The sequence below is a fragment of the Halovulum sp. GXIMD14794 genome (assembly GCF_054457455.1).
Genome location: NZ_JBTLNF010000002.1, coordinates 108,378 through 214,659, shown reverse-complemented (window position 1 = coordinate 214,659; position 106,282 = coordinate 108,378). Strand labels below are relative to the sequence as shown.

At 66.7% G+C, this 106,282-nt stretch carries 127 protein-coding genes (1 of these 127 running past the window's edge); 68 read left to right on the top strand and 59 right to left on the bottom strand.

What is annotated here, in order from left to right; genetic code table 11:
* Positions 1 to 100 precede the first annotated feature (100 nt).
* Positions 101 to 1,276, bottom strand: coding sequence for a MalY/PatB family protein (locus tag ACW9UR_RS01745; protein ID WP_458915174.1), 1,176 nt, complete (start codon positions 1,274 to 1,276; stop codon positions 101 to 103).
* A 116-nt stretch (positions 1,277 to 1,392) separates the two neighbouring features.
* Between ACW9UR_RS01745 and def (ACW9UR_RS01740) the strand changes: the two genes are divergently transcribed.
* The 5 genes from def (ACW9UR_RS01740) (at position 1,393) to ACW9UR_RS01720 (ending at position 4,287) form a co-directional block, all read left to right on the top strand.
* Positions 1,393 to 1,911, top strand: coding sequence for a peptide deformylase (gene def, locus ACW9UR_RS01740; protein WP_458915173.1), 519 nt, complete (start codon positions 1,393 to 1,395; stop codon positions 1,909 to 1,911).
* A 19-nt stretch (positions 1,912 to 1,930) separates the two neighbouring features.
* On the top strand, positions 1,931 to 2,578 hold the full coding sequence (locus ACW9UR_RS01735; RefSeq protein WP_458915172.1) for an HNH endonuclease: 648 nt from the start codon (positions 1,931 to 1,933) through the stop codon (positions 2,576 to 2,578).
* Positions 2,575 to 3,087 carry a peptide deformylase gene (gene def / locus ACW9UR_RS01730; RefSeq protein WP_458915171.1) on the top strand — a complete coding sequence of 171 codons (513 nt, stop codon included), beginning with the start codon at positions 2,575 to 2,577 and terminating at the stop codon, positions 3,085 to 3,087. The genes ACW9UR_RS01735 and def (ACW9UR_RS01730) overlap by 4 nt, the downstream gene beginning before the upstream one ends.
* Entirely contained in the window at positions 3,087 to 3,989 is a 903-nt protein-coding gene (gene fmt / locus ACW9UR_RS01725) for a methionyl-tRNA formyltransferase (RefSeq protein ID WP_458915170.1), read from the top strand. The genes def (ACW9UR_RS01730) and fmt overlap by 1 nt, the downstream gene beginning before the upstream one ends.
* Before the next feature lie 61 nt (positions 3,990 to 4,050).
* Positions 4,051 to 4,287, top strand: coding sequence for a GlsB/YeaQ/YmgE family stress response membrane protein (locus tag ACW9UR_RS01720; RefSeq protein WP_458915169.1), 237 nt, complete (start codon positions 4,051 to 4,053; stop codon positions 4,285 to 4,287).
* Between the two features lie 82 nt (positions 4,288 to 4,369).
* Here ACW9UR_RS01720 and rnhA read toward each other — a convergent pair whose 3' ends face one another.
* The 7 genes from rnhA to ACW9UR_RS01685 form a co-directional block, all read right to left on the bottom strand.
* Positions 4,370 to 4,828, bottom strand: a complete 459-nt coding sequence (gene rnhA / locus ACW9UR_RS01715) for a ribonuclease HI (protein WP_458915168.1) — start codon at positions 4,826 to 4,828, stop codon at positions 4,370 to 4,372.
* Complete coding sequence (locus ACW9UR_RS01710) at positions 4,821 to 5,420, bottom strand: class I SAM-dependent methyltransferase (RefSeq protein ID WP_458915167.1); 600 nt, start codon at positions 5,418 to 5,420, stop codon at positions 4,821 to 4,823. The genes rnhA and ACW9UR_RS01710 overlap by 8 nt, the downstream gene beginning before the upstream one ends.
* Positions 5,417 to 5,848, bottom strand: coding sequence for a DUF3429 domain-containing protein (locus ACW9UR_RS01705; RefSeq protein WP_458915166.1), 432 nt, complete (start codon positions 5,846 to 5,848; stop codon positions 5,417 to 5,419). Before ACW9UR_RS01705 ends, ACW9UR_RS01710 begins: the two co-directional genes overlap by 4 nt.
* The gene (gene ispH / locus ACW9UR_RS01700) at positions 5,848 to 6,807 is read right to left on the bottom strand and encodes a 4-hydroxy-3-methylbut-2-enyl diphosphate reductase (RefSeq protein WP_458915165.1); all 960 of its coding nucleotides are present in this window, start codon (positions 6,805 to 6,807) and stop codon (positions 5,848 to 5,850) included. The genes ACW9UR_RS01705 and ispH overlap by 1 nt, the downstream gene beginning before the upstream one ends.
* A 69-nt stretch (positions 6,808 to 6,876) precedes the next feature.
* Positions 6,877 to 7,311 carry a YqaA family protein gene (locus ACW9UR_RS01695; RefSeq protein WP_458915164.1) on the bottom strand — a complete coding sequence of 145 codons (435 nt, stop codon included), beginning with the start codon at positions 7,309 to 7,311 and terminating at the stop codon, positions 6,877 to 6,879.
* Positions 7,312 to 7,317: 6 nt separating this feature from the next.
* Positions 7,318 to 7,902 (bottom strand): uracil-DNA glycosylase, encoded by a 585-nt coding sequence (locus tag ACW9UR_RS01690; protein WP_458915163.1) that lies wholly within the window; start codon positions 7,900 to 7,902, stop codon positions 7,318 to 7,320.
* 41 nt (positions 7,903 to 7,943) lie between these two features.
* Positions 7,944 to 8,513: a LabA-like NYN domain-containing protein gene (locus ACW9UR_RS01685; RefSeq protein WP_458915162.1), complete on the bottom strand. Its 570-nt coding sequence runs from the start codon at positions 8,511 to 8,513 to the stop codon at positions 7,944 to 7,946.
* A 282-nt stretch (positions 8,514 to 8,795) separates the two neighbouring features.
* Here ACW9UR_RS01685 and rpoZ point away from each other — a divergent pair, with 282 nt between their 5' ends.
* The 11 genes from rpoZ (at position 8,796) to ACW9UR_RS01630 (ending at position 19,320) form a co-directional block, all read left to right on the top strand.
* Entirely contained in the window at positions 8,796 to 9,149 is a 354-nt protein-coding gene (rpoZ, locus tag ACW9UR_RS01680) for a DNA-directed RNA polymerase subunit omega (protein WP_458915161.1), read from the top strand.
* Positions 9,150 to 9,165: 16 nt separating this feature from the next.
* Entirely contained in the window at positions 9,166 to 11,316 is a 2,151-nt protein-coding gene (locus ACW9UR_RS01675; protein ID WP_458915293.1) for a RelA/SpoT family protein, read from the top strand.
* Between the two features lie 57 nt (positions 11,317 to 11,373).
* Positions 11,374 to 12,036, top strand: a complete 663-nt coding sequence (locus ACW9UR_RS01670) for a DUF2062 domain-containing protein (RefSeq protein ID WP_458915160.1) — start codon at positions 11,374 to 11,376, stop codon at positions 12,034 to 12,036.
* A complete protein-coding gene (locus tag ACW9UR_RS01665; RefSeq protein ID WP_458915159.1) occupies positions 12,033 to 12,818 on the top strand; it encodes a pyridoxine 5'-phosphate synthase in 786 nt (261 codons plus the stop codon). Before ACW9UR_RS01670 ends, ACW9UR_RS01665 begins: the two co-directional genes overlap by 4 nt.
* Positions 12,819 to 12,930: 112 nt before the next feature.
* Positions 12,931 to 13,692 (top strand): hypothetical protein, encoded by a 762-nt coding sequence (locus ACW9UR_RS01660; RefSeq protein WP_458915158.1) that lies wholly within the window; start codon positions 12,931 to 12,933, stop codon positions 13,690 to 13,692.
* A 72-nt stretch (positions 13,693 to 13,764) separates the two neighbouring features.
* Positions 13,765 to 14,178, top strand: a complete 414-nt coding sequence (acpS, locus tag ACW9UR_RS01655) for a holo-ACP synthase (protein WP_458915157.1) — start codon at positions 13,765 to 13,767, stop codon at positions 14,176 to 14,178.
* 63 nt (positions 14,179 to 14,241) lie between these two features.
* Positions 14,242 to 15,057, top strand: a complete 816-nt coding sequence (lepB, locus tag ACW9UR_RS01650) for a signal peptidase I (RefSeq protein ID WP_458915156.1) — start codon at positions 14,242 to 14,244, stop codon at positions 15,055 to 15,057.
* Positions 15,054 to 15,743: a ribonuclease III gene (gene rnc / locus ACW9UR_RS01645; protein ID WP_458915155.1), complete on the top strand. Its 690-nt coding sequence runs from the start codon at positions 15,054 to 15,056 to the stop codon at positions 15,741 to 15,743. Before lepB ends, rnc begins: the two co-directional genes overlap by 4 nt.
* Entirely contained in the window at positions 15,736 to 16,647 is a 912-nt protein-coding gene (gene era, locus ACW9UR_RS01640; protein ID WP_458915154.1) for a GTPase Era, read from the top strand. Before rnc ends, era begins: the two co-directional genes overlap by 8 nt.
* 96 nt (positions 16,648 to 16,743) lie before the next feature.
* The gene (locus tag ACW9UR_RS01635) at positions 16,744 to 18,927 is read left to right on the top strand and encodes a hypothetical protein (protein ID WP_458915153.1); all 2,184 of its coding nucleotides are present in this window, start codon (positions 16,744 to 16,746) and stop codon (positions 18,925 to 18,927) included.
* A 63-nt stretch (positions 18,928 to 18,990) separates the two neighbouring features.
* The gene (locus ACW9UR_RS01630) at positions 18,991 to 19,320 is read left to right on the top strand and encodes a DUF1491 family protein (protein WP_458915292.1); all 330 of its coding nucleotides are present in this window, start codon (positions 18,991 to 18,993) and stop codon (positions 19,318 to 19,320) included.
* A 106-nt stretch (positions 19,321 to 19,426) separates the two neighbouring features.
* Here the strand turns inward: ACW9UR_RS01630 and ACW9UR_RS01625 are convergent, their stop codons facing one another.
* From ACW9UR_RS01625 to argH, 7 genes are all read right to left on the bottom strand, one after another.
* Entirely contained in the window at positions 19,427 to 22,054 is a 2,628-nt protein-coding gene (locus tag ACW9UR_RS01625; protein WP_458915152.1) for a TIGR02302 family protein, read from the bottom strand.
* A 42-nt stretch (positions 22,055 to 22,096) separates the two neighbouring features.
* Entirely contained in the window at positions 22,097 to 23,365 is a 1,269-nt protein-coding gene (lysA, locus tag ACW9UR_RS01620) for a diaminopimelate decarboxylase (RefSeq protein ID WP_458915151.1), read from the bottom strand.
* Between the two features lie 4 nt (positions 23,366 to 23,369).
* The gene (locus tag ACW9UR_RS01615; RefSeq protein ID WP_458915150.1) at positions 23,370 to 23,687 is read right to left on the bottom strand and encodes a DUF2834 domain-containing protein; all 318 of its coding nucleotides are present in this window, start codon (positions 23,685 to 23,687) and stop codon (positions 23,370 to 23,372) included.
* 76 nt (positions 23,688 to 23,763) lie between these two features.
* Positions 23,764 to 24,075: a hypothetical protein gene (locus ACW9UR_RS01610; RefSeq protein ID WP_458915149.1), complete on the bottom strand. Its 312-nt coding sequence runs from the start codon at positions 24,073 to 24,075 to the stop codon at positions 23,764 to 23,766.
* Between the two features lie 116 nt (positions 24,076 to 24,191).
* Positions 24,192 to 24,602 carry a VOC family protein gene (locus tag ACW9UR_RS01605; RefSeq protein WP_458915148.1) on the bottom strand — a complete coding sequence of 137 codons (411 nt, stop codon included), beginning with the start codon at positions 24,600 to 24,602 and terminating at the stop codon, positions 24,192 to 24,194.
* A 20-nt stretch (positions 24,603 to 24,622) separates the two neighbouring features.
* Entirely contained in the window at positions 24,623 to 24,793 is a 171-nt protein-coding gene (locus ACW9UR_RS01600) for a hypothetical protein (RefSeq protein ID WP_458915147.1), read from the bottom strand.
* Positions 24,790 to 26,181 (bottom strand): argininosuccinate lyase, encoded by a 1,392-nt coding sequence (gene argH / locus ACW9UR_RS01595; protein ID WP_458915146.1) that lies wholly within the window; start codon positions 26,179 to 26,181, stop codon positions 24,790 to 24,792. Before argH ends, ACW9UR_RS01600 begins: the two co-directional genes overlap by 4 nt.
* A 37-nt stretch (positions 26,182 to 26,218) precedes the next feature.
* Here argH and ACW9UR_RS01590 point away from each other — a divergent pair, with 37 nt between their 5' ends.
* On the top strand, positions 26,219 to 26,833 hold the full coding sequence (locus ACW9UR_RS01590; RefSeq protein WP_458915145.1) for a TlpA family protein disulfide reductase: 615 nt from the start codon (positions 26,219 to 26,221) through the stop codon (positions 26,831 to 26,833).
* Positions 26,834 to 26,843: 10 nt separating this feature from the next.
* Here ACW9UR_RS01590 and ACW9UR_RS01585 read toward each other — a convergent pair whose 3' ends face one another.
* Positions 26,844 to 27,413, bottom strand: a complete 570-nt coding sequence (locus ACW9UR_RS01585) for a DNA-3-methyladenine glycosylase I (RefSeq protein ID WP_458915144.1) — start codon at positions 27,411 to 27,413, stop codon at positions 26,844 to 26,846.
* 124 nt (positions 27,414 to 27,537) lie between these two features.
* On the opposite strand from ACW9UR_RS01585, the gene ACW9UR_RS01580 reads away from it, so the two are divergent.
* Positions 27,538 to 28,362, top strand: a complete 825-nt coding sequence (locus ACW9UR_RS01580; RefSeq protein ID WP_458915143.1) for an EAL domain-containing protein — start codon at positions 27,538 to 27,540, stop codon at positions 28,360 to 28,362.
* A 7-nt stretch (positions 28,363 to 28,369) separates the two neighbouring features.
* Here the strand turns inward: ACW9UR_RS01580 and phaR are convergent, their stop codons facing one another.
* On the bottom strand, positions 28,370 to 28,972 hold the full coding sequence (gene phaR / locus ACW9UR_RS01575; RefSeq protein ID WP_458915142.1) for a polyhydroxyalkanoate synthesis repressor PhaR: 603 nt from the start codon (positions 28,970 to 28,972) through the stop codon (positions 28,370 to 28,372).
* A gap of 103 nt (positions 28,973 to 29,075) precedes the next feature.
* On the opposite strand from phaR, the gene ACW9UR_RS01570 reads away from it, so the two are divergent.
* From ACW9UR_RS01570 to ACW9UR_RS01535, 8 genes are all read left to right on the top strand, one after another.
* Positions 29,076 to 29,243 carry a hypothetical protein gene (locus tag ACW9UR_RS01570; protein ID WP_458915141.1) on the top strand — a complete coding sequence of 56 codons (168 nt, stop codon included), beginning with the start codon at positions 29,076 to 29,078 and terminating at the stop codon, positions 29,241 to 29,243.
* Entirely contained in the window at positions 29,240 to 30,445 is a 1,206-nt protein-coding gene (locus ACW9UR_RS01565; protein WP_458915140.1) for an alpha/beta fold hydrolase, read from the top strand. Before ACW9UR_RS01570 ends, ACW9UR_RS01565 begins: the two co-directional genes overlap by 4 nt.
* A 120-nt stretch (positions 30,446 to 30,565) precedes the next feature.
* Entirely contained in the window at positions 30,566 to 31,741 is a 1,176-nt protein-coding gene (locus tag ACW9UR_RS01560) for an acetyl-CoA C-acetyltransferase (protein WP_458915139.1), read from the top strand.
* Between the two features lie 26 nt (positions 31,742 to 31,767).
* Entirely contained in the window at positions 31,768 to 32,148 is a 381-nt protein-coding gene (locus ACW9UR_RS01555; RefSeq protein ID WP_458915138.1) for a hypothetical protein, read from the top strand.
* Between the two features lie 23 nt (positions 32,149 to 32,171).
* Complete coding sequence (locus tag ACW9UR_RS01550; protein ID WP_458915137.1) at positions 32,172 to 32,456, top strand: hypothetical protein; 285 nt, start codon at positions 32,172 to 32,174, stop codon at positions 32,454 to 32,456.
* 117 nt (positions 32,457 to 32,573) lie between these two features.
* Positions 32,574 to 32,987: a hypothetical protein gene (locus ACW9UR_RS01545; protein ID WP_458915136.1), complete on the top strand. Its 414-nt coding sequence runs from the start codon at positions 32,574 to 32,576 to the stop codon at positions 32,985 to 32,987.
* 53 nt (positions 32,988 to 33,040) lie between these two features.
* Positions 33,041 to 33,766, top strand: coding sequence for an acetoacetyl-CoA reductase (gene phbB / locus ACW9UR_RS01540; protein ID WP_458915135.1), 726 nt, complete (start codon positions 33,041 to 33,043; stop codon positions 33,764 to 33,766).
* A gap of 135 nt (positions 33,767 to 33,901) precedes the next feature.
* Entirely contained in the window at positions 33,902 to 34,648 is a 747-nt protein-coding gene (locus ACW9UR_RS01535) for a type 1 glutamine amidotransferase (RefSeq protein ID WP_458915134.1), read from the top strand.
* 38 nt (positions 34,649 to 34,686) lie between these two features.
* Here ACW9UR_RS01535 and ACW9UR_RS01530 read toward each other — a convergent pair whose 3' ends face one another.
* From ACW9UR_RS01530 to ACW9UR_RS01520, 3 genes are all read right to left on the bottom strand, one after another.
* Positions 34,687 to 34,857, bottom strand: coding sequence for a YdcH family protein (locus tag ACW9UR_RS01530; protein ID WP_458915133.1), 171 nt, complete (start codon positions 34,855 to 34,857; stop codon positions 34,687 to 34,689).
* Between the two features lie 111 nt (positions 34,858 to 34,968).
* Positions 34,969 to 35,760: a tRNA1(Val) (adenine(37)-N6)-methyltransferase gene (locus ACW9UR_RS01525; RefSeq protein WP_458915132.1), complete on the bottom strand. Its 792-nt coding sequence runs from the start codon at positions 35,758 to 35,760 to the stop codon at positions 34,969 to 34,971.
* A complete protein-coding gene (locus ACW9UR_RS01520; RefSeq protein WP_458915131.1) occupies positions 35,732 to 35,953 on the bottom strand; it encodes a putative signal transducing protein in 222 nt (73 codons plus the stop codon). Before ACW9UR_RS01520 ends, ACW9UR_RS01525 begins: the two co-directional genes overlap by 29 nt.
* Before the next feature lie 114 nt (positions 35,954 to 36,067).
* Here ACW9UR_RS01520 and ACW9UR_RS01515 point away from each other — a divergent pair, with 114 nt between their 5' ends.
* Positions 36,068 to 37,006, top strand: coding sequence for a polyprenyl synthetase family protein (locus tag ACW9UR_RS01515; protein WP_458915291.1), 939 nt, complete (start codon positions 36,068 to 36,070; stop codon positions 37,004 to 37,006).
* A 280-nt stretch (positions 37,007 to 37,286) separates the two neighbouring features.
* Here ACW9UR_RS01515 and ACW9UR_RS01510 read toward each other — a convergent pair whose 3' ends face one another.
* From ACW9UR_RS01510 to ACW9UR_RS01500, 3 genes are all read right to left on the bottom strand, one after another.
* A complete protein-coding gene (locus tag ACW9UR_RS01510) occupies positions 37,287 to 38,135 on the bottom strand; it encodes a 4-(cytidine 5'-diphospho)-2-C-methyl-D-erythritol kinase (protein ID WP_458915130.1) in 849 nt (282 codons plus the stop codon).
* Positions 38,136 to 38,148: 13 nt separating this feature from the next.
* Positions 38,149 to 39,873, bottom strand: a complete 1,725-nt coding sequence (locus tag ACW9UR_RS01505; RefSeq protein ID WP_458915129.1) for a tetratricopeptide repeat protein — start codon at positions 39,871 to 39,873, stop codon at positions 38,149 to 38,151.
* Positions 39,874 to 39,982: 109 nt separating this feature from the next.
* A complete protein-coding gene (locus tag ACW9UR_RS01500; RefSeq protein ID WP_458915128.1) occupies positions 39,983 to 41,632 on the bottom strand; it encodes an electron transfer flavoprotein-ubiquinone oxidoreductase in 1,650 nt (549 codons plus the stop codon).
* 260 nt (positions 41,633 to 41,892) lie between these two features.
* On the opposite strand from ACW9UR_RS01500, the gene greA reads away from it, so the two are divergent.
* The gene (gene greA / locus ACW9UR_RS01495; protein WP_458915127.1) at positions 41,893 to 42,363 is read left to right on the top strand and encodes a transcription elongation factor GreA; all 471 of its coding nucleotides are present in this window, start codon (positions 41,893 to 41,895) and stop codon (positions 42,361 to 42,363) included.
* Between the two features lie 19 nt (positions 42,364 to 42,382).
* On the top strand, positions 42,383 to 43,402 hold the full coding sequence (locus ACW9UR_RS01490) for a hypothetical protein (protein WP_458915126.1): 1,020 nt from the start codon (positions 42,383 to 42,385) through the stop codon (positions 43,400 to 43,402).
* Here ACW9UR_RS01490 and ACW9UR_RS01485 read toward each other — a convergent pair.
* The 5 genes from ACW9UR_RS01485 to ACW9UR_RS01465 are packed head-to-tail and all read right to left on the bottom strand — an operon-like array spanning position 43,399 to position 47,824.
* Entirely contained in the window at positions 43,399 to 44,595 is a 1,197-nt protein-coding gene (locus tag ACW9UR_RS01485; RefSeq protein ID WP_458915125.1) for an MFS transporter, read from the bottom strand. The two genes, ACW9UR_RS01490 and ACW9UR_RS01485, sit on opposite strands and share 4 nt — an antisense overlap.
* On the bottom strand, positions 44,592 to 45,854 hold the full coding sequence (locus tag ACW9UR_RS01480; protein ID WP_458915124.1) for a molybdopterin-binding protein: 1,263 nt from the start codon (positions 45,852 to 45,854) through the stop codon (positions 44,592 to 44,594). The genes ACW9UR_RS01485 and ACW9UR_RS01480 overlap by 4 nt, the downstream gene beginning before the upstream one ends.
* Positions 45,851 to 46,339: a molybdopterin-guanine dinucleotide biosynthesis protein B gene (mobB, locus tag ACW9UR_RS01475; protein ID WP_458915123.1), complete on the bottom strand. Its 489-nt coding sequence runs from the start codon at positions 46,337 to 46,339 to the stop codon at positions 45,851 to 45,853. The genes ACW9UR_RS01480 and mobB overlap by 4 nt, the downstream gene beginning before the upstream one ends.
* A complete protein-coding gene (gene mobA / locus ACW9UR_RS01470; protein ID WP_458915122.1) occupies positions 46,336 to 46,962 on the bottom strand; it encodes a molybdenum cofactor guanylyltransferase MobA in 627 nt (208 codons plus the stop codon). The genes mobB and mobA overlap by 4 nt, the downstream gene beginning before the upstream one ends.
* Positions 46,955 to 47,824 carry a formate dehydrogenase accessory sulfurtransferase FdhD gene (locus tag ACW9UR_RS01465; RefSeq protein ID WP_458915121.1) on the bottom strand — a complete coding sequence of 290 codons (870 nt, stop codon included), beginning with the start codon at positions 47,822 to 47,824 and terminating at the stop codon, positions 46,955 to 46,957. Before ACW9UR_RS01465 ends, mobA begins: the two co-directional genes overlap by 8 nt.
* 100 nt (positions 47,825 to 47,924) lie before the next feature.
* On the opposite strand from ACW9UR_RS01465, the gene ACW9UR_RS01460 reads away from it, so the two are divergent.
* On the top strand, positions 47,925 to 48,644 hold the full coding sequence (locus ACW9UR_RS01460; protein ID WP_458915120.1) for an AzlC family ABC transporter permease: 720 nt from the start codon (positions 47,925 to 47,927) through the stop codon (positions 48,642 to 48,644).
* Complete coding sequence (locus ACW9UR_RS01455) at positions 48,641 to 48,970, top strand: AzlD domain-containing protein (protein ID WP_458915119.1); 330 nt, start codon at positions 48,641 to 48,643, stop codon at positions 48,968 to 48,970. Before ACW9UR_RS01460 ends, ACW9UR_RS01455 begins: the two co-directional genes overlap by 4 nt.
* On the opposite strand, the gene mscL is transcribed toward ACW9UR_RS01455, so the two are convergent.
* The 4 genes from mscL to pheT form a co-directional block, all read right to left on the bottom strand.
* Positions 48,967 to 49,398 carry a large conductance mechanosensitive channel protein MscL gene (gene mscL / locus ACW9UR_RS01450; protein WP_458915118.1) on the bottom strand — a complete coding sequence of 144 codons (432 nt, stop codon included), beginning with the start codon at positions 49,396 to 49,398 and terminating at the stop codon, positions 48,967 to 48,969. The genes ACW9UR_RS01455 and mscL overlap by 4 nt on opposite strands.
* Before the next feature lie 211 nt (positions 49,399 to 49,609).
* Complete coding sequence (locus tag ACW9UR_RS01445; RefSeq protein WP_458915117.1) at positions 49,610 to 49,882, bottom strand: usg protein; 273 nt, start codon at positions 49,880 to 49,882, stop codon at positions 49,610 to 49,612.
* 129 nt (positions 49,883 to 50,011) lie between these two features.
* Entirely contained in the window at positions 50,012 to 50,470 is a 459-nt protein-coding gene (locus tag ACW9UR_RS01440) for a YtoQ family protein (RefSeq protein WP_458915116.1), read from the bottom strand.
* A 50-nt stretch (positions 50,471 to 50,520) separates the two neighbouring features.
* The gene (gene pheT, locus ACW9UR_RS01435; RefSeq protein WP_458915115.1) at positions 50,521 to 52,929 is read right to left on the bottom strand and encodes a phenylalanine--tRNA ligase subunit beta; all 2,409 of its coding nucleotides are present in this window, start codon (positions 52,927 to 52,929) and stop codon (positions 50,521 to 50,523) included.
* Positions 52,930 to 53,159: 230 nt separating this feature from the next.
* Between pheT and ACW9UR_RS01430 the strand changes: the two genes are divergently transcribed.
* Entirely contained in the window at positions 53,160 to 53,342 is a 183-nt protein-coding gene (locus ACW9UR_RS01430) for a Flp family type IVb pilin (protein ID WP_458915114.1), read from the top strand.
* Positions 53,343 to 53,486: 144 nt separating this feature from the next.
* On the opposite strand, the gene pheS is transcribed toward ACW9UR_RS01430, so the two are convergent.
* Complete coding sequence (gene pheS / locus ACW9UR_RS01425; protein ID WP_458915290.1) at positions 53,487 to 54,545, bottom strand: phenylalanine--tRNA ligase subunit alpha; 1,059 nt, start codon at positions 54,543 to 54,545, stop codon at positions 53,487 to 53,489.
* Between the two features lie 154 nt (positions 54,546 to 54,699).
* Between pheS and ACW9UR_RS01420 the strand changes: the two genes are divergently transcribed.
* On the top strand, positions 54,700 to 55,377 hold the full coding sequence (locus ACW9UR_RS01420; RefSeq protein ID WP_458915113.1) for a hypothetical protein: 678 nt from the start codon (positions 54,700 to 54,702) through the stop codon (positions 55,375 to 55,377).
* A gap of 24 nt (positions 55,378 to 55,401) precedes the next feature.
* Here ACW9UR_RS01420 and ACW9UR_RS01415 read toward each other — a convergent pair whose 3' ends face one another.
* A complete protein-coding gene (locus ACW9UR_RS01415; RefSeq protein WP_458915112.1) occupies positions 55,402 to 55,698 on the bottom strand; it encodes a DUF1244 domain-containing protein in 297 nt (98 codons plus the stop codon).
* 48 nt (positions 55,699 to 55,746) lie between these two features.
* Positions 55,747 to 56,511, bottom strand: coding sequence for an N-formylglutamate amidohydrolase (locus ACW9UR_RS01410; protein WP_458915111.1), 765 nt, complete (start codon positions 56,509 to 56,511; stop codon positions 55,747 to 55,749).
* 162 nt (positions 56,512 to 56,673) lie between these two features.
* Between ACW9UR_RS01410 and pyk the strand changes: the two genes are divergently transcribed.
* Positions 56,674 to 58,122, top strand: coding sequence for a pyruvate kinase (gene pyk / locus ACW9UR_RS01405; protein ID WP_458915110.1), 1,449 nt, complete (start codon positions 56,674 to 56,676; stop codon positions 58,120 to 58,122).
* 72 nt (positions 58,123 to 58,194) lie between these two features.
* Here pyk and ACW9UR_RS01400 read toward each other — a convergent pair whose 3' ends face one another.
* A complete protein-coding gene (locus ACW9UR_RS01400; RefSeq protein ID WP_458915109.1) occupies positions 58,195 to 59,634 on the bottom strand; it encodes an FAD-binding oxidoreductase in 1,440 nt (479 codons plus the stop codon).
* A 216-nt stretch (positions 59,635 to 59,850) separates the two neighbouring features.
* On the opposite strand from ACW9UR_RS01400, the gene ACW9UR_RS01395 reads away from it, so the two are divergent.
* The 4 genes from ACW9UR_RS01395 to ACW9UR_RS01380 all read left to right on the top strand — a co-directional run bounded on the left by ACW9UR_RS01395 (position 59,851) and on the right by ACW9UR_RS01380 (position 61,997).
* Entirely contained in the window at positions 59,851 to 60,543 is a 693-nt protein-coding gene (locus ACW9UR_RS01395) for a winged helix-turn-helix transcriptional regulator (protein WP_458915108.1), read from the top strand.
* Between the two features lie 116 nt (positions 60,544 to 60,659).
* A complete protein-coding gene (rpmI, locus tag ACW9UR_RS01390; RefSeq protein WP_458915107.1) occupies positions 60,660 to 60,860 on the top strand; it encodes a 50S ribosomal protein L35 in 201 nt (66 codons plus the stop codon).
* Between the two features lie 15 nt (positions 60,861 to 60,875).
* The gene (gene rplT, locus ACW9UR_RS01385) at positions 60,876 to 61,235 is read left to right on the top strand and encodes a 50S ribosomal protein L20 (RefSeq protein WP_458915106.1); all 360 of its coding nucleotides are present in this window, start codon (positions 60,876 to 60,878) and stop codon (positions 61,233 to 61,235) included.
* Positions 61,236 to 61,385: 150 nt separating this feature from the next.
* On the top strand, positions 61,386 to 61,997 hold the full coding sequence (locus ACW9UR_RS01380; RefSeq protein ID WP_458915105.1) for a glutathione S-transferase family protein: 612 nt from the start codon (positions 61,386 to 61,388) through the stop codon (positions 61,995 to 61,997).
* Here ACW9UR_RS01380 and ACW9UR_RS01375 read toward each other — a convergent pair.
* The 4 genes from ACW9UR_RS01375 to ACW9UR_RS01360 form a co-directional block, all read right to left on the bottom strand.
* Entirely contained in the window at positions 61,994 to 62,848 is an 855-nt protein-coding gene (locus tag ACW9UR_RS01375) for a D-amino-acid transaminase (RefSeq protein WP_458915104.1), read from the bottom strand. The genes ACW9UR_RS01380 and ACW9UR_RS01375 overlap by 4 nt on opposite strands.
* Before the next feature lie 28 nt (positions 62,849 to 62,876).
* Positions 62,877 to 63,845, bottom strand: a complete 969-nt coding sequence (gene dgcA, locus ACW9UR_RS01370) for an N-acetyl-D-Glu racemase DgcA (protein ID WP_458915103.1) — start codon at positions 63,843 to 63,845, stop codon at positions 62,877 to 62,879.
* Positions 63,842 to 64,837, bottom strand: coding sequence for an N-acetyltransferase DgcN (dgcN, locus tag ACW9UR_RS01365; protein ID WP_458915102.1), 996 nt, complete (start codon positions 64,835 to 64,837; stop codon positions 63,842 to 63,844). Before dgcN ends, dgcA begins: the two co-directional genes overlap by 4 nt.
* Before the next feature lie 99 nt (positions 64,838 to 64,936).
* On the bottom strand, positions 64,937 to 65,287 hold the full coding sequence (locus tag ACW9UR_RS01360) for a hypothetical protein (protein ID WP_458915101.1): 351 nt from the start codon (positions 65,285 to 65,287) through the stop codon (positions 64,937 to 64,939).
* 204 nt (positions 65,288 to 65,491) lie between these two features.
* Here ACW9UR_RS01360 and ACW9UR_RS01355 point away from each other — a divergent pair, with 204 nt between their 5' ends.
* Positions 65,492 to 66,481 carry a glutathione S-transferase family protein gene (locus tag ACW9UR_RS01355; RefSeq protein WP_458915100.1) on the top strand — a complete coding sequence of 330 codons (990 nt, stop codon included), beginning with the start codon at positions 65,492 to 65,494 and terminating at the stop codon, positions 66,479 to 66,481.
* Between the two features lie 3 nt (positions 66,482 to 66,484).
* Here ACW9UR_RS01355 and ACW9UR_RS01350 read toward each other — a convergent pair whose 3' ends face one another.
* Entirely contained in the window at positions 66,485 to 66,895 is a 411-nt protein-coding gene (locus tag ACW9UR_RS01350; protein ID WP_458915099.1) for a response regulator, read from the bottom strand.
* 190 nt (positions 66,896 to 67,085) lie between these two features.
* On the opposite strand from ACW9UR_RS01350, the gene ACW9UR_RS01345 reads away from it, so the two are divergent.
* Together ACW9UR_RS01345 and ACW9UR_RS01340 are read left to right on the top strand one after the other, a co-directional pair.
* Positions 67,086 to 68,096, top strand: coding sequence for a GGDEF domain-containing protein (locus tag ACW9UR_RS01345; protein ID WP_458915098.1), 1,011 nt, complete (start codon positions 67,086 to 67,088; stop codon positions 68,094 to 68,096).
* 124 nt (positions 68,097 to 68,220) lie between these two features.
* Positions 68,221 to 69,402: an acetyl-CoA C-acyltransferase family protein gene (locus ACW9UR_RS01340; protein ID WP_458915097.1), complete on the top strand. Its 1,182-nt coding sequence runs from the start codon at positions 68,221 to 68,223 to the stop codon at positions 69,400 to 69,402.
* A gap of 18 nt (positions 69,403 to 69,420) precedes the next feature.
* Here ACW9UR_RS01340 and ACW9UR_RS01335 read toward each other — a convergent pair whose 3' ends face one another.
* Positions 69,421 to 70,191 carry an alpha/beta fold hydrolase gene (locus ACW9UR_RS01335; protein WP_458915096.1) on the bottom strand — a complete coding sequence of 257 codons (771 nt, stop codon included), beginning with the start codon at positions 70,189 to 70,191 and terminating at the stop codon, positions 69,421 to 69,423.
* A 176-nt stretch (positions 70,192 to 70,367) separates the two neighbouring features.
* Between ACW9UR_RS01335 and ACW9UR_RS01330 the strand changes: the two genes are divergently transcribed.
* Both ACW9UR_RS01330 and ACW9UR_RS01325 read left to right on the top strand, forming a co-directional pair.
* A complete protein-coding gene (locus ACW9UR_RS01330; protein ID WP_458915095.1) occupies positions 70,368 to 70,595 on the top strand; it encodes a hypothetical protein in 228 nt (75 codons plus the stop codon).
* A 311-nt stretch (positions 70,596 to 70,906) separates the two neighbouring features.
* Positions 70,907 to 71,731: a sulfotransferase gene (locus tag ACW9UR_RS01325; RefSeq protein ID WP_458915094.1), complete on the top strand. Its 825-nt coding sequence runs from the start codon at positions 70,907 to 70,909 to the stop codon at positions 71,729 to 71,731.
* A gap of 3 nt (positions 71,732 to 71,734) precedes the next feature.
* Here ACW9UR_RS01325 and ACW9UR_RS01320 read toward each other — a convergent pair whose 3' ends face one another.
* Complete coding sequence (locus ACW9UR_RS01320; protein WP_458915093.1) at positions 71,735 to 72,331, bottom strand: LysE family translocator; 597 nt, start codon at positions 72,329 to 72,331, stop codon at positions 71,735 to 71,737.
* A 74-nt stretch (positions 72,332 to 72,405) separates the two neighbouring features.
* Between ACW9UR_RS01320 and ACW9UR_RS01315 the strand changes: the two genes are divergently transcribed.
* From ACW9UR_RS01315 to ACW9UR_RS01305, 3 genes are all read left to right on the top strand, one after another.
* Entirely contained in the window at positions 72,406 to 72,858 is a 453-nt protein-coding gene (locus ACW9UR_RS01315) for an Lrp/AsnC family transcriptional regulator (protein WP_458915092.1), read from the top strand.
* Between the two features lie 83 nt (positions 72,859 to 72,941).
* Entirely contained in the window at positions 72,942 to 74,171 is a 1,230-nt protein-coding gene (locus ACW9UR_RS01310) for an argininosuccinate synthase (RefSeq protein ID WP_458915091.1), read from the top strand.
* A gap of 126 nt (positions 74,172 to 74,297) precedes the next feature.
* Complete coding sequence (locus tag ACW9UR_RS01305) at positions 74,298 to 75,086, top strand: GNAT family N-acetyltransferase (protein ID WP_458915090.1); 789 nt, start codon at positions 74,298 to 74,300, stop codon at positions 75,084 to 75,086.
* Positions 75,087 to 75,165: 79 nt separating this feature from the next.
* Here the strand turns inward: ACW9UR_RS01305 and ACW9UR_RS01300 are convergent, their stop codons facing one another.
* Positions 75,166 to 75,639, bottom strand: coding sequence for a DUF302 domain-containing protein (locus ACW9UR_RS01300; RefSeq protein ID WP_458915089.1), 474 nt, complete (start codon positions 75,637 to 75,639; stop codon positions 75,166 to 75,168).
* Positions 75,640 to 75,811: 172 nt separating this feature from the next.
* Between ACW9UR_RS01300 and msrA the strand changes: the two genes are divergently transcribed.
* Positions 75,812 to 76,408 (top strand): peptide-methionine (S)-S-oxide reductase MsrA, encoded by a 597-nt coding sequence (gene msrA / locus ACW9UR_RS01295; protein WP_458915088.1) that lies wholly within the window; start codon positions 75,812 to 75,814, stop codon positions 76,406 to 76,408.
* Positions 76,409 to 76,412: 4 nt separating this feature from the next.
* On the opposite strand, the gene chrA is transcribed toward msrA, so the two are convergent.
* The 3 genes from chrA to ACW9UR_RS01280 form a co-directional block, all read right to left on the bottom strand.
* Positions 76,413 to 77,651, bottom strand: a complete 1,239-nt coding sequence (gene chrA, locus ACW9UR_RS01290) for a chromate efflux transporter (RefSeq protein ID WP_458915087.1) — start codon at positions 77,649 to 77,651, stop codon at positions 76,413 to 76,415.
* Positions 77,648 to 78,043: a rhodanese-like domain-containing protein gene (locus ACW9UR_RS01285; RefSeq protein WP_458915086.1), complete on the bottom strand. Its 396-nt coding sequence runs from the start codon at positions 78,041 to 78,043 to the stop codon at positions 77,648 to 77,650. Before ACW9UR_RS01285 ends, chrA begins: the two co-directional genes overlap by 4 nt.
* A 122-nt stretch (positions 78,044 to 78,165) precedes the next feature.
* Positions 78,166 to 78,444, bottom strand: coding sequence for a YggT family protein (locus tag ACW9UR_RS01280; protein WP_458915085.1), 279 nt, complete (start codon positions 78,442 to 78,444; stop codon positions 78,166 to 78,168).
* Between the two features lie 98 nt (positions 78,445 to 78,542).
* On the opposite strand from ACW9UR_RS01280, the gene ACW9UR_RS01275 reads away from it, so the two are divergent.
* The 6 genes from ACW9UR_RS01275 (at position 78,543) to ACW9UR_RS01250 (ending at position 83,861) form a co-directional block, all read left to right on the top strand.
* The gene (locus ACW9UR_RS01275; RefSeq protein WP_458915084.1) at positions 78,543 to 79,148 is read left to right on the top strand and encodes an acyl-CoA thioesterase; all 606 of its coding nucleotides are present in this window, start codon (positions 78,543 to 78,545) and stop codon (positions 79,146 to 79,148) included.
* 135 nt (positions 79,149 to 79,283) lie between these two features.
* Positions 79,284 to 79,718 carry an RcnB family protein gene (locus ACW9UR_RS01270; RefSeq protein ID WP_458915083.1) on the top strand — a complete coding sequence of 145 codons (435 nt, stop codon included), beginning with the start codon at positions 79,284 to 79,286 and terminating at the stop codon, positions 79,716 to 79,718.
* A gap of 76 nt (positions 79,719 to 79,794) precedes the next feature.
* A complete protein-coding gene (locus tag ACW9UR_RS01265) occupies positions 79,795 to 80,730 on the top strand; it encodes a DMT family transporter (protein ID WP_458915082.1) in 936 nt (311 codons plus the stop codon).
* 7 nt (positions 80,731 to 80,737) lie between these two features.
* A complete protein-coding gene (locus tag ACW9UR_RS01260; RefSeq protein ID WP_458915081.1) occupies positions 80,738 to 82,060 on the top strand; it encodes an MFS transporter in 1,323 nt (440 codons plus the stop codon).
* The gene (gene mepA / locus ACW9UR_RS01255) at positions 82,057 to 82,908 is read left to right on the top strand and encodes a penicillin-insensitive murein endopeptidase (RefSeq protein WP_458915080.1); all 852 of its coding nucleotides are present in this window, start codon (positions 82,057 to 82,059) and stop codon (positions 82,906 to 82,908) included. The genes ACW9UR_RS01260 and mepA overlap by 4 nt, the downstream gene beginning before the upstream one ends.
* Positions 82,887 to 83,861, top strand: coding sequence for an esterase-like activity of phytase family protein (locus ACW9UR_RS01250; protein ID WP_458915079.1), 975 nt, complete (start codon positions 82,887 to 82,889; stop codon positions 83,859 to 83,861). Before mepA ends, ACW9UR_RS01250 begins: the two co-directional genes overlap by 22 nt.
* Positions 83,862 to 83,888: 27 nt before the next feature.
* On the opposite strand, the gene ACW9UR_RS01245 is transcribed toward ACW9UR_RS01250, so the two are convergent.
* The gene (locus tag ACW9UR_RS01245) at positions 83,889 to 84,704 is read right to left on the bottom strand and encodes an LOG family protein (RefSeq protein ID WP_458915078.1); all 816 of its coding nucleotides are present in this window, start codon (positions 84,702 to 84,704) and stop codon (positions 83,889 to 83,891) included.
* Positions 84,705 to 84,793: 89 nt separating this feature from the next.
* Between ACW9UR_RS01245 and dapD the strand changes: the two genes are divergently transcribed.
* From dapD to ACW9UR_RS01230, 3 genes are all read left to right on the top strand, one after another.
* Positions 84,794 to 85,621, top strand: coding sequence for a 2,3,4,5-tetrahydropyridine-2,6-dicarboxylate N-succinyltransferase (dapD, locus tag ACW9UR_RS01240; protein ID WP_458915077.1), 828 nt, complete (start codon positions 84,794 to 84,796; stop codon positions 85,619 to 85,621).
* A gap of 102 nt (positions 85,622 to 85,723) precedes the next feature.
* Positions 85,724 to 85,975, top strand: coding sequence for a GlsB/YeaQ/YmgE family stress response membrane protein (locus ACW9UR_RS01235; protein ID WP_458915076.1), 252 nt, complete (start codon positions 85,724 to 85,726; stop codon positions 85,973 to 85,975).
* 56 nt (positions 85,976 to 86,031) lie between these two features.
* On the top strand, positions 86,032 to 86,400 hold the full coding sequence (locus ACW9UR_RS01230) for a hypothetical protein (RefSeq protein WP_458915075.1): 369 nt from the start codon (positions 86,032 to 86,034) through the stop codon (positions 86,398 to 86,400).
* Here the strand turns inward: ACW9UR_RS01230 and ACW9UR_RS01225 are convergent.
* A complete protein-coding gene (locus ACW9UR_RS01225) occupies positions 86,397 to 87,572 on the bottom strand; it encodes a BaiN/RdsA family NAD(P)/FAD-dependent oxidoreductase (protein ID WP_458915074.1) in 1,176 nt (391 codons plus the stop codon). The two genes, ACW9UR_RS01230 and ACW9UR_RS01225, sit on opposite strands and share 4 nt — an antisense overlap.
* Before the next feature lie 190 nt (positions 87,573 to 87,762).
* Between ACW9UR_RS01225 and pncA the strand changes: the two genes are divergently transcribed.
* The 9 genes from pncA to ACW9UR_RS01180 all read left to right on the top strand — a co-directional run bounded on the left by pncA (position 87,763) and on the right by ACW9UR_RS01180 (position 96,090).
* Positions 87,763 to 88,356: a bifunctional nicotinamidase/pyrazinamidase gene (gene pncA / locus ACW9UR_RS01220; protein ID WP_458915073.1), complete on the top strand. Its 594-nt coding sequence runs from the start codon at positions 87,763 to 87,765 to the stop codon at positions 88,354 to 88,356.
* Positions 88,353 to 89,645, top strand: a complete 1,293-nt coding sequence (pncB, locus tag ACW9UR_RS01215; RefSeq protein ID WP_458915072.1) for a nicotinate phosphoribosyltransferase — start codon at positions 88,353 to 88,355, stop codon at positions 89,643 to 89,645. Before pncA ends, pncB begins: the two co-directional genes overlap by 4 nt.
* 144 nt (positions 89,646 to 89,789) lie before the next feature.
* Positions 89,790 to 90,314 (top strand): cupin domain-containing protein, encoded by a 525-nt coding sequence (locus ACW9UR_RS01210; protein WP_458915071.1) that lies wholly within the window; start codon positions 89,790 to 89,792, stop codon positions 90,312 to 90,314.
* Positions 90,315 to 90,699: 385 nt separating this feature from the next.
* On the top strand, positions 90,700 to 91,356 hold the full coding sequence (locus tag ACW9UR_RS01205) for an HAD hydrolase-like protein (RefSeq protein ID WP_458915070.1): 657 nt from the start codon (positions 90,700 to 90,702) through the stop codon (positions 91,354 to 91,356).
* A gap of 8 nt (positions 91,357 to 91,364) precedes the next feature.
* Positions 91,365 to 92,366: a TIGR00341 family protein gene (locus ACW9UR_RS01200; RefSeq protein ID WP_458915069.1), complete on the top strand. Its 1,002-nt coding sequence runs from the start codon at positions 91,365 to 91,367 to the stop codon at positions 92,364 to 92,366.
* A gap of 42 nt (positions 92,367 to 92,408) precedes the next feature.
* Positions 92,409 to 93,551, top strand: a complete 1,143-nt coding sequence (dapE, locus tag ACW9UR_RS01195) for a succinyl-diaminopimelate desuccinylase (protein ID WP_458915068.1) — start codon at positions 92,409 to 92,411, stop codon at positions 93,549 to 93,551.
* Positions 93,544 to 94,485, top strand: coding sequence for a DMT family transporter (locus ACW9UR_RS01190; protein WP_458915067.1), 942 nt, complete (start codon positions 93,544 to 93,546; stop codon positions 94,483 to 94,485). Before dapE ends, ACW9UR_RS01190 begins: the two co-directional genes overlap by 8 nt.
* A gap of 128 nt (positions 94,486 to 94,613) precedes the next feature.
* Positions 94,614 to 95,450 (top strand): bifunctional hydroxymethylpyrimidine kinase/phosphomethylpyrimidine kinase, encoded by an 837-nt coding sequence (thiD, locus tag ACW9UR_RS01185; protein ID WP_458915066.1) that lies wholly within the window; start codon positions 94,614 to 94,616, stop codon positions 95,448 to 95,450.
* A 31-nt stretch (positions 95,451 to 95,481) separates the two neighbouring features.
* Positions 95,482 to 96,090, top strand: a complete 609-nt coding sequence (locus tag ACW9UR_RS01180) for a TIGR04282 family arsenosugar biosynthesis glycosyltransferase (protein ID WP_458915065.1) — start codon at positions 95,482 to 95,484, stop codon at positions 96,088 to 96,090.
* A 130-nt stretch (positions 96,091 to 96,220) separates the two neighbouring features.
* On the opposite strand, the gene ACW9UR_RS01175 is transcribed toward ACW9UR_RS01180, so the two are convergent.
* The 3 genes from ACW9UR_RS01175 to ACW9UR_RS01165 form a co-directional block, all read right to left on the bottom strand.
* On the bottom strand, positions 96,221 to 97,006 hold the full coding sequence (locus ACW9UR_RS01175) for an FAD binding domain-containing protein (RefSeq protein ID WP_458915064.1): 786 nt from the start codon (positions 97,004 to 97,006) through the stop codon (positions 96,221 to 96,223).
* Positions 97,007 to 97,036: 30 nt separating this feature from the next.
* On the bottom strand, positions 97,037 to 99,406 hold the full coding sequence (locus ACW9UR_RS01170; RefSeq protein WP_458915063.1) for a xanthine dehydrogenase family protein molybdopterin-binding subunit: 2,370 nt from the start codon (positions 99,404 to 99,406) through the stop codon (positions 97,037 to 97,039).
* 100 nt (positions 99,407 to 99,506) lie between these two features.
* Positions 99,507 to 99,989 carry a (2Fe-2S)-binding protein gene (locus ACW9UR_RS01165; protein ID WP_458915062.1) on the bottom strand — a complete coding sequence of 161 codons (483 nt, stop codon included), beginning with the start codon at positions 99,987 to 99,989 and terminating at the stop codon, positions 99,507 to 99,509.
* A 175-nt stretch (positions 99,990 to 100,164) separates the two neighbouring features.
* Here ACW9UR_RS01165 and mce point away from each other — a divergent pair, with 175 nt between their 5' ends.
* From mce to ACW9UR_RS01150, 3 genes are all read left to right on the top strand, one after another.
* Positions 100,165 to 100,569, top strand: coding sequence for a methylmalonyl-CoA epimerase (mce, locus tag ACW9UR_RS01160; RefSeq protein WP_458915061.1), 405 nt, complete (start codon positions 100,165 to 100,167; stop codon positions 100,567 to 100,569).
* Entirely contained in the window at positions 100,566 to 100,850 is a 285-nt protein-coding gene (locus ACW9UR_RS01155; protein ID WP_458915060.1) for a DUF1467 family protein, read from the top strand. The genes mce and ACW9UR_RS01155 overlap by 4 nt, the downstream gene beginning before the upstream one ends.
* Before the next feature lie 105 nt (positions 100,851 to 100,955).
* A complete protein-coding gene (locus ACW9UR_RS01150; protein WP_458915059.1) occupies positions 100,956 to 101,147 on the top strand; it encodes a hypothetical protein in 192 nt (63 codons plus the stop codon).
* A 229-nt stretch (positions 101,148 to 101,376) separates the two neighbouring features.
* On the opposite strand, the gene ACW9UR_RS01145 is transcribed toward ACW9UR_RS01150, so the two are convergent.
* The 7 genes from ACW9UR_RS01145 to ACW9UR_RS01115 all read right to left on the bottom strand — a co-directional run.
* Entirely contained in the window at positions 101,377 to 101,784 is a 408-nt protein-coding gene (locus ACW9UR_RS01145) for a GFA family protein (protein WP_458915058.1), read from the bottom strand.
* A gap of 97 nt (positions 101,785 to 101,881) precedes the next feature.
* Positions 101,882 to 102,583 carry an SDR family oxidoreductase gene (locus ACW9UR_RS01140; protein WP_458915057.1) on the bottom strand — a complete coding sequence of 234 codons (702 nt, stop codon included), beginning with the start codon at positions 102,581 to 102,583 and terminating at the stop codon, positions 101,882 to 101,884.
* A gap of 1 nt (position 102,584) precedes the next feature.
* Positions 102,585 to 103,277, bottom strand: coding sequence for an EI24 domain-containing protein (locus ACW9UR_RS01135; RefSeq protein WP_458915056.1), 693 nt, complete (start codon positions 103,275 to 103,277; stop codon positions 102,585 to 102,587).
* An 8-nt stretch (positions 103,278 to 103,285) separates the two neighbouring features.
* The gene (locus ACW9UR_RS01130) at positions 103,286 to 103,861 is read right to left on the bottom strand and encodes a nitroreductase family protein (protein ID WP_458915055.1); all 576 of its coding nucleotides are present in this window, start codon (positions 103,859 to 103,861) and stop codon (positions 103,286 to 103,288) included.
* Between the two features lie 87 nt (positions 103,862 to 103,948).
* Positions 103,949 to 104,512 carry an FMN-dependent NADH-azoreductase gene (locus tag ACW9UR_RS01125; protein WP_458915054.1) on the bottom strand — a complete coding sequence of 188 codons (564 nt, stop codon included), beginning with the start codon at positions 104,510 to 104,512 and terminating at the stop codon, positions 103,949 to 103,951.
* Between the two features lie 133 nt (positions 104,513 to 104,645).
* A complete protein-coding gene (locus tag ACW9UR_RS01120) occupies positions 104,646 to 105,326 on the bottom strand; it encodes a GNAT family N-acetyltransferase (RefSeq protein WP_458915053.1) in 681 nt (226 codons plus the stop codon).
* Positions 105,327 to 105,356: 30 nt separating this feature from the next.
* Positions 105,357 to 106,282, bottom strand: the 3' portion of a protein-coding gene (locus ACW9UR_RS01115; protein WP_458915052.1) for a DUF1501 domain-containing protein. 265 nt of this gene lie beyond the right edge of the window; 926 of the gene's 1,191 nt are visible here — the last part of the coding sequence; its start codon lies off the right edge, out of view; the stop codon is at positions 105,357 to 105,359.

Here is a 106,282-nt window from a genome sequence, read left to right as displayed (position 1 = left end):
TTCCGCGTACGGCGGCACAAAATACAACCACCCGGTGAATCGGGCGTTCTTCACGCTGCCCTGAGGGCGCCGGGCATGCAAGCCCGGCGGTCACATTTGCCTACTGAAGATCGGCGAACGCATGTTCCAGCCGCTCCAACGCGTCGGCTACCAACGCTCGGCGAGTGGCGAGGTTGAACCGCAACCATGTCTCGCCCCCTGCGCCGAAGCTCGGGCCTTCGTTGACAGCAATCCGGGCATCCTCCTTCACCCGGCGAGTGAATTCCTCGCGGTCCATCCCGGTGCCCGAGAAGTCCACCCAGGCGAGGAAGGTCGAATCGAGCGGCATGCAGCGCACCCCTGGCAGCGCATTCACCCGCTCCTCGAACATACGCCGGTTTTCGTCGAGATAGGCGACCAGCGCGTCGGCCCATTCGGCGCCGTGGGCGAAGGCGGCGGTGGTCATCATCGCAGCGTTCCGGTTCAACCCAAGCCCGGCAGCAGAGAGCGCATGCGCAACCTTGCGGCGCAGCGTCTCGTTCTCGATCACCAGCTCGCCGATCAGCGCGCCGTTGATCCCGAAGACCTTGCCCGGCCCATAGAGGGTGATCAGCCGGTCCTCTATCCCCGGTACAGCAAGCGCCGTCATCCGATGCCGGTTGCCCGGGTAAACCAGATCCATGTGTACTTCGTCCGAGATCAGCAGCAGGTCATGCAGCGCGCAGAAATCGCCCAGCTCGCGCAGCTCTTCCTCGGACCAGACGCGGCCGCCCGGATTGTGCGGCGAGCAGAGGATGACCATCTTCTCGGATCCGTCGAGCTGCCCCGCCAGCGCCTCGAGATCCATGACGTAGCGGCCGTCCCGCTCGACCAACGGGCTTTCGACGACACGCCGATCGTTGGCTTTGATGATCCGGTGGAAGGCATGGTAGACGGGCGTGAACAGTACGACACCGTCGCCCTTCTCGGTCAGCGCCTGCAGGCACATCGCCACCGCCGAAACCAGCCCCGGCGCCGAGAGGATCCACTCGGGCTTCACCTGCCAGCCGTGCCGGGCCGCCAGCCATCCCTGGATCGCCGCCTTGTAGGCGCGGTCATCGCCGAAATAGCCATGCACCCCGTGATCCGCCAACGCGCGCAGTGTCGCGTTGACCGCCGCGGGGGCCTGGAAGTCCATGTCCGCGACCCACATCGCCAGCCCGTCATCGGGCGAAACGCCGGTCGCATCCAGCATATTGTCCCATTTCGAGCAGTTGGTCTGACGCCGGTCCACCGGCTTGTCGAAGTCGAATGTCATAGGTGGAAAGTCCGCTTGATGTTCGCTTTCAACCTAGCGTCTGCAGCGTCCCCCGCAACCCCGGCCGGCGAGCCAGGCGCTTGCAGCGGCGCGCGGGATCGCCTAAGTGCCTGCGCATGACGCTGAGGCCCATCCTGATCCATCCCGACCCGCGCCTGCGCAAGGTCGTCCCGCCCGTCGAGACGGTGGACGACGACGTGCGCAAGCTGGCCGAGGACATGCTAGAGACGATGTACGACGCGCCCGGCATCGGTCTGGCCGCGCCGCAGATCGGCGTGCTGCGCCGGATCTTCACCATGGATTGCGAGCGGGAAGAACCCGGCACCGCCCCCACGGTCTGCATCAACCCCGAGATCACCTGGGCCTCGGATGAGATCGTCACCTCGGAAGAGGGCTGCCTGTCGATCCCCGACTACTACGCCGACGTCGACCGGCACGAAAAGATCCGCCTGAGGTACCTGGACGAGAACGGCGCCCTGCAGGAGCGCGAGTTCGACGGCACCTGGGCGATCTGCGCGCAGCACGAGCTGGACCACCTCGATGGCAAGCTCTTCATCGACTACCTGAGCCCGGTGCGCCGGACGATGGTGACCCAGAAGATGAAGAAGCTGAAAAAGGAGCGCGCCCGCGGCTGAGCCGCGGCCGGGAGGAAAGATGGCCGAGCCTGATTACACCAGACTTCCGCCGCGAACATGCCTTCTGGAGCCGATCCCGGAAATTTTCGTCGCACAGGACTTCCTGATAGAAGCGGGCAGGCAACATGTCAGCGGCGACCTTGCAGCAGCCCAAGACGCGCTTCGGATGGCTGATATCCCGATAATCGCCGAGTGGACTGAGGCACTTTGGGGCAAGACATCTGCCAGTATCCACCGCTACAGGAAGATCGAGGACGTTTCGCCTATCCTGGCCAAAGAACAACGCGTCGAAACCAGGATGCCTAGCGTAGCGATCAAGCGCGCTTTGATCGAGCGGGACGGACATCATTGCCGCTTTTGCGGAATCCCGGTGATCCGTTCGGAAGTACGCACGCTACTTCGCAAGGCCTACCCTGACGCCCTGCGTTGGGGCAGCACCAATTCCTCGCAGCATACCGCTTTCCAGGCAATGTGGCTTCAGTATGACCACCTGGTCTCTCACAGCCGCGGCGGGGACAATGGGATGGACAACATGGCAATCACTTGCGCGCCGTGCAACTTTGGAAGGAATGACTTCCTTCTCGAGGAAGTCGCATTGTTGAACCCGCTTTACCGAGAGCCGGTGAAGAATGATTGGGATGGGTTGGAGCACGTGCTTCGCTCATGAGCCCCCGCCCCTACGTCATGTACCCCGACAAGCGCCTCGCCCAGGTCGCCTCGCCCGTTCTGGCCGTGGATGACGCGGCCCACGCGCTTTGGGACGAGATGCTGGAGGCGATGTATGCCATGCCTGGCGTGGGCCTAGCGGCGCCTCAGCTGGGCGTTTCGCTGCGGCTGGCCGTGGTCGACGCCGGGACTGACCGCCAGCCGCTGCGCATGGCGAACCCGAAGATCCTGGAATGGTCGCTGGAGACCGAGGCGGGACAGGAGGGCAGCCCGAACCTGCCCGGCCTCTGGGCTGACGTGGCACGCCCACGCGAAGTCACCGTTGAGTGGCTGGACGAGACCGGCGCGCGCCGCGAGCAGCATCTGAAGGGTCTCTGGGCGCGCTCCGTGCAGCACCAGGTCGACCACCTCGAGGGGCGGCTTTTCATCGACCGGCTGGGCCCGGTCAAGCGGCGGATGCTGCTGCATAAGCACGCCAAGCGGCAACGCACGGCGAAAAGGAGCAGCTGATGCGCCTGGTCTACATGGGAACCCCGGATTTCGCTGTGCCGGCGCTGGAGGCGCTGCACGCGGCCGGGCACGAAATCGTCTGTGTCTACACCCAACCGCCGCGCCCGGCAGGCCGGGGCAAGAAGCCGCGCCCCTCGCCAGTCCAGGCCCGGGCCGAGGTGCTTGGGCTGCCGGTGCTGCACCCGGCGAGCCTGAAAGGGCCCGAAGAACAGGCAGAGTTCGCGGCGCTGGACGCCGATCTGGCCGTTGTCGCCGCCTACGGGCTGATCCTGCCGCAGGCGATCCTCGATGCGCCGAAACAGGGGTGCCTGAACATCCACGCGTCGCTGCTGCCGCGCTGGCGCGGCGCCGCGCCGATCCACCGGGCCATCATAGCCGGGGATGCCGAGACCGGCGTCTGCATCATGCGGATGGAGGCGGGGCTCGACACCGGCCCCGTCCTCAGCCGTGCCGCCACGCCGATCGGTCCGGAAGAGACCACGGGCGACCTGCACGATCGCCTCGCGCAGATCGGCGCCGACCTGGTCACGGACACCCTCGCCCGCCTGCCGCTGCCCGAGGAACCCCAGCCCGAGGACGGGGTCACCTATGCCGCGAAGATCGACAAGGCCGAGGCGCGCGTCGACTGGAGCAAACCGGCAGACGAGATCGCACGGCAGGTCCGCGGCCTCGCCCCCTTCCCCGGTGCCTGGACGGAAGCCGACGGCGAGCGGATCAAGCTGCTCGGCGCGCGCCCGGTTGCCAGATCCGGCACCCCCGGAACGGTTCTGGACGGCTTTACCGTCGCCTGCGGCACGGGCGCGGTCGAGATCACCCGCGCCCAGCGCGCGGGCCGCGCGGTTCAGGACGCGGACAGCTTCCTGCGCGGCATGCCCCTGCTCCAAGGCACCCAGCTCGGCTGAGCGGTTCCCGATGCGGCCGACCCGCGCTAGACTGTGCCCGGCAACGAAAGGGACGCGCGCCATGGAATTCCTGCTTCTGATCTTTCTCGGTGCGCTGGTCGGCCTTCTCGGCGACCGGGCAATGGAGCTGCGGCTTGGCGCCCCAACCTCGATCGCTCTAGGAGCCGGCGGCGCGGTTGTCGGCTATGTGCTGCTCTGGCTCGGCCTCTGGCTGCTCGGCGCCTTCGTTGGCCTGCTGGGCGGCATCCTCGGCGCCCTCGCCGCGCTCTGGCTCTGGACGAGCCTGCGGAACGGCTGACGGCGCGCCCCGTCTTCCACTTTCCTCAAATATCCCCGCCGGAGGCATCGGGCGACGGCCCAACGGACCGCCGCCAGATCATTCACCCCGCGCGCTTGAACGGTTCCATGCCGCCGCGCGCCAATTCGTCAGCACGTTCATTCTCCGGGTGGCCGGCGTGGCCCTTGATCCAGTCCCAGGTGACGTCATGAGCCTGCGCCGCCTCGTCGAGCGCGCGCCAGAGCTCCTCGTTCTTCACCGGCTTCTTCGCCGCCGTCTTCCAGCCGTTGCGCTTCCAGCCGTGGACCCACTTGGTGATGCCGTCGCGGACATAGGTGCTGTCGGTCACGATCCGAACCGCCGTTGGGCGGCCGAGCGCGCGCAGGGCCTCGATGGCTGCGGTCAATTCCATCCGGTTGTTGGTGGTCTGCGCCTCGCCGCCCGACAGTTCGCGCTCCTTGATCACGCGTTCGCCGTCGCGCGCCTGCATGACCACGCCCCAACCGCCCGGTCCGGGATTGCCCGAACAAGCGCCGTCAGTATAGGCCACGATCTCAGCCATTCGCGCGTGCCCGCACGTAGAGCATCAACACCGGCTTGCCGTCAAACAGCCGTCCGGTGCCGTGGTCGTAGTCTGGCGTATCGAAGCCGCCGCTGGTCAGAAGGTCCGTCATCTCGTCCTCGCGGAAGGGGGAATACAGGCAGCCGCGCTCGTCGCGCCAGTCCACCGGGCCCTTGAGCACCGACAGGAACAGCGGCGCGCCCGGGCGCAGCGCGGTGCCCATGCGTTCGAAGATCGCCGCGCGGTCGGCCCGCTCGGCATGGTGCAGCGCATTCCAGCACCAGATCCCGTCATAGCGCTGCCGGACCGAGAGCGTGCGAAACACCGCCTTGCGCGGGGTAAGTCCGTGACGCCGCTGCGCCTCGGCTATCATCGCGTCGCTGGCGTCGGTGGCGTCCGCCCGGAAACCCTTCTCGATCAGCGCGGCCGAGGCCCAGCCGGTGCCGCAGCCATAGTCCAGCACGCGCCCGCCCTCGGACAGCTCCTTAGCAAAGGCGTCCAATCGCGCATGGTCCGCATGCGCCTCGGCGTGGTCGCCAAAGGTCTGAGCGTTCTCGTCGAAGAAAGCCAGCGTCGCGGGGTCGGCGCTCACGCGGCCATCCCCGTAGCAAGACAGATCAGCACGCCCGCGCTCACCGGCAGCCGCAGGCGCAGCCACCAGTCCGGGCCGAGCTCGCGCCCCACGATCACCAGGTCGAGCAGCAATAGCACGACAAAGCCCGCGAACAGCGCGCCCACCGCATCGACGGCGAAATTCGCCGCAAAGGCCCAGAGGGCCGGAATGACCGCAAGGCTCAACTCGAGCCAGCCTGCCCTGCCCGCCTGCGCGGCAAAGCCCCACAGGCAGCCCCCCATGAACGCCAGGATCGCGGCGCCGTAGGTTTGTAGGATTAGGAGCCCGGTAAACGGGTTCGAGATGCCGGGCATCAGCCCATGCGCCGCCAGCGCCCCGGCGGCGAAGGGCAGCAGCCCCGCCGCGCCCAGCACGGCAGCCGGAAGGGGGACACGAGCGCGGGCCATCAGGCGCGCACCGTCTCGGGACCCTGCCGCAGCACGCGAGGCACCTTGAATTCGACGTTCTCGACCGCGGTCGTGACCTCCTGCATGGTCACGTCATAGCGGGCGCGGAACGCGTCGATGACCTCTTCGACCAGTTCCTCGGGGGCCGAGGCGCCGGCGGTGATGCCCACCGCACCTGCGCCTTCGAGCGCGCGCCAGTCGATGTCCCCTGCCCGCTGCACCAGTTGCGCATAGCGGCAGCCGGCGCGCTTGCCGACCTCGACCAGACGGCGGGAGTTCGACGAGTTGGGCGCGCCGATCACCAGCAGCGCCTCGATCTTCGGAGCCATCGCCTTCACCGCATCCTGCCGGTTGGTGGTGGCGTAGCAGATGTCTTCCTTGTGCGGGCCGACGATCGCCGGGAATCGCGCTTTCAGCGCAGCGACGATCCCGGCGGTATCGTCCACCGACAGGGTCGTCTGTGTGATGAACGCCAGCCGCTCGGGATCTCGGGGGGTCAATGTCGCGACATCAGCCTCGGTCTCGACCAGAAGGACCTCGCCCTCAGGCAACTGCCCCATCGTGCCGACCGTCTCGGGGTGACCGGCGTGGCCGATCATGACCATCTGCAGCCCGTTGGCGTAGTGGCGGTCGGCCTCGATATGCACTTTCGAGACCAGCGGGCAAGTCGCGTCGACATAGACCATCTCGCGGCGCTCGGCCTCGGCCGGGACGGCCTTTGGCACGCCATGGGCCGAGAAGATCACCGGCCGGTCAGGCGGGCATTCGTCCAGTTCCTCGACGAAGACTGCGCCTTTCTCGCGCAGGCCGTCGACGACGTACTTGTTATGCACGATCTCGTGCCGGACATAGACCGGCGCGCCCCATTTCTCGATCGCCATTTCGACGATCTTGATGGCGCGATCGACGCCGGCGCAAAAGCCCCGCGGCGCGGCCAGGTACAGCGTCAGCGGTGTCATGCGGACCTCCGATATTCGGGTTCGGGCGGACTATATGGATTGGCGGCCCGGGATGCCAGAGCGGGCCGGTCAGAGAAACCCTACGCCCCACAGCAGAAGTACATAGCGCACCGTCTTTACCGCGCCCACGATGGCGACGAAGACCAGCAGCGGGCAGCGCATGATGCCGGCGACCACCGTGACCGCGTCGCCCAGCGGTGCCCAGCTGACCAGCAGCGACCAGAGCCCCCAGCGGGCGTACCAGTCCTGCGCCTTTTCTAGCTGCGCGTCTGTGACGGGGAACCAACGGCGGCCCCGAAAGTGCTCGATCCAGCGTCCGATGCCCCAGTTCAGTACCGATCCCAGCGTGTTGCCGACGCTTGCCACGGCGACAAGCAGCCAGGGCGCGGTCTCGCCGCGCAACTGCAGGCCGACGAAGACGATCTCGGACTGGAAGGGCAGCAGCGTTGCCGCGCCGAAAGCAGCCACGAACAGGCCGACGAGCGACACAAGGGATTCGGACATCGCGCCTCAGGCAAGCTCGGCGGCGACCTCCCGGACGACCGCGTGGAACATCTGCGGCGTCAGCCGCCCCGTGTTCAAGTTGTAGCGCGAGCAGTGGTAGCTGTCGAACACGGCCAGGTTCTCGATGTCGTGGCGTGCGCCGTGCGCGAAGGGATGATCCGCCAGCCGCCTGCCAAGCGCGCGCAGCAGCGCTTCGTGCGCGACGCGGCCAAGGCAGAGCACGGCGCGCAGGTTCGGCAGCGCCGAGATCCGGGCCGAGAGATAGGGGCGGCAGGCGGCCAGCTCGGCCCCGGTGGGCCGGTTCTCGGGCGGGACGCAGCGCACGGCGTTGGAGATCATGCAATCGACCAGTTCAAGCCCGTCGTCAGGCCGGTTGTCGAAGCTGCCACGGGTGAAGCCATTGGCCGTCAGGGCCTCGAACAAGGGCCAACCGGAGGCGTCGCCGGTGAAGGCGCGCCCGGTCCGATGCGCCCCCATCCGTCCCGGAGCGAGGCCCAGCACCAGCAAGCGCGCGCTGTCAGGTCCGAAGGACGGGACCGCCCCGCCCCACCAGTCCGGGTGCTCGGCAGCCAGCGCCCGGCGATAGCTCACCAGGCGCTGGCAACGCGTGCATTTCCGGGGTGGTTCAGGTCTCAGTTGTCGTCGCTGTCGCGCTGAGCACGGGGGCTGTCCTCGCGCGGGGGACGGCCGATGACTTCGCGCAGGTCTTCCAACTCGATGAAGTTGTCGGCTTGCCGGCGCAGTTCGTCCGCGATCATCGGCGGCTGCGAGCGGATCGTCGAAACAACCGAGACGCGCACGCCAGAGCGTTGAAGGCTCTCGACGAGCGGGCGGAAGTCACCGTCGCCCGAGAACAGGACGATGTGGTCGACATGCGGCGCCAGTTCCATCGCATCCACGGCCAGCTCGATGTCCATGTTGCCTTTCACCTTCCGGCGCCCGGCCGAGTCGGTGAACTCCTTCGCCGGCTTGGTAACCATGCTGAAGCCATTGTAGTTCAGCCAATCCACCAGCGGACGGATCGGGGAATACTCCTCGGTCTCGAGCAGGGCGGTATAGTAGAAGGCCCGAAGCAGTTTACCGCGACGCATGAACTCTGCGCGCAACAACTTGTAGTCGATATCGAAGCCGAGAGCTTTCGCTGCGGCGTAAAGGTTCGACCCATCAATGAACAGCGCCAGGCGCTCGTCCCGGTAGAACATGGTTCCGGCTCCTAAATCCAGAGGCCAGCGCGACGGAAAATCGAAAGGCCTGGAAAATTTGACAACGGTTGCAAAACTAGACTGTCGCGGGCGCATAGAAAAGCCCGGTTATCCGCAATCTCTATTTTATATCCATTCGGATAGGTTTCCAGCGGCGTCAACTAATGCCGCAGAACAAGGGGCTAGCAAGATGCGGCGCACCCCGGATCGCTCTTGCATTTCCCGCGGCGGATGCGTATCTGAGTGCTTTCCGCAGCCTGACACTGACCGGAGGTGGCTTTCATGGCCCGCGTAACCGTTGAAGATTGCGTCGACAAGGTCCCGAACCGTTTCGAACTGGTGATGCTTGCCGCGCACCGCGCCCGCGAGTTGTCGTCGGGCGCCAACCTGACGATCGACCGCGACAACGACAAGAACCCGGTCGTCGCCCTGCGCGAGATCGCTGACGAGACGCTGACCGCCGAGACGCTGCGCGAGAGCGCGATCGAGAGCCATCAGCGCCAGATCGAGGTCGACGAGCCCGAAGAGGACTCGATGGCCCTGCTGATGTCGAACGACCAGCCGGCCCCGGCCGAGGACGACATGTCCGAGGAGAAACTGCTCCGCGCGCTGATGGAGGCGCAGGGCGAGGGGTGATCCCGTCTTGACCGAGATGCTGAGCGACGATGATCTTGTCGACCTCATCAAGGTCTACAATCCCCGATCCGATGAAAATCTGATCCGCGCGGCCTATGCCTATGGCAAGGCCGCGCACGAAGGCCAGGTCCGATCCTCGGGCGAGCCCTATTTCACGCATCCGGTCGAAGTCGCCGCCCTGCTGACCGAGCAGCGGCTCGACGATGCGACCATCGCGACCGCGTTGCTCCACGACACGATCGAGGACACCGGGTCAACTTACCGCGCCATCGAGGATACCTTCGGACCAGACGTGGCCAAGCTGGTCGACGGCGTCACCAAGCTGACGAACCTCGAGCTGTCTTCGGTCGAGACCGAGCAAGCCGAAAACTTCCGCAAGCTGCTGATTGCCATGTCCAAGGATCTGCGCGTGATCCTGGTCAAGCTGGCCGACCGTCTGCACAACATGCGGACGATCAAGTTCCTCAAGCCCGAGAAACAGGTCCGCAAGGCGCGCGAAACCATGGACATCTATGCTCCGCTGGCCGGGCGCATGGGTATGCAGTGGATGCGTGAGGAACTCGAGGACATTTCGTTCCGGGTGCTGAACCCTGACGCGCGCCAGTCGATCATGCGCCGCTTCATCACCCTGAAGAAAGACACCGGCGACCTGATCCCGCAGATCACGAACGACATCCGCAAGCTGCTGGATGACTGCGGGGTCGAAGCTCAGGTGATGGGGCGCGAGAAGAAGCCCTACTCGATCTGGCGCAAGATGCAGGAGAAGGGCGAGGTCTTTGGCCGCCTATCCGACATCTACGGGTTCCGGATCATCACCAACAATGTCGAGGACTGCTATGTCGCCCTTGGCGCGGTGCATCGCCGCTGGGCCTCGGTCCCGGGGCGCTTCAAGGACTATATCAGCCAGCCCAAGTCGCACGGCTACCGCTCGATCCACACCACCGTGTCAGGGCGCTCGGCAAAACGCGTCGAGATCCAGATCCGCACGCGCCAGATGCACGAGGTCGCCGAGACCGGCGTGGCCGCGCATTGGTCCTATCGCGAGGGCGAGCGGTTCGAGAACCCGTTTGCGGTCGATCCCGTCCGCTGGCTCGCTCAGCTGACCGAGCGGTTCGAGGCGTCTGACAATCCGAACGACTTTCTCGAACATGTGAAGCTTGAGATGTTCACCGACCAGGTGTTCTGCTTCACCCCGAAGGGCGAGGTCATCAAGCTGCCGCGCGGCGCCACGCCGATCGACTTCGCCTATGCGATCCATACCCGAATTGGCGACAGCTGTGTCGGGGCAAAGGTCGACGGCCAGCGCGTGCCGCTGTGGACCCGGCTGCGCAACGGCCAGTCGGTGTTTATCATCCGTGCCGAGGGCCAGCGCCCACAGCCCTCGTGGGAAGAGATGGTCGTGACTGGCCGCGCCAAGGCCGCAATTCGCCGGTCGCTTCGCGAGGAACACCGCGCCGGACACATCAACCTCGGCCGCGAGATTGCTCGCGTCGCGTTGGAGCGGATCGGCAAGAAGGCGACCGACAAGGCCCTGAAGACCGCCGCGAACCAGATGGGCCTGCCGGACGCGGACGAGTTGCTCGCACGGCTCGGCGCGGCCGAACTGACCGGGCGCGACCTAGTCGGCACGCTCTATCCGGAACTGGTGGACCAGCAGGACCCGAACCATCACGACGCCAGTGAGATCGAGGAACGGCCGATCGTAGGTCTCGGCGACGGCCAGCGCGCGCAACCCGCGCCCTGCTGCCAGCCGATCCCGGGCGAGCGTATCGTCGGCATCGCCGTGCGCGGTCAGGGCGTGCAGGTCCACGCCATCGACTGCCCTACACTTGCCGCGCTCGAGGATGACGCCGACAACTGGATCGACCTTGCCTGGACGCCGTCGGCCTCACGCGTGCCCCATTTGGCGAGCATAGAAGCCACAGTGGCGAACGACGCGGGTGTCCTGGGACGGATTTGCACATTGATCGGCGAGCAACACGCGAATATCAGCGACATAGTTTTCAATGATCGCAAACCGGACTTTTACCGGATGGTGATCGACCTCGAAGTGCGGGACATGAAGCACCTGCACAATGTTCAGACCGCGCTTGAGGCCGACTCGGACGTCAGCCAGGTGCGCAGGTTGCGCGGCGCCTCGGCCGAACCGGTGCGCCACGGGGTATAGGGTGGACGCGCCGCAAGGCGTGATCGGATCGGAGCGCGAAAGGGGGCTTTCCGAACCATGGTGTTCAAGCGGCGCAAACCGCTGTCGACGGCCCGGCAGGTGCGAGAGTTCGTCTACCCGTCGTCGGGCTGGCGGCGGGCGATCGAGTATTTCGGCCATCGGCTGAAGCGCCTCCCGGATTCGCCGCACAAGATCGCCCTGGGGTTCTCCTGCGGGGTCTTCGTATCGTTCAGCCCCCTATTCGGCCTGCATTTCGTCTATGCCGGGATCTGCGCCCTTCTGGTGCGCGGCAATGTCCTCGCGGCGTTTCTGGGCACGCTTTTCGGCAATCCGATCACCTTTCCGTTCATTGCCACGACCGCGCTCGGCATGGGCCGGCAGATCATGGGCGGCGGACGGCATGGCGAACACTTCGGCACGCTGAAGGACGCGTTCAGCGGCGCTTTTTCGGGGCTATGGCAGTCGATCAAGGCGATGTTCGGCTATGGCGAGCCCGCCTGGGACCGCCTTGGCACCTTCTTCTGGGAAGTGTTCGTGCCCTATTACGTCGGCGGCATCATCCCCGGGCTGATCACGGCGACCGCGATGTATTTCCTGACCCGCCCGCTGGTCGCCGCCTACCAGGCGCGCCGCCGCAAACGGCTGTTCGAGCGCGCGCAGCAGCGCATCGCCACGGCCGCCCCCGCCCGCAAACGCCTGCTTGAGGAAGGCACCAGATGACCGAAGAAGCCAAACCAGCGGGCCACCTGCGCCTCGGCGTGAACATCGACCACGTCGCAACCGTCCGGAACGCCCGTGGCGGAGATACCCCCGACCCGGTCCGCGCCGCCAAGCTGGCCGAGTCCGCTGGCGCCGACGGTATCACCGCGCATCTACGCGAGGACCGGCGCCATATCCGCGACCGTGACATCGAGGCCCTGCTGGCCGAAATCACCGTGCCGTTGAACTTCGAGATGGCCGCCACCGACGAGATGCAGCGCATTGCCTTGCGGCACACGCCGCATGCGGTCTGCATCGTCCCCGAGAAACGCGAGGAGCGGACCACCGAAGGTGGCCTGGAGGTCGCGCAGGACGAGAACCGGCTGGCGCATTTCATCGCCCCGCTGCGCGACGCCGGCTGCCGCGTCTCGATCTTCATCGCCGCCGACCGCCGCCAGATCGAGGCCGCGCACCGCATCGGCGCCCCGGTGATCGAACTGCACACCGGCGCCTATTGCGACGCCCATGCCGAGGGTCGCTTCGACGCCCGCGACGCCGAGCTTGCTCGCCTGCGCGACATGGCCGCATTCGCTCACGACCTGGGCCTGGAGGTCCATGCCGGCCACGGCCTGACCTTCGATACGGTCCGCCCGGTCGCCGCCTTCCCTCAGGTGATGGAACTGAATATCGGCCATTTCCTGATCGGCGAGGCGATCTTCTCGGGTCTCGACAGCGCAATCCGCCGGATGCGCGCTGAAATGGACACCGCCCGTCGCGACGCCTTCGGCGAAGGCGTCGCGTGAGTAGCCTGCGAAGCATTAAGGAGACTACTCCGCCCTAGATATTCACGCCAAAAAGACCAATTATGTCTTTCTTGTCAATATCAATCAAAATTATCCGGGTACCCTATTAACGATGAAGAATGTCGTATTTATTTTTTTGTACGCGATAATCGCACTTCTTATCACATTAAACATACTTACGGTGACATCATCCTCTGTATTCAACAGTATCTCTTCGATCGTTGAAATTGCGTCGAAAGCGCCGTCTCTTCGGGACATGCATAGGGCAGAGCTGGATTCCGCCAGAAAGCAGGTTTCTTCATTACAGCAGCGCAACCTAACACTAAGGAACCAGAGACAGAAACTACTTTTGTCACGACAGGCTTCTAGAGTAAATAGCTTGAGGTTGAGTGTACAGGCGCAACAAACCACGAGAGCGCTAGAGCTTGAAAACAACGCACTTAACTACCAGAATAGGGCGATTAGAGGGAATGTCAGCAAGGCCCACTCGCGAATTTCAAGAATACTGACCACCAGCACTTTGCGGAATATTGCCACCACGGCCGGAGAAGCAATACCTGTCGCCGGAATCGCTGTAATCGTTGCAGCTACTACTGCTGAAGTGGCGGACGCCTGCATTATAATGCAAGATATGAGCAACTTGGAAAAGAGTGTCAGCCTAGATAGCAGCGAAATAAACCCGAAAGAGGTCTGCGGATTGAAAGTGCCGACTGCCAATCAGCTTTGGCGCGGGGTCCGCACCTCGCCCGCGCGAGCGTGGGAAAGCGTTAGAGAATATCTTCCCGGCTTACCGGACTTTTCTGGCGCTAGAGAATACCTCTCGTTTAAATTAAGCTGGAAGGATCTCCTTGAGACCGTAGCGCCATTCGACTAGGCAAGTGACCCGAATGGTAATCTGACCGGGCTTGATACCAATGGTCCGGAAGCTCCCCGGCGAAAGAGATACATGATTCTCGGCATCGGCACTGATCTGTGCAACATCGACCGCATCGCCGGAACGCTGGAGCGTTTCGGTGACCGGTTCCGCAATCGTGTCTATACCGAGATCGAGCAGCGCAAAGCGGAGGCTCGGGCCGACACCGTGGGTACCTATGCCAAGCGCTGGGCGGCGAAAGAAGCTTGCTCCAAGGCTCTGGGGACCGGCTTGCGCATGGGCATCGCATGGAAGGACATGTCCGTCACCAACCTGCGCACCGGGCAACCTGTGATGCATGTGACCGGGTGGGCCGCCGAACGGCTGGCCGAGATGACCCCCGAAGGGCACGAGGCCGTTATCCATGTCACGCTGACCGACGATCACCCCTGGGCACAGGCCTTCGTGGTGATCGAAGCGCTTCCCCTCAAGGGCCAGCGCGCTTGACAGCAGCCGGTTCCGGCGCGACAAGCACGCCTGTTTCATCACGGTACGAGGACGATTGAGCTGATGGCAAAGCGGGAAAAATCCGCTGGCGGAGGCCTGTTGGAGCTGGTCAAGACGCTGGTCTACGCACTGGTTCTGGCGGGACTGATCCGCACCCTTCTGTTCCAGCCCTTCTGGATCCCCTCGGGGTCGATGAAGGACACGCTGCTGATCGGCGACTTCCTGTTCGTGAACAAGTTCGCGTATGGCTACTCGGCCATGTCCTGCCCGTCGTACAAGAACTTCAACCTCTGCGGTGCGTTCGAGGACGAGGAAGGCCGGCTGCTGGGCTCTGAGCCGGAGCGCGGCGATGTCGTCGTCTTCAGCCATCCCTCGACCGGCGAAGACTACATCAAGCGCGTCATCGGCCTGCCCGGCGACACCATCGAGGTGCGCGGCGGACGCGTGATCCTGAACGGCGAGGAACTGCCGCAGGAACCGGCAGGCGACTTCGTCGAGACCTATCTTGCGCAGGGCCCGATGGGCAGCTTCCCGCGCTGCTTGCGTGACGGGCCGGTCGGCCTCGGCGGCGAGTGCATCAAGGAGCGCTTCGTTGAGACCCTTCCGGGCGGCCGCAGCTACAACGTGCTGAACATCGGCCAGTCGGCAGCGGACGACAAGGGACCGTTCACCGTGCCCGAGGGTCACTTCTTCTTCCTGGGCGACAACCGCGACAACTCGGTCGACAGCCGCTTCAGCCCGGCCGCGAACGGCGTCGGCTTCGTCCCCTACCGCAACCTGATCGGCCGTGCCGACCGGATCATGTTCTCCTCCGCCGGTGCGTCGATCCTGTACTTCTGGACCTGGCGCGGCGACAGGTTCTTCAAGGGCGTGCATTGAAGCTGAACCCGGCACAGGCGGCCTTTGCCACCCGGCTCGGCCATGACTTCTCGGATCCGCGGCTGCTGGTGGAGGCGTTGACTCACGCCTCGCTGTCGGGGCCGGTGCGCCGCGACAATCAGCGACTGGAGTTCCTGGGCGACCGCGTTCTGGGTCTCGTCATCGCCGAGGCGCTGCTGACCGCCGACCCGACCGCCCGCGAGGGCGAGCTTGCCCCCCGTTTCAACGCCCTCGTCCGACGCGAGGCGCTGGCCGATGTCGCCGAGCGCATCGAACTGGGCGACGCGCTGATCATGGGCAAGTCCGAACGCGCGACCGGTGGACGCCGCAAACAGGCGCTTTTGGCCGATGCAATGGAGGCGGTGATTGCCTCGGTCTACCTCGACGCCGGTTTCGAGATCGCCAAGGGTCTGGTCCTGCGGCTCTGGAAGGACCGGATTGCGACCGCCGACACGCAAGGCGCCGATCCCAAGACCGCGCTTCAGGAATGGGCGCAGGCGCGAGGGATGGAGCCGCCCGCCTATATCGAAGAGGACCGTAGCGGCCCCGACCACGCCCCGGTCTTCACCATCGCCGTTGAACTTGCCTCGGGCGAGCGGACGATGGCCACCGCCAATTCCAAGCGTGCCGCCCAACAGGCCGCCGCCGCCGCGCTGCTGACGCAGCTGGAGGAGTCCAATGACTGACGCGCAGACCCGCTGCGGCTTCGTCGCCCTGATCGGAGAGCCGAACGCCGGCAAGTCCACGCTGCTGAACCGTATGGTCGGGGCCAAGGTCTCGATCGTCACGCACAAGGTGCAGACCACCCGCGCCCGCATCCGAGGCGTTGCGCTGGAAGGCCCCGCGCAGATCGTCTTCGTGGACACGCCCGGTCTTTTCGCGCCGCGCCGCCGCCTGGATCGCGCGATGGTCAGCGCCGCCTGGTCCGGCGCGGCCGATGCCGACATTGTCGTGCTGATGGTCGAGGCGCATCGCGGCATCACCGAAGGTGTCGAGAACATTCTCGAGGCACTGGAGGAGCGCGTCGACAAGCCTGTGGTCCTGGCGATCAACAAGATCGACCGGGTCAAGCGGGACGTGCTGCTGGCCCTCAGCCAAGAGCTGAACGAACGCCGCGCGTTCGAGGCGACCTTCATGATCTCGGCCGAGAAGGGCCACGGCGTGAAGGACCTGAAAGCCTGGCTGGGCGAGCGGATGCCGGAAAGCCCCTGGCTTTACCCCGAGGACCAGATCGCCGATCTGCCGATGCGGATGATCGCAGCCGAGATCACCCGCGAGAAACTGACGCTGCGCCTGCATCAGGAACTGCCCTACCAGCTGACGGTCGAGACCGAGCAGTGGGAAGAGCGCAAGGACAACTCGGTGCGGATCGAGCAGGTTGTCTACGTCGCCCGTCCCGGTCACCGCGGCATCGCGCTTGGTCCCAAGGGACAGACGATGAAGCAGATTGGCACTTTGGCCCGGCAAGAGCTTGAGGAGTTCCTGGGCCGCCGCGTGCACCTTTTCATCGAGGTGCGCGTCCGCGAGAACTGGCAGAACGAGTCCGAGCGGTACTCGGAAATGGGGCTGGATTTCTCGGACGGAAATTGAACGTGTGCTGCCTTGCACGCAAGCAGGGCCGAAGCGGTTGATCCACGCCGACGATCTGCGATCCTGACCGAGGACACAATCCCGGGGGAGGATCCGATGCGCCGCTTGCTCGCAGTAACTACCTGCTGTGCCCTGCTGGGCAGTGCTCTCTGGACACACGCGCAGGATTCCTCGGTGATCCGGGAACTGGTGCCGACCGCGCTGCCGGCCGAGACCGCTCTGCCCGATCTCGACCCGCTCCCCGACGACATTCGCTGGGACGCGGTCCTGACCGGCCTCGCCGCGCTGATGGAGGCACTCGAGGATCCAGACGACGACATGGACGAGTTGGCCTTCGGTTTCGATGGGCCGGATGACGCCTTTGTCTTCGTCCGCGACCGGATCCGGACCGAGCCCTACGCGGGCAGTCTGCGCACGCCGCAAGCCGTGCTAGACGCCCGGGCCGGGAACCCTCAGGACAAGGCGAGCCTGTTGGTGGAATTGCTGATCCGCATGGGTTTCGATGCGCGAGTGATGCGCGCGGATACGCCGGTCCCTGCCGAAGCGCTCGCCGGTGTCTGTGCCGTCCCAGCCCGGTCGGATGTGCTGTCCCTGCGGCTGGCTGGCCTCGGGGAGCAGGCCGAGACGCGCCTGATCACCCGTGCGGGTCGGGATTTCGCCCGCCTGCAGGAGAGCTCCGATGCCGCCGGCGCGCGAGCCGAGGCGTTGCCTTCCGTTCCCCACGCTTGGGTGCGGATGGCCGACCTCGGCCAATTCACCGACTACGACCCTGCCCGTCCTGACGCACAGCCGGGCGAGGCGCCCGGCACCGCCGGCACGCCGCTCGACGGCCCCGCGGACGCGCACGAGGTCACGATTGCCGTCTACGCGGAACAGCTGGCGGATGGCCGGCTGTCCGAGCGCAAGGTGCTGGACCAGAGTTTCGCGGCCCGAGACCTCGCACACGTTCCCATTCACCTGGTTTTCGGCCCGGAACAGGGCGGGACCGGCGGCATCTTGGCCGAGGCCCTATCGGCCGTCGCGGGCGTTCAGGCGGGCATGAAGCCGACCCTGATCGTCGACGGCGACTTCCTCACAGGCTCCGCGTTCGCCACTCCCGGATTGGCAGCCGAGCGTGGGTTGGCCGAGGGGGATGATCCGGTCGTCACCGCAGTCTGGCTGGACATCTCGACCAAGGCTCCGGGCCAGCCCGAAAGGCGCGCCCGCCGGGCATTGATCGACCTGCTTCCGCCCGAGGCGCGCGCCGCCGCATCCGTATCCGAGGATGACCTGCGCCCCCCCACAATGGGAGAGCGCTTCCCCGCCGCCCTCGAAACTGTTCGGCACCTGGCGGTTTCGAACGGTGGCCTGTCGGCGCTGGCAGCCGCGGCGCACAGTGCAGACGGCTTTCTGCGCCTTCCCGACCTTCTCGCCGACGGAGAGGCGGCGGACCCGGTGTCGCTTCTCGCCCTCGACTGGACGACGCTCGAGGTACGCGCGCAGGCCGCCGAGGCCCTCGCCCGCGCCTTGCCTGCCGAGCACGATGGCGCCTGTGCTTTCATCGGTCAGCCGCGCGTCTGGCTGGCCAGCACCGCCCCGCTCGGCGAGGCGATCGAAACCACGCTTGACTGGGCGATCGACGGGATCGACGTGGCCGGTCCGACCGGAGAACCGGCCCCTGAGGCCGCTTTCGACCTGCGGCTATGGTACGGAGCGTTGCAGTCCGCGCTGGAAACCACGCTCGCTGAAGCGGGCGTCACCGGCACCGAAGTCGAGATCGCCAGCACCAGCACCCTGCTCGATGCACCGCTTACGGGACAAGCGACAGCGCTGGCAGAGACTCACCCCGCCGCAGCCCGCGACGCCGAGGCGGGATATGTGCTGCTGACCGCGGACAGCGGCCTGGAAAGGGGAGCCTGGTGGCGCATCGATCCCGCCACGGGGCAGACCGACGCCAGGCTGGGCGAGGTCGGCAATGCCTTCAAGAAGATCCAGGGCATCGGCGGCATCGGGGTAAAGCAGGGGATCTACCAGGTCGACCCGGTGACCGGCGAAAGCATCCGCCTGAACCCACGCGGCGACATCGAGGCGCAAAGCCGCAAGGCCGAGAAGATCCTTCGCGACCGCCGCGCGCGCTACAATCGCTACAAGGCGAACGCACAGCGCACGAAGGGCGGGGGGAACGAGTACAGTGTTCTTCTGACGACGGTGGCGATCCCGATTTCCTTCGCGGGCGGCTACGCGATCGGCACAGCTGTCTATCAGGGGGCGTTCTACGCGCTCTACGGTTACGTGCCCTAGGGCTTCCCTGCTCTCGCCTTCTGTGCTTAACGGCGCCATGTCTTGTCTAAACCTGTCGCCTTCATGTCCCGCCTGACCGCTGATTTCTGGGTCCGCGCCTACCTTGCGCGGCTGCGCCTTGCCGATATTCCCGCCTTCGTCACCGCTCACGGTGACGAGACCGCCGGCGCGGTTCTGATCAAGCTCAACACGCTCGACGGTCAGGCCAAGGCCTACCAGCGGCAGTTCGCGCTCGACGGTGCTCGGGTCTGGAGCATACTGGCCGAAGGCTCAGAAATGGAAGTCGACGAGGCTGTCGCGCGGCAACGTGGCTATGATCCGGACCTCTGGGTCATCGAGATCGAGGACCGGGCAGGCCGGACGCTGCTGGACGAGCCGGGGCTCGCGGACTAGCGGGCTCGACAAGCCGAGCAAACACCAGCAGCCGGCCCGGCAGCGCACCTCGCGGACCCGCGGAACGGCAGCGTCGGGCTGCCCCGGCCGAACCACCGAGCCGGTCTCAGAAACGGTCGAGCAAGCGGCGCAAGTAATCCAGTTCCTCGGTCGGGCGGTTCTGCTCTCCGGCGCGGCGACGGATCTCGTCGAAGAGCTCCCGCGCCCGCTGCATCGCATCCGCGCCCGGCAGCAGGTTCTCGTCCGAGCGGATGTTTCCGCGCGAGCCAGACGGCCGGCCCAGCGGGTCGCGGTTGTCGTTCGCCATGCCCTCGCCCGGCTGCTGGCCCATGTCGCCCTGGTTCTGTTGCGCCTGCTGCTGCATTTCCTCGCCGAGGCCCCGGATGCCATCGCGCAGCGCGTCCATCGCATCCGCCTGCCGATCCAGCGCGCCGTTCAAGTCGCCTTCGTCCAGCCGGTCGCGGGCCTCGCCCATGCTGTCCTCGCCGTCGCCCAGCCGCTCGCGGGCGTCGGCCCCTTCCTCGGTGCCCGGTCCCGGTAGCCGGCCGCGCAGGTCATCGAGCATCTGGCGCAGCGCTTCCTGCCGCTCGGCCAGCTGTTCCGCAGACAGACCTTGCCCCGGCTGGCCCTGTCCCGGCTGGCCTTGCTGACCCGGCATCGGCTGCCCCTGCTGGCCGGGCTGGTTCTGCCCCTGCTGCTGCCCGGGCTGCTGACCCGGCATCTGCGGCATGCCCGGCATCGACTGTTGCCCCTGACCCTGCTGACCCTGATTGAACTGGCGCTGCAACTCCTGGAAGCTGTCGTCAGCCAGGTCCTGTTGCTGGCGCAACGTGTCCTGCAGTTCCTGCATCATCTGCTGGCCCTGCTGACCCTCCCCGCCCTGCTGGACCTGCATCTGCAGGTTCTCGAGCATCTGGCGCAGCTGCTCCAGCAGCGCCTGCGCCTGCTCCTGCTGGCCGCTTTCCGACAGTTCCTGGATCCGGTCGAGCAATTGCTGCAACTGGTCCTGGCTCAGCTGCATCTGGTTTTCCTGGTTCTGCTGCTGGCCTTCGTCCTCGGCGTTGCGGATCGCCTCCTGCGCAAGCTGGGCCATGTAGTCCTGCATGGCCTCGCGCAGTTCCTCCATCAGCTGGGCGATCTCTTCGTCCGAGGCGCCGTTCTGTAGCGCGTCTGACAGTCGGTCCTGCGCCCGGCGCAGCCGTTCGCGCGCATCCGACAGCGTGCCGTCCTCGATCGCGAGCGCGGCTTGCCACAGCAGTTCAGCCACGTCGTCACGCTCCAGCTCCGAGAGCGTGCCATCCTCCTGTGCATAGCCGAGCCGCCGCAGCGCCATGCGGACCATCATGAAGGCCGTCGTGCCGGTGAAGATATCCTCGGGTGCGTGGGTGATCGTGCGCAGCATCATGTCGACGCGCGGCGCGTTCTCGCGGTTCCAGAGCAGGTCGCGGCGCTGCTCCAGCACAGCACGGGCCAACGGGTCGAAGAAGCTGCGTCCCGGCAGCGTCACATCGCCCTGCACCGCCGTCGCGGTCTGCTCGGCAGCGTCGAACACCTCGAGTTCGATGCGGACCGGTAGGCCGGACCAGGGATGTTTCGAAAGATCCTCGGACAGCGTTTCCTCGACGCTCTGCGTATCGCCGGTCAGCGGCAGCGGCAGGTCGAGCACAAGTGCCTCGCGCGGCTCGGGGTCCGGGGCCAGACCGTAGCGGCGATCCACTCCCTCCAGGTCCAGCGTGATCTTCGCAGTGCCACCCGCGATGCCGTAGTCGTCGCTGGCTGTGTAGGCCAGTTCCATCGCGCCCGAGACGTCCTGCATCACCTCTTCGGCGAAGTCTACCCGCGGCGGCAGGTCCGGCAGGATCGAAACCTGCCATTCCGCCACGTCCCGCCCCTGCTGGGTCAGGCCGAAACTGCCAGTCTGCTGCGCGTTGAATGTGGTCGAGAGGATGCCCTCGGCGATGGGCTCCAGCGCCGCACCTTCGCCCGAGACGTCTTCTGCCAGTGCGAACCCCTCGTCGCCGCCATAAACGCGCACGGTGATTTCGGAACCGGTGGGCAATTCCAGATCGCGCGGCTGGTCTTCGGTCAGGTAGATCGTCGGGCGACCGGTGTAGGCAGGCGGGTTCGCCCAGGCCTCGTAGCTCGGCCCCGAGGCGATATCGGCGGCCGAAGGACCGCCGGGGCCGACGGGCACCGCAAGTTCGATGGGCGCGGGCGCGCGCGCAAAAAGTGCGGCGGCGATGACCGCAACCAGTGCGACGAGGCGCAGCGCCCATCTATCCTTGGACGATACCCGCAGATCGGGGCGAGAAGCCTTGGCCTCTGCCGCGCGCTCGGCCATGCGTTCCAGATGACGCGCCCAAAGGGCCTGTGCGCCCGGATCGTTCGCGCCGATGGCAATTTGATCCTTGAGGGCGGAAATCGGCCGACCGGGCAACTTTTCATCAAGCCGCGCCACTGCCTCGGCCTGCGTCGGCCAGCGGAACCCTCGCACTCCGCGCCAGAGAGCGAGTGCAGAAGCAAGACCAAGAAGAACCAGCACGACCAGCGCGCCGACCGGGCCAACGGCGGCAAACATGCCAAAGGCCCAAACGGCAACGCCTGCCATAACCAGCGTCGCCACGGGCCAGAAACCCCGCGCCGCACGCTCTGCGGCAAGCCCCCAGCGTGCCCTGCGGATCTGCGTTTGCAGGCGGGCCTCAGCGGTCTTCGTGCAGTCGTCGGTGGTCTGCAATGCTGCCTCCAGACTCGGCGAAGCCGGGTCTTCGGGCCCGATTCACTCCAACCATTCGGGGATGGTATCGCGTGAGATCATTTCGTCAAAGCTTGGCCGGGCCCGAACCACGGCGAATTGATCCCCGTGAACCAGAACCTCCGGTATCAGCGGGCGCGAATTGTACTCGGATGCCATGACCGCGCCGTACGCCCCCGCCGAGCGGAAGGCCACCAGATCGCCAGCCTCTAGCGGCGGCAGGTTGCGGGCACGGGCGAACGTGTCGCCGGTCTCGCAGACCGGGCCGACCACGTCGACGGGGCGTGGCTCGACGCCCGGCGCGGGCTCGACCAGCGGGACGATATCGTGATGCGCCTCGTACATGGCCGGGCGGATCAGGTCGTTCATCGCGGCATCGAGGATCAGGAAATCCCGCCCCTCGCCGTGCTTGAGATAGACCACTTTCGAGACCAGCAGCCCGGCATTGCCTGCGATCAGGCGCCCCGGCTCGATCTCGATCTCGGCGCCCAGATCGCCTACCGTCTCGTGCACAACGCGGCCATAGTCGAACGGCAGCGGCGGCGCGGTGTTGCTGGATTCGTAGGGAATGCCGAGGCCGCCGCCCAGGTCGATGCGGCTGATCTGGTGCCCGTCGCCGCGCAGCGTCCGGACCAGGTCAGCGACACGGGTGAAGGCGGCGCGATAGGGTTCCAGTTCGGTCAGCTGCGAGCCGATATGCACATCTACGCCGACGACTTGGATTCCCGGCAACTCGGCGGCGCGGGCGTACACCTCGCGCGCGCGGGCGATGGGAATGCCGAACTTATTTTCGGACTTGCCAGTGGCGATCTTGGCGTGGGTCTTGGCGTCCACGTCCGGGTTCACCCGGATCGCGATCGGGGCCGAGGTCCCCAGCGCCGTCGCGACCTGCGAAAGCAGTTCCAGCTCCGGCTCGCTTTCGACGTTGAACTGACGGATGCCGCCGGTCAGCGCGGCGCGCATCTCGTCCTCGGTCTTGCCGACGCCCGAAAAAACGATCCGCTCGCCCGGCACTCCGCCAGCCTTGGCCCGTGCATACTCCCCGCCCGAAACAACGTCCATGCCCGCGCCCAGCCGCGCGAGCGTGCGCAGCACCGCCTGGTTGGAGTTAGCCTTCATCGCGAAGCAGATCAGGTGATCGAGCCCGTCCAGCGCCTCCTGGAATACGCGGTAATGCCGTTCCAGCGTCGCGGTGGAATAGACATAGAACGGCGTGCCGACCTGCGCGGCGATCTCGTCCAGGGGCACGTCCTCGGCCATCAGGCGGCCGTTGCGGTAGAGAAAGTGGTCCATGAGGTCAGTCCAGAGGGCGCGAGCGCAGGAAAAGATAGAGCGGCAGGCCGCAGGAGACGCCGATGCAGAACGTCGCGGGAATGGCGATCAGGGACAGCCAGTCGCGGCGCACGGTCGCCTCGGCAATGATGAAGACGGTCAGCGCCGCAGCGGCGATGGTCAGATCCCAGACAAGGCCGCTGGTGGCGTCGTTCACGTGCCAGGCGTCCAGCATCGCGGACAGCGACCAGCCGTTCGCGCCAAACCAGGCCACGAAATAGTACATCGGCACGAGTGCGCCGAGGATCGTCAGGGCCAGGTAGGTCAGGCGAAGGGCGGACATGGGCGGGGCCTGCGGGTTCGGGGGTCAGCGGGGCGTAGCTTGGCCCCGGCTTGCGGTCAACCCTGAGGCGCCGCGCCTAGAGCATCACCGTATAGGCGAAGAGCGCGCCCACCACCGGCATCACCAGCGGCAGCGTGCGCGAGATCAGCACCTCGTCCTCGGCGGCCAGGCAGTTGCGGTCGACCTCGCGGAGCATCTGGCGGCGACGCACCAGCCCCTCGAACACCCGCGCGACCAGTGGCCCCGACGTGGTCAGGATCGCTACGGTCGTCAGATGCACCCGGTGATCGCCGATCCGCAGACAGGTGATGACCATCCCGGCGATCACCGCCAGGATCAGCAGCGAGCCGATGATCAGCGTCGGGGCAATTTCCTTGCGGATCTGCATGGGCCGGTCCTTCCGGTTGCTGCGGATGCAGGGAAGGATAGCAAGCCCGGGCGCGCACGCGGTAATCACGCTTTCGCCGGGATTGTTTCGGGCGGCCCGGGGTTAGGGGTCGGGGGTCAGGGGTCCTCGGGACCGATCCAGACGAAGGGATTGTGCGCGACCTCCCAAAGATGGCCGTCGGGATCGGCGAAATAGCCATGGTAGCCACCCCAGTCGGCACGGGAAGCCGGCTTGACCAGTTTCGCACCGGCCTCGACCGCCGCGGCAAGTACCGCGTCGACCTCGGCTTCGGAGGCGACGTTGTGCGCAAGGTTGATCCCGGCATAGCCTTGCCCGGACGAAGACACGCCGGCGTCCCGTGCCAGGTTTTCGCTTTCCGACAGGCCCAGCCAGGTGCCGTTCAGCGCGAAGAACACAACACCCGGCGGCGTCTCGACACGGGGCAGGCCCAGCCCGCTCTGGTAGAAGCGGCGCGACCGGTCCAGATCCGACACTCCGAGGGACACCATGCTGATCCGGGGTTTCATCACGGTGTCCGAACCTGCGCTCAGTCCGAGCGCCGCTCGTAGGTCACGCCCAGGTCGGCCGTGCCCGAGATCGCCACGTCGAATCCCGGCTCACGGGCGGGCGGCTCGGTGCCGCCGGGTACCGGGGCGGGGTCGCCCTTGATGCCACAGGCGGACAGCAGCAGGGCTGCGGCGAAGATCGTGCGGCTCATCCCAGTCTCTCCTTCCAGGCGGCGATCTGCGCGCGCACGTTCGCGGGCGCGGTGCCACCATAACTCGTTCGGCTGGCAACCGAATTGTCGACGCCGAGCACGCCGAACACCTCGTCAGTGATGCCGTCATGCACGGCCTGCATCTCGGCCAGGGTCAGACCGTCCAGATCGCACCCCTTGTCCTCGGCAGCCTTTACCAGCGCTCCGGTGACATGGTGGGCTTGGCGGAACGGCATGTCCAGCGCCCGCACCAGCCAGTCGGCCAGATCGGTCGCGGTCGAGAAGCCGGACCCTGCGGCAGCAGCCAGCGACTCGCGGTTGGCGGTCATGTCGCCAACCATGCCGGTCATCGCGGCAAGTGCCAGCATCAGGTTGTCGGCGGCGTCGAAGACCGGTTCCTTGTCCTCCTGCATGTCCTTTGAATAGGTCAGCGGCAGACCCTTCATCACGGTCATCAGGGTGACATTGGCACCGAAGATCCGGCCGATCTTGGCGCGGATCAGTTCGGCCGCGTCGGGGTTCTTTTTCTGCGGCATGATCGACGAGCCGGTCGAGAAACGGTCGCTGAGCGCCACGAAGCGGAACTGCGCCGAGGACCAGATCACCAGCTCTTCGGCCATGCGGGAGAGGTGCATCGCGCAGATCGAGGACGCGGCCAGGAACTCCAGCGCGAAGTCACGGTCCGACACGGCATCGAGCGAGTTCGCCATCGGCCGGTCGAAGCCCAGCGCCTCGGCCGTCTGTTGCCGGTCGATCGGGAACGAGGTTCCGGCCAGCGCCGCCGCGCCCAGCGGACTTTCGTTCATCCGCTTGCGGGCGTCGGCGAATCGAGCGCGGTCGCGGGCAAACATCTCGACATAAGCCAGCATGTGATGGCCCCAGGTCACCGGCTGCGCGGTCTGAAGGTGGGTGAAGCCGGGCATCACCCAGTCGGCCCCGGCCTCGGCCTGCGCCAGAAGCGCGCGGATCAGCGCCTCGAGCCCCGCGTCCACCGCGTCGCACTGGTCCCGGACCCAGAGCCGGAAGTCCGTCGCCACCTGATCATTGCGCGAGCGCGCGGTGTGCAGTCGGCCCGCGGGCTCTCCGATCAGTTCGCGCAGACGCGATTCCACGTTCATGTGGATGTCTTCCAGCGCGGTCGAAAAGGCGAACTCGCCGCTTTCGATTTCTGACAACACCGTGAGCAGGCCTTCCCGGATCGCCTGCGCGTCGTTATCCGTCAGGATACCGCACGCCGCCAGCATGGCCGCGTGGGCGCGGCTGCCCGCGATGTCCTGGGCAGCCAGTCGTCGGTCGAAGCCGATCGAGGCGTTGATCGCCTCCATGATGGCGTCCGGCCCGGCGGCGAAGCGTCCGCCCCACATCTGGTTGCTGGCAGTGTCCGACATGAATTACCCCGGTCGAGATTTGAAAGAGGCAGGCCCCATGACCCGACCCCGGAACACGACCCCGCAGCGCTTTGCGCGGCCCGTTCTTGCGGCGTTTCTATACGCAGCCGCCGCCGTCTCTGCAAACCCCGGCTGGGCCGCGCCGCTGACGCCCGAGATGCGCGCCGAGCTGACCGACCTGCGTGACGGAGACATGAAGAAGCTGGTGATCCACGAAAGCCCGCGCGAGACGCCCGAGATCACCTGGGAGACCGCCGAGGGCACCCCCGTCTCGCTGGCCGACAGCAACGGCAAGCTGCGGGTGCTGAACTTCTGGGCTACCTGGTGCGCCCCCTGCCGGCATGAGAAACCCTCGCTCGACGCGCTGAACGCCGAGATGTCCGGTCCGGACTTCGAGGTGATCGCCATCGCCACCGGCCGCAACAGTCTTGCGGGCATCAAGAAATTCAACAAGGGCGTCGGCGTCGAGACGCTCGAGACCTACCTGGACCCCAAGCAGCAGGCTGCACGTCAGATGGGCGTTCTGGGCCTGCCGATCACAGTGATCGTCGACAGCGAAGGCAACGAGATCGCCCGACTACAGGGAGGAGCCGACTGGGAGTCGGACAGTGCCCGCGCGATTCTGACCAGACTGATCGACGCCGGGATCTGACCAGCAGGGCCTAGCCCAGCTTCGCCACTTCGGCATGACGCGGGCAGTTCACGATGTGGTCGTTGACCATTCCGACTGCCTGCATGAAGGCGTAGACGATGGTCGGCCCGACAAAGGTGAAACCTTCGGCCTTAAGGTCCTTCGAGATCCGCTGCGAAAGCGGCGTCTGCGCCGGGACCTCGGCCATGCTGGCGAAGCTGTTCTGGATTGGCTTGCCGTCGGTGTAGCGCCAGAGGTAGCTGTCGAACCCCTCGCGTTCCTCGATCTTCTCCCAGATCTGCGCGCCCTTGATCGCGGCGCGGATCTTGCCGCCGTGCCGCACGATGCCCGGATCGGCCAGCAGGCGGGCCTCATCCGATTCGTCGAACCGAGCGACCCGGACCGGGTCGAAACCGGCGAAAGCCTCGCGGAAGGCGTCGCGCTTGCGAAGAATCGTGATCCAGGCAAGCCCGGCCTGGAAACCGTCGAGAACAAGTTTCTCCCACAAGGCCCTCGAGTCGTATTCCGGAACGCCCCATTCCGTATCGTGATACGCAACATATAGCGGGTCATCCCCGCACCAGGGGCAACGTTCAGTCATCTCGGGCTCCTTTTGCGGGATGGGAACATTTTTAGAACAAAACCGCAATATTCACGGACGCTTAAGTGGAAGCGCGCAATGTCGCTGCATCCGGACACAAGGCCCGGACGGACGGAGGCGACCGATGAAGACCAAGCAGATCCAAGCCCGGAAACACGATGCAGCCGCACTCCTGAAGGGGCACGTTGGGGGCAGCGCGACCCGCTCGATGGTGCTCCGAGCCCTGGCCGAAGGGCGGGTCAAACTGGCCTATCAGCCGGTCGTCGACGCACGCGATACAAGACGGGTCGCCTTCCACGAGGCTCTGGTGCGGGTGCGTACAGCGAACGGCGGCCTTCTGGCCCCGGCGCAATTCCTGCCGGCGCTCGCCGGCACCTCGCTCGCCGCCACCCTGGACCGCGAGGTGCTGCGCCAGGCGCTTGCCGCGCTGCGGCGGCAGCCGGACTTGCGGCTGGCGATCAACGCCGGCCAGGCCACTTGTGAAAGCGACGGCTGGCTCGGGGATCTGGCTGCAGCAACCCGCCAGGGGCCCGACCTTGGGTATCGCATGATCGTCGAACTGGCCGAGGACGGGAAGCAAGAGGACCCGGCCCGCACGCAGTTCGTCGCCGAACTGCACCGGCTGGGCGTCAGCGTCGCGCTTGACGATTTCGGTGCCGGACGCACAGGCTTCGCCCAGTTCCGACAGCAGCGTTTCGACATCGTAAAGATCGACGGCAGCTATGGCGACGGGCTGGCACGGGATCGTGATGCACAGGCGTTGGTGCGCGCGCTGGTCGACCTGGCCCGCCATTTCGAGATGGTCTCGGTGATCGAGTTTATCGCCAACCCCGAGGATGCCGCTTGCGCGCGGCGGCTGGGCGTCGATGCGATGCAGGGCAAACTATATGGCCCGCCGCTGGACGCGCTGCCGGGCGAGGGTCCGACCACGCGACGCGCCGCCGGCTAGGGCTGGGTCAGCTGTCCTTTACCAGCCGGGACAACTGGTCCTGCATGGACTTGAGCTGCGTCTTCAGCTCTTCCAACTCCATGTCCTTGGACTCGCCCCGCTTGCGCTCGTCTTCGGTCGCCTCGGCCTTGTCCCGCTCGCCCCGCATAGAGAACGGCGTGAACATCCGCATGGCATTCTCGTAGAGTTCCATGTTGGTCCGAGTCAGCGCCTCGAAATTCGCCATCGCCGGATTCGAGCCCAGCGCCTGGGTGACATGCTCGCGCAGCTTTTCCTGGTTGCGCAGGAACGTCTCCATCGAAGCTTCCAAATAGCCTGGCACCACGCCCTGGAGCGTGTCGCCGTAAAGCCGGATCAGGTGGCGCAGGAAATTGGCGGGCAGCATCGTGTGGCCCTTCGCCTCTTCCTCGAAGATGATCTGCGTCAGGACCGACCTAGTGATGTCCTCGCCTGATTTCGCGTCGCGGACGACGAAATCCACCTCGTTCCGGACCATCTCGGCCAGATTCTCGAGCGTGACATAGGCCGACTTCTGCGTGTTGTAGAGACGCCGGTTGGCGTATTTCTTTATGATGACCGGCTCGTCGGTTTCCGTGCGTGCGCGCGCCATGAGCCCCTCCCTGGGTGATGTTTTTTGCATAGCACCGCGTGTTTCCGCGCCGCAACGACATTTTTGCATACGCGAAGGCGCGGTGCGTGGTAATCGGGCGACAATGACCGATACAGACCGAACCGATCCCAGGCCCAACGACAGCCGCACCGAACGGCCCGCGACGCCACGCGACCGGCAAACGGCGGCCCAGCGCTATCTCGACCTGTGGGAGCGGCACCTGAGCCTGCTCGCAACCTCCGGGACGCGCCATCCCTCCGGAGGGGCATGAGCGCCCCCGCCGCGCACCGTATCGGCCACCCCACACCGCTCGTCTTCCACCTGGGCTCGGCGGTGACGGCCTATCTGCAGGCAATCCTCGCGGCGCCGAACGCCGCCGAAGACAGCTTTCCCTGGCACCCTGCCCTGCCCGAATTCAACGCACCACCGCCCCAACCGATTGACGTGGCCTGCGAATCCGCCAACAGGTTGCTTGCAATGCTGCGGGGGATCGAGGCCTGGCAGCGGCACCCCTACCGCCGCACCATGCACGAGCCGCCCGCACTCTGGACGCAGGGCAGCACGCGGTTGCTGGACTATGGTGCGGTGCCAGAGGCGACTGATCCCGCCGGTCCGGTGGTGCTGGTGGTGCCCTCGCTGATCAACAGGGCCTACATCCTGGATCTTACCCCCCGGACATCACTGATCCGGGCACTGGCAGCGGCAGGGGTGCGGCCGATGCTGCTGGACTGGGGCACGCCGGGCCGGGCCGAGGCGCGGTTCGACCTGTCTGATTATGTCGCGCAGCGCCTGACCCCGGCGCTGGCCGTGGCGCAGGTGCTTGGTGGACGACCTCCGGCGCTTCTGGGCTATTGCATGGGCGGCACGCTGGCCGCAGTCCACACAATGCAGGTGCCGGGCCCGCGCGCCCTGGTGACGATCGGGGCCCCTTGGGATTTCGATGCGACTCAGGGCGCGCCCTTCGCGGTCCGTGCCGCGGCGCGGCAGATGGGAACGCAGCGGCTGCGGATGCAGATCCGGGCGCTCGCCGATGCATTCGGCACAGTCCCCGTGACTGTGTTCCAGCATCTTTTTGCGATGGTCGATCCGATCATGGCCGCCCGCAAGTTCCGCCGCTTCGCAGGGCTGCCTGCGGACAGCCCGCAGGCGGAACTGTTCGTCGCGCTCGAGGACTGGCTGGCGGACGGCGTGCCGATGGCAGGCCCCGCCGCCGAGACGCTTTTGGTCGACTGGCATCTCGAGAATGTCCTGAAAGGCACGCGTGGGCGGCCAGGAGACACACCGCCCTCGCTGGTGGTGACCGGGACCGGCGATTCGATTGCGCAACTGCCCGCCGCGGGGGCGTTGGCGCGCGTTCTGCCCGGCGCCGAACAGCTGCGCCCGAAGCTCGGCCACGTCGGCATGATCACCGGGGCGAAAGCCCCAGCCGAGGTCTGGCAGCCTGTGGTGGAATTCCTCCTGCGAACGTCCTAGGCTGCCCTGCGACGGATTGCGCGTTGGGGTGGGGACCGGTGATCCGGTATGTTGCGCCGCAGCATGAACGGGGACCCACCCCGCGCGACTACTCGGCGGAAACAGACCAAGGGATTGGACATGACCAACATCGTGATCGCCTCTGCGGCCCGCACCGCAGTCGGCAGCTTCAACGGCTCCTTCGCCAACACGCCCGCCCACGAGCTGGGCGCTGCCGTTATCAAGGCTGTGCTGGAGCGTGCGGGCGTCGACGCCGCCGACGTGTCCGAGACCATCCTCGGCCAGGTGCTTACCGCCGGTCAGGGCCAGAACCCGGCCCGGCAGGCGCACATCAACGCCGGTCTGCCAAAGGAAAGCGCGGCCTGGGGCATCAACCAGGTCTGCGGCTCGGGCCTTCGGGCGGTCGCACTGGGCGCGCAGCACATCCTGCTGGGCGATGCGAACATCGTCGTCGCGGGCGGCCAGGAAAGCATGTCGCTGTCGCCGCACGCCGCGCACCTGCGTGCCGGGCAGAAGATGGGCGACATGAAGTTCATCGACACGATGATCAAGGACGGCCTGTGGGATGCGTTCAACGACTACCACATGGGCACCACCGCCGAGAATGTCGCCGAGCAGTGGCAGATCAGCCGCGAGCAGCAGGACGAGTTCGCCGTCGCCAGCCAGAACAAGGCTGAGGCCGCCCAGAAGGCAGGCAAGTTCGACGACGAGGTGATCCCCTTCACCGTCAAGACCCGCAAGGCCGAGATCGTGGTCGACAAGGACGAGTACATCCGTCACGGCGCCAACCTCGAGTCGATGCAGAAGCTGCGCCCGGCCTTCGCCAAGGACGGAACCGTTACCGCCGCCAACGCCTCGGGCCTGAACGACGGTGCTGCCGCCACCCTGCTGATGACCGCCGAGGAAGCGCAGAAGCGTGGCATCGAGCCGTTGGGCCGGATCGCCAGCTACGCGACCGCCGGTCTCGACCCCTCGATCATGGGCGTGGGCCCGATCCACGCCAGCCGCAAGGCGCTGGAGAAGGCCGGCTGGAAGGTCGATGACCTCGACCTGGTCGAGGCGAACGAGGCCTTCGCCGCCCAGGCCTGCGCGGTGAACAAGGACATGGGCTGGGATCCCGAGAAGGTGAACGTCAACGGCGGCGCGATCGCCATCGGCCACCCGATCGGCGCCTCCGGCGCCCGCGTGCTCAACACCCTGCTCTTCGAGATGAAGCGCCGCGATGCCAAGAAAGGTATCGCCACGCTCTGCATCGGCGGCGGCATGGGTGTCGCCCTTTGCGTCGAGCGCGACTGACCATGACGCAGCGCACCGGCCGGAGAATGCTCCGCGCCAGTGCGTTTGCGCTGCTTCTGCCCACGGTGACTTCGGTTGCCGTGGCGCAGCACCGGCAACCCATTTCGACCAGCCTAGTCGAGTGCGCCGCGATCTATGGCGAAGTAGCCGATATTGGCGAACGGCGCGGCAAGGATGCGGGCGAGGTCGCCTCGGCACGGAACGCCGCAATCAGGTTCTCCGAGGCCGCGCTGGTCCAGGCCGAGGCAGAGGGCCACAGCACGCCTGAGATCCATCTGAGCCCGATCTACGCGCAGATGGAGAGCAAATGGAACGGCCGTTTCGCCAACCCGCTGCGGCTCTCCGAGAACACGGACTGGATCGACTACTGCCGTGCCTTGGGGCGCGACAAGGGGGTGCTGGAATGATGTCGCATGCGTGTCGATTGGCTATGCCTGCGCGCGCCGCTCTGGTGGGGATGATACTCTGCAACGCGGCGCAGGTTGCCGCGGATACGGATCCGCTGACGATCACCGGTATCGACTGGCAGAACTGCCTCGATCTGATCGACCAGATGCGCGCGCAGCATGCCGCGCGCGGTGCAGGAGAGCCGATGGAAGAACGCACGCTTCATGTCCGTACAACCGCCGTCATGACCACGGACGAGATCATCGTCCTGCGCTGCGACCGCGCCGATTTGCCGATCACTTTCACCCTGCGGGCCAGCCCGCTTTGACAGGTTTCAAAGGAACTTTCAGAACAAAGGCTTGCGCGAACGGCTCCGGAATGGGCTACACTCGCGGCAAAGCCCGCGCCACTGGCATCGCGGGCGGCATTCCGGAGGGGACGACTGGTGCATAAATCGAATCCGATCCAAATCGTGGCCGGCGCGGCCTTGCTGGCATCTGCCACGCTCATCGCGCCCGGGGCCGTCGCGCAGACCGGGGAAACGGTGACACCTTTGTCGGTCCGGCTGACCGAATGCGCGACGATCTTCCGGGGTCTCGCCATCATCGAAGAGCGCAACCACATCGGGTATCGCAGTATCGACTTCTACGAACAGGGAACCGCCGCCTTGGCCCGTGCCGCCGTCCGGCAGGCCGGTGCCGAGGGCTATGCCGACCCCGTCAACACGCTGTCGCCGGTCTACACTGAATTGCAAGAACGCTGGGGCAAGCGCCTCCTGAACCCTGCCGACCCGAGCAGGGTCAGAGGCTGGATCGACTACTGCCGGTCCTTGGGACGGGCCACGGGCGCGCTGCGCTGAGGCGCGCCCATACTTCATCTGAGACTTCACCTGCAAAAAAGAAGGGGGAAAGAATGGGACGAGTTGCACTGGTCACCGGGGGCTCGCGCGGAATCGGCGCGGCGATCTCTATCGCGCTCAAGGACGCGGGCTATACCGTAGCCGCGAACTATGCCGGTAACGACGAGGCCGCCAAGAAGTTCACCGACGAGACCGGCATCAAGACCTACAAATGGTCGGTCGCCGACTACGATGCCTGCGCCGCGGGCCTCAAGCAGGTCGAAGCCGATCTCGGCCCGGTCGAGGTGCTGGTGAACAATGCCGGTATCACCCGCGACGCGATGTTCCACAAGATGACCCCCGAGCAGTGGCGCGAGGTGATCGACACCAACCTCAGCGGCCTGTTCAACATGACCCACCCCCTGTGGCCCGGCCTGCGCGAGCGCAAATTCGGCCGCGTGATCAACATCAGTTCGATAAACGGCCAGAAGGGGCAGATGGGCCAGGCAAACTACTCCTCGGCCAAGGCGGGCGATCTGGGCTTCACCAAGGCCCTGGCGCAGGAAGGCGCGCGTGCCGGGATCACCGTCAACGCGATCTGCCCGGGCTACATCGGCACCGAGATGGTCCGCGCCATCGACGAGAAGGTGCTGAACGAGCGCATCATCCCGCAAATCCCGGTCGGCCGCCTGGGCGAGCCCGAGGAAATAGCGCGCGCGGTGCTGTTCCTGGCAGCAGATGACGCAGGCTTCATTACCGGCGCGACGATCTCGGCGAACGGCGGCCAGTACTTCGTCTGACCTTCTCAAGCCCGACTATGGCCAGGCCGGCGTCATGCGCCGGCCTGTGTCGTTCAGAGCCACCGCCCACCATCTCGCTCTTGCCGCCACCCGCAGGCTTGGCCACATATGAAGCGGAGCAACGGAGGCGTCCACATGCGAATCGGCATCCTCAAGACCGGCGACCTGCCTGACGACGTGACCGCACGGCACGGCGACTATGGCGACATCTTCGCCCGGCTGGTGCAGGCCCAGGATCCGTCGATCGAGACCGTGAAGATCGACGTCGACGGCGGCCAGCCGTTGGGCGATCCGCAGGATGCCGACGGCTGGATCGTCACCGGCTCGCGCCACGGCGCCTATGAGGACCATCCGTGGATCCCGCCCCTCGAGGACTTCCTGCGCGCGGCAGTGGCGCAGCGGATACCGGTCTTCGGCGTCTGCTTCGGCCACCAGATCCTTGCACAGGCTCTCGGCGGCCGGGTCGAGAAATCGGCCCGCGGTTGGGGTCTTGGCGTTCAGGAGTATGCCATGCAGTCGGCCCCGGCCTGGACCTCCGGACTGCCCGAACGCTGGTCCGGCATCGCCATTCACCAAGACCAGGTTGTGGCCCTGCCCGAGGGGGCGAACATTGTCGCGGCGAACGCGTTCTGCCCGTTCGCGGTGCTGGCATATGGCGATCTCGACTCGCCGCATGCGGCCTCGATCCAATCACACCCGGAATACACGCCCGAGCTGCTGCGCGATCTCGCCTCCGGCCGTTTGGGCGAGAAGGTCCCTCCCGAGGTGCTCGGCCCCGCGCTCGACAGCCTGGACACGCCCGTAAACAATCCGGGCTGGGTCAAGGCGATGGTGGATTTCCTGAAGGCAGGGGCCGCCCGGCGTCAGAGCGACGCGGCGTGAATGGCGTGTGGCCGACCCCGGCCACACGCGCAAAACAACTACATTTGGTGTGAAATTCGCTCGATCTCTTCCTTGAGATGGAGCTTCTGGCGCTTGAGGTCGGTAATTTCGAGATCATCGGAACCCGGACTGCGCTGTTCCTCTTCGATCTTTCGGGACAGGACTTCGTGTTTCTTGCGGAGTTCGGTCAGGTGGGAACTCAGGCTCATTCAGTCTCTCCTTCTCTCACGTAATCCCTCGCGACTCCGGATTGCATCACGAATTCATCGTTCTGTCACCTGCGAGATCACGTATTGTCGCGAGAATGCGGCGGGCAGCGGTCAGTCGCCCAGATCGAGCGGCGCGCCCTGTGCCAGAACCGATTGAGCGGCGGGTGAAAAATCCGGCGCATCCGCCTCGTGCCGGATGCCAGCATGAACCTCGAACGGCGGCAGCAGTTTCAGAGGCGCGGCGCGCCCTTTTAGCGCGCGGACGATGACACGGCCGGCAGGGCGTCCCGGGCGCGGGGCGATTGGAAGGATTCGCACGTCCCCCGCCCGCCCTGCCAACACCGAGAGGATATCGCCAAGCCGCTCGGTCCGGTGCACAAGCGTCAAGCTACCGCCCGGCAGCAATCGCCGAAGCCCGAGATCGATGAAACAGGCCAGGTCGGCCGATCCCTCGCCATGCGCAGCAGCACGCCCCGCATCCCCGGCCGAGGTTCCGCTTCCAGCCGCGAAGAAGGGCGGATTCGAGATCACGTGATCAAAGCTTTGCGTCCGAAGCCTCGCCGGCGGCGCGGCGACGTCGCCCTCGACCACGTCGGCTTCGAGCCCGTTGAGAGCCGCGTTGCGCCTGGCGAGCGCGGCGTAGACCGGCTGTTGTTCCAGCCCCGTCAGGCTTAGGCCCGGCACCCGGACGCCCAGGCAGATCAGCGCCGCGCCCGCACCACAGCCCAGGTCCAGGACTGTCTCGCCGGCCCGCGCCGGCACGGCGGCCGCAAGGAACACCGGATCGGTGGCCGCGCGATAGCCGCGCTTCGGCTGCAGTAATCGCACGCGCCCCCCCAGGAAGCCGTCCTCGGTCAGGGCATCGTCGGCGAACTCAGCGGCGGGCGGGAAGCTCGATGTCATTGTCGGTCAGGATGATCCGTGCGCGGTGGGCATCGGTGCGCCGCACCATCAGCCGCCGCGGCAATATGCCAATGGAGCCTTCCATGACGCTCATGTGGACGTCCATCGGAAAGCATTCTATACCCTCGGCGCGCAGCAGGGCGCTGGCGAAAGGGATCAACGTCGGGTCCGTGGTGCGCAGGATTTCCTCCATGGGGCGCAATCTAGCGACCCGCTGCGGGGCCGTCGAGACTAACGCACGGGATCGAACGTGAAGACCACATCCACCGGAGCCTTCGAAAGCCTGCAGCGCGCGCTTGCCCCTGACATGGAGGCGGTGAATGCGCTGATCGCCCGGCGCATGGCCTCGGAACACGCCCCGCGAATCCCCGAAGTCACCCGGCATCTGGTCGAAGCCGGCGGCAAGCGTCTGCGCCCGCTGCTGACCCTCGCTGCAGCCCGGCTCTGCGGCTACGAGGGCGAGCACCATGTGCGTCTCGCCGCCACGGTCGAATTCATCCATACCGCGACGCTGCTGCACGACGACGTCGTCGACGAGAGCACCCAGCGGCGCGGCCGCCCGACCGCGAACCTGCTGTGGGACAACCAGTCCTCGGTGCTGGTCGGCGACTATCTGTTTGCGCGCTCCTTCCAGCTGATGGTCGAGACAGGCAGTCTGCGAGTGCTCGACATTCTCGCCAACGCAGCCGCCGTGATCGCCGAAGGTGAAGTCCTGCAACTGTCTGCCGCGCGCAGCCTTGGCACCGGCCAGGACACTTATCTTCAAGTGATCCGAGGCAAGACTGCCGCCCTGTTCGCGGCAGCGACAGAGGTCGGCGGCGTTATCTCCGGCGCGCCCGAAGATCATGTCGACGCGCTTCGGACCTATGGTGACGCTCTGGGCATCGCCTTCCAGATCGTCGACGACCTGCTCGACTACGGCGGCGTCACCGCGAGCCTCGGCAAGAACACCGGCGACGATTTCCGCGAGCGCAAGATGTCGCTGCCCGTGATCCTCGCGGTTGAGAAGGCCGACGAAGAGGAGCGCGCCTTCTGGACCCGCGTGATCGAGCGCGGAGACCAGCGTGATGGCGACCTTGAACACGCGCAGGCTCTGATGCAGCGCCACGGCGCGCTCGAGGAAACCCGGAACCGCGCGCTCGCCCGCGCCAACGAGGCGCGGGAGGCAATCGCCACACTCCCCGAGCATCCGCTGCGCGACAACTTGGCGGACCTGGCCGAATTCGTGGTATCGCGCGTCGCCTGACAGGCGGCCGAGCCTTCTCTATCCCTCAAATACTCCCGACGGAGGCCCCCGCATGCCACCGGCGCAGCGCTAGCTCGAGACGCGCGCCGCCCGGAACCGCGCGCTCGCCCGCGCCAACGAGGCGCGGGAGGCAATCGCCACAATCCCCGAGCATCCGCTGCGCGACAACTTGGCGGACCTGGCCGAATTCGTGGTATCGCGCGTCGCCTGACAGGCGGCCGAGCCTTCTCAATCCCTCAAATACTCCCGACGGAGGCCCCCGCATGCCACCGGCGCAGCGCTAGCTCGAGACGCGCGCCGCCCGGCACCACCACTCTGGCGCGGCAGCCGATATCGCCGTCTCTGCCGCTCGTGCGGCCACTTCGTCGCCGAACAGCCCGAACACCGTCGCGCCGGACCCGGACATGCGCGCGAGCAGGCAACCCGGTTGCGCGGCGAGTGCCTCACGGACCGCACCGATCACGGGCACGAGTGCCAGTGCGGGCGCCTCCAGGTCGTTGCGCGTGTTCCTAAGCCAGTCTGCCAGCAAGCCCGGGTCAGGAAACGCATCTGGGAAAGCAGGCAGGGGCGCGTTGTCGCGGCGGGCCAGCCCATGGAATACCGGCCCGGTTGGGCATTCCACCGCCGGGTTGATCAGCACGCACCAAAGATCTGGAAGCGGAGGAACCGGCTCAAGCTCCTCTCCGATGCCACGCATTCGGATCGGTCGACCGTTCAAGCAGACCGGAACATCAGCGCCAAGGCCGAGGACGTCCTCGGAACAAGGCAACGGCGTACCATAGAGGTCTGCCAGCGCGAGCAGAGCGGCCGCCGCATCCGCCGAGCCGCCTCCGATGCCCCCGGCGAGCGGGAGCATCTTTTCGAGCGTCAGGTCGGCAGGACAATCCGGCATGAGCGCGGCGGCTTTCCTGACAAGGTTGTCCGGCCCGGCGCTCAACCCGGCCGCAAATGGTCCGGTGATCCTCAACCGCGTTTCAGGCGCTGCGCGGGCGTTTATGGTGTCGCCGAGATCGGCGAAAACGACAAAACTGTCGAGCAGGTGATAACCATCCTCTCGCCGCCCTGTGATGTGCAGCGCAAGGTTGATCTTGGCCCGCGCAAGGCGAGCCACTTCCCGGGGTCCGGTCACGGCGGGATGCGCGTCAGTTGCCGCTGACGGTCTCGGCCGTCTTCTCCTCGTCGGCGGCAGCTTCCTCCTCGAGCACTGTGTCCAAACCGACGTCCAGCTTGCGCCGAATCCGCTCGGCCTCGTCCTCCTCGGGCTCGAAGGAAAGCGCGCGCTTCCACTGGAACCGCGCCTCGAGCTTTCGCCCAACCATCCACAACACGTCACCGAGGTGATCGTTGATGACCGGATCGACGGGGGCCAGTTCGACCGCACGCTCCATCGGGGCGACGGCCTCGTCGAAACGACCAAGGCGGTAGTAGACCCAGCCCAAACTGTCGGTGATGTAGCCGTCCTGCGGACGCTGCGCGACGGCGCGTTCAATCATGTCGAGCGCTTCGTCCATGTTCCGGCGCAGCTCGACCAGCGAATAGCCGAGATAGTTCAGCACGCTGGGCTGGTCCGGATTGAGCTCAAGCGCGGTGCGGAAGTCGGCTTCGGCCTCGTCCCAGCGGTCGGTGCGCTCGAGGCAGATGCCACGTACGTAGTAGAGGCGCCAGTGCCGCTGCTCAACCTCGTCGACCAGCGCGACCGCCGCGCTGTAGGCATCCACCGCCCGGCCGAATTCCTCGTTGTTCCGCAAGGTGTCGCCCAGCGCCGTGTGCACCGAGATCACTTCGGGCTCTTCGCGCGCCAGGTTCGACAGAACCTCGATGGCCTCGTCGACCCGGCCCGCCCGTTCCAGCGCCGAGGCGCGGCCGATCTCGGCGGGGATATACCAGGGCGATCCCGGCGCGACTTCCTCGAAGGTGCTGATCGCCAGCTCCTCCTGGCCCTGCTCGGCCAGGATGTCGCCAATGAGGGTGGTTGCCTGGTCGTAGGTCGGGCGGATATGCGTCGCGAGGCGGGCGTAGAACAGCGCCAGTCGCAGCGCATCCTCACGGACCAGCGCATCGGCGAGCAGGTTGAATGCGGTCGCAGCACCATGCGACGGACTTGCCACCTGCTCGTAGGTCAGGGTCTCGCCCTTGGCGAGCCGCTCGCGCATGCGCTCGAACTGGATATCGGCGCCGCCGTTGGCGAGCACCTGGTCGATCAGCTCCATCGCATCGGCGCCACGGTCGATCTGGCTCAGTGCCACGAGATGCGTTTCGATCGCCATGCGGTCGATATGGAGCGGGCCGTTCTCTCCGCCGTCGAGCAGAGTGGCCGCTGTCTCGAAATCACCGGCAAACGCATGGGCATAGGCCAGGTGAAGCCGTCCAAAGACATCCGAGGCGGCATTGTTGCTCATCGCCTCGAACACAGCGGTGCCGCCGGCGAAATCTCCCTCGCCGATCCGGGCCCAGCCGCGCACCAGGTCCGAGAACATCGGGTTCAGCTGGCTCGCGTCCTCGTCCAGCAACCGGAGCGCGGCGGCATAGTCCTGCTCGCGGAGAGTCTCCGAGAGGATCGTCAGCGAGATCAGCTGGTTGTCGGGCTCGATCGGCTGAAGGCGCCGGGCCATGTCGAGGCCCCGGTTGAGCCGGCCGGCGATCACGTTGACCACCATCGCGGCATGCACCAGCGAAGCATCTTCCGAGGCCGCCCGGATCGCATCGTCATAATAGTGCGCCGCTGCCGTATAGTCATTGCGCAGATCGGCCTGGCTACCTGCCAGATAGGGGCCGGCCAGTCCTTGCGCACCGGCAGCCGGGGCGGTCATTGCCACCGCCAGCGCCACGGCCGAGGCCTGCAGTCCGGTCCAAAGGCGAGCTCTCATCCTCACTCCTCCAACGAAGGCTTTGACCGACTGTAGGGCGGCACCGCGGCCTTGGCAAACACACAGGCGCAACGCCCGCGTGACCGGCGATCAGGTGTTGGGAAATTGATCACATATTGGGATAATTCGGCCCCTCACCCCCCTGCGGCGTAGACCAGACGATATTCTGGCTGGGATCCTTGATGTCGCAGGTCTTGCAGTGGACGCAGTTCTGCGCGTTGATCTGAAAGCGGGGCGGCTGCCCCTCTTCCTCGACAATCTCGTAGACCCCGGCGGGGCAATAGCGCTGCGCCGGTTCGGCAAATTTCGGCAGGTTGACCTGCACCGGAACGGCTGGATCCTTCAGCTTCAGATGGCTCGGCTGATCTTCAGCGTGGTTGGTGCCCGAGAAACTGACATTGGTCAGCCGGTCGAAGGTCAACTTGCCGTCCGGCTTGGGGTAGTCGATCGGCTCGAACTTCGACGCCTCGCCCGTCGCCTGCGCGTCGGATTTCTTGTGCTTCTGCGTGCCAAGCGGGTTCCAGCCTGTCAGGCTGCTCATCCACATGTCGAAACCGCCCAGCATCAGCGATGACCACAGGCCCCGGTTCGACCAGAGCGGCTTGACGTTGCGCACGGGCTTGAGATCCTTGGCGATCGGCCCGGACTTCACCGCTGTATCATAGGCGGACAACTCGTCCCCTTCGCGCCCTGCCTTGATCGCCTCGTGCGCGGCCTCGGCGGCAGCCATGCCCGAGAACATCGCGTTGTGGTTGCCCTTGATGCGCGGCACGTTGACCATACCGGCCGAGCAGCCCAACAGCGCGCCCCCCGGAAAGGCCAGTTTCGGCATCGACTGCCAGCCGCCCTCGGTGATCGCACGGGCGCCATAAGCTACGCGCTTGCCGCCTTTCAGCAGTTCCCGGATCTCGGGGTGGGTCTTGAAGCGCTGGAACTCGGCATAGGGGTAGAGATACGGGTTCTCGTAGTTCAGATGCACGACGAAGCCCAGAAACACCTGGTTGTTCTCGGCGTGGTAGATGAATGACCCGCCGCCCGCGTTCTTGCCCAGCGGCCAGCCCATCGTGTGGACGACCCGGCCCTCGCGGTGCTTCTCGGGATCGATTTCCCAGATTTCCTTCATGCCGAGCCCGTATTTCTGCGGCTCGACACCCTCGTCCAGCTTGTAGCGCGCAATGGCCTGCTTGCTCAGCGAGCCGCGCACGCCTTCGGCCAGAAAGACGTACTTGCCGCGCAGCACCATGCCAGGCTCGTAGGAAGCACCCTTGGTGCCGTCCTTCTCTATCCCGAACTCGCCCGCGACCACACCGGCCAGCCGGTCGCCTTCGTAGACCAGTTCCGAACAGGCCATGCCGGGGAATATCTCGACGCCCAACGCCTCGGCCTGTTCGGCCATCCAGCGGCAGACATTTCCCATCGAGACGATGTAGTTGCCGTGGTTCGACATCAGCTTCGGCATCGGCCAGTTCGGGATCCGGATCTGCCCGCCTTCGCCCATCAGCAGAAAGCGGTCGTCCTTGACCGGCACGTTCAGCGGCGCGCCCTTCTCCTTCCAGTCCGGTATCAACGCGTTAAGGCCAGAGGGATCCAGCACCGCGCCGGAAAGGATATGGGCACCCACCTCGGAGCCCTTTTCCAACACGACCACATTCAGGTCGGCGTCGAGCTGCTTCAGACGGATCGCCGCGCTCAGCCCCGCCGGTCCCGCGCCCACGATGACGACGTCATAGTCCATGCTTTCGCGCTCGATCTCGCTCATCTGGGGACCTCCTTCCGGTTTGGTCTGAGGTAATAGGGCCTACGCGCCGAGGTCAATGCGGACGCAGCGTCGCGCGGCGCGACGGCAAGCGCGCGGCGGCTGCATCGCGGCGCTTGAACTCGCCCAGATCCGCTCCTATCGTTCGAGGCTGACGGGCCGCCCGGCGACGGGCGGTCCTTTTTGAATGCCGCCCCCCGGACCTGCCGGGGCTGCACCGACAGGGGCCGGAAAAGGCTTCCGAGAGTTGAGGAGGTACGAGAGTGGAAAAGATACCGCTGACCAAGAAGGGTTTCGCCAAGCTCGACGCCGAGCTGAAGCAGCTGAAGTCCGAGGCACGCCCGAACATCATCCGCGCCATCGCCGAAGCGCGCGAGCACGGCGATCTGTCCGAGAACGCCGAGTACCACGCCGCCCGAGAGCAGCAGAGCCACATCGAGGGCCGCATCGCGGAACTAGAAGGCATCATCGGCCGTGCCGACGTGATCGACATCACCCGCATGTCCGGCTCGATCAAGTTCGGGGCAACGGTCAAGCTGATCGACGAGGATACCGAGCAGGAAAAGACGTACCAGATCGTCGGTGAGGCCGAAGCCGACATCGAGAACGGCCTGCTGAACGTGAAGTCTCCGCTGGCGCGCGCGCTGATCGGCAAGGAGACCGGTGACAGCGTCGAGGTGAAGACCCCCGGCGGGGTCAAGGATTACGAGATCCTGGACGTGCAGTACATCTGATCAACGGGGGCCGGCCGCGATGCTGCCAGAGCCGGAACAACAGGACGGGCGTCCCGCCAAGGCGCGCCGCGCCGCGCTGATCGCGAGCGCGGTCTGGGCGGGCTGCGTGCTTGCCTATGCCATCGGCTATCTGGGCGGCGCAGCGCCCGGCGGCATCTCGCTTCTGCTGGCGCTGGCGGGGCTTGGCGCCGCGCTGATCCTGCCGCTTGCGGTGTTCTGGGCGCTGGCATTGCTCTATACCGGGATGCTGACTGCGCAGGCCGGGGCCGCGCCCGCAGATCCGGAGTTGCGGCGCGAGATCGAAGCCTTGGGAAAGCGGATCGACGGGCTGGAACGGCGTCTCAAGACCACCGATACCGCCCTGCGCCGAGCCGAGCAGGTCCTCGCGGCCCGGCCGATCATCACCCCTGCACCCGGGCCCGAGCCTGCGCCGCAGCCCGAACCCGCTCCGGTCGAAACCCCACCCATCGAAGACACCGCGCCAGCACCCGAGTCGCGACAGGATAGCGACCAGCCCGACCTACCGCTTGAGGGCGGGCGGGATCATCATGACGGGCTGTCGCTGGATGATGCGGTGCGGGCGCTCAATTTCCCTCGCGACGCCAGCGACCGCGAGGGTTTCGCGGTCCTCTCCCGCGCCATGGGCGAGCCGGAACTTGCCCGCCTGCTGCGCTCGTCCGAGGACACTCTGACGCTGCTGGCGCAGAACGGGCTCTACATGGACGACCTGATGCCCGCACCCGCGACCGCCACCGACTGGCGGCAGTTTGCCAAGGGCGGCGCCGAACGCGCCGCGCTGATGCCGCTGAACGGGATCACCGACCAGCGCGCGCTCGACGCCGTGCGCGAGCGGATGCGCGCCGATCCGATCTTCCGGGACACGGCGCTGCACTTCCAGCGCAAGTTCGACCACATGCTGCACAAGGTCGCCCCCGAGGCATCGGACCAGACCCTGCTGAACCTCGTCGATACCCGCTCGGGCCGGGCCTATGTTCTGCTGGTCCAGGCCAGCAGCGCACCCGAGGCGGTGGCAGACTAGACGTCCAGCTCCTGACCCAGCCAGCGGCTTCGCAACCGCAGGATCAGCACCAACCCCGCGGCCGACATCGCCACCGCGATCCCGTAGGTCAGGCCGCCCGCCACCGGGTAGACCGCCGAGGCCAACCCCATGCCCAGCGCCGTCATCACGCCACCGCCAAGGCCAAGGAACGCACCCTGCGCCGAAGCGCCGTAGCGTTCCGGCACGGCAGCCTGCACGAAAGCGATGGCCCCGAGGTGCCCGGCCACGAAGGTCAGCGAGTGGGTGATCTGAAGCACCCAGAGCCAGCCGGTGCCCGGATCGAACATCATCGCGCCCCAGCGCAGGATGCCCCCAGCACCCGACAGTGCCATCATGCCGATGGCTCCGAAGCGCCGCAGCGCGAACGGCGCCAGAAACAGCATCACGCCGATTTCGACCGCCACCGAAAACGCCCAGAGCGCCCCGATGGTCCCGTCGCCGATCCCCAAGGCCCGCCAATGGACCGAGCCATAGACATAGTAGACCGCATGGCTCGACAGGCTCAGCGAGATACCCAGCGTGAACAGCAGGAAGGTTGGCTGCATCAGCATCCGCCCGATCTCGGATAACGCCGGCGGCTTGTGCCCTTTCAGCGTGCCGCCTCCGGGATGCCTGCGGCCCAGAAATGCTGCCATCAGGCTGCACCCGACGATCCACCACAGCACCACATCCGCGCCTAGTGGCGCGATCAAAAGCCCCAGCACGACACTGGTGACGAGGAAGGACACCGAACCGGTTGAGCGCACGGGCGCATAGGCGAACCCGTAGCTGCGCGCGGCCCCCGCGCCAAGCGCCTCGCCCAGAGGCAGAACGCCAGAGAGCGCGGCACCGTTGACCAGCGTGGCCAGCAGCAGAAGACCCTTGGTCTCGATCCCCGCCTGAGCCGCGAAAACCGCGGCCGCCAGTAGGCAGAGGCCAACCATCACCAGCCGACGCTGGTCGAGCCGGTCGGCCAGGACGGGAAAGCCGAGACCAGCGACCACCCGCGTCGCGACGCCCATCGTCGTGTAGAACCCGACCTCGCCGGGCGTCAGGCCCCAGTCTTCCAGCCAGACAGGCCAGAACGGCAGGTGCGCGCCCATGACCGCGAACATCGCGACATAGAAGGCGCCGGTGTGGATCTGCGCGGCCCTGACCTCGCTGCGCGGCGCGCAGGGCGCGGCGGCGGTCACAGTCCGAAGCCGGAATAGGGCAGGAAGCGCACCGGCGTCCCGGGACTGACGTCGAGCGCGCCGTCGGGCAATTCCACAAGCCCTTCGGCCCAACTGAGCCCCGAGATCCGGCCCGAGCCCTCGGATGCAAACACTTCGGCCCGACCCTGAGCGTCAAGCCGCGCCCGCAGATACTCGCGGCGACCGGGCTTCTTGCGCTTCTCGAATGCCGCCGGCACGGTAAGCGCCTGCGGCTCAAGCCAGCCGCCGCCGGCCAGAAGCGACAGCGCGGGGCGCGCGAAGAGCAAGGCGCAGACGAAAGCCGCGACCGGGTTGCCCGGCAGGCCGAAGACCGGAACGCCGCCCCAGTTCGCCATCGCCAGCGGTCGCCCCGGCTTGATCGCGATCCGCCAGGTCGAGAGCTTCCCCGAAGCGCGCAGCACCGCCGAGACATGATCCTCGTCGCCAGCCGAAGCGCCACCGGTGGCGATCACCGCATCGGCCTGCTCGGCGCCGCGTTCCAGGCGGGCGCGCACCTCGTCGGCGCTGTCCGGCGCGGCGCCAAGGTCCACTGGCTCCATACCCCAGGCACGGATCAGCGCCAGCAGCATCGGGCGATTGGCGTCGTAGGTCTGGTGCGGCGCGGCCTCGGCCCCGGCGGGACGCAACTCGTCCCCGGTCGAGAGTACCGCGACGCGCAGTGGTATTCGCACCTCGACCAAGCCGTGCCCGAGCGCCGCCGCCAGCGCGAGATCCTGCGGATACAAAACGCGCCCCTCGGGCAGCGCCTCGGCCCCCTCGGGCACATCCTCGCCTGCCTCGCGGCAGTTCGCCCCCCGCTTCAGCCCGGCGCGAAAGCGGATGCGGTCGCCTTCGACGGCGACATCCTCTTGCAGGATAACCGTGTCGACGCCTTCAGGCAGCATCGCACCGGTCAGCACGCGGACAGCATGGCCCTCGGGCAGCATATTCTTGAGCGGCGCCCCAGCGGCTGAGCGGCCCTCGGCCAGTGGCAGCTCGACTTCGCCGCTTTCCGGCAACTCTGCATGGCGCAGCCCAAAGCCGTCGACGGCAGTGTTAGCGCTTGGCGGATTTGCCCGCACGGCGATTAGCGGCGCGGCGAGGATCCGTCCCAGCGCGGTCTCCAGCGGCACGCTCTCCGTCCCTGCAACCGGAACCAGCCCCGTGCGAAGCAGGCCGAGCGCCTCGTCCACCGGGGTCCAGTCGACGCCGGGCGGCAGCGCGAAACAGTCGTTCTTCAGCTTCGGCGTTTCGCTCATCCCTCGGCGTCCTCCAGGATGAACGCTGCGATGGCGTCGATGTCGTCGGGATCGAAGACCGGCATCCCCTCGGGCGCGACCGAGGAGACCCCCGCCAGCGCCCGGATCGTCGCGTTCTCCCGCAGCAGCGGAGGCTCGGCAGCGCCACGCCACACCTCGATCTTGCGATGCGGTGCGGACTTGTAGCCCTCGATCAGCACCAGATCGGCGGATTGCATCACCGAAAGAATCCGGGGCAGATCCCATTCCTCGCCACGCAATTCGTGCAGGAATGCCAACCGGGATGCCGAGGCCAGTACCACCTCGCCCGCACCCGCCTGCCGGTGGCGGTGCGTGTCGGTGCCCGGCACCTCGAGGTCTACGCCGTGATGGGTGTGCTTGACCGTCGACACGCGCAGGCCCTGCCCGCTGAAATGCGCGACCAGCCGCTCGACCAGCGTGGTCTTGCCCTGGTTCTTCCGCCCGGTCACACCGTACAGCTTCATGGCTCAGCCCCGATCCGGGCGCGCGCCGCCTGAAGATCCTCGGGCGTGTTCACATTGAAGAACGGATCGCCCTCTGGGGTGTCGACCGGGAACATGGCGCTGGCCGCGCCGTGGCGGTCGGTCCAGGCCACGACCTTGCGGGTGCCCTCGGCCAAGGCGGCACGCAGATCGTCGCGCAGGGCGACCGGCCACAGGCCGAATGTCGGGTGCCGCCCAATGCCCCGCTTGGCGTCCGGCGTCGCGGCCAGAGCGATCGGCACGTTCTCGGCCCGCGCGGCGGCTGTCAGCGCCGACACCAGGTCCCGCGGAAAGAACGGCGTATCCCCCGCGACGGTGACGATGTGATCGAAGCCCCGCTCCACGGCAGCGTCCAGCCCGGCGAGCACCCCGGCCAGCGGCCCGGGATAGTCGGCGACCCCGTCGGGGATCACGTCCAGCCCGAACGCCGAAAACCGCGCCGTATCGCCATTGGCGTTCAGTACCACCTCGGCCACCTGTGGCCGCAAACGATGGAGCACCGAGTCCAGCAACGTGCCCTGCCCCAGCTTCAGCAGGCACTTGTCGCCCCCGCCCATGCGGGTCGCCAGGCCGCCGGCCAGAACCACGCCCAGAACCTCAGTCATCCCGCGCCCCCTTGCGGCGCGCACCGCGCGGCTCCTCGGGTGCGCGGCCCGGATCGGCGTCGCGCACCAGCCGCTCCTCGCCCGAGAGACACAGGAAGCGCTGCCCGCGCATCCGGCCGATCAGCGTCAGCCCGACCTGTCGCGCGATCTCCACCCCCCAGGCGGTGAAACCTGACCGCGAAGCCAGTACCGGAATGCCCATCAGCGCGGTCTTGATCACCATCTCCGAGGTCAGACGCCCGGTCGTGTAAAGCACCTTGTCCGCGCCGGGAACGTCCTCGAGCCGCATCCATCCGGCGATCTTGTCGACGGCGTTGTGGCGGCCAACATCCTCCATGTAGACGAGCACCTTACCGCCCTGGCACAGGACCGTGCCGTGGATCGCCCCGGCTGCCAGATAAAGGCTCGGGAGTGTGTTCACTTCGTGCGCCAGCGCGTAGAGTTCCGAGGTGTTCACCCGCGCATCGGGCAGTGTGACGCCGTCGAGCCCCTCCATCATGTCGCCGAAAACCGTACCCACGGCGCAGCCCGAGGTCCGGGTCTTGCGCTGCAGCTTGTCCTCGTAATCGGTGGCGCGGGCGGTACGGACGACGACGGCTTCGACCTCGTCATCGAAACTGACGCCGGTGATCTCGTCGCTGTCCAGCAGCATGCCCTGGTTGCGCAGATACCCCACCGCCAGAAACTCGGGGTGATCGCCGATCGTCATCGCGGTGACGATTTCCTGACTGTTGAGATAGATCGTCAGCGGCCGTTCCTCCACCACGCGGATTTCCTGCGCCTGCCCATGCTGGTCGATGGCCTCGACAGGGCGGGTCAGGCGCGGGTCGTCAGGATCGGGCAGGATCGGAAGATCGGGCATGGGGCCTCCAGTCGGCGGCACGAAACCACCACGATCCGCGATTGGCAAGATCACGGAAGATGGTTTTACAATCCTCTGCCGCAGGAGTAGGCGGAATGCCATGAACAACGCCCGCACCCATTTCGTCGCCGGCTTTCGCGGCGGCCTGCCCTTCCTGCTGGTCCTGATCCCCTTCGCAATGCTCTTCGGCGTGCTGGCGACCGAGGCTGGGCTCGACATCAGCCAGACGATGGCGATGACCGCGCTTGTGATCGCGGGCGCATCACAGTTCACGGCGATCCAGTTGATCTCGGACAACGCGCCGTTGCTGGTGGTGCTTGTCACGGCGCTGGCCGTGAACCTACGGATGGCGATGTACTCAGCGTCCTTGGCGCCACACCTTGGCCATGCGCCGCTCTGGCAGCGGGCGCTGATCGCCTACACGCTGGTCGATCAGACCTATGGCACCTCGATCGCCTATTTCCAGGAGCGGCCGGGCCTCGGCCTGCAGGACAAGCTGGCGTTCTATACCGGAGCCGTCCTCGCGGTCTGCCCGCTATGGTACACATTCACCTATGTCGGCGCAGTCGCGGGCGCTGCGATCCCCGAGGAATTCGCCCTCGACTTCGCGGTGCCGATCACCTTCCTGGCGCTCGTCGCGCCGCAACTGAAAAGCCTGGCGCATGTCTCGGCCGCGCTGGTTTCGGTCGTGCTGGCGCTGGCGCTGGCGTGGATCCCATTCAGCCTTGGCCTGCTGATCGCCGCCTTCTTCGCAATGCTGACAGGGGCAGCCGTGGAAACCTGGGGCCCCGGCTCTCACCCGCGGGAGGTCCGGGTATGAGCAGCTGGACCGATGGCCAGATCTGGCTGCTGATCGCTGGCATGGGCGTGGGCACCTACCTGATCCGCCTGTCTTTCCTGGGTCTGATCGGGGATCGCCAGTTGCACCCGTTCGTGTTGCGCTGCCTGCGCTATGTGCCCGTTGCGGTTCTTCCGGGGCTCGTCGCACCGCTGGTCGTCTGGCCTGCGGCGACAGATGGACAGCCGGATCCGGCGCGGATGATGGCGGCTGCCGCGGCGCTGATGATCGGCGCCGCGACGAAGTCGATGATCGCCGCCATCGTCGGCGGCATGGCGGTCCTCTACCTCGGACTCTGGCTGGTTTAGGCCGCGGGCTTGGCCAGCAGGTCCCGGATCTCGGCCAGAAGCTGCTCCGAGGTGGGGCCGGCGGGCGCCAGTTCCTCGGATTCCTCCTCTCTCGCGGTGGCTTCCTTCACGCGGTTCACACCCTTGACCAGCAGGAAAACCACGAAGGCGATGATCAGGAAGTTGATCAGCGCGGTGATGAACTTGCCGTAGTTGAAAGTGGCAGCACCCGCTTCCTCGGCCGCGGCCAGCGTGCTGTACTCGCCGCCGTCCAGCGTAATGAAGTAGTTCGAGAAATCGACGCCACCCAGGATCAAACCAATGATCGGCTGAATCAGATCGTTGACCATGGAGGTCACGATCGCGGTGAACGCCGCCCCGACAATGATGCCGACCGCCATGTCCATGACATTGCCGCGCGCGATAAAATCCTTGAACTCTTTGAGCATGTTTTCCCTCGTTCCCAGTGGCCGCCCCCATGTGCGACGCGGTGACGCTAAACAGATTTAATTTTTTCCAAGCAAGCGCTTTCAACGCGGTGACGTAACGTCAACTACGACTCACCGGTGCCCGATCGCCCGATGTATGGCTCGAATGGCCATTTTCCGGTTGCCCAGGGTGGTGCGGCGGCGCCCAATTGGCGTTGCCGCCGCCCCTCTGCTAATGAAGGGTCAGCATCCCATCGACATTGCGCCACTCTCCCGGACGAACCAGGTGCTGGTGCGAGTAGCGCACAGAGTGCAACGGCCCGTCCAGGGTGTCGCGCCAGAATTCGAGGAACGCGTGCAACCGGGGAAATTCCGGCGCTGTGTCGTATTCTTGCCAGGTGAAGGTCTGTAAAAGCTTCTGGCAGTCCGGCATCCGGTAGAGGATCTCGGCCGTCGTCAGACCGTGACCCAGAAGCATCTTCTCCGCATCGCTGATGATCCGCATTCAAGCCTCATGTCAGGTACTCGATACGGAAATGGTGCGACCACGGCCCGTCACGGGCAAGTCATATTTCTGTTTTTGCCTGCAATTTCAGCAATTTGGCAGCAGCACCCCACGAGTGCTGCTGACAGATCAGCCCTGCGGCAGCTTGCCGGTCAAGACGTAGCGCAGAAGCGACACCACCTGTGCGGGGGTCTCGGCCACGGCCTGGGCGGCGGCGTCGACTTCCTTCAGCGCATGGGCGTGCTCCGGGCCATGCAGAACGATCAGCGACTTGCCCAACGCTGCCGCGTAGCCTGCGTCGAACGCCGCGTTCCACTGCTTGTACTTGTCGCCGAAGCGCACGACGACAACGTCAGCATCCTCAATCCCCTTGCGCGTGCGGATGCTGTTGAGCGCCGCGCCCTTGCGGTCGTGCCAGAACTTGTCCGGCTCGGCCCCGAGGATCGCGACGCCGCAATCGTCCGAGGCCGCGTGATCGGTGACCGGCTCCGAGAACCGCACCTCAAGGCCAGCGGATTTCACCCCGGCGCGGATCTCGTCTCGCCAGTCGGTGTGGATCTCACCCGAGAGGTAAACGTTCAGCTGCATCGGCTTCCCCCTGTCTTGTGTTCCCGCGCCCTGAGGGACACGGGACTTGCTCAGCCGCGCAACGTTCCGCCCGTGGCCTTCCTCACCTGGGCCACGACCCTATCGGCCACGGCCTCGATCTGCTTGTCGGTCAGCGTGCCCTCGGTAGGCTGCAACCGAACCGCGATGGCGACCGATTTCTTGCCTTCGCCCATCTGCGCCTCGGCCTTATCGCCTGCGAAGACGTCGAAGACGCTGACGCTGTCGATCAGCTGCTTGTCTGCACCCTTGGCCGCGCGCAGGATCGCATCGGCGGGCGTGTCGGCATCGACCACGAAAGCAAAGTCACGCTCGACCGCCTGGTAGTCCGAGATCCGCAACGCCGGACGTGCGCTATCGGACTTGCGCGGCATCGGCACGTTGTCGAGGAACAGGCTGAAGCCCACGGCCGGGCCCTTGACGTCGAGTGCTTCGAGCACCTTCGGATGCAACTCCCCGAACACCGCCAACGGGGTTTTCGGCCCCAGCCCCAGAACGCCGGAGCGGCCCGGGTGATACCAGCCTGGCGCGGTGGTGGTCACGGTCAGCCTGTCCGGCGCACCGATCGCGGCAAGCGCAGCTTCGGCATCGGCGCGAGCGTCGAACACGTCCACCGCACGGCGCGCGCCGAACGGATCACGCGGACCGGTGTGACCGACCCGCAGCCCGGCCGCCAGGCGCAGCTGGTCCTCGGGTTCGCCGCCGGTCCAGGCCGGGCCAACCTCGAAAAGTCCCAGTTCGCCAAATCCGCGTGCCTGGTTCCGGGCGGCCGCACGCAGCAGCGCCGGCAGAAGGTCCGGCCGCATGTGGCTCATCTCGGTCGAGATCGGGTTGGCAAGGCTTGTCGCCTGCGCGCCACCACCAAAAAGCTCTGCCGCCTCGCTGTCGATGAAGGAATAGGTCACGCACTCGTTCAGGCCCAGCGTCGCGAGCGTCCGCCGAACCGTACCCTCGCGCACCTGCATCGGCGTCAGGATCGGCCGCGCAACGCCGGGTGTGCGGCTCATGGGCTTGCTTTCCAGCTTGGTCAGCGAGGCGACGCGGGCGATCTCTTCGACCAGGTCCGCCGAGCCCTGCACGTCGGGCCGCCAGCTGGGCACCCAGACCTCGACACTGCCATGCTCCTTGGCCACGCCGAAGCCCAGCGCGGTCAGGATGCGGATTTGCTCGGCCTCGGGAATGTCCATTCCGACGAGGCTGGAGACGCGGCTGGTGTCGAGCGGGTAGAAACGCGCCGTCTGCGGGATCTCGCCCGCGGTCCAGACTTCCGAGGGTTCGCCGCCGCAAAGATCGAGGATCATCTGCGTCGCAATCTCGATGCCACGCGGCGTGAACTCGGGGTCAATCCCCCGCTCGAACCGATAGCGCGCGTCCGAGTTGATGCGCAGCTTGCGGCCCCCCTGCGCGGTGAGGATCGGATCAAAGAACGCGCCTTCAAGGAAGACGTTCACCGTCTCCTCGGTGCAGCCCGAGGGAAGCCCTCCCATGATGCCGCCGATCGACTCGACGCCGTTCTCGTCGGCGATCACGGTTTCCGAGCCGTCGAACGTGTAGGTCTTTTCGTCCAGCGCGGTCAGGGTTTCGCCGGGCTGGGCAAGGCGGACTACAAGGTCGCCCTTGACCTTGTCCGCATCGAAGACGTGGAGCGGCCGGTTCAGGTCGTAGGTCATGTAGTTGGTGATATCGACCAGCGCCGAAATCGGGCGCAGGCCGATGGCCCTCAGCCGCTCCTGCAGCCAGGCGGGGGACGGGCCGTTCTTCACGCCCTTGATCGTCCGGCCCAGGAACAGCGGACAGGCGCGGTCCTTCACGCTCTCGTCAAGAATTACCTTGATCGGTGTCCCGTAGCTGCCCTTTACAACTATGTCCGATATCGGCTTCAGCGTACCGATGCCTCGCGCCGCCAGATCGCGCGCGATACCATGTACACCCAGCGCATCGGGGCGGTTCGGCGTAATCGCGATCTCGATCGTCGGATCGGTCTTGCCGACATAGTCGATATAGCGCTGGCCGACCTCGGCGTCCGCGCCCAGTTCGATGATGCCGTCATGCTCGTCCGAAAGTTCCATCTCGCGCTCGGAGAGCATCATGCCGTAGCTCTCGATCCCGCGGATCTTCCCGACCTGAATGGTCACGTCGATACCTGGAATATAATCGCCGGGCTGCGCCACGACGACCTTGATCCCGGCCCGCGCGTTCGGCGCACCGCAAATGATCTGCTTCTCGCCATCCGAGGTCTGAACGCGGCAGACCCGCAGGCGGTCGGCATCGGGATGCTGTTCGGCGTGGAGCACCTCGCCAACGGTAAACGCCCCCAGCTTGGCCGCGGGGTCGGTGACCCCTTCGACTTCCAGTCCCAGGTCGGTCAGCGCCTCGAGGATCTCCTCGAGTGTGGCGTCCGTTTCCAGATGGTCCTTGAGCCAGGAGAGCGTGAACTTCATTGCCGTGCCTTTGCGTGGATCAGCGGTCTTGGGCCTCTTAGTGGAAGCCTGCGCGAAGGAAAAGGGGGCGGGTGGCAGAGACGGTCGAAGAGCGCAGGTGGCGGGTTACCGGCGATAAACCTATAATTGCACACATTGCACTATTACACGCCTAAAGATTGCCACAATCCGGCCCCGTTTCCGCAGAGATTGGGGGCCATAAAGGTTTCCATGGAAGCGCGAGGTGCACCATGCTTGGCAAATTGAAAGCTCTGAAAAAGGACGAGGACGGCGCGGTCACCGTGGACTGGGTCGTTCTGACGGCATCGATCGTCGCTCTGAATGTCTTTGCGGTCCTGAGCATGATCAAGGACGGCATCCGTGACGCTGGCGCGGATATCAACGAGAAGATCGAGGAAGTCCGGAACTGGTAGTCGCGCCTTCCGGGCAGGCGTTGCCTGGCGTGTAGCGTTCACGCCGGCGATCAACATGCGTCACCTTGCGGCGCAGACCAGCATTACCGCGTTTTGATCCGGCCATTGTCGGCCGGACCCTAGCTTCTAAATTCCCCAAACAGCTCAGGCGAAAGTGCGCGGCACGTCCAGCGGCGAGAAGCCGTAGTGCTTCAACCAGCGCAGATCGCTGTCGAAGAACGCCCGCAGGTCCGGCGTCCCGTATTTCAGCATCGCCAGCCGGTCGATCCCCATCCCGAAAGCGAAGCCCTGATACTTGTCTGGGTCAACGCCGGCAGCGGTCAGGACCTTCGGATGCACCATCCCCGAGCCCAAGACCTCGAGCCAGTCGTTACCCTCGCCGATCTTCAGGGCACCGCCCTCCCAGCTGCATTGGATGTCGACCTCGGCCGACGGCTCGGTGAACGGGAAGTGCGAGGCGCGGAACCGGGTCTCCACGTCGCGCCCGAAGAAGGCGCTGAAGAACTCCTCAAGCGTCCACTTAAGGTTCGCCATCGACACATCCTCGCCGATGCACAGGCCCTCGACCTGGTGGAACATCGGCGTGTGCGTCTGGTCGTAGTCCGCGCGATAGACCCTGCCCGGCGCGATGATGCGGCACGGCACGCCATGCTCTTCCATGTAGCGGATCTGGACCGGAGACGTGTGGGTCCGCAGCACATGCGGCGGGCGGTTGTCGCCTTCGTCGCGGTGCATGAAGAACGTGTCATGCTCTTGCCGGGCGGGGTGCTCGGGCGGGATGTTCAACGCGTCGAAATTGTACCAGTCGCTTTCGATCTGCGGCCCCTCGGCCACCGCGTAACCGAGATCGGCGAAAATCGCGATGACCTCCTCGGTGACCTGGCTGACGGGGTGGATGGTACCTACGCGGCGCGGACGCGGCGGCAGTGAGACGTCGACACGCTCGGCCTGCAGCCGGGCATCCAGCGCCGCTTCGGCCAGGACGGCGCGGCGGGCGAGCATGGCGTCGGTCAACTCGGTCTTGAGCGCGTTCAGTGCAGGACCGGCGGTCTGGCGCTCTTCGGGGGACATGCCGCCGAGCTCGCGCATCTTCAGGCTTACTTCGCCCTTCTTGCCCAGCGCGGAGACGCGAACCTCCTCAAGCGCCGCCTCGTCGGCGGCAGCTTCGATTGCCTCGGTCCACTTCTGCTTAAGCTCGGCCAGCCCGTCCATGCGCGCGTCACTCCGGAATTTCTGCACCCTTCGGTCGCGCCGTGGCCTACCACAGACCCGCCGGATTGCAAGACGGCACCGCTTAACCCGCGGTTAACCACGTTCGAGGCACCACGGAGGCCGACCCCCCCACGCGAGGCCACTGATGTTCCTGACCCCGTTCGACACTCCCTTCGCCCCGGTCCTGCGGGACACCGCGCGACGTGACACGCTGAAGGGCGCCGAGGGGCCGGACATCTTCACCCTGCGCAACGATGGCAAGACGGACGCGGTCCTCGACTTCGAGGACGGGACCGACCTGATTGACCTGACTGCGCTCGATGCAAGCTGGGACAAGCTGTCGGTCAAGCGCCTCAGCCTCACCGAGTATGTGGTCGATTACCAGGCCGAAGAGCGGATCCGGATCACCTTCGAACAGCCTGCAAAAGCCGACATCCCCGAAGACCGCATGTTGCTGAGCGTGGACGATTTCATCTTCGCAGAGGGCATCCCAGAAGCGACACCGCAATTGCTGGGCGAGACCACGAGCACCGCGAAGGAAGTGATCTTCGGCACTTCGCTGCCCGATGTGTTCATCTTCGACTACGACGGCGAGCGCGACACCGTGCGCCGGTTCGAGGTCGGCAAGGACCTGATCGACTTGGCCAGCTATGGCACCAGCTTCGGCGCGCTCGATGTGACAGAGCGCAAGGTGGGTCGGCTGTCGATCAAGATCCCCGTGCTGGACGCCGAGCGGGACCTGCCCGACGACTGGCTGGTTCTGATCGACATTTCGAAAGAGATCACCGCCGCCGATCTGACGGCGGACATGTTCATCTTCTGAACAGCCGGTGTCGGTGGCCCTGTCTCAGTGTCCCGTGTGGGACTTTTCGAAGGCGGCCTTCTGGGTATCGGTCGCTTCGGTCTGATACTTCTCGCGCCACTCGTCATAGGGCATGCCGTAGAAGGCCTCGCGCCCCTCGTCCTTGGACATCTCGATGCCGCGCTCGTTGGCGGCTTCCTGGTACCAGCGGCTCAGGCAGTTCCGGCAGAACCCGGCGAGGTTCATCATGTCGATGTTCTGCACATCCGTCCGCTCGGCCAAGTGGTCGCGCAGGCGGCGGAAGGCTGCGGCTTCGAGTTCGATACGGGTGCGGTCGTCCATCATGGCCTCCATAAGTTTCTGCTGAGGTAAGCCTCGCGAGGCCGCTTGTCACCCTTTCGCGGGCAGTACCGCCGACAGCACGCGCGCAAGACGTGCCGCCCAGGCCGCCTGCCCCGGCGTGTCGGCGATCAGGTCGTTGCGCACCTCGACAAGTACATGCGGCAGATCCCGCTTGGTGCCGTGTCGATCCATGCAGTCGCCCTCCAGATCGCCGGTGTAGGGTTCGTTATCGCCCACGACCAAATCGCCCTCGGCCCGCAGCGCCTCGATCAGCGGGCGGGCAAGGCGATCGTCGCGCCCATAGAGCACTGCCACATGCCAGGGCCGGGGCGGCTTGCCGCGCAGCTTGGGCGTGAAACTGTGAATCGCGACCAGATGCGGCGTCGTTCCGCGCGCCAGCATCGTGTCGATCTGCCCGGTGATCGCGTCGTGATACGGATCGTAGGCCAGTTGCCGCCGCCGGGCGACCTCGGCCGCATCCGCGTTGCGGTTCGCCGGGATGATCGAGCCATCGTAGAGCTTCATCAGCAGCGTCGGATCGTCCGGCCCCCGGTTCGGATCGATCACCAGCCGCGAGAAGGTCGACAGCACTGCCGGCGCGCCAAGCTCCTGAGCCAACCGCCGCGACACGCCCGCCGCGCCCGGATCCCAGGCGATGTGCCGGCCCATGTCCGCCGCTGACAGCCCCAGATCGCCCCCCGCGCACCACTCGGGTACGGCGTTCGAGGCATGATCGCACAACACCAGCGCAGGGCCGGGTGCATCCGGATCCAGCAGTTCGAAAGCGGGGTGGGCAGGGGCGGCGTCCTTCATGCCGCCCCGGATACTCCGTAGGCGAGCCCGGGGAAAGGCCGTCGTGGTGCACGATTCCGCCGATCCCCGAATTTTCTGCAAAACCTCGGATTTTTGACGGACATTCCGGGTTTCGGCCGTTATAAGCCGCGCCGAGGCCCCCTCGAACGTTCAGGAAGATCGATGTTACGACGCAAGCGCAACGTGAAAATCGTGGCCACCCTCGGCCCCGCCTCCAGCGACTACGAGACTATCAAGGCGCTGTTCGAGGCCGGTGCCGACGTGTTCCGTCTGAACATGTCTCACGGGACCCACGAGGATATCCGCAAACGCCATGAGATCCTGCGCGACCTGGAAGTCGAGTTCGAACGACCGATCTGCGTGCTGGCCGACCTTCAGGGGCCGAAACTGCGCTGCGGCACCTTCAAGGACGGCGCTGTCATGCTCGAGGAAGGCCAGCCTTTCCGCTTCGACCTCAACGACAAGCCGGGCGACGCCAAGCGCGTGCAGCTGCCTCACCCCGAGATTTTCCAAGCGCTGACCGAAGGCTCCACGCTGCTGGTCAACGACGGCAAGATCCGCCTGCAGGTCCGTGAGGTGAATGGCGAGCATGCCGATTGCGAAGTGATCGTCGGCGGCGAGATCTCGAACCGGAAGGGCGTGAACGTTCCCGACGTGGTGCTTCCGCTGGCTGCGCTTTCCGATAAGGACCGCGAGGATCTGGAGTTCGTCTGCGAGCTGGGCGTCGACTGGCTGGCCCTGTCCTTCGTGCAGCGCGCCGCCGACGTCGAGGAAGCCCGCGGTCTGGCCAAGGGCCGCGCCGCCGTGCTCGCCAAGATCGAGAAGCCCGCAGCGGTGAAGGCCTTCGGCGAGATCCTCGCCGCTTCGGACGGCATCATGGTCGCCCGCGGCGATCTGGGCGTCGAACTGCCTGTGCACGAGCTGCCGCCGATCCAGAAGCGCCTGGTCCGCGAGTGCCGCCGGGTCGGCAAGCCGGTGATCGTCGCCACCCAGATGATGGAAAGCATGATTTCCAGCCCGGTGCCGACCCGCGCCGAGGTGTCGGACGTGGCGCAGGCGATCTACGAGGGTGCCGACGCCGTCATGCTGTCGGCGGAATCCGCCGCCGGCGACTACCCGATCGAAGCCGTCACCACGATGAGCTCGGTCGCCGAATCGGTCGAGAGCGACGACATCTACCGACAGGTCATCGAGGCCTCGCGCACGCCGTCAAAAGCCTCGGTCGGCGAGTCGATCACCGCTGCAGCCCGTGAAGTCGCCGAAACGACGGACGTGAAAGCGATCTGCTGCTTCACCCACTCGGGCACCACCGCCTCGCTGATGAGCCGAGAGAAGCCGCGCGTGCCAATCATCGCGCTGACGCCCAAGACCGGCACCGCCCGGCGCCTGTGCCTGACCTGGGGCCTGACCTGCGTCGTCACCGCGGAAGTCGAGCGATTCAAGATGGCCGTCGTGAGCGCCGCCCGCGCCGCCAAGGCTTACGGCTTCGGCGGCGACGAGGATTTCATCGTCGTCACCGCAGGTGTGCCCTTCAACACGCCGGGCACGACGAACATCCTGCGCGTCGCCCCGGTGGACGAAGCAAAGATCTTCGCCGGCGGGCCGGAGTAACCCTCCCCCGCCAGTTACGCGAACGGCCGCCGGTCTCCCCGGCGGCCGTTGTCGTTTCAGATGCCGCCCGGACTACTGCGCCGCGTGGGCGACAACTTCCGGGGCGATGTTGTGGTTCACCCGGAACAGGTTTTCGGGATCGTACTTCGCCTTCACCTTCCGCAGCCGGTCCAGGTTGCCGCCATAGGCTTCGCGCACCCGGCCTTCCTCGTCGCCGGGGATGAAGTTGACGTAGACCGTGCCCGCCGAATAGGGAGCGCTGTCGTCGAACAGCCGCCGTGCCCAGCCGATGCAGTGATCGTCCTTGGCCGGGTCCTCCCAACGGGTGTGCACGTTCATGGTGAAATGCGCCGCCCGCTGCGGCCAGGCCATGGCGTCCGGCGCCACTCGTGTCATCGCGCCACCCAGGTGCGCCAGCGCGATCTCGGACTGTGGGTCAGGCAGGTTCCGTGCCGCGTCGAGGATCACCGCGATCGCCTCGTCACTGAAGCTGGTGAAATCGTGGCTCTTCCAGTAGTTCCGCGCCCCCGGCGTCAGCAGCGGGTCGAACGCCGCCTGCCACCCGTGTAGCGGGTGCGGAGCGATCACGTCCGCGATCGGGTTGCCGAGGCTGCGCAACTCCTTCATCGCCACCTCGCCCTCGGCCATGTCGCCCGCGTAGCAGGCACCGAAGACCAGGATCTCGCGTCCATGCCATTCCTCGGGCAGGAAGGGCAGCGGCGGCGCCTGTCGCAACACGGTCCAGACCGTCAGCTCGTCCGGCGCCTTGGCGCAGATGTCCCGCCATTTCGCCATCAGCTCGGGCGCATCGTCCATCGGATGCACGATCAGCCCCGAGAGGATCTCCGGCCCGAGCGGGTGCAGCCTGAACTCGAACGAGGCGACCACGCCGAAGTTTCCGCCCCCGCCGCGGATCGCCCAGAACAGGTCCGGGTGCTCGGTCTCGCTGGTGCGCAGGATCTTTCCATCGGCTGTGACCACGACGGCCGACAGCAGGTTGTCGATGGTCAGGCCGAACTTGCGCGTCGTCCAACCAAAGCCCCCACCCAGCGTGAACCCCGAGATCCCTGTCGTCGAGTTGATGCCCAACGGCATCGCCAGCCCGTAGAGCTCGGTCTCCCGGTCGATGTCCGACAGCAGCGCGCCCGGATCGACCTGCACCGTCCGCGCGTCCGGATCCACGTGCACGGCGCGCATCTGGCCAAGATCCAGCAACACTGCGCCATCGGCCACCGCAAGCCCGGCGATCTGGTGTCCGCCGCCCTTCACCGCGATCCGCAACGCGTTCTCACGCGCGAAGTTCACCGCAGCGCGGATGTCCCCGGTACCCAGCGCCCGAACCACGAGGCCCGGTTTGCGGTCGTGCATAGCGTTCCAAAGCGTCCGCGACTCGTCATAGCCTGGGTCGCCCGGCTGGATCAGCGCCCCTCTCAACTGCCCCTGCAGTGCCTCCAGCTGGTCCCCGGATATGGTGACCTCGCCGCCATTCAGTCCCTTCAGAGTCAATGTCATACCTTCCCCCATCGAACTCTCCCGACCGTCAGGCCGGAAATCTGCTAGGATGTATGCAGGTTCCTGCATGCATACCTTGGACAGGGTGCCGAATCCGGACCGGGTGCCTCCAGTCCCGCATCTGGACTGGCAGGTCCAGTTTCTGGACCGGTCAGCCCCTCGCCTTCGTGCTATGCCTGCGCAGTTCGGGACCGATGGTATCGAGGGAGCGCGTACATGACCCAAGCCGGCTACAACCAGTTCTGCCCCGTTGCGATGGCGGCCGAGATCCTCTGCACCAGGTGGACCATGCTGGTGGTGCGGGAACTCACCGCCGGCTCGACGCGGTTCAACGACCTCCAGCGCGGCGTGCCGCGCATGTCCCGCACCCTGCTCGCGAAGCGCCTTCGCGAACTGGAAAGCTGGGGGATCGTCGACCGCCAGCCGCTGCGCGGCGATCCGCATGTCTACGAATACAAGATGACGCCTGCGGGCCTCGACCTGTTGCCGGTGGTGCAGGCGATGGGCATCTGGGGGCAGAAATGGGTCGAGTCCACGGTGACGCTCGACAATCTCGACCCCTCGCTGCTGATGTGGGACATGCGCCGCAACCTGGATCCCGAGCCGCTGCCCAGCAAAAGAACGGTCGTTCAGTTCCGCTTTCACGACCAGCCGCAAAGCAAGCAGCTGGCCTGGCTTGTGGTCGAACCCGACGGCGACGTGGATCTTTGCTGGTCGGACCCGGGTTTCGAGGTCGACCTCTACGTAACCACCGATCTGCGCACGCTCACCGCCATCTGGATGGGGATCGACACCGTTCACGGCGCGCTGGAGCGGATCGAGTTCGACGGAAGCCGCACCCTGGCCCGAACCATGCAGAAATGGCTTGGCCTCAGCCCGTTCGCGGCGCAGAAGAAGCTCGCCTCCTAGGGCATGGCCCTTGCACAGGGACGAAACAGCGGGTATAGCGCCGCTTCCATTGGTGCGGCCGGCTGATAAGGGCTGCCGAGTCGCGCCTGAACGTCCCTTCCTGCAAGGAGAGCGAAATGCCCAAGATGAAGACCAAGTCGAGCGCCAAGAAGCGCTTCAAGGTGACCGCCAACGGTCGCGTCAAGGCCGGCCAGGCCGGCAAGCGCCACGGCATGATCAAGCGGTCGACCAAGTTCATCCGCGATGCCCGCGGTACGACCACGCTGAGCGCGCCTGACGAGAAGATCGTCAAGTCGTACATGCCTTACGCCCGCTGATCGGAGGTCGCATAAATGTCCCGTGTTAAAGGCGGCGCCGCCGCTCACGCCCGTCACCGCAAGGTTATCAAGGCCGCCAAAGGCTACTATGGCGCCCGCAAGTCGAACTTCCGCACCGCGACGCAGGCCGTCGACAAGGCGCAGCAGTACGCGACCCGCGACCGCAAGGCCAAGAAGCGCACGTTCCGCGCCCTGTGGATCCAGCGCATCAACGCCGGCGTCCGCGCCCACGACGAAAGCCTGAACTACTCGCAGTTCATGGGCGGCCTGATCAAGGCTGGCATCGAAGTGGACCGCAAGGTTCTGGCCGACCTGGCCGTGCACGAGCCCGAGGCGTTCAACGCCATCGTGGATCAGGCCAAGGCCGCTCTCTGAGCGAAACGCCACAAGCCGAATGACGAAAGCCCCGCCCTCGCGCGGGGCTTTTTCTTTGGGCAGCTATTCCGCGCCGTGATGGGCGCTCGACAATTCGTCATGCCCTCGACGCGGCGCCCCGGTGTAGCAAGGGCGGAGAAGGAGGGCTCCATGACCGACATCCTGCTTTATGGCCACCGCGACTCGGGTCACGCCTGCAAGGTGGCTCTGGCTCTGGCGCTCTCCGGCCTGCCCCACCGGATCGAGACCGTCGACATCTGGGCGCCGCGCGAGACGCGGGCGCCCGCGTTTCTCGCGGCCAGCCCCTTCGCCGAAGTGCCACTGCTGCTGATCGACGGTCAGGCCTTCACCCAGTCCGGAGCGATCCTGCTGGAGCTTTCCACCCGCTTCGCCTGCCTTGGAGGCGAAAGCGCCTCGGGCCTGACCCGTGCCCGAGAACTGCTCATGTGGGAGGCGAACCGGATCGGCATGTGCCTGCCGCAACTCATCGAGTCGCGCCGCCCCGGCGGCGACGCGTTCCCACCCGGCGCGGTCGAATGGCTCCGGGACCGCTATCGGACCGATCGCGACCGTTTCGACCGCCTTCTGGGCGATGCGCCGTTTTTCCACGGCGATACCCCCGGCATCGGCGACTGCGCGATCTGGGGCTACGTTCAATGGGTAGAGAAAGCCGGCGAGACACCCTCGCCCACCATGGAGCGCTGGCGAGACCGGATGCGCACGCTTCCGGCGATGCGCGCACCCGGTGAGTCCTTCGCCTAGATCGCGGTTTTCAGCGCCTCGGCCACGTAGATCTCGCGCAACCGTTTCGCCACCTTGCCCGGCGTGCCGTCACCAAGGCTCACACCGTCGATCTCGACCACCGGGTATACGAAGGACGAGGCAGAGGTGATGAACGCCTCGGCGGCCTGCTGCGCTTCGGCAATGGTGAACGGACGTTCCTCGATCTTCATCTGCGCTTCGGCGGCAAGGCGCAGCACAGCTGCACGGGTGATCCCGTGCAGGATGCTGTTCGACAGGTTCCGGGTGACGATCGTGCCGTCCTGCGTGACGATATAGGCGTTGTTCGACGTGCCCTCGGTCACGTAGCCGTCCTCGACCATCCAGGCATCGTCCTTGCCAGCCGCCTTCGCCGCCATCTTGGCCATCGAGGGCGCCAGAAGCTGCACGGTCTTGATGTCACGCCGCCCCCAGCGGATGTCATCGAGCGCGATCACCTTCAGACCGGTCCTGGCGGTCGGACTGTCGATCAACGGGCGCGCCTGGGTGAACAGCACGAGGCTGGGCGTCGCGCCTTCGGGATAGACGAAATCACGGTCCGCCGCGCCGCGTGTGACCTGCAAGTAGACCATGCCCTCGGTCAGATCGTTCCGTTGCAAAAGCTCCCGGTGGATCGTCTCTAGGTCCTCTCGGGTAGCCGGCGCAGCCATGTCCAATTCGGTCAACGAGCGTTCAAGCCGCGCCATGTGACCGGGGAAGTCGATCAGGCGGCCATCCAGCACCGAGGTCACCTCGTAAACACCATCGGCCATCAGGAAGCCCCGGTCGAATACCGAGATCTTGGCTTCTTCCTCGGGAACATACTCCCCGTTCACATAGACGATCCGGCTCATCCGTCTGTCCTTTCGCAGTCCAATCCGCCTAACCCCACAGCGCCCGTTCGGCCGGGTGCAGCCCGCCCTCGCGGAACGCCATAGCAGGCATCCGGTCCTCGGCCAGCAGCAGCGGCCCGTCGAGATCCACCACCTCGGCGCCCTGCGCGACCAGAAGTGCGGGGGCCATCGCCAACGAGGTACCGACCATGCAGCCGACCATCACCCGATAGCCCTCGGCGCGCGCCGCATTGCGCAGCGCCAGCGCCTCGGTCAGCCCGCCGGTCTTGTCGAGCTTGATGTTCACCATATCGTACTTGCCCTTCAGGCTAGACAGCGAGGCCCGGTCATGGCAGGCCTCGTCGGCGCAGACGGTCAGCGGGCGGTCCATGCCCGCGAGCGCATCGTCATCACCCGCCGGGAACGGCTGCTCGACCATCTCGACGCCCAGGTCCTGAAAGACCGGCGCCAACTGCGCGTATTCCTCGGCGCTCCAGCCCTCGTTCGCATCGACGATGATCCGGGCCCTGGGTGCGCCGGCGCGCACCGCTTCGATCCGGGCGACATCCTCGGCGCCGCCGCCCAGCTTGACCTTCAGCAGGGGCCGTTCGGCCTGGCGCGCCGCCTGTTCGTGCATCGCCTCAGGCGCGCCGAGCGACAGGGTGAAAGCGGTCAGCACCGGCCCCGGAGCCTCCAGCCCTGCAAGCTGCCAGACCGGCGTGCCTGCAGCTTTCGCCTCCCAGTCCCAGAGCGCGCAATCCACCGCATTTCGCGCCGCCCCGGCTGGCAGAGCCTGCTGCAAGGCCTGCCGGTCGATGTCCGCGGGCAGCGACTGGATCTGCGCGATCACGCTCTCCACCGATTCGCCATAGCGCGGATAGGGCACGCATTCGCCCTGCCCTGCGATGCCGTCGCGGGTAACGGTCACGTGCACCACCTGCGCATGGGTGCGCGAGCCGCGCGAGATCGTGAACACCTCGCGCAGGGCGAACTGCTCGGCGGTGGCGGTGAAGCTCATTCCAGCGCGTCCACCAGCGCGCCCGCGCCGTGCCGGTAGGGATCGACCGCCGGAAGCCCGTGCTCTTTCTCGAGCCGCGCCAGGTACTCGCGCGCCTCGTCCTCGCCGAGGCCGGCGGTGTTGACCGAAATGCCGATCACCTTGACGTTCGGATTTACCACCCGCGCCATCTGCAGACCGGTTTCGCGCAGCGCCGAGAGAGAGGGCAGCTGGTAGTCCGGCAGGCCGCGCATGTGGCTGCGGGTCGGCTCGTGGCACAGCACCAGCGCGTCGGGCTGACTGCCGTGGATCAGCGCCAGGGTGACGCCGGAAAACGAGGCATGGAACAGACTGCCCTGCCCCTCGACCACATCCCAGTGATCGGCGTCGTTGTCCGGGGTCAGGTACTCGATCGAGCCGGCCATGAAGTCGGCGATCACCGCATCCAGCGGAACACCGTCACCGGTGATCAGGATCCCGGTCTGCCCGGTCGCGCGGAAGGTCGCCTTCATGCCACGCTCGCGCATCTCGCGCTCCATCGCCAGCGCGGTGTACATCTTCCCAACCGAGCAGTCGGTGCCGATCGCCAGCACCCGCTTGCCTGTCCGCTTCACGCCATTTGCGATGGGATAGCTGACTTCAGGGACCCGCACGTCATGCAGGGCGCGCCCGGTACGTTCAGCCGCCGCGACGAGGTCGGGTTCGTTGCGCAGCAGGTTGTGAAGGCCTGAGGCCAGGTCCAGCCCCGCCTCCATCGCTTCGATCAGCATTTCCTTCCACGCCGGAGAGATCACCCCGCCCCGGTTCGCAACGCCGATGACCATGGTCTTGGCGCCGGCGGCAACCGCCTCGGCGGGTGTCATGTCGGTCAGCTTCATGTCCGCCTTGCAGCCGTCGAGCCGTAGCTGGCCCACGCAATGCTCGGGGCGCCAGTCGCGGATGCCTTGCGCAACCTTGGCGGTCAGCGGATCGGGGGCATCCCCCAGGAACAGAAGGTAAGGCGTGACGATCATCGGCTCCTCCGGCTGTGCAGAACAGGGCGCACATGACCAGCTTCGGCCCGGAAAGCCAAGGGAAGAAAACGCCCGGCAACATCGGTGCCGGGCAGATGCCTAGAAACGCGGCAGCAATCCCGCCGGCGCGTCGACGCTGCGCTCGTAATCGGGCGGCGGAGCCGCGTCCGCGTCCTGCCGCGTCTTGAACGCGAAAAGCCGCAGTTCAGTGGTTTCGGCGGTTGGATAGGCCAGACCGTGATAGAGGTGTCGGCCGCCGTCGTAGAGATCGACGAACCCGCGTTTGACGCGCGGCGCGTCGAGCGCGACGGCAAAACCGCTGTGCCACATCTCGACGACTTCTATTTCATCCGTTCCGGTCCGAAGTCGAAGTCGGCGCTTAGGCCCCCCGGCGCTCTTCTTCGGTCCGGCGAGTGCAGATAGCACATCGCTCGGCAGGTGGCTGTCCATCATTACGCTCCCCACACGGTTTCCCACACCGGTAAAACCAGCAACCTTAACAAAGAGTAGAGCGGTTACCGGGGTCTGTCGAAGATTCTTTGGCCCCCCTTCAATTGTTTCCGCATCGCGAACGAACCTGCCGCGGATCGATGGGGTGATCACGATCCTGACCTGCACTACGTCTGAGGACGACCAGAATTGCAGGAGGGCCGCATGGGCCAGCTCATAGACGGGGTCTGGGACACGGACCCGAAATTTCCGACCGGCGGCGACGGCAGCTTCCAGCGCAAGCCGTCCACGTTCCGCAATTGGGTCACCGCCGACGGCAGCGCTGGTCCCACGGGAGAAGCCGGCTTCAAGGCCGAGAGCGGGCGCTATCACCTCTACGTCAGCTATGCTTGCCCCTGGGCGCACCGGACGCTGATATACCGCGCTCTCAAGGGGCTCGAGAAGCACATCACCGTCGATGTCGTCCACCCGGACATGCTTGCGAACGGCTGGACCTTCTCGACCGAGTTCGAAGGCGCGACCGGCGACCGCGAGAACAGCGCGGAGTACCTCTACCAGATCTATCAGAAGGCCGATCCGCGCGCGACGACACGATCGACCGTGCCGGTCCTCTGGGACCGCGAAACCGAGACCATCGTCTCGAACGAGAGCGCCGAGATCATTCGGATGTTCAACAGCGCGTTCAACGGCTTGACCGGGAACCAGGAAGATTACTACCCCGAGCCGCTTCGCGCCGAAATCGACGAGCTGAACGAGCGCATCTACAAGACGATCAACAATGGCGTCTACCGTTCAGGCTTCGCCACGTCCCAAGGCGCATACGACCGGGCGGTGACCGAGCTCTTCAACAGCCTCGACTGGCTCGAAGACCGGCTTTCGGCTCAACGGTATCTGACCGGTGACCGGATAACCGAGGCGGACTGGCGCCTGCTGCCGACCCTTCTACGCTTCGACCCGGTCTATCACGGTCACTTCAAGTGCTCGCGCAACCGGCTGATCGATTTCCCCGCGCTTTGGGCCTACGCACGCGAACTTTACCAGTGGCCGGGCGTGGCGGGCACGGTCGATTTCGACCACATCCGGCGGCACTACCACTTCAGCCAGGAAAGCGTGAACCCGCACCGCATCGTCCCGCTCGCCCCCGCGATCGACTGGACCGAACCGCACGGCCGCGACTGGCTGGCCGCGGCCTGATCTTCACGCCTTGCCGCTGTGCGCCGTCTGAAGCTCCTGCCCGCCGGCGCCGGAGCGGGCGTGAAAGTGCTGCAGATAGGCCAGCAGATCGTCGGGACGCATCGGCGTGTGCATGACGCCCCGCGCGTTAGGGATCAGGCTGAAGATCGATCCTTCGGAGAGGAAGGTCGACTTCGTCACCGCGAGAATCACGATGTCCGGGTTGCGCACCGTGGCCATGTCGGCCACGGCCAGCCCGTCGCCGGGCTCGTGCAGCACCGGATCGATCACCAGCGCATCGTATGTCCGGGTCCCCAGCGCCTCGAAGGCTTGTGCCTGCGTGCCCGCATAGTCGACCGTTACCCCATGTCTTTCGAGGAACCGGCACCATATGCGCCCCAGATCTTCATTCTCTTGAACCAGCAGTATTCTCATCCCAAAGCCCCCAGAAGGACGAATCTCAAGGCCCGAGGGCCAAACCACCACAATTTATGAAAATGCGCTTTAAAGGGTTAACGCGCCGTTAATTCTTGGGGCAACACTGCGGCCCGAACCGGTTTACGTTTTGGTGAGTTGCTGCCGCTAGGAAACAATCATTGACCGACCTCCCGTCCGGAGACGCGCGATGATTGAAGACCGCAGACTGTCCAGCTCTCACAAGGCGCGCAGGGTCCTGGACCTGGCCGACGCGAAAGGCGTGCCGATCACGCCCCAGGCTTTCGAGTTGCTGCTCCGCTATCTCGATTCGTCCGAGGCGGACCTTTGTGCTGAGGTCGAAACCGCGCTGGCTTCCGGCCCGGGCGAGCGGTCGGACAGTCTTGCCCGGGTGCACGCCCGGCACTTCGGCCCGCCACCTTTGCAGCAGGAACTGGAGCGGGTGCGCACGATGCTCGCGACAGAGCTCTCCGACGTCAGTGCCCGCCTGAGCGACGGTATCCGTGGCAATCTGCGCATGACCGACGAGCTGCGCCGCAGCCTAAGAGAGATGGCAGGGTTCGTGACGCGAGAGGAGCTACAGAGCCTCTGCCGCCACCTGGTGCTCTCCGGCCGGGCGCATCTCGACGACACCCGTTCGGTCTCGGAGCAGCTGGAGCATACCCGCTCGCAACTGAAGGAAATGGAGCGCGAGCTTGCCAACCTGCGGGAGGCGGCTTCGCGCGATCACCTCACCGGGCTGCCGAACCGGCGCTGCTTCGAGGAGCGGCTGGAAGGACTCCTGGCCGCGTCGGATCCGTTCTGCGTGGCCTTGCTGGACCTCGACGAGTTCAAGGCCGTCAACGACGGCTGGGGCCACGCGGCGGGCGACAATGTGCTGCGCGGCATCGGCCATATCCTGAAGCGCAACACCAAGGGTAAGGATTTCGCGGCGCGGCTGGGCGGCGAGGAGTTCGTCCTTGTCTTGCCCGAAACCCCGCTCGCGGGTGCCGAAGCGCTGTGCGAGACGATTCGCGGCGCCTTCGCCGAGATTCTCTGGATCAGCCAGTCCTCACGCGAGGAGATCGGCCACCTGACACTGTCAGGCGGCATCACGGTGCGCCGCCCGGAGGACGACGGGCTGACGCTCCTCGCCCGGGCGGATGACCATCTTTATGCCGCCAAGAATGCGGGCCGGAACCGGATACGTGCCGGCACCTGACCTACCCCCTATCGCAGGGTCGATTCCTGACCGCGCGTCACTGGGCCTTGTCCACAACGACGCACGGCCGCAGACTGCAGCGAACGGCGGCCGAAATGGCCGCAGAACAAGGGGAGGACGGACCATGACCGCAGATATCGTGATTCTCGACGGTGCACGCACCGCCATCGGCACCTTCGGCGGGGCGCTCGCCGGGACCCCGCCCATCCAACTGGCACGTACGGTTACCGAGGCCGCCATGGAGCGCTCTGGCATCGAGCCCGGGCAGATCGGACATGTCGCCTTCGGGCACGTGATCAACACCGAACCGCGCGACATGTACCTCAGCCGCGCTGCGGCGATCGAGGCCGGGATCCCCGACAGCGTGCCGGCGATGAACGTGAACCGGCTCTGCGGCTCGGGCGCACAGGCGATCGTTTCGGCGGCGCAGTCGCTGATGCTGGGCGACGCGGACTTCGCCCTCGCCGGCGGCGCCGAGAGCATGTCCCGCGCGCCTCACATCCTGCCTGCTGGACGGTTCGGCGCGAAGATGGGCGACGTGCGCGCGCTCGACATGATGATCGGCGCGCTGAACTGCCCCTTCGGCACCGGCCACATGGGGGTCACAGCCGAGAACGTCGCCCGCGAACACCAGATCAGCCGCGAGGCCCAGGACGCCTTCGCGCTCGAATCACAGACCCGGACCGCGCGCGCGCAGGCCGAGGGTCGGTTTGACGACCAGATCGTTCCGGTCGAGGTCACGGTGAAGCGCCAGACTGTCGCCTTCGACCGCGACGAGCATCCGAAGGAAACCACCGCCGAGGCCCTGGCGGGCCTGCGTCCAGCCTTCCAGAAGGACGGCACGGTCACCGCAGGCAACGCCAGCGGGATCAACGACGGGGCTGCGGCCATCGTCCTGGCCACCGCCGACGCGGCCGAGGCCGCCGGGCTCAAGCCCCGCGCCCGGCTGGTTGCCTATGCGCACGCGGGCGTGCGCCCCGATGTCATGGGCCTTGGCCCGATCCCCGCGGTGCGCAAGCTGCTGGAACGCACCGGCTGGGCTCTCGACCAGGTCGACGTGATCGAATCGAACGAGGCCTTTGCCGCACAGGCGCTGGCTGTATCGAATGAACTGGGCTTCGACTCCGCCAAGGTGAACCCGAACGGCGGCGCCATCGCGCTTGGCCACCCTGTCGGCGCGACCGGCGCAATCATCACACTCAAGGCCCTGTCCGAGTTGGACCGCACCAAGGCCAACCGCGCCATCGTCACCATGTGCATCGGCGGCGGCCAGGGAATCGCGCTGGCGCTCGAGCGTATGAACTGACGCCGAAGCGCCGGTCGCTCAGTCGAGCAACCGGCGCAGTTCAGCCTCGAAGCCGCGCGGATCTTCGGCATGCAGCCAGTGGCCGAGCCCGTCCATGGTGACGACCTCCACCGCCGTCAGGACGGTCCGCAGCGCATCCAGTCGATCATCCGTCACATAGTCCGACGCCCCGCCGCGCAATGCCGTGGCGCGGCCGCCGAACTGTGCCTTGATCTCCGGAAAGCCCATGATCAGCGGCATCTGGTCCGCCAGCACGTCGAGGTTCACCTTCCAACGCGCGCCCTCGGGCTCGACCGCGAGGCTTTGCAGCAGAAAAGCCCGTAACATCGGATCCGCAAGGTGCTCCTTGAGTTGCGCGTCCGCCTCGGACCGGCGCGAGACATTGCCGAGATCCACCGCCTGCATCGCCGCCGCTACTGGTGCCTGACTGTGGGAATAGGCGACAGGTGCAATATCCGCGACGATCAGGTGCCGGACACACTCCGGTGATTGAGCCGCAAGCACCATCGCCGCCTTTCCGCCCATCGAGTGACCGAGCACGTCGGCCCGCCCGCCGAGCGCGTCGATCACCTCGGCCAGATCCTGCGCCATGGCCGGGTAGGTATGCTCATCAAACCAGGGGCTGTCGCCGTGATTGCGCATGTCCACCGCCACCACGCGCCGGGAATCGCTCAGCCGCTTCGCGATCACGTTCCAGTTTCGGGCCGAGCCAAACAGCCCGTGCGCGATCAACAGCGGCACGTCCGCCGAGCCGGCCTCGGGTCCCGGATAGTCCAGCATGTTCAGCATCGTCGCCCTCCTGCGATTCCGCAGGCGGTCTAGCATCGGCGCCGCCTCCGGGCTAGCGCCGCGCTGTCACCTCGCGGACACAGCGTACCGGGCCGCCCGAAACCTGCCATCTTTCTCACCAGATTGTGCGCGACGCTACATCGGAACCGGCCATGCGCCACTTACGTTGTAGTATCATGTTGGAAGCGTTCATCATCATCCTGTCCGGCTGCGCGGACGACGGCAGCGCCTGCATCCCGGTGCAGACCTACGACATCGCCGCGGTGTCCTTCGAGGCCTGTGAGCGGCAGTTGGACGGCGCCTTGTCGCGCGCCACCGCCGACTATCCGGTGTTCCTTGCCGAGTGCCGCAGTGCCGACCAAGCCCCGACCGAGCTTGCCGGAACGCCACTCAAAATCCAGTAACGTATGAACTGTGCGATTAGCTACAGCACGCCTCGCGTGTAGTGCTTACCCTTGCTCCACTGGCGCGCGAAGGGTTGCGGGCCCTCCCGGTCCCGCTGCCCGATCTGCAAAATGGCGCTCCGGTGTCTATAGTCAGTCGGCAGGAAGCGCCGCGAAACACTTTTCAGAGCGCCGGTTGGGGGGTCATTACAGGCCCACGACAACGCCCGACCGGCCCCTCTGCGCCACAGACCCGCACATGGAACGGGACAATGGCACAGCAATCCGGAATGGGTTAAGCAGACGCGATTCGAATGGATTGCGAAGGCCAGATGCCCTCAGAAGAGAATATCACCCGCCCGATTTCGCTGATTTCCCGGGGCCGTTCCGGCACCTCGCTGGTCATGAACATCCTGAAAGGGCATCCGGACATGATCGCCGTGGGCGAGACCGCTCAAATGGTCTTCGGCGTCTGGCATTCATTGGAGAAATCCAAGGGCATCATCCGGCCTGACCCGATACTCGGGGGCGTCGACAACCATGACGCCCGGTGCGGCAAGGCGGTACGCGCCGCGATGCTGGCGACCTTCCCGGACACCGGCCACAAGGAATGGATGCAGAAACCCATCAACATGCCTTGGGTGATGCGCCATTTTCCAAAGGCCATGGGCATTCCCGCACGGTGCGCATGGTATTGGAACGCCTTCCACGAAAGTTTCCCGGACAGCCGCAACATCACCATCCTGCGGCATCCCTATGACGTCGTGCTGTCCTCGATGGATTACTGGAAGGTCCCGCAGCGCCGGGCATGGGTCGGCATCGTCGAGATGGCACAAGTGATCGACCATCCGGATTCGAACATCGATTTCGCGATTTCCCATGCCCGTCTTGCGGCGGACCCGGACCCGGAAATCGCGCGTCTGCTGGATCACCTAGGTCTCGAACGCCACCCGGCCTGCTTCAGCGCGGCCGACAAGGTCTACGTCCCGCAACGCAAGCAGAACAACATCCCGAAGGAAGAGCTTCCCGACCACGTCGCACGCGGCTTCTCGCGGAAGGCGGAGTGGGACCGGCTAGACATGTCGCTGTTCAAGGACCGCGAGCGCGAGATCGTCGCCAAGATGTGGGCGCGCTTCGGCGAGACGCTGGAATACTGACGCTCAGATAGAGGTCAGCACCGGGTAGAGGGTCGCCACCAGAAGAAGCGCCATCGCCCGGTTGAACATGCGCAGCCGCGCCGGGCTTGAAAGCCAACGGCTCAGTTGCGTGCCAAGCAGCGTCCAAGAGCCGACCGAAGGCAGGTTCACCAGCCCGAAGATCAGCGCGACAAGCGCCACGGCGCCCAGTCCGTGCCCCGGCGCATGGACTGTCACCGCGGTCAGCGCCATCGCCCAGGCCTTGGGGTTCACCCACTGGAACGCGGCCGCCTGGAGGAAAGTGATCGGCCTGCCTTGCGCCTCTCCGGCCTCGGGCGGCGCGGCATTAGCGATCTTCCACGCGAGGTACAGAAGGTAGGTCACGCTGAGCGCCCGCAGCAGATCCCGCGCCAGAGGATAGCGCTCGAACACCTGCGCCAGCCCGACGCCGACCAGAAGCAACATCAGCATGAACCCCAGCCCGACGCCCAACATATGCGGCAGCGTCCGGCGCAGACCGAAGTTGGCGCCCGAGGCCATCAGCATCAGGTTGTTCGGCCCCGGCGTGATCGAGGTCACGAAGGCGAAGGCGGCAAGAGCGAGAATGGCATCAACTGTCATGCGCGCAAGAGTATGCGAACATCAGCAGCACGTGCTTGCAATCTGCGGTGATGACCGCCCTATATGCACAACAAATGCCGAAACTCGACAGCATCAACGAACGCATATTGCAGGAGCTGACCCACGACGCACGGGTCAGCAATGCCGAGCTTGCGACCCGAGTCGGCCTGTCCCCATCCGCCTGCCTGCGCCGCGTGCAGGAACTGGAACGCTCTGGTGTCATCTCTGGATACCGCGCGGTGCTGGATCGCCCGGCGCTCGGTGTGGGGTTCACTGCCTATGTCGCCGTGCACCTGAACGACCACACCAAGCCCGCTCAGGAAGCCTTCGAGCGCGCGATGTCCGCCGCGCCCGCCGTGCGCGAATGCCACAACGTCACCGGGGCCGTCGAATACCTGCTGCGGGTCGAGGTCGCGGACCTTGCCGCCTACAAGGCGTTCCACACGGACCTGCTGGGCACCCTGCCCCATGTCGCCGCACTAACCACCTATGTGGTCATGGGATCGCCAAAGGACGAGCGCGGCTAGCCGGGCGAACGCCCGCTCCCCTTGCAAGCAAGACAAAACCAAACTACTCCGCTGCGCGATCAGTCGAAAAGGCAATTGCACCGATGTCCACGCCCAAGAAAGTCGTCCTGGCCTACTCTGGCGGCCTCGACACCTCGATCATCCTCAAATGGCTGCAGACCGAATACGGCTGCGAGGTGGTGACCTTCACCGCCGATCTCGGCCAGGGGGAAGAGCTCGAGCCCGCGCGCAAGAAGGCCGAGCTGCTGGGGATCAAGCCCGAGAACATCTATATCGAGGATGTCCGCGAGGAGTTTGTCCGCGACTTCGTCTTCCCGATGTTCCGTGCCAACGCGGTTTACGAGGGGCTCTACCTGCTGGGCACCTCGATCGCGCGGCCACTGATCTCGAAGCGCCTGGTCGAGATCGCCGCCGAGACCGGCGCCGATGCGGTCGCCCACGGCGCGACCGGCAAGGGCAACGACCAGGTGCGGTTCGAGCTGTCGGCCTATGCGCTGAACCCGGACATCAAGGTGATCGCGCCCTGGCGCGAGTGGGATCTGTCGAGCCGGACCAAGCTGCTAGCCTTTGCCGAGGCGAACCAGATCCCGATCGCCAAGGACAAGCGCGGCGAGGCGCCGTTCAGCGTGGACGCGAACCTGCTGCACACCTCGTCCGAGGGCAAGGTGCTGGAGGACCCGGCGCAGGAAGCGCCCGACTACGTGTACCAGCGCACCGTCGACCCCGAGAAAGCACCGGACACGCCCGAGTACATCGAGATCACCTTCGCCAAAGGCGATCCGGTGGCCATCAACGGCGAGGCGCTGTCGCCCGCCGCGCTGCTGACAAAGCTTAACGAGCTGGGCGGCAAGCACGGCGTCGGCCGGCTGGACCTGGTCGAAGGCCGGTTCGTGGGCATGAAGTCGCGCGGCATCTACGAGACGCCAGGCGGCACCGTCCTGCTTGAGGCGCACCGGGGCATCGAGCAGATCACCCTCGACCGCGGCGCGGCGCACCTGAAGGACGAGCTGATGCCGCGCTATGCCGAACTGATCTATAACGGCTTCTGGTTCAGCCCCGAGCGCGAGATGCTGCAGGCCGCCATCGACGCCAGCCAGGCCCATGTCGAAGGCACGGTGCGGGTGAAGCTCTACAAAGGCCGCGCCGCGGTCGTGGGCCGCTGGTCGGACGCCACGCTCTATTCCGAAGCGCACGTGACTTTTGAAGATGACGCCGGTGCCTACGACCAGAAGGACGCGGCGGGCTTCATCAAGATCAACGCGCTGCGGCTGAAACTGCTGGCCGCCCGCGCGCGGCGGCTCAAGTCCCGCTGAGACATTGGCGGCCGGCGTCCTCTGGCGCCGGCCGCCATCACGCAAGACTGCGACCGTTTCGACTCGCTTCACCGTTTTTTGTCGGCTCACGGGACCGTACGCCCCGGGACGTGGTAGAATCCCGACATGACCGTGGTGCTCACCTACCCACCTATCCTGACGCAACGCCTTCGGCTGGACCCGCTCGGCCCCGGCGACATCGAGGCGCTTGCGCAGACCGTGTTCTCGGATCCCGAGGTTGTCCGGAACCTCGCGCACGACATGCGCGCGCCCGACGCGCCTCGGCGTGAGGCCGCGCGCTGGGCCTGCGGCGCCCAGAGCCCGTTCATCCCGGTCTGGGACGGTGGTGGACTGGGCCCGTTCGCCCTGCGCTCGCGCGATCCGAGACTGGCGGAGCCGGGGGCATTTCTTGGCGTTTCCGGCTTCTACCTGCCTCGCGAAGACGGCAGGCTGTCGGGCGAATTCTTCCACGCTCTCGGCCATGCATACCACGGCAAAGGCATCGCCACCGAGGCCGGGCTGGCCGTGGTGGCCGCAGCACGCGCGCACGGCAGGCTGAAGCGCGTCTACGCGGTCTACTGGGACCGGCAGAACCCCGCGTCGGGCCGCGTGTTGCGACGGATCGGGTTCCGTTCGGCGGGTCGTGTCGAGCTGCTGCACGAGTACTCCCGCGAGAAGATGGAGGGCGTGCGCGCCTGGGAGATGGAGCGCTTCGCCGCGCAATCGCCAAAGGTTCGGGCCAAGGACGCGGCCGCGACGGCAGGAAAGCTGGCGATCATAGGCCGCGAGCTGGGGGATGCCCGCGAGTTCCTGGAACGCCTGATGGAACTTACCCCACCGGAGGCGCGCGACGACGCCCGCCATGCCTTCCAAGTGGAGTTACAGACCATCGGCCTCGCCTACCTGGAGCTTTGATCCGGTAGTCCGGCGGCGTCGCGGGAAAGCCGCGACAGGTCCATGAGCCCGCGCCCTGACGGGCACGAGCGGTTGGCGCTCATTCCGCCGTCGCAGCTTCCACGATCCCTGCGAAAAGCGCGTCGAGTTCCGCGGCCAGTGCCTCGAGCTCCTCGCCGCCCTCGTCGAGATAGGGCGCGAAGACAAAGCTGGGCTTCTTGTGGGACAGGGTCGCCGATCCGTCCGCGTTCTCGGTGACGTAAAAGCGCACCGGGGCCTCGATCATCGCGGCGGTGGAGAGGTTCAGGATCTTCACCGCGAAATCGTTGTTGAACGCACCGATCACCAAGTTGCCCGGGATCTCTATGCCACGGCTGGCGGCAGCGCCGGTCGGTCCCGCCTGGGTGACAACAGCAAGGGGCGACTCGCCGATTGCGGCGCGGGTGGCCTCGACCAGCTCGGCGTGGGTCTTGCCGGTCGGTCGGACCTCCCACCCCTCGCGCGGGGTCAGGTCGGCGGCGTGCGCGGCGCTGGCGAACAGCGCCAGGGCGGCCGGGATCAGGTGGCGCAGCATCGGGGTCTCCTTCCGTTTCGAGCCTCGCGGGACCCGCGCAAGGGCACGGCCCATCACCTCACCACACTAGCTCCGTCGGCATCGCGCACAGTGACAAAGCCGTGAGCCTTGCTGCCCGGCGCTTGCCCGCGCAGCCACCTGCGCTCAGGCTGGTGACAAACGGAGGACCATCATGAAACCGCTGCTCGCATCCCTGCTCCTTCTGGGTTTCGCCCCTGGCGCCCAGGCCGAGGACATTCGCACCGTGGTCGTCGCCGGCGGCTGCTTCTGGTGCACGGAGGCCGATTTCGAAAAGGTCGAGGGCGTGAAATCCGCTGTCTCGGGCTACTCCGGCGGCCATGTCGAGAACCCCGGCTACCGCCAGGTCGTACGCGGCAACACCGGTCACCTAGAGGTGGTCGAAATCACCTACGACGCCGACACCGTCAGCCACGAGCGGATCCTCGAGCTTTTCCTGCGATCGATCGATCCGACCGATGCAAGCGGGCAGTTCTGCGACCGGGGCGAGAGCTACACCACCGCGATCTTCGTCGCGACCCCCGAGGAACGCGCCACCGCCGAGGCCGAGGTCGCCGCCGCCGAGGCGCAGATCGGCACGCAGGTGGTCACAACGATCCGCGATGCCGCCACCTTCTGGCCGGCCGAGGATTACCACCAGGACTATTACCTGAAGAATCCCCTGCGCTACAAAAGTTATCGCACCGGCTGCCGGCGCGACGCGCGGGTCAAACAGATCTGGGGCGAGGACGCACCTTTCGCGGGCAGCTGACTCGTCAGATGACCCCGGCGCCCAGCAGGGCGAGGCCCGCGACGGCGCCGGCGATCACCAGCACGTGCATCGGCCAGGGCCCCCAGAACGCGGCTAGCGCGAACAACCCCAGCAGCGCCAGCTTGGGCCACTCGACACTGCCCCAGCCCGCCGGGATGAGCGCCGCCTCGGCCAGGTAGACCGCGAGGTTCAGCACCACGCCCACCACCGCCGCAGAAACCCCGGCCAACGCCCGGCGCAGCAGGGGCTGCCGCTCGACCGCCGCGACATAGGGGGCGACGGCCAGGATCAGCGTGAAGCTTGGCGCAAACGTGTAGAAGGTCGCGAGGCTCGCCGTCAGCACGCCCTGCCCGCTCTCGAACCCGGCGAAGAAGCCGGCATAGGTCGTGACAAGGATCAGCGGCCCGGGCGTCGCCTCGGCAATGGCGAGACCGTTGAGCATCTGTGCCGGGGCGAGCCAGCCGTAGATCTCGACCGCGCGCTCGGCGACGTAGGGAAGCAACGCGTAGGCGCCGCCGAATGAAACGAAGGCGGCGGTGGTGAACAGATAGGCAACCCCGTCGAAAGGATCGGTTCCGAAGGTCGCGCGTACGCCCAGCCAGACCGCCACGATCAGCCCCAGGCCCACGGCCAGCGTGCCCACGACGTGGGCGACGCTGAAGGGCGCGCCCGCCACCGGTTGCGGGATGGATTTCTGCGGCAGGAACAACCCTGCCAACGCGGCCAGCGCAACGATCAGCGGGAACGGAAGGCCCAGCCCCCAAAGCAGCACGAAGGCAGCCGCCGCCAGCGCCCAGTCCGCCGGTCCCGAGAGCGCCCGCTTGCCGAGATTCACCACCGCCCGCGCGACGATCACCAGCACCGCCGGCTGGATGCCGTAGAACACAGCCGACACCAGCGGCACCTCGCCGTAAGCAGCCGAGATCCAGGCCAGCAGGATCATCAGCGCCGCGCCTGGAAGGATGAACGAGAGCCCAGCCGCAAGCCCGCCCGAAAGACCGTGCAGGCGCCAGCCGAGCCAGGTCGCAAGCTGTTGCGCCTCGGGCCCCGGCAGGACCATGGCGACACTCAGACCGTTGGTGAAATCGCTGGCCGAGACCCAGCGGCGGCGGTCGACGATCTCGTCCTGCATCAGCGCGATCTGCCCGGCGGGACCGCCGAAGGACAGCAGGCCGATCTTCAGGTAGATGGCCAGCGCCTCGCCAAGCCCGACGGTCCGCTTCGCCTCGTTCACCGCGCTCACGGTCGGCCCTCCTGATCGATGCCCCCCAAGGCCGGGCACCGCGGCAGAAGCCGCGCGCCCGCCGCGACGAGCGCCGCGAATCCGCCTTCCACATACCGTGCCTCGACACCTGCGACCAGCGCGAGCGCCGCGGCGAATTGGCTGACTTCGTGGCCTTGGACGCAGAAGAAGACCAGCGGGCGAGACCCGCTTAGGACCGGATGTTCGAAGCGAAGTGTAAACGGCTCGACCCAGCGTGCGCCGGCGAGGTCGCGCCCGTCCTTCTCACGCGCCGCCGTCTTGCGGACGTCGATTAGGTCGAACGCCCCGGACGCGGCGCGCAGAACCTCGGAGGCCGGGATCGAGGGCAGCCGGTAGCACGCGGATGTGGAGTTGAAATCGTCGCAAGCCATGGCGCAGCCTCCCCTGAAGGGAATGCGCGATGCTTGGGCGAATGCCGGCGTCCGGGGGATCGCATGCCCCGCGCACTCAGGATGCGCCTCGAACGCGGCCCCGGCAAGCGCGGGATGCTACGTCAGAAGAAATTCTGCGTGATGATGATCCGCAACGCGTAGATCGCGACGATCACGATCAGCGGCGTGATGTCGATCCCCGACATCGCCGGCAGGACATTTCGGATCGGGCGGTAGATCGGCTCCAGCAGGCGGTTCAGCCCTGACCAGATCTGGTAGACCATCGGCTGGCGCATGTTGAGCACCTCGAAGTTCACCAGCCAGCTGATGATGACCTGCGCAAGCACCAGGAACCAGACGACGTCCAGCACCAGCAGCAGGATCTGACCGATCGACGTCATGGCCGCACTCCTTCGTTTCGGGTCCAAGCCCATGTAACCCCGCCCCGTGAGCCAGACAAGGCCGAGCGGGTGCGGCATCGGGTGACGCGACGGCGTTCTTGACACGCGCGCCCCGCGGGCATCGGGTGCGGCGGATGTATCCGATCCCGCGCGCCCTTCTGGAACTTGGCCTTTGCCTGCGTCAGCCGCCGCTGTCGCTGGATCAGCCACATGTCTCGCATCACCGCTGCTGGCCCTGGGATCTCGACATGCTCGGAGAGCTCAACAACGGGCGCACGCTGACCCTGTTCGACCTCGGTCGACTGCCGCTGTTCTGGCGCACTGGCATGTGGCGCGCGGCGCGGCAGAACGGCTGGGCGATGACCATGGCCGGGACCAGCGTGCGCTACCGCCGCCGGGTCCGCGCCTTCGACAAGCTGACCATGGTCAGCGGCCTTGCGGGGCGCGACAGCCGGTTCTTCTACATCACGCAAAGTTTCTGGCGCGACGGCGAGGCGACGACGTCGGCGCTCTACCGGGCGGCGGTGACTGGCCGCGAGGGGATCGTGCCGCCCGATCAGGTGCTGGCGGCGATGGGCCAACCGGACTGGAATCCGCCGCTGCCGCACTGGATCACCGGCTGGACCGAGGCCGAGGCCCAGCGCCCCTGGCCGCCGCTGCCCGGACCGCTGGAACGTCCGCCCCGACCGATGGCGGCGGAGTAGGCGCAACCTTTCACGCGCCGGTGCGTTCCTAACTCTCAGCGACGTTTCGCGCGGAACGCGGACCCTTTCGGCGACCGGCTTGCGCCCGATGAGCCCGCACCGCACTGTCGCGCCGACCTTGAAGGAGACATCCGGATGCTGATCCGCCCGATCCTGGCCGTGGCCATTGCGCTGGCCCCCGTATCGCTTCCCGCTGCGCCGCTTACCGCCGCCTTTGCACAGGGCAAGGGCTGCCCGCCGGGGCTTGCCAAGAAGAACCCGCCCTGTGTGCCTCCGGGGCAGGCAAAGAAGCGAGGCTATTCCGACCGGGACGACAGCTATCGCGGCGACCGCGACGGCGACTGGGTCTATCGCGGCGATCGTATCATCGGGCCGGACGGCCGCGTCTACCGGGTCGGAGATCGCCTGCCGGGCGGCTACATCGTCCTCGAGCGCGACGACTGGGATCGCTACGGACGGCTGCCGCGCCTGCCCGACGGTCACCGCTACGTTCGCATCGACAACGAGATCGTCGAGGTGATCGAGGCGACCAACACCATCGTCCGTTTCTTCGACCTGCTCGGCAATTGACCAACCGGGGCCTCTGGCCCCTTCCCCTTTCCCGCGGGTGTGATAGGCCAAGACCCATCATTCCCGCGGAGGCCGCTTGACCGCCACCCCCTCACAGACCGGACATGCCCACGTCGCCGACAACCTGCGCGGTGCGATGCTGATGACCGTGTCGATGGCGGGCTTCGCGCTGAACGACGGCATGATCAAGATGGCGATGCAGGCGCTGCCGCTGTTCCCGGCGATCCTGCTGCGCGGCCTGCTGATGTGCGCCCTGCTGGCGCTGCTGTGCCTTGCGACCGGCGCGTTCCGGGCGCGTCCCTCGCGTCGGGACCGGCGGTTGATCGGGATGCGCGCGCTGGCCGAGCTGGGCGGCACCCTGTGCTTCCTGACGGCGCTCAACAACATGCCCATCGCCAGCGCCACCGCGATCCTGCAGTCCCTGCCCCTTGCGGTCACGCTCGCCGCCGCGCTGTTCCTGGGCGAGCAGGTCGGCTGGCGGCGCGGCGCGGCGCTGCTGGTCGGGTTCGTCGGCGTCCTGCTGATCGTCCGACCCGGTGCGGACAGCTTCAATGCCTACGCGATGGCGGCGTTGGCCGCCGTCTGCTTCATCGTGATCCGGGATCTGACAACGCGCAGGCTGTCGCCGGGGATCCCCTCGACCCTGGTCGCGCTGAGCACGGCGCTGGCCGTCACCGGCGCCGCAGGGGTCGGCAGCCTCTTCGTCGACTGGCCCCCGATCACCGGCGCGACCCTCGGCTGGACCTTCGCCGCGTCCTGCTTCCTGATCGTGGGCTATCTCGCAGGTGTGGCCACCATGCGCACGGGCGAGATCGCCTTCGTATCGCCCTTCCGCTACTCGATCCTGATCTTCGCAGGCCTGCTCGGCATCGTGCTCTTCGACGAGATCCCCGACAGCCTGACCTTCGCGGGCGCGGCGCTTATCGTCGGTTCGGGCCTCTTCACCTTCTGGCGCGAGCAGCGCGTCGCCGCGCGCATCCGCGCGGGCGCGCAGCCCCCGACACGCACATGAGGTCCGGATGAAGCCCGCCAACGCCTGGATGCTGTTTGACTGGGCCAACCAGCCCTTCTACACGCTGGTCATCACCTTCGTCTTCGGCCCCTACTTCGCGACCCAGTTCGCCCCGGACGCCGTCGCAGGACAGGCGCTTTGGGCGGACATGCAGCTTTACGGAGCGCTGGCCGTCGCGGGGCTTTCCCCCCTGCTGGGCGCCGTCGCCGACGAGGCCGGACCGCGCAAGCCCTGGATCGGGGTGTTCTCCGTCCTCTTCATCCTCGGCTGCCTTGGCCTTTGGCAGGCCGCGCCCGGCGCACCGCTCTGGCCGGTGATGCTGGCCTTCGTGGTCGCCTTCGCCGCGTCCGAGTTCAGCCTGGTCTTCGTCAACGCCATGCTGCCCGATCTCGGGCCCCGCTCCGAGATCGGCCGCATCTCCGGCTCCGGTTGGGCGCTGGGATATGTCGGCGGCGTGGTCGCGCTGCTGCTGGTGCTGGCGCTGCTGGCTCCCGCCGGGGGCGGGCCGACGACGCTCGCCGGGCTGAAGCCGCTCTTTGGCCTCGACCCGGCGGCCGGAGAGCCCGCCCGCGCGACCGGCCCGCTCACCGCCATCTGGTTCGCGCTCTTCGCCGTGCCGCTTTTCCTCTACTGCCCCGACGCGCCGCGCCGCAAGGGACTGACCCGCGCCGCCCGCGACGGTGTACGGACCTTGGGCCGCACCCTGCGCGCGCTGCCCTCGACCGGAGGGCTCTTCATCTACCTCATTGCCTCGATGATCTACCGCGACGGGCTGGCGGGCCTCTTCGCCTTCGGCGGCATCTACGCCGCCGGTGTCCTCGGCTGGGGGATCACGCAACTCGGCATCTTCGGGATCATCGCCGCCGCCGTCGGCGCACTCGGCGCCTGGATCGGAGGCCGTGCCGACCGCGCCTTCGGCCCGCGCCCGGTGATCGCCGCCGCAATCATCCTTCTGATCGGTGTCTCGCTGGTCGCGCTGACCACCTCGCGCGAAGCGGTGCTGGGCATGCCCGTCAGCCCCGAAAGCAGCCTGCCGGACCTGATTTTCATGATCTGCGGCGGCCTTATGGGCGCGGGGTCCGGCGCCCTTCAGGCCGCGTCGCGCACACTGCTGGTTCACCTCGCCGAAGGTAAGATGCCGATGACCGAGGCGTTCGGCCTCTACGCGCTCTCAGGCAAGGCCACCGCCTTCCTAGCGCCACTGCTGATCGGCCTCGCCACCCAGATGAGCGGCGATCAGGCCCTTGGCGTAAGTCCCGTGATCGCGCTCTTCGCCATCGGTCTTATTATGCTACACTGGGCAAAACCCGACGAAGAGGCCCGAGCATGATCCGTACCCTTCTGGCCGCCGCAGCGCTGCTTGCAGCAGCCTCAGCGGCCCCGGCGCAGACGCCGGCCAAACAGCTATTCGGCGCGAAATCGACGCCCTCGGCACACGCGCCCTCCAGCTTCGGCAGCTACTCCAAGGGCTGCATCGCAGGTGCCGTGGAACTGCCCGAAACCGGGCCGACCTGGCAGGCGATGCGCCTGTCGCGCAACCGCAATTGGGGCCATCCGAACAGCATCGCGTTCATCCAGCGCCTCTCGATCGCCGCGCAGCGCTCCGGGTGGAACGGGCTCTACATCGGCGACATCAGCCAGCCGCGCGGCGGACCGATGCTCTCGGGCCATGCCAGCCACCAGTTGGGCCTCGACATCGACATCTGGATGAAACCGGCGATGGACCTCCGCCTCTCGCGCTCGCAGCGCGAGAATATCTCCTCGGTCTCGGTCCGCAGCGCCGACCAGCGGAACGTCAACGGCAACTGGACCGCCGCGCATCACCGGATCCTGCGCGCCGCCGCCAGCGATCCGGCCGTGGCGCGGATCTTCGTGACCGCCCCGGTCAAGCTGAAGATGTGCGCCGACGAGCGGGGCGACCGCGCCTACTTGCGCAAGATCCGCCCCTGGTGGGGCCACCACTATCACTTCCACGTCCGGCTGAACTGCCCCGGCAGCGACCGCGCCTGTATCGAGCAGGACCCGATCCCTGCGGGTGATGGCTGCGAAGAGGCGATCTGGTGGGTCACCGACGCGCTGAAACCCGCCAAGCCGGATCCGAACGCGCCGCCGCCCAAACCCAAGCGGCCGATCACCATGGCCGACCTGCCTCAGCAATGCGCCACCGTCCTGCGTTGACCTTCGCGCTCGTCACCCTGCTATTGGGCGGGCTTGGCCTCTGGGGCCAGGCCGACACGCCCGAAGGCCCGCACCTGGTCGAGGATGCGGCGGTCACCTGGCGCGATGGGGCACGGGGCTTCGGCTCGTGGTCCGGTTTCGCGATGAACCCGGACGGCACCGCGATGATCGCCATCTCGGACAAGGGCCGCTGGGGCATCGCCACGCTTGCCCGAGACGACGACGGCCGCCTGACCAGCGCCAAGCTCGACGCCATCGGTCCGCTGCTGGACTCGCGTGGCAATCCGCTCGACGGCTACAACACCGACGCCGAGGGGCTGACCATCGGCGCCGACGGCCGCGTCTACATCTCGTACGAGGGCAATCACCGCGTCGTTGCCCACGACACAATCGACAGCAAGGCGACCCTGCTGCCGCGCCCCGCCGAGTTCCGGGCCCTGCAGAACAACTCCGGCCTCGAGGCGCTTTTCACCGGTCCCGACGGACGCGTTCACGCTATCCCCGAGCGTTCCGGCCGGCTGGAGCGCCCCTACCCGGTCTACCGGCTCGACGGCGAAAACTGGTCGCAGCCCTTCTCGGTCCCGCGCAAGCCGCCTCACCTGGTCACCGGCGCGGACGTCGGCCCGGATGGACGGCTCTACCTGCTCGAGCGGGACTTCTCGGGAATCCTCGGCTTCGCCACCCGCGTCCGCCGCTTCGAGTTCGGCGCGAACAGCCTGACGAACGAGGAAACCCTGCTCGACAGCCCCACAGGGCGCTACGACAATCTCGAGGGGATCGAGGTCTGGCAGGACGACGCGGGCCGGATCCGCGTCACCCTGATCTCGGACGACAACGGCAACTTCTTCCAGGTCACGCAGCTGGTCGAGTTCATCCTGACCGGCGACGAGGATGCCGGGCTGTCACAAGACGCCGCGCCGCGCCCGCGCCTGCGCGAGACGCCCGAAGGCTGACCGCCTCCCGGTCAGCCTGCAAGCCCCTCAGCCCTGCCAGTCACGCACGATCTCGAACGCCTCTTCGGCGGTCTCGACATAGCGGAACAGCTCTAGGTCGTTCGGCCCGATGGTGCCGGCCTCGGCCAGAGCCTCCCAGTTCAGGATGCCCTCCCAGAATTCCTTGCCGAACAGCAGGATCGGCAACGGCGCCATACGTCCGGTCTGCACCAGGGTCAGTGTCTCGAACAGCTCGTCCAAGGTGCCGAAACCGCCGGGGAAGACGGTGATCGCCTTGGCCCGCATCAGGAAATGCATCTTGCGGATCGCGAAATAATGGAAGTTGAACGCGAATTCCGGCGTCGCATAGAGGTTCGGCGCCTGTTCGTGCGGCAGCACGATGTTCAGGCTGATCGACTTGCCGCCAGCGGCATCCGCTCCCCGGCAACCGGCCTCCATCACGCCCGGCCCACCGCCGGTGATGATGACGTCTTCGCAGCCGTCGTGGCGCAGGCTTTCCTCGGTACACAGCCGGGCGAACTCCTCGGCCTGGTCGTAGTATTTCGACAGCTTCGCCAGCATCTCGGTCCGTGCGCTGTCAGCCTCGGCCGGGGCCGGAATGCGCGCGCCGCCGAACATCACGATGGTCGAGCGGATGCCCGCCTCGACCAGCGCCATTTCGGGCTTGAGCAGTTCCAGCTGCAACCGCACCGGGCGCAACTCGTCACGCAGCAGGAAATCCTGGTCCGCAAAGGCCAGCCGGTAGGACGGCGACTGCGTCTGCGGCGTCTCCGGAACCTCTGCGGCCTGTGTCTTGTCCCGCTCGGCATCGGGGAAACGCCGATGCGCCTGGCTGTCAGTCATCCGAAACCTCCTCTCGCAGGCAATTGCACCCGCGTTTCCTCCGCTCTATAGCCTGTGCTCGAGTTTCACCAGCCCAACCGAGGATCCCCATGGACGTCGCCGCACTGGAAACCGCCATCGAGACCGCGTGGGACGCCCGCGCCGAGATCACGCCCGAAACAAGGGGCGAGACCCGTGACGCCATCGAACACACGCTGGAGGCGCTCGACAGCGGCCAGCTGCGCGTGGCCGAACGCGGCGACGACGGCACCTGGCACGTCAACCAGTGGGCCAAGAAGGCCGTGCTGCTGGGCTTCCGGATCAAGGACATGGAACCGCAGTCCGGCGGCCCGCAGGGCAGCGGCTGGTGGGACAAGGTCGACAGCAAGTTCCTGGGCTGGCAGGCCGAGGACTGGAAGAAGGCCGGCTTCCGCGCCGTGCCGAACTGCGTCGTCCGCAAGTCCGCCTATATCGCGCCCGGCGTGGTGCTGATGCCCAGCTTCGTGAACCTCGGCGCTTATGTCGACGAAGGCACCATGGTCGACACCTGGGCCACCGTCGGCTCCTGCGCACAGATCGGCAAGAACGTGCACCTCTCGGGCGGCGTCGGCATCGGCGGCGTGCTGGAGCCGATGCAGGCCGGCCCGACCATCATCGAGGACAACTGCTTCATCGGCGCCCGCTCCGAGGTCGTCGAAGGCTGCATCGTCCGCGAAGGCTCTGTCCTGGGAATGGGCGTATACCTCGGCAAGTCGACCAAGATCGTGAACCGCGAAACCGGCGAAGTCACCTTCGGCGAGGTGCCCCCCTACTCGGTCGTCGTCTCGGGCTCGATGCCGTCGAAGAACGGCGTGAACCTCTACTGCGCCGTCATCGTGAAACAGGTCGACGAGGGCACCCGCTCCAAGACCTCGATCAACGACCTGCTGCGCGACTGACCGCCGACCAAGGCCCGCCGCGGGGAACAATTCCCCGCCTCCGCGCATGACTCCTTCGACGGGCGGCGATCCCCGCCGCCCACAGCGACGAAGGAGAACATCATGTCCGGTATCGGATGGCTCGGAGCAATCATCATCGGCGGCCTCGCCGGCTGGGTGGCCGAGAAAGTGATGAATGCCGACCACGGCCTTCTCACGAACATCATCGTCGGCATCCTCGGCGCACTGATCCTGAACGCGATCCTCGGCCTGATCCTCGGCGGTACGCTGGGCGGCTGGCTCGGCCAGTTCGTCGTGGCACTGGTGGGCGCCTGCCTGCTGATCTGGGGCTGGCGCAAGGTCCGCACCGCCTGACATCGTCGATCAATCCGCTTGCCCCCGTCGCCGCGCTCTGGCAACGGGGGCGCATGATGACGACGATGAAGAAACCGCAACAGGTCTACACGCTGCTGGTCCAGGTCGGGCGCAAGCCCGGCGACGGTCTGCCCGAGGAAAGCGCGGGCGCGGCGCTGCTCTGCTACGCCAGCGGCATCGACGAGGCCGAGGCCGTGCGCGAGACGGTGGCGATCCTGAAACAGGCGGACCTCGCCCCGCTCGACGTGACCGGCTACGGCACCATCGACGAACGACTCGAGGCAGGGCACGAGATCGACGACGAAGAGCGCGACCTGATGCGCCGCGCGCTGGACGAGAACTCGGTGATCGTCGCCCAGATGACCCCGTTCGGCCCCGAGGACAGCCCGGCCGCCACCCCCGAGCCGAACCAGCGCCGTCACTAGGCGCCTCTCGCCCGGGCCGCGATGGCCTCTCCGGCCGCCGCGCCGGACGACCAGGCCCACTGGAAATTGTACCCGCCCAGCCAGCCGGTGACGTCCACCGCCTCGCCGATGGCGTAAAGACCGGGCACATCCCGCGCCTCCATCGTGCGCGACGACAGCCCGGCGGTGTCGATTCCACCCGCCGTGACCTCGGCCTTGGCATAACCTTCGGTGCCCGTCGGCGTGAACGCCAGCCGCTCGAGCAGTGCCGCCGCCCTGTCCAGCTCGGCGTCGGACAGATTTCCAAGCTCAGTCGTCAACCCGATCCGCGCGTCCATCACCTCGGCCAGCCGGTTCGGCATAAGCTCGGTCAGCGCCGCCTTAAGGTGCGCCCGTGGCATCCGGCCCCGCGCCTCGCGCAGCCGCGTGCCGGCATCAGGCACCACCCTCAGGGTAACCTCGTCCCCCGGCCTCCAATAGCTGGAAACCTGCAGGATCGCCGGCCCCGACAGCCCCTTGTGCGTGAACAGCGAGGCCTCCTCGAACGCCACCCCGTTCACCGACGCGACGGACGGGAACGCGGTCCCCGGGATCCCCCGAAAGTCCGCAGACTCCTTGCCCAGCGTAAACGGCACCAGCGCCGGGCGGGGCTGAACCACGCCCAGTCCGAAGCGCCGTGCGATGTCATAGGCGACGCCGGACGCCCCCATCTTCGGGATCGACGGCCCGCCCGTCGCGATCACGAGCTGAGGCGCGCGCGCACCCGCGACCCGGTACAGCCCCTCGCCATGCCCGATCTCGCCGATCTGTGTCCCCAGCCGGATCTCGACGCCGCCCTTGCGGCATTCCTCCAGCAGCATCGCCACGATCTGCCGGGCCGAGCCGTCGCAGAACAACTGCCCCAGCGTTTTCTCGTGCCAGGCAATGCCATGCGCCTCGACCAACCCCAGGAAATCCCACTGGGTATAGCGGCTCAGCGCCGACTTCGCGAAATGCGGGTTCTCGGACAGGAAGCACTCCGGCTCGACGCCCATGTTGGTGAAATTGCACCGCCCGCCGCCCGAGATCAGGATCTTCTTTCCGGGCTTCTCGGCATGGTCGATGACCAGCACCCGCGCGCCCGCCTGCCCCGCCGTCGCCGCCACGAACAGCCCCGCTCCCCCGGCCCCGAGGATGATCGCATCATAGTCCATGCGCGCCTCATAGCGTCGCCCGTCTCCCACGGAAAGCCCGGGCAAAGGACCAAGACCGCCGCAGGGCGCCCACCGGCCGAAGGGGGCTCGATGCCCCCGCACGGCCGGCACCCCCTCCCTGCACCAGACTTGACGCGCCTCCGCCCAAGGGCGACAACGCCGAGATTGCCCAAGGCCCGGAGGATGCCCCATGGCCCACGCCCTTCTCGTGATCGACGTGCAGAACGACTTCTGCCCGGGCGGCGCGCTCGCCGTGGCGGACGGTGACGCCGTGGTGCCTGTCATCAACGCGATGATGGATCAGTTCGACAGCGTGCTCTACACGCAGGACTGGCATCCGAAGGACCATCTCAGCTTCGCCGACAATCACGACGGCGCTGCGCCTTTCTCGACCACCGACATGCCCTACGGCACCCAGGTCCTCTGGCCCGCCCATTGCGTGCAAGGCACGGACGGCGCGGCGTTCCACAAGGACCTGCGCCTTGGCGGAGACCTGATCCTGCGCAAGGGCTTCCGCCCACGGATCGACAGCTACTCCGCCTTCTTCGAAAACGACCAGACCACGCAGACCGGCCTCGCGGGCTACCTCCGCGATCGCGGCATTACCGAGTTGACCCTCGCTGGTCTCGCCACCGATTTCTGCGTCGCCTGGTCCGCACTCGACGCGGTGAAATGCGACTTCAAGGCCACGGTCGCTCTCGACGCCTGCCGCGCCATCGACCTCGACGGCTCGCTCGACGCGGCGCTTTCCAACCTGCGCGGCGCCGGAGTGACGTTGGTATGATCGATCTCGCCAAAAGGGTTCACGACCACACCTGGAAGATCGACCCGATCGTCCGCTCGCTTCTCGATACGGATTTCTACAAGCTGCTCATGTGCCAGACGGTGCAGAAACGGCACCCGGACGTGCGCGTCACATTTTCTCTGATCAACCGCTCCACCGACGTGCCGCTGGCCCAGCTGATCACCGAGGAGGAACTGCGCGAGCAGCTTGACCACGTCCGCACGCTGCGCCTCAGCCGCGGCGAGATCACCTGGCTCCGCGGCAACACGTTCTACGGCAAGCAGCGCATGTTCACGCCCGAGTTCATCGACTGGTTCCGCAACTTCCAGATGCCCGAGTACCAGCTGGAACGCGTCGGCGACCAGTACGAGCTGACGTTCGAGGGCCCCTGGGCCGACGTCATGCTCTGGGAGGTCCCGGCCCTCGCGATCCTCATGGAGCTCCGCTCGCGCGCGGTGCTCAAGCATCTCGGCAAACTGGACCTTCAGGTGCTCTATGCCCGCGCCATGACCCGCGTGTGGGAGAAGATCCAGGCGCTCAAGGAACTGCCCGACCTGCGCATCTCGGACTTTGGCACCCGCCGCCGCCACGGCTTCCTCTGGCAGGACTGGTGCGTTCAGGCGATGATCGAGGGATTGGGCCAGCGTTTCACCGGCACCTCGAACTGCCTGATCGCGCTCCGCCGCGAGGTCGAGGCGATCGGCACCAACGCGCATGAACTGCCGATGGTCTATTCCGCGCTTGCCAACAGCGACGCAGAGCTTGCCGCCGCGCCCTACCAGGTGCTCGAGAACTGGCAGAAGGACTATGACGGCAACTTGCTGATCATCCTGCCCGACACCTACGGCACAAAGAAATTCCTCGAGCGCGCCCCGGCCTGGATGACCTACTGGACCGGCATCCGCATCGACTCGGGCGATCCGGCCACTGGTGCGCAGACCGCCATCGACTGGTGGACCGCCAACGGTCAGGATCCCGCGCAGAAACTGGTGATCTTCTCGGACGGCCTCGATGTCGAGAAGATCCACGAACTCTACGCCCAGTTCCACGGCCGCGTGAAACTGGCCTTCGGCTGGGGCACGCTGCTGACCAACGACTTCCGCGGTCTCGGTCCGGACGACGGGCTGGCGCCCTTCTCGCTGGTCTGCAAGGCGATCTCGGCCAACGGACGGCCCACGGTGAAACTCTCGGACAACGCCGGCAAGGCAATGGGCCCGCCCGATCAGGTCGAACGCTACAAGCGGGTGTTCGGCATGGAATCCCAGGCGGACATGGAGATCATCGTCTGAATTCCCCCTGCGGGTCACGAATTAAACCCAAGGTATATTTCCGACACCTGGGACACACGCCAAAATCTTGTGGCGAACCCCGGAGTGGCACACCCACGTCGCTCCGCTTTTGCGTAGTGAAAGATGAGACCGGCGGACCATGGCATGAGATCAGGCGACACCGAACCGGACCTGTTGCATTTTGCGGCGAACGGCGCGGTGCCGAACAATCCGAACCTGCCCGTGCTGCTGATCCGACGAGCGTTCTCGCCGGACCTTGGTCCCGACGCGATCCTCGACCGCTATCGGGACAACGGCTGGACCGGTGTCTGGACCTGGACCGTGTTCGACTACCACCATTACCACCCCGCCTCGCACGAGGCGCTGACGGTCGCATCAGGCGCCGCCGACCTGATCCTCGGCGGCCCGGGCAGCCGTGAAATCCACGTCACCGCCGGCGACATGATCGTGTTGCCAGCGGGTACCGGCCATTGCCGCATCGCGGCCACAGGCAACTTCGCCGTCTGCGGCGCCTACCCGCCGGGTCAGCAAAACCCCGAGATCGTCCGCGCAGCGGGCGACGCCCCCCGCGCCCGCGACATCACGGCCATCGCGACGACCGCACTCCCCAAAACCGACCCGATCTTCGGCGCCGGCGGTCCGCTGATCAGGGGCTGGCACCCCGCCTAGCTGGTTTGCCCCCCTCTCAGCGGCCCTTCCGGTCGAGGCCGCGGTGCGACGGGCTTGTCATAATCCGACAGCAGCGCCCGGTGCGCCTCGGTCAGGCGCACATTGAGGATGTCCATCAACATCCTCCGTTTCTCTGCCGCCCGGGCCGCGCAGTCATTCGCTTCGCTCATGAACCCGACAGTCCCGATCCCCGCCCGCCCCTGCAAGACCGCCCGCCGCTCGAGCTTAACGTTCGGTAAACACCCACCTTCCACGTTCCTCAAATATCCCCGCCGGAGGCATCCGACGACGGCCTCCCGCTCCGCCGCCCCGTCGTGACGCGCCCTTGCCCGCCCCCCTGCCAGCCTATATCGCAGACCAGAGGCGCAGCAGCAGGAGCACAGGCATGATCTCGGTCTTTCTCGATCTCGACGGCACGCTGATCGATTCGCGTGAAGGGATCGTAACCAGCCTCCTCCACGCCCTGCGCGAGATGGACGCCGAGCTTCCTGCCCCGTCCGAGCTGACCTGGACCATCGGCCCGCCGATATGGCACAGCCTCGAGATCCTGCTCGGGCCGGGCGCCGACATCGACGCCGCTGTCACCGCCTATCGCGACCGGTTCGGCACCACCGGACTCTATGAGGCGGACGTGTTCGACGGCATTGGCGAGATGTTCGAGGATCTCAAGGACATGGACGCAAGGCTGTTCCTCGCGACCTCCAAGCCGCGGATCTACGCCGAGGAGATCGTCAGCCATTTCGGCATCGCGCCCTTCCTGGACGGTGTCTACGGATCCGAGATGGACGGCACGCACGCCGACAAGTCCTCGCTGCTGGCGCATGTGCTGTCGGAAACCGAATCCGACCCGGCGCGCACGGTGATGCTGGGAGACCGCCGCTTCGACATCGAGGGCGCCAAAGCCAACAACGTCGCCTCGATCGGCGCGCTCTGGGGGTTCGCCGACGAGGGCGAGCTGCACCTCGCCGAGGCCGACGCGCTCGCCGCCGAGCCCGAGGAAGTGCCCGAGCTGGTCGCCGAGCTTCTCGGCATCGAGGCTTAGCCACCCCGATGGCAACGCGGCTGATCCAGCTCGTCCTGCCCAAACGCTCGGTCGACACCGCGACCGGCGCGCTCAAGGATCTGGACGCCGCCAACTGGTGGATCACCCCCATCGGCGAGGACGAGCCGGGCGACCGCCGCCAGATCACCGTGCTGCTCAAGCCCGGCGAGGCGCAGGACGTGATGGACGCGCTGCAGGACGCGCTCGAAGGCACCGACGACTGGCGCCTGCTGCTGTTGCCGGTCGAGGCGATGGCCCCCGAGATCCTGACAGAGGAAGAGCAGGAGGAACTGCAGCAGAGCGACCAGCTTCACGTCCGCGAGGAACTGGTCAGCGAAGTGCAGAAGAACGGCACGCTCAACCGCAACTTCCTGCTGATGTGCGCGCTCTCTACCCTGGTCGCGGCGATCGGCCTGACGCTCGACAATGTCGCGGCGGTGATCGGCGCGATGGTGCTCGCGCCGCTGCTGGGCCCACTTCTGGCCTTCTCGCTGGGCAGCGCGCTGGGGGCCCGTTCGATGATCGGCCACGCGCTGATGGCGAGCCTCGCGGGACTGGGCACCTGCATCGCCGCCAGCGCTGCCCTCGCCCTGCTGCTGCCCTTCAACGAGGAGGCGCGGATGCTGGACTATTCCGACCCGATCCCGCTGCGCGCGCTGATCCTGCCGCTGGGCGCCGGGGCCGCCGCCGCGCTGTTGACGGCGGCCAACAAGGCCTCGGGCTTCGTCGGCGTCGCCGTCGCCGCGGCGCTGCTGCCGCCCATCGCCGCCGCCGGGCTGCTGATGGGCGCGGGCGAGTGGCAGGCGGGCGCACGCGCCGCCTTCACCGTGCTGACCAACGTGATCGGCATCGCCCTGGCCGCGCAGGTCGTCTTCATGGCCACCGGCATCCGCCCCCGCCGCTGGTCCGAGCTGAAGGCCGCCGAAACCTCGCGCTGGATGCACCTCGGCGCGATGGCCGCACTGGTGCTGGCGATGATGGCGCTGGTGTTCTTCTCGAACTGGGTCTGAGCCCGCTTTCCCCCGCCACCGCCCGCTGCTAAGCACGGGGCCATGACCACCGATCCCGTCGACCTCACCGCCCGCCTCGTCCGCTGCCCGTCCGTCACCCCCGAGGACGCGGGCGCGCTCGACATTCTCGACGATCTGCTCTCGCAGGCCGGGTTCACGACCACCCGAGTCGACCGAGGCGGCATCCGCAACCTCTACGCCCGCTGGGGAGAAGGACGGCAGGGCCGCCGCTTCGGTTTCAACGGTCATACCGACGTGGTCCCTGTGGGCGACGCTGCCGACTGGACCCACCCGCCCTTCGGCGCCGAAATCCATGACGGCTGGCTCTACGGGCGCGGCTCGGTCGATATGAAATCGGGCGTCGCGGCCTTCGCCGCAGCCGCCGTGGACTTCGTGACCGAAACGCCCCCGGACGGCGCCGTGATCCTGACTATCACCGGCGACGAGGAGGGCGACGCGCAGGACGGCACCCGCGCCCTGCTCGACTGGATGGACGAGACAGGCGAGCGCATGGACGTCTGCCTCGTGGGCGAGCCGACCTGCCCGAACAACATGGGCGAGATGATCAAGATCGGCCGCCGGGGCTCGCTGACCGCGTTCATCACCGCAACCGGCGTGCAGGGCCACTCGGCCTATCCGCATCTCGCCGCCAACCCGCTGCCGGCGCTGGTGCGGCTGCTGGACCGCCTCGCCTCGACCCCGCTTGACGAGGGGACCGAGCATTTCGATCCCTCGACGCTGGCGATCACCACCGTGGACGTCGGCAACACGGCCACCAACGTGATTCCGGCGCAAGCGAGGGCCACCGTCAATATCCGCTATAACGACACCCACTCGCCTGCCTCCCTCACCGCCTGGCTGAACGAGCAGGCGTCCGAGGCCGCCCGCGACAGCGGCATCACCCTGAAGATCGAGGTGAAGAACTCCGGCGAAAGCTTCGTGACCCCGCCGGGCGTGTTCTCCGACCTGATCGCCCAATCCGTCGCGGCCGAGACCGGCCAGACCCCGGTTCTCTCGACCTCGGGCGGCACGTCGGATGCACGCTTCGTCAAGAACCACTGCCCGGTGGTGGAGTTCGGCCTCGTCGGCCAGCGCATGCACGCCGTGGACGAACGGGTGCCGGTCGCCGATGTCCACGCGCTCAAGGCGATCTATACCCGCATCCTGCAGGGCTATTTTGCCTAAGGCCCAGCCGATAGGCCCGCACACCGCTCCCGCGCCGCGCGCGGGCGGCGACAACATCCCTGTCGGTATCGCGCTGATGGTGACCTTCGCCGTCCTCGCGCCCTGGATCGACATCTTCGCCAAGCTCGCGACCGGCACTGTCCCGCCGGTGCAGCTGACCTTCGCGCGCTTCATCGTGCAGGCCACCGTGCTTCTGCCGATCGTGCTGCTGCGCACCGGTCGGCTGAGACCGGCGCACGGGCTCTGGAAGCTGCACGCTGCGCGCGGCGCACTGATGGCGGCGGCCTCGACCGCCTTCATCGGCGCAGTGCAGGCCATGCCGATCGCCGACGCAATGGCGATCTTCTTCGTCGCACCGCTTCTGCTGACGGTCATCAGCGGCCTTGTGCTGGGAGAAGAAGTTGGTTGGCGCCGCCTCACCGCCTGCACCGTCGGTTTCCTCGGCGCGCTGCTGGTCGTGCGTCCCTCGTTCGCCGAGCTTGGCCCCGTCGCCCTGCTGCCGCTGGTCACCGCCACTTTCTTCGTCGCGTATGTCTTGCTCACCCGCCGCGTCGCCCGCGACGAAGGCCCGTTCGCCATGCAGGCCTATGCCGGGGTCTCGGGCGCGCTGGTCATGGCGCTGGCGCTGCTACTCTTCTCGGGCACTGGGTGGCCCGCCTTCGCCGCGGTCTGGCCCGATCCACGCGGCTGGGTGCTGATGCTGGCCGTCGGCGGCGCCGCGACCGCCGCGCACCTGTTCCTGGTCGCCGCCTATGCCCGCGCCCCAGCGCCGCTACTCGCCCCCCTGCAATACCTCGAGATCGTCTCGGCCACCGTCTTCGGCTACTGGCTGTTCGGAGACTTCCCGGACGCCATCAAGTGGACCGGCATCGCGATCATCGTCGGGTCGGGCCTGTTCGTGATCTGGCGCGAACGCCGCGCCGCCAGGGGTTGACCCGGGCCGCGAGGCTCCCGACATCTGACACAAGGCCGCCGGCTCCCGGCCGCCGGCGGAACCTTTCCGCCGCCCCGCGATTGTCCTGCAGGGGCGGCACACCGCCGGGCACCCAGGGGGGAGCACTCATGGACAGCAACTTCGAACACCGGATTCCCAACGTCCTCGGCATCGGCGCCTCGGACCCGACCGCCAGCACCGGCGTCCTGGCGGACCTCAAGGCCTTCGGCGCGCGCGGCGTCTACGGTATGGGCGTGATCACCGCCCTCACCGCGCAGAACACGCAATGCACCGGGGGCACCGATCCGATCCCGCCGGAATTCATCGCGGCCCAACTGGCGGCGCTGGCGATGGATGTCCGTCTCGACGCGGTCAAGATCGGCATGCTGCCCAGCGCCCACGCGATTCACGCCCTGCTCGAGGCGCTCCCGCCCGAGCCCCCGGTCGTGCTCGACCCGCAGATGATCGCCGCGTCCGGCGCGCACCTGATGCCCGACGACGCGATCCAGGCGCTGATCCATGACCTGATGCCCCGCACGACGGTCCTTGTGGTGAATACAGACGAGGCCGCGGCCCTGCTGCACATCGACCCCGCGCAAGGCACCGAGGAGATGGCCGCGCAGGCCCTGCGCCTCGCCGAGCTCGGCCCCGACTACGTGCTGCTGACCGGAGGCCGCCTCGGCCAGCCAAGCTGCGCCGACGTCATGGCCTCCGACCACGGCCTGCGCTGGTTCGAGGCCGAGCGCATCGAGCCGCAGACCACGCGTGGCAGCGGCTGCACGCTTTCCGCCGCACTGACGGCAGAACTCGCCCGCGGCGCCAGCCCCGAGGACGCTGCCGAGACGGCCAAGGCCTATCTCACTGCCTGCATTCGCGCCGGCGGCAGGCTCTCGGTCGGTCACGGGCACGCGCCGGTCGATCACTTCTACGCGTTCTTCCCCGACGCCCCTGCGCACCGGACTTGATCGACCGCAACGACGCCTCTAATCGCGGGGCATGACGCTCCCCGCACCCAGACGGCTGTGCACGCCAAGGCCACGCCTCGTGGTTATGCTCAAGGAACCGCGCCCCGGTCGCGTGAAGACCCGGCTCGGCCGCGACATCGGCCGGATCGAGGCGACCTGGTGGTTCCGCCACCAATGCGCCCGCCTGCTGCGCCGCCTCGACGATCCGCGCTGGGAAACCGTACTCGCCGTCGCGCCGGATGCCGAAGGCCTCTCCAGCCGTGTCTGGCCCGCTCACCTGCCCCGCATCCCGCAAGGCACCGGAGACCTGGGCGATCGCATGGCCCGCGCCCTGCGCAGCGCGCCTCCCGGCCCGGTCATGGTCATCGGTGCGGATGTCCCCGGCATCACGCCCGCGTTGATTGCGCAAGGCTTCCACCTGCTCGCAGGCCACGACGCGGTGCTCGGCCCGGCGCCCGACGGCGGCTACTGGGCCATCGGCCTGCACCGCACGCGCGTGCCCGCCACGCTCTTCGCCGATGTCCGCTGGTCCACCCGGCACGCCCGCGCCGACACGCGCGCCAGCCTGCCCGGAATGCGCATCGCCGACCTGCCGGAACTCCGCGACGTTGACACCGCCGCCGACCTGCCGCAACGCTGACAGCCGCCCCACCGCCCCGATCCCGCCAAAGGCGGGGCGGGGCTCAGGAGGAACGGCGCGCCAGCGCCCCCGCCAAACATGAAGGCCCGGGCGTTCCCGCCCGGGCCTTGTTTCCGTCCGGACCACCGGATCAGCTGGCAGCGACCGCCCGCTTGGTCAGCACCTTCACCAGGTGCGCGCGGTACTCCGGCGTCCCGTGCAGATCGCCGATCATCCCGTCAGCCGGGACCGACAGCCCGTCGACCGCCTCCGGCGCATAATTCGACGACAGCGCCTCCTCGGCCTCGCTCCAGCGGAACACGCCGTCCTCGGAGGCGCCGGTCACCGCCACCCGCACGCCATCGCCATGCTTGGCGACCATCACGCCGACCAGCGCGAAGCGCGAGGCCGGCTGCTCGAACTTCTGGTAGTTCGCCTTCTCCGGGATCGGGAACCGCACCTCGGTGATGATCTCGCCCTCGTCGAGCGCGGTGGTGAACATCCCGTCGAAGAAATCGTCGGCGGCGATCTCGCGATTGTTCGTCACGATCGTGGCCCCCGAGGCCAGAACCCCGGCCGGGTAGCAGGCCGACGGGTCGTTGTTCGCCAGGCTGCCGCCGATGGTCCCGCGGTTGCGGACCGCCGGATCGCCGATATGGCTCGCCATCCCGGCCAGGGCCGGGTAGGCGCCCGCCGCCTCGCGCGCCACCACCGCGTGCGGCGTGGTGCCGCCGATGCTCAGCGTGCCGCCGTCCTGGCGGACGAAATTCAGCTCCTTGATGCCGGTCAGGCTGACCAGAAGCTCCGGCGCGGCCAGGCGCTGCTTCAGCGTCGGGATCAGGGTCTGCCCGCCGCCCAGCGGCTGCGAATCCTCGCCCGACAGCGCCTTGACCGCCTCGTCCAGGCTCGAAGGCCGTGCGATCTGGAAATCATACATGACGTATCCTCTCGTCCAATTCTTCCGGGCTCAGCCCTGCATCGCCTGCCAGACCCGCGCGGGGCTGACCGGCATGTCGATATGATCCACCTTGTGACCGCCCGAGTTGAGCGCGTCGATCACCGCGTTGACCACCGCCGGCGGGCTGCCGATGGCCCCCGCCTCGCCGCAGCCCTTCACGCCCAGCGGGTTGTGGGTGCAGGGCGTCTGACAGGAATGGTCGACGACATACATCGGCACGTCCGCCGCCCGCGGCATGGCATAGTCCATGTAGCTGGCGCTCAGAAGCTGGCCGTTCTCGTCGTAGGTGCAGTTCTCCAGCAGCGCCTGCCCGATGCCCTGGGCCAGCCCGCCGTGGACCTGCCCCTCGACGATCATTGGGTTGATGACATTGCCGAAATCATCCGCCGCCGCGAACCGGTCGATGCGCACCTTGCCGGTCTCGGGGTCGACCTCGACCTCGCAGGCATAGGCGCCCGCCGGATAGGTGAAGTTCGCCGGATCGTAGAAGGCGGTCTCCTCCAGCCCCGGCTCGATATCCTCGAGCGGGTAGTTGTGCGGCACATAGGCCGCCAGGCACACATCGCCCCAGGCCACCGACTTGTCAGTGCCCGCGACGGTGAATTGCCCGTCCGCCAGCTCGACGTCGGCCTCCGAGGCCTCCATCAGGTGTGCCGCGATCTTCTTGGCCTTGTTGATGATCTTCTCGGTCGCCCGCACCATCGCGGCCCCGCCGACCGCCAGCGAGCGCGAGCCATAGGTGCCCATGCCCATCGGCGTCTTCGAGGTGTCGCCATGCACGATCTCGATCTGGTCCTCGGGAATGCCCAGCATCTCCGAGACCACCTGCGGGAAGGTCGTCTCGTGCCCCTGCCCGTGGCTGTGGCTGCCGGTCATCACGCTGATCGATCCGGTCGCGTTCACCCGCACCGTGGCACTTTCATACAAGCCCGCACGCGCGCCCAGCTGCCCAACCAGGTTCGACGGCGCGATGCCGCAAGCCTCGATATAGCAGTTCACGCCCAGCCCGCGCAGCAGGCCCTTGGCTTCGCTCTCCTTCCGGCGCGCCTCGAAACCGGCGAGATCGGCGATCTCGGCCAGCTTGTCCGTGGTCGCACCGTAATTGCCGGTGTCGTATTCCACCGCGACCGGGGTCGCATAGGGGAACTGATCCGGCTGGATGAAGTTGCGGCGGCGCAGCTCCAGCGGATCGATGCCCATCTCTCGCGCCGCCTTGTCGATGACGCGCTCCAGCTGGAAGGTCGCCTCGGGACGCCCCGCACCGCGATAGGCGTCGACGGGCACGGTGTTGGTGAACACCGCTTTCACGTTCACGTAGATCAGCGGCGTGGTGTAGTTCCCCGCCATCAGTGTGCCGTGCAGCCAGGTCGGAACCGAGGGCGCGAAGGTCGACAGATACGCACCCATGTTGGCCAGCGTATCGGTGCGCAGCGCCAGGAACTTGCCGTTCTCGTCCATGGCCAGCTCGATCTTGGTCACGTGATCCCGGCCATGCGCGTCGGTGATGAAGGCCTCGGACCGCGTCGAGGTCCACTTCACCGGCCGCCCCACGGCTTTGGCCGCGAAGGTGCAGAACGCCTCCTCGGCATAGTGGAAGATCTTCGAGCCGAAACCGCCGCCCACGTCGGGTGCAACGACCCGCAGCTTGTGCTCGGGGATGCCCAGCACGAACGCGCCCATCAGCAACCGGATCACGTGCGGGTTCTGGCTGGTGGTGTAAAGCGTGTGCTCCCCGGTCGAGCCGTCGTAGTCGCCAATGGCGACGCGCGGCTCCATCGGATTCGCGACCAGCCGGTTGTTCACCAGCTCCAGCGTGGTGACGTGATGCGCACCCTCGATGGCCTTGGCGACAGCCTCGCGGTTGTCCTCGACAAAGCCCCAGTCGTAGCAGAGGTTCGAGGTCAGATCGTCGTGCACCTTCGGCGCGCCATCGGCCAGCGCCGCCTTCATGTCCACGACGGCCGGAAGCTCGGTGATGTCGACCTCGATCGCCTCGGCGGCATCGCGGGCCTGCTCGCGGGTTTCGGCCACCACGGCGGCGATGGCGTCACCGACGAACCGCACCTTGCCCTGCGCCAGCACCGGGTGCGCGGGCTCCTGCATCACCTCACCGAACCGGTCGGTCACCTGCCAGCCACAGGGCAGACCGCCCACACCTTCGAAGTCCGCGCCGGTAAAGACGCGCAGCACGCCCGGCATGCCCTCGGCGGCCGAGGTGTCCACGCCGTTCAGCGTGCCGTGCGCCACGTCCGAGCGCACGAAGTGCACATAGGCCTGGTTCAGCAGGTTGATATCGTCGGTGTACTTGCCCTTGCCGGTCAGAAACCGCACGTCCTCGCGCCGCTTGCTGCTGGCGCCGATCCCGAAATCCTTTGGCATCCGTTTTCACTCCCTGAGCGGGGCTTTGCGCCCCTTCAATGCTGCCTGGGGGTCGCGGCCCCGAGCGGGCCGCCCCTCGGTCGCTTGTCGGTTGGTCGCGTTACTCGGCCGCGACGGGCCGCATCTCGGCGGCGGCCGCCTGGATCGCCTTGACGATGTTGTGATAGCCGGTGCAGCGGCAGATGTTGCCTTCCAGGTATTCCCGGATCTCGGTCTCGGTCGGGTCGGCATTCTCGGACAGCAGCGCATGGGCGCTCATGATCATGCCCGGCGTGCAGAACCCGCACTGCAGGCCGTGATGCTCCTGGAACGCCCTCTGCACGGCGCTCATGGTGCCGTCGGCACCGGCAACGCCCTCAATCGTGGTGACCTCGGCGCCCTCGGCCTCGGCGGCGAACATGGTGCAGGACTTCACTGCCTGACCGTTCACATGGACGACACAGGCACCGCACTGGCTGGTGTCGCAGCCGATGTGGGTGCCGGTCAGGTGCAGATCCTCGCGCAGGAAGGACGACAGCAGCGTGCGTCCCTCCACCTCGCCCGAGACCGCCTTCCCGTTCACGGTCATCGATACCTTCGTCATGCGCTTCCTCCTTGAGTATTCGCCGCGCCCGTCCCCCCGGCGCGTGCCTTGCCTGACGCAACCTTGCGCGGAATCGTCATCGGGTCAAAGCCTTTTCCCGAACGTCAACCGCACCCGAGGGTGCGTCACCGCGCCCTGCTTGGCAGGGCCCCGCGAAAGGCGCATATTCCCGGCCATGATCGGACGTCTGAACCATGTCGCCATCGCCGTCCCGGACCTCGAGGCCGCCTCGGCGCAGTATCGCGATACCCTCGGCGCGCAGGTCGGCCCGCCGCAGGACGAGCCCGACCACGGCGTCACCGTCGTGTTCATCACCCTGCCCAACACCAAGATCGAACTGCTCTATCCGCTGGGTGAGAGCTCTCCGATCGCGGGCTTCCTCGAAAAGAACCCCTCGGGCGGGATTCACCACATCTGCTACGAGGTCGACGACATCCTCGCCGCCCGTGACCGGCTGAAGGCGCAGGGCGCCCGCGTGCTCGGCACCGGAGAGCCGAAGATCGGCGCCCACGGCAAACCGGTGCTGTTCCTGCACCCGAAGGATTTCACGGGCACGCTCGTAGAACTGGAGCAGGCATGACCATCACCGGCGCAATCGTCATGTTCGCGGTCATCTGGTTCATGAGCCTGCTGGTCGCCCTGCCCCTCGGCCTGCGCACCCACGGCGACGAGGGCACCACCGACGAGGTGACGCCCGCCTTCGCCCCGGTGAATCTGAACATGAAGCGCAAGCTGCTGAAGGTCACCATCGTGACGGTGATCCTGTGGATCCCGCTGTGCCTGGTGATCTACTCGGGCTGGATCGGTATCGACGACGTGGACATCTGGGGCCACTACGCGGACCGCGCGCCGGGCTACTGATTTCCCCTCTGCTTTCCACTCTGCGGGTCTTTCACGTCGGTTGTGATTGGACAGACGCGGCGTCAGTGCTATCCTCGCAAAACAGTTCGACAGAGGAGTCCGCGCATGAAGACCGCCGTTCTTACCGCCGCCCTTCTGGCACTCGCCGGCACAGCCGGCGCCGAGTGCATGTGGGGCAGCCAAAAGGCGACCACGGCCCAGGCCGACATGACCCCGATCCCCACCGCCGAAGCCGAGCAACCCAAGGACCCGATGCTGCTGCTTCAAGGCGTTACGAACGACACGGACGAGGGCTGATCGCCCTTGATGCGGTGACCAGGCGGGACGGGAGCCTCTCAGCGGCCAACCAGCCCCGCAAGCGTCATCGTCGGCGCGACCGAAGGGATCTGCCGGATCCCTGCGGTCGCGCTTTTGGTGTGTGCGTATGGGAGTGTCCCAGATCCGCCGTGCTGATTGTGCGGTCAATGCAGACCGAAGCCATCCTGTCGACCGGTTGCTCCCCGAGACGCGGGGCCGGATCGGCCGTTCAACCGGGAAGTCCGTCGATCCTTTCTAGGGTGGCGAGATCGTTGTCCCAATTTGCGCGGCTAGAAAGGCAAATGTGCGCGTTGGGCCGTATTCCGATAGGGCTATCAAGTGACCCTGCTGGCACCACAAGCACACCATCGTTCGCTTGAGAAAATGGCAGCGCTGAACCGCATTCCGTGCAAAAGCACTTCACGTGTCGTGACCCCGAAAGCCGGAATTTCCTGATATTTTCATCGCCCGACAACCATGTAATTTGCGCCGTGGACGAAAACAGGTTGGCTGAATGGGCCGACCCGCTATCCTTGCGGCAGCGCCCGCAGTGGCAAAGAAAGAAGCTCTGAAATTCTCCGGATATGCGGAACTTCACAGCACCGCAAAGGCACTGCCCGGTCGCCTGATCGTCCATTCTCATTACCTCAAAATGCGATCACCAAGCCTTCTGTCAGATGAACAATTGTCGGTGATCCGTATCGTATCCCTGTGCGAAACCAAGGTCCCGCCGCTCAAACCGACCGTGTCAGTCCGCCGTCGATGCGCAGGTTCTGCCCGGTCATGTAGGCCCCGTCCTCCGACACCAGCCACGAGATCAGCGAGGACACCTCGCCCGCCTTGCCATAGCGCCCCATCGGGATCCGCGCGCGGCGGTCGTCCTTCTCGGGCAGGCTGTCGATGAAGCCCGGCAGAACGTTGTTCATGCGGATACCCGCACCCGCATACTTATCGGCGTAGAGCTTCGTGAACCCCGCCAGCCCGGCGCGGAAGATGCCCGAGGTCGGGAACATCGGATCCGGCTCGAACGCGGCGAAAGTCGAAATGTTGACGATCGCGCCGCCGCCCTGCGCCTCCATGATCGGCGTGACCAGCCGCGTGGGGCGGATCACGTTCAGCAGGTACACCTCCATCCCGTCGTGCCAGTCCTGATCGCTCAGCCCCAGCACATCGCCCTTCGGCCCGTGCCCGGCCGAGTTCACAAGCGCATCCACCCGGCCCCATTCCGACATGGCCCTGTCGACCAGCGCCTGAAGATCCTCGTTCGAGCGGTTCGAGCCTGTGACGCCGACGCCGCCCAGTTCCTGCGCCAGCGCCTCGCCCTTGCCGGAGCTGCTGAGGATCGCGACCTTGAACCCGTCCGTCGCCAGCCTGCGCGCCGCGTCCGCGCCCATGCCGCTGCCGCCCGCCGTGATTAGCGCAACCTTGTCCGTCATCTCATCCCCCGTTCCGGTTCACCCGGTGAAACATGTGTGTATAGGCCGCCACGCCCAGAACCGGCACGAACAGGTTGATCACCGGTACGCTCAGCGGCACCGCAAGCAGCACGCCCAGCGCCCAGACCTGCCCCCGGTTCGCCTTGCGCAGCACACTGGCCGGCTTGCGGCCCGCGCGGCGCTCGGCCACCAGTTGGAAATACTCCCGCCCCAGCAGGAAGCCGTTCACCGCCCAGAAGACGAAAGGCGCGGCGACGGTCGAGACAAGATAGACCACCAGCGCCAGCGCGTTGACCAGGATCACCAGCGCCAGCAGGCTGACCGCCTCGCGCATCGCCGCCGGTATGCTCAGGCGCGGCGCGGGGCTCAGGTGCGGATAGTGCTTCGCCTCGACCGCATCGACGATATCATCGAGGAAGAAGCCGACGCAGACAAAGGCCACCGGCAGCATCAGGAACACCGAAGCGACGATCAGCAAGCCTATCCCGGCCCAGCTCAGCCAGTCCGCGGTCAATGTGACCGCGCCGATCCAGGGCAGGTTCACGACGTCGGGCAGCAGCCAGCCGCCCAGCGTGAACAGCACCCAGGAGACCGCGACCAGGATCCCGATGGTCACGCCCAGTGCCTTGAGTACCGCGCCCATGAAGCGCGGATCACCCAACTGGCCCAGCGCGCGCGAGACGTCCCCCAGCATCGCGGGCCTCAGGCGTCGATCCAGCGGATCTTGGCCGCCGGGTCGGGGCGCGGCCGCTCCGGCGGGGCGGCGCCCTCGGTGCCGATCACGATCCAGCCCGCGACCTGCACGCCCTCAAGGCCCAGCCCTTCCTTCAGGAACGCCGGGTCCGTCGCCGTCCAGCCGGTCAACCAGTTCGCGCCCCAGCCCGAGGCCAGCGCGGCGTTCAGCACGCTCAGGCACACGCAGGCCGACGACGCCTCCTGCTCGGCCAGCGGGATTTTCGGGCTGTCCACCGGTGCCGAGACCACCGCCACGATCACCGGCGCATCGCGGAACATCGCCGCCTGCTTGGCAACCTGCTCGGGATTGCGCCCCGAGGCCGCGCCGACCGTCTCGACGATCCCCGCCAGCCGGGACGGCGCACCGCCCTCCAGCACCACCAGTTCCCAAGGCTCCAGCTTGCCGTGATCGGGCACCCGCATCCCCGCCTCGAGGATCGGCGCCAGCGCCTCGCGATCCGGCCCGGGCGCGCGCAACGTCTTGGCCGGGCGCGAGCGGCGGGTCCGCAGGAAATCAAACGCTTCGGGGCTGGGATCTGGCATCGAACACCTCCACAAGAAAACGGCGCACGCCCGGTTTACCCGAGGCGCGCGCCCGTCTTCGGCCCCGAAAGGGACGATGTCAACGCGTCAGGCGACCTGCGTAAGCTCGGCAATCTTGGCGTTCGCCGCGTCCAGAACCTTGTCCGCGCCGTTGCCCAGCGCGTCGGCGGCGACGATCTCGACATCGGTGATGCCGATGAAGCCCAGCACGTGGCGCAGGTAGGGCGTCGCGTAATCCCAGGCGCTGCCGACCGGCATGCCGCCCGAGGCGACGACGACATAGGCTTTCTTGCCCTTCAGCAGGCCCTCAGGGCCCTCGGCGGTGTAGCGGAAGGTCTCGCCCGCGCGGGCCACCTGGTCGATCCAGGCCTTCAGCGTCGCGGGGATCGAGAAGTTGTAGACCGGCGTGGCGATCACGATCGTGTCGTGGTCGCGCAGTTCCTCGATCAGTTCGTTCGAGGTCGCCATCACGTCGCCGCTCGCGCCGGCGTCACGCGCGCTCACCCAGGCTTCGCTGACGAACGGCAGGCCGTTGCTGACGTCGCGCGTGGTAACGGGGTTGCCGAGACCGGCCGCGAGTTTCTCTGCCAGCTGGCGGGTGACCGAGCCCGCCTGGCGCGCGCTCGATTGGATCAGAAGTGTCTTGGACATGGTGCCCTCCGGTTTGTCTGTCTGGAGCACACATGAACATTCGCCGCCGCCCTGACAATTCCGCGGCAGACTCACAGTTTGTCGCCGAAATAGAAACGGACACAACGCGTTCGCAGCTGCGAAACAACCGGGACTAGAGCGCAGGGTCCCTTGCGGCCAGCAGCGGCGCGGTCTGGCCGGCCAGCGCCACACGCTGCCGACTGTCCGCGCCGAAGTTGGCATCTGCCAGCCAGGCGGCGTGCGCCTCGCGCAGTGCCGGCCACTCGCCGTCGAGAATCGAGAACCAGGCCGTGTCCCGGTTTCGCCCCTTCACAACCGCCGCCTGCCGGTGCACGCCCTCGAAGCTGAAGCCCAGCCGCTGCGCCGCCCGGCGCGAGGCCAGGTTCAACGCGTTGCACTTCCATTCCACCCGGCGATAGCCCGCATCCACCGCCCAGCCGATCATCAGGCCCAGCGCCTCGGTCGCCGCGCGGGTGCGCTGCAAGCGGGGCGAAAAGCACAGATGCCCGATCTCGATGGTCCCGGCCAGCGGCGTGATCCGCAGGTAGCTGGCGACGCCCGCCGGGCCCTCGGCGTCGTGGATCGCATAGAACACCGGATCGCCCGCAGCCGCCGTGGCCATTGCCCAGTCGGCATAGGTACCGGCATCGGGAAACGGGCCGTAGGGCAGGTAATCCCAGACCTGCGGCGCATCGGCATAGGCCACGTGCAGCGCGGCGCAGTGCCGCCGCTCCAGCGGCTCGAGCCGGGCGTGGCGGCCGGTCAGCGTGGCGAAGGGCCGCCCCGGCACCTTCCAGTCGGTCAGATCGGTCATCGCGCCATCAGACATGCGCCGAGGGCGGCGTCAAGCGATCAGCTTCGGGTCGCGCCCCAGGTCGACGCCGGGGAAGACCACCGAGTCCAGCTTGTCCCTGTCGATCCCGAACAGCCCGCGCATCGCCCAGGCCGCGTAAAGACGCACGTCCGCCGTCGGCATCAGGTCGCGGTCGCGGTAGAGGTCCTCGGGCGCCAGCCCCGGCCATTGCCCCAGCACCTGCTGGCCGCGCAGCGCGCCGCCCGCAAAGATCGCGGCCCCGCCGGTGCCATGGTCGCTGCCCCGGTTGCCGTTCTCGCGGACGGTGCGGCCGAACTCGGTCAGGCACAACACGGCGGTCTTCTCCCACGCCGGGCCAAGCCCCTGTTTCAGCGTCAGGATCGCCGTCTGCAATTCCTTCAATGCGTTGCCCAGCGCGCCGGGCTGGTTCTGGTGCGTGTCCCAGCCGTTCAGCGAGAACGCCGCCACCCGCGCCTCGCGCGACAACTGCTGCGCGGCGAATCCGGCCAGCGCTTCGGCCCGCGCGGCCTGGCGCGGGTTCATCATCCCGGCCTCCTGCCCCCCGGCCAGTTGCATCGCCGTGGCGCTCGCCTCGCGGAACAGCGGGTCGTCCCGGTAGATCGCGTTCAGCAGCAGCTGCGCCTGCGGCGACAGCGCCATGTCGCTGTCTGGAGACCAGGCCGAGACCGGCGCGTCGCCCGACAGCAGCAGCAGGTTCTCGCGCCCCACCGCGAACGCGGTTTCCGAGCTTGACCCCGGCAGCAGCGACAGCATCCGGTTCAGCCAGCCATCCCGGCCCGGCGTCAGCCCGCCGTCCGGGGAATTGCCACCATTCTCCAGCAGATCCTGCCCGTCGAAATGGCTGCGCTTGTCCCGATAGGGCGTCGAGACAGCATGAGCGAAGCTCAGCTCGCCCGCCTGCCAGAGCGGCATCAGCCCCGACAGCCCCTTGTGCA

Coding starts and splice junctions, on each gene's coding strand:
- acpS (WP_458915157.1), top strand. CDS start 13,765: ATGATTCTCGGCATCGGCACTGATCTGTGCAACATCGACCGCATCGCC.
- ACW9UR_RS01565 (WP_458915140.1), top strand. CDS start 29,240: ATGAGCGCCCCCGCCGCGCACCGTATCGGCCACCCCACACCGCTCGTC.
- pyk (WP_458915110.1), top strand. CDS start 56,674: ATGTTACGACGCAAGCGCAACGTGAAAATCGTGGCCACCCTCGGCCCC.
- ACW9UR_RS01340 (WP_458915097.1), top strand. CDS start 68,221: ATGACCGCAGATATCGTGATTCTCGACGGTGCACGCACCGCCATCGGC.
- ACW9UR_RS01745 (WP_458915174.1), bottom strand. CDS start 1,276: ATGACATTCGACTTCGACAAGCCGGTGGACCGGCGTCAGACCAACTGC.
- ACW9UR_RS01145 (WP_458915058.1), bottom strand. CDS start 101,784: ATGGACGATCAGGCGACCGGGCAGTGCCTTTGCGGTGCTGTGAAGTTC.
- ACW9UR_RS01500 (WP_458915128.1), bottom strand. CDS start 41,632: ATGAGCGAGATCGAGCGCGAAAGCATGGACTATGACGTCGTCATCGTG.
- ACW9UR_RS01325 (WP_458915094.1), top strand. CDS start 70,907: ATGCCCTCAGAAGAGAATATCACCCGCCCGATTTCGCTGATTTCCCGG.
- ACW9UR_RS01300 (WP_458915089.1), bottom strand. CDS start 75,639: ATGCTGCGCCACCTGATCCCGGCCGCCCTGGCGCTGTTCGCCAGCGCC.
- ACW9UR_RS01635 (WP_458915153.1), top strand. CDS start 16,744: ATGCGCCGCTTGCTCGCAGTAACTACCTGCTGTGCCCTGCTGGGCAGT.
- mepA (WP_458915080.1), top strand. CDS start 82,057: ATGATCCGTACCCTTCTGGCCGCCGCAGCGCTGCTTGCAGCAGCCTCA.
- ACW9UR_RS01320 (WP_458915093.1), bottom strand. CDS start 72,331: ATGACAGTTGATGCCATTCTCGCTCTTGCCGCCTTCGCCTTCGTGACC.
- mscL (WP_458915118.1), bottom strand. CDS start 49,398: ATGCTCAAAGAGTTCAAGGATTTTATCGCGCGCGGCAATGTCATGGAC.
- ACW9UR_RS01720 (WP_458915169.1), top strand. CDS start 4,051: ATGGAATTCCTGCTTCTGATCTTTCTCGGTGCGCTGGTCGGCCTTCTC.
- ACW9UR_RS01535 (WP_458915134.1), top strand. CDS start 33,902: ATGCGAATCGGCATCCTCAAGACCGGCGACCTGCCTGACGACGTGACC.
- ACW9UR_RS01180 (WP_458915065.1), top strand. CDS start 95,482: ATGACGCTCCCCGCACCCAGACGGCTGTGCACGCCAAGGCCACGCCTC.
- ACW9UR_RS01695 (WP_458915164.1), bottom strand. CDS start 7,311: ATGTCCGAATCCCTTGTGTCGCTCGTCGGCCTGTTCGTGGCTGCTTTC.
- thiD (WP_458915066.1), top strand. CDS start 94,614: ATGGACAGCAACTTCGAACACCGGATTCCCAACGTCCTCGGCATCGGC.
- ACW9UR_RS01305 (WP_458915090.1), top strand. CDS start 74,298: ATGACCGTGGTGCTCACCTACCCACCTATCCTGACGCAACGCCTTCGG.
- ACW9UR_RS01350 (WP_458915099.1), bottom strand. CDS start 66,895: ATGAGAATACTGCTGGTTCAAGAGAATGAAGATCTGGGGCGCATATGG.
- ACW9UR_RS01660 (WP_458915158.1), top strand. CDS start 12,931: ATGAAGAATGTCGTATTTATTTTTTTGTACGCGATAATCGCACTTCTT.
- ACW9UR_RS01440 (WP_458915116.1), bottom strand. CDS start 50,470: ATGCAGCTGAACGTTTACCTCTCGGGTGAGATCCACACCGACTGGCGA.
- ACW9UR_RS01455 (WP_458915119.1), top strand. CDS start 48,641: ATGAGCAGCTGGACCGATGGCCAGATCTGGCTGCTGATCGCTGGCATG.
- ACW9UR_RS01415 (WP_458915112.1), bottom strand. CDS start 55,698: ATGGACGACCGCACCCGTATCGAACTCGAAGCCGCAGCCTTCCGCCGC.
- ACW9UR_RS01310 (WP_458915091.1), top strand. CDS start 72,942: ATGTCCACGCCCAAGAAAGTCGTCCTGGCCTACTCTGGCGGCCTCGAC.
- ACW9UR_RS01285 (WP_458915086.1), bottom strand. CDS start 78,043: ATGGCTTGCGACGATTTCAACTCCACATCCGCGTGCTACCGGCTGCCC.
- ACW9UR_RS01335 (WP_458915096.1), bottom strand. CDS start 70,191: ATGCTGAACATGCTGGACTATCCGGGACCCGAGGCCGGCTCGGCGGAC.
- ACW9UR_RS01585 (WP_458915144.1), bottom strand. CDS start 27,413: ATGACTGAACGTTGCCCCTGGTGCGGGGATGACCCGCTATATGTTGCG.
- pheT (WP_458915115.1), bottom strand. CDS start 52,929: ATGAAGTTCACGCTCTCCTGGCTCAAGGACCATCTGGAAACGGACGCC.
- ACW9UR_RS01245 (WP_458915078.1), bottom strand. CDS start 84,704: ATGACTGACAGCCAGGCGCATCGGCGTTTCCCCGATGCCGAGCGGGAC.
- ACW9UR_RS01165 (WP_458915062.1), bottom strand. CDS start 99,989: ATGACGAAGGTATCGATGACCGTGAACGGGAAGGCGGTCTCGGGCGAG.
- argH (WP_458915146.1), bottom strand. CDS start 26,181: ATGTCGGACACTGCCAGCAACCAGATGTGGGGCGGACGCTTCGCCGCC.
- ACW9UR_RS01685 (WP_458915162.1), bottom strand. CDS start 8,513: ATGTTCTACCGGGACGAGCGCCTGGCGCTGTTCATTGATGGGTCGAAC.
- mobA (WP_458915122.1), bottom strand. CDS start 46,962: ATGACTGAGGTTCTGGGCGTGGTTCTGGCCGGCGGCCTGGCGACCCGC.
- ACW9UR_RS01630 (WP_458915292.1), top strand. CDS start 18,991: ATGTCCCGCCTGACCGCTGATTTCTGGGTCCGCGCCTACCTTGCGCGG.
- ACW9UR_RS01445 (WP_458915117.1), bottom strand. CDS start 49,882: ATGCGGATCATCAGCGATGCGGAGAAGATGCTTCTGGGTCACGGTCTG.
- rpmI (WP_458915107.1), top strand. CDS start 60,660: ATGCCCAAGATGAAGACCAAGTCGAGCGCCAAGAAGCGCTTCAAGGTG.
- msrA (WP_458915088.1), top strand. CDS start 75,812: ATGAAACCGCTGCTCGCATCCCTGCTCCTTCTGGGTTTCGCCCCTGGC.
- ACW9UR_RS01205 (WP_458915070.1), top strand. CDS start 90,700: ATGATCTCGGTCTTTCTCGATCTCGACGGCACGCTGATCGATTCGCGT.
- ACW9UR_RS01615 (WP_458915150.1), bottom strand. CDS start 23,687: ATGTCCGCCCTTCGCCTGACCTACCTGGCCCTGACGATCCTCGGCGCA.
- ACW9UR_RS01705 (WP_458915166.1), bottom strand. CDS start 5,848: ATGGCCCGCGCTCGTGTCCCCCTTCCGGCTGCCGTGCTGGGCGCGGCG.
- ACW9UR_RS01355 (WP_458915100.1), top strand. CDS start 65,492: ATGGGCCAGCTCATAGACGGGGTCTGGGACACGGACCCGAAATTTCCG.
- ACW9UR_RS01225 (WP_458915074.1), bottom strand. CDS start 87,572: ATGGACTATGATGCGATCATCCTCGGGGCCGGGGGAGCGGGGCTGTTC.
- ACW9UR_RS01735 (WP_458915172.1), top strand. CDS start 1,931: ATGGCCGAGCCTGATTACACCAGACTTCCGCCGCGAACATGCCTTCTG.
- ACW9UR_RS01315 (WP_458915092.1), top strand. CDS start 72,406: ATGCCGAAACTCGACAGCATCAACGAACGCATATTGCAGGAGCTGACC.
- ACW9UR_RS01395 (WP_458915108.1), top strand. CDS start 59,851: ATGACCCAAGCCGGCTACAACCAGTTCTGCCCCGTTGCGATGGCGGCC.
- ACW9UR_RS01250 (WP_458915079.1), top strand. CDS start 82,887: ATGCGCCACCGTCCTGCGTTGACCTTCGCGCTCGTCACCCTGCTATTG.
- ACW9UR_RS01260 (WP_458915081.1), top strand. CDS start 80,738: ATGAAGCCCGCCAACGCCTGGATGCTGTTTGACTGGGCCAACCAGCCC.
- ACW9UR_RS01200 (WP_458915069.1), top strand. CDS start 91,365: ATGGCAACGCGGCTGATCCAGCTCGTCCTGCCCAAACGCTCGGTCGAC.
- ACW9UR_RS01530 (WP_458915133.1), bottom strand. CDS start 34,857: ATGAGCCTGAGTTCCCACCTGACCGAACTCCGCAAGAAACACGAAGTC.
- ACW9UR_RS01580 (WP_458915143.1), top strand. CDS start 27,538: ATGAAGACCAAGCAGATCCAAGCCCGGAAACACGATGCAGCCGCACTC.
- ACW9UR_RS01420 (WP_458915113.1), top strand. CDS start 54,700: ATGTTCCTGACCCCGTTCGACACTCCCTTCGCCCCGGTCCTGCGGGAC.
- lysA (WP_458915151.1), bottom strand. CDS start 23,365: ATGGACCACTTTCTCTACCGCAACGGCCGCCTGATGGCCGAGGACGTG.
- ACW9UR_RS01120 (WP_458915053.1), bottom strand. CDS start 105,326: ATGACCGATCTGACCGACTGGAAGGTGCCGGGGCGGCCCTTCGCCACG.
- ACW9UR_RS01210 (WP_458915071.1), top strand. CDS start 89,790: ATGAGATCAGGCGACACCGAACCGGACCTGTTGCATTTTGCGGCGAAC.
- ACW9UR_RS01270 (WP_458915083.1), top strand. CDS start 79,284: ATGCTGATCCGCCCGATCCTGGCCGTGGCCATTGCGCTGGCCCCCGTA.
- def (WP_458915173.1), top strand. CDS start 1,393: ATGACGCTGAGGCCCATCCTGATCCATCCCGACCCGCGCCTGCGCAAG.
- fmt (WP_458915170.1), top strand. CDS start 3,087: ATGCGCCTGGTCTACATGGGAACCCCGGATTTCGCTGTGCCGGCGCTG.
- ACW9UR_RS01235 (WP_458915076.1), top strand. CDS start 85,724: ATGTCCGGTATCGGATGGCTCGGAGCAATCATCATCGGCGGCCTCGCC.
- dapE (WP_458915068.1), top strand. CDS start 92,409: ATGACCACCGATCCCGTCGACCTCACCGCCCGCCTCGTCCGCTGCCCG.
- lepB (WP_458915156.1), top strand. CDS start 14,242: ATGGCAAAGCGGGAAAAATCCGCTGGCGGAGGCCTGTTGGAGCTGGTC.
- ACW9UR_RS01410 (WP_458915111.1), bottom strand. CDS start 56,511: ATGAAGGACGCCGCCCCTGCCCACCCCGCTTTCGAACTGCTGGATCCG.
- ACW9UR_RS01460 (WP_458915120.1), top strand. CDS start 47,925: ATGAACAACGCCCGCACCCATTTCGTCGCCGGCTTTCGCGGCGGCCTG.
- ACW9UR_RS01600 (WP_458915147.1), bottom strand. CDS start 24,793: ATGAGCCGCACGATCTTCGCCGCAGCCCTGCTGCTGTCCGCCTGTGGC.
- dgcA (WP_458915103.1), bottom strand. CDS start 63,845: ATGAGCTTCACCGCCACCGCCGAGCAGTTCGCCCTGCGCGAGGTGTTC.
- ACW9UR_RS01360 (WP_458915101.1), bottom strand. CDS start 65,287: ATGGACAGCCACCTGCCGAGCGATGTGCTATCTGCACTCGCCGGACCG.
- ACW9UR_RS01130 (WP_458915055.1), bottom strand. CDS start 103,861: ATGCCAGATCCCAGCCCCGAAGCGTTTGATTTCCTGCGGACCCGCCGC.
- ACW9UR_RS01400 (WP_458915109.1), bottom strand. CDS start 59,634: ATGACATTGACTCTGAAGGGACTGAATGGCGGCGAGGTCACCATATCC.
- pncB (WP_458915072.1), top strand. CDS start 88,353: ATGATCGATCTCGCCAAAAGGGTTCACGACCACACCTGGAAGATCGAC.
- ACW9UR_RS01125 (WP_458915054.1), bottom strand. CDS start 104,512: ATGTCCAAGACACTTCTGATCCAATCGAGCGCGCGCCAGGCGGGCTCG.
- pncA (WP_458915073.1), top strand. CDS start 87,763: ATGGCCCACGCCCTTCTCGTGATCGACGTGCAGAACGACTTCTGCCCG.
- ACW9UR_RS01670 (WP_458915160.1), top strand. CDS start 11,374: ATGGTGTTCAAGCGGCGCAAACCGCTGTCGACGGCCCGGCAGGTGCGA.
- ACW9UR_RS01140 (WP_458915057.1), bottom strand. CDS start 102,583: ATGACGGACAAGGTTGCGCTAATCACGGCGGGCGGCAGCGGCATGGGC.
- mce (WP_458915061.1), top strand. CDS start 100,165: ATGATCGGACGTCTGAACCATGTCGCCATCGCCGTCCCGGACCTCGAG.
- phaR (WP_458915142.1), bottom strand. CDS start 28,972: ATGGCGCGCGCACGCACGGAAACCGACGAGCCGGTCATCATAAAGAAA.
- ACW9UR_RS01345 (WP_458915098.1), top strand. CDS start 67,086: ATGATTGAAGACCGCAGACTGTCCAGCTCTCACAAGGCGCGCAGGGTC.
- ACW9UR_RS01155 (WP_458915060.1), top strand. CDS start 100,566: ATGACCATCACCGGCGCAATCGTCATGTTCGCGGTCATCTGGTTCATG.
- ACW9UR_RS01135 (WP_458915056.1), bottom strand. CDS start 103,277: ATGCTGGGGGACGTCTCGCGCGCGCTGGGCCAGTTGGGTGATCCGCGC.
- ACW9UR_RS01490 (WP_458915126.1), top strand. CDS start 42,383: ATGCTGCCAGAGCCGGAACAACAGGACGGGCGTCCCGCCAAGGCGCGC.
- ACW9UR_RS01230 (WP_458915075.1), top strand. CDS start 86,032: ATGACGACGATGAAGAAACCGCAACAGGTCTACACGCTGCTGGTCCAG.
- rplT (WP_458915106.1), top strand. CDS start 60,876: ATGTCCCGTGTTAAAGGCGGCGCCGCCGCTCACGCCCGTCACCGCAAG.
- ACW9UR_RS01570 (WP_458915141.1), top strand. CDS start 29,076: ATGACCGATACAGACCGAACCGATCCCAGGCCCAACGACAGCCGCACC.
- ACW9UR_RS01675 (WP_458915293.1), top strand. CDS start 9,166: ATGCTGAGCGACGATGATCTTGTCGACCTCATCAAGGTCTACAATCCC.
- ACW9UR_RS01375 (WP_458915104.1), bottom strand. CDS start 62,848: ATGAGCCGGATCGTCTATGTGAACGGGGAGTATGTTCCCGAGGAAGAA.
- ACW9UR_RS01520 (WP_458915131.1), bottom strand. CDS start 35,953: ATGGAGGAAATCCTGCGCACCACGGACCCGACGTTGATCCCTTTCGCC.
- ACW9UR_RS01560 (WP_458915139.1), top strand. CDS start 30,566: ATGACCAACATCGTGATCGCCTCTGCGGCCCGCACCGCAGTCGGCAGC.
- ACW9UR_RS01150 (WP_458915059.1), top strand. CDS start 100,956: ATGAAGACCGCCGTTCTTACCGCCGCCCTTCTGGCACTCGCCGGCACA.
- ACW9UR_RS01665 (WP_458915159.1), top strand. CDS start 12,033: ATGACCGAAGAAGCCAAACCAGCGGGCCACCTGCGCCTCGGCGTGAAC.
- ACW9UR_RS01480 (WP_458915124.1), bottom strand. CDS start 45,854: ATGAGCGAAACGCCGAAGCTGAAGAACGACTGTTTCGCGCTGCCGCCC.
- ACW9UR_RS01555 (WP_458915138.1), top strand. CDS start 31,768: ATGCTCCGCGCCAGTGCGTTTGCGCTGCTTCTGCCCACGGTGACTTCG.
- ACW9UR_RS01525 (WP_458915132.1), bottom strand. CDS start 35,760: ATGACATCGAGCTTCCCGCCCGCCGCTGAGTTCGCCGACGATGCCCTG.
- dapD (WP_458915077.1), top strand. CDS start 84,794: ATGGACGTCGCCGCACTGGAAACCGCCATCGAGACCGCGTGGGACGCC.
- ACW9UR_RS01505 (WP_458915129.1), bottom strand. CDS start 39,873: ATGAGAGCTCGCCTTTGGACCGGACTGCAGGCCTCGGCCGTGGCGCTG.
- ACW9UR_RS01550 (WP_458915137.1), top strand. CDS start 32,172: ATGCCTGCGCGCGCCGCTCTGGTGGGGATGATACTCTGCAACGCGGCG.
- rnhA (WP_458915168.1), bottom strand. CDS start 4,828: ATGGCTGAGATCGTGGCCTATACTGACGGCGCTTGTTCGGGCAATCCC.
- phbB (WP_458915135.1), top strand. CDS start 33,041: ATGGGACGAGTTGCACTGGTCACCGGGGGCTCGCGCGGAATCGGCGCG.
- ACW9UR_RS01170 (WP_458915063.1), bottom strand. CDS start 99,406: ATGCCAAAGGATTTCGGGATCGGCGCCAGCAGCAAGCGGCGCGAGGAC.
- ACW9UR_RS01380 (WP_458915105.1), top strand. CDS start 61,386: ATGACCGACATCCTGCTTTATGGCCACCGCGACTCGGGTCACGCCTGC.
- mobB (WP_458915123.1), bottom strand. CDS start 46,339: ATGAAGCTGTACGGTGTGACCGGGCGGAAGAACCAGGGCAAGACCACG.
- era (WP_458915154.1), top strand. CDS start 15,736: ATGACTGACGCGCAGACCCGCTGCGGCTTCGTCGCCCTGATCGGAGAG.
- ACW9UR_RS01465 (WP_458915121.1), bottom strand. CDS start 47,824: ATGCCCGATCTTCCGATCCTGCCCGATCCTGACGACCCGCGCCTGACC.
- ACW9UR_RS01590 (WP_458915145.1), top strand. CDS start 26,219: ATGACCCGACCCCGGAACACGACCCCGCAGCGCTTTGCGCGGCCCGTT.
- ACW9UR_RS01515 (WP_458915291.1), top strand. CDS start 36,068: ATGGAGGCGGTGAATGCGCTGATCGCCCGGCGCATGGCCTCGGAACAC.
- ACW9UR_RS01330 (WP_458915095.1), top strand. CDS start 70,368: ATGTTGGAAGCGTTCATCATCATCCTGTCCGGCTGCGCGGACGACGGC.
- dgcN (WP_458915102.1), bottom strand. CDS start 64,837: ATGATCGTCACGCCTTACCTTCTGTTCCTGGGGGATGCCCCCGATCCG.
- rpoZ (WP_458915161.1), top strand. CDS start 8,796: ATGGCCCGCGTAACCGTTGAAGATTGCGTCGACAAGGTCCCGAACCGT.
- ACW9UR_RS01605 (WP_458915148.1), bottom strand. CDS start 24,602: ATGAAACCCCGGATCAGCATGGTGTCCCTCGGAGTGTCGGATCTGGAC.
- ACW9UR_RS01175 (WP_458915064.1), bottom strand. CDS start 97,006: ATGTATGATTTCCAGATCGCACGGCCTTCGAGCCTGGACGAGGCGGTC.
- ACW9UR_RS01430 (WP_458915114.1), top strand. CDS start 53,160: ATGCTTGGCAAATTGAAAGCTCTGAAAAAGGACGAGGACGGCGCGGTC.
- def (WP_458915171.1), top strand. CDS start 2,575: ATGAGCCCCCGCCCCTACGTCATGTACCCCGACAAGCGCCTCGCCCAG.
- ACW9UR_RS01610 (WP_458915149.1), bottom strand. CDS start 24,075: ATGCAGATCCGCAAGGAAATTGCCCCGACGCTGATCATCGGCTCGCTG.
- ACW9UR_RS01280 (WP_458915085.1), bottom strand. CDS start 78,444: ATGACGTCGATCGGTCAGATCCTGCTGCTGGTGCTGGACGTCGTCTGG.
- ispH (WP_458915165.1), bottom strand. CDS start 6,807: ATGACACCGCTGACGCTGTACCTGGCCGCGCCGCGGGGCTTTTGCGCC.